Genomic DNA, 109,656 nt, shown 5'->3' on the forward strand with positions numbered 1-109,656 from the left:
GGGCATGCCGAGCCTAAGCGAGGCACCGAGTGGTGGGGCAAAGACCTTTTGGTTACTTTTGGGGCGTTTGCCAAAAGTGACTCGCTGTAAGAGCGAAACCATAAGTAGCCGTTACCGCAGCAACGGATATGTACACCCCACCCCACCTCACCCCACCCCAACTACCATCACCGCTCCACGGGCACCGAAAGCCCCGAATTCCCAAGCGCATGACTACGCGCATCAAAAAACCGCAACTCCACCTCCATCCCCTCAAACAACTCCGCAAAACGCCGCTTCTGCTGCTGGATAAACCCCGCACTGCGGCCAAACACCGAAATCGCCAACGTGCTGATCTTCGCCTGTCGAATCGCCTGCACCAGATGCACATCCTGCGCGCCGAGGTGATGCCCAAAGATGCATAGCCCACCTTCATGGCCCAACAACTGCTCATAACAGAACGACAAATAGTCAGAACTGCGAATGGTCTTCAGCTTCTCCTCAACCTTACCCTCGCTGACAAACAACGGCACATCATCCAGCGTCTTGATCGTGTTGTTGATCGCAAAACTGCTGAGCAACGTGCTGTCAGTGGTCGGCAATTTACGCGCCGTACCGTCAAGGTTACGCACCAGGTGCAGGCCACCATGCAGATACAAAATGCGCGTGGTGTCGCAGGCAGTATTGCGCAGGTCAAAGCTCGCATCGGCACTGCGAAACAGATCGTCGATGCCCGGCGCATGCAGGATCGCCCAGTAGTTGAGCAGGTCGTAATTGCTGGTGAACACCGTCGGGTAACTCGCCAGCTCCTGATGGAGGGTCGCCAGTGTCGACGGCTTCACCAGGCGCCACGGAATATGCACGCTGTGGATCGTATTGATCAGCGCTTCCTTGATCGCGTAATAGCGATTACGCGGCGCAGCCGAGCTGACCGCCAGGGCCTTGTTGACCCGGCTGGTGGTTTTCAGTGCACCCAGCACCTGCTCGAAGCTGCGGGTCTGCATCGCGTCAAACACGCTGAGTTCGGACTGGCTCAGGGGTTTTTCTTCCACGGTGCGGGCGTTTTCGAACAGTGAGTCGTAGGCAAAATCTTCCCACACTGCGCGGCTGGCGCCGTTGCCGATCAGGATCCCGCTGATGGCGGTACTGCTGCGCAAGGCGTTCCAGTCTTCTAGGTGGGCATCAAAATCCTGGGAATCCTTCATTGCGGCGGGTCTACTCGAAATCGGCTGGGCGGTGACTTTATCACGAGCGGGCGTTGATCCTGGTCAAGATGCCGCAGGCAATCGAGGTCGATGCTGTAGGCATAACGACTTTAAAGGATTAGCCACCATGAGCAGCACCTTCTTCATTCCCGCCGTCAACATCATGGGCCTCGACTGCCTCGACGAAGCCATGACCGCGATTCGCAACTACGGTTTTCGCAAGGCGCTGATCGTCACTGACGCCGGGATGGCCAAGGCAGGTGTGGCCAGCATGATCGCCGAGAAGCTTGCGATGCAAGACATCGACTCGGTGATCTATGACGGCGCCAAGCCCAACCCGAACGTCGAGAACGTCGAAAAAGGCCTGGCGCTGCTGCAACAGAGTGCCTGTGATTTCGTGGTGTCACTGGGCGGTGGCTCACCCCATGACTGTGCCAAGGGCATTGCCCTGTGTGCGACCAACGGCGGGCACATCGGCGACTACGAAGGCGTCGATCAGTCGGCCAAACCGCAACTGCCGCTGGTAGCCATCAACACCACCGCCGGCACGGCCAGCGAAATGACCCGCTTCTGCATCATCACCGACGAAACCCGCCACGTGAAAATGGCCATCGTCGACCGTAACGTCACGCCGCTGCTGTCGGTCAACGACCCGGCGCTGATGGTCGGCATGCCCAAGGGCCTGACTGCCGCCACCGGCATGGACGCGCTCACCCACGCAATCGAAGCCTACGTGTCCACCGCCGCCAACCCGATCACCGATGCCTGCGCGATCAAGGCCATCGAACTGATCAGCGCCAACCTGCGGATTGCGGTGCGCGACGGTAAAGACCTGGCCGCCCGGGAGAACATGGCCTACGCGCAGTTCCTTGCCGGCATGGCCTTCAACAACGCGTCCCTGGGGTTCGTGCACGCCATGGCGCACCAGTTGGGCGGGCTGTATGACTTGCCTCACGGCGTGTGCAATGCGGTGCTGTTGCCCCATGTGCAAAGCTTCAACGCCAGCGTCAGCGCCGAGCGCCTGAGCCATGTGGCACGGGCCCTTGGCGCAGATATCAAGGGTACGTCGGTGGAAGAGGGCGCCCAGGCGGCCATCGCGGCGATTCGCAGCCTGTCCCAGGATGTGGAAATTCCTGCCGGGTTGCGGGAGCTGGGCGCCAAGTTGCAGGACATCCCGCTGCTGGCGTCCAACGCCCTGAAGGACGCCTGCGGCCTGACCAACCCACGGCGGGCGGATCAGCGTCAGATTGAAGAGATCTTCCGCAGCGCGTTCTGATCAGTCCTGGCCATGGCGACGCACAGCAGTGCGCCGCCCGCCAGCGCCACGCATAACACCGCCAACGGCCAGGCCTGCTGACTCGCCAGCAGGCTGGCCACGCCACCGATCGTCGCTGCCATCAACTGATGCATAAAGCCGCTCAAGGCCATGGCGTAGGAGCCGCTCACCGGTGATTCATCATTGGCCAGCGACAGGCTGATGGGATAACTCATCGATTGGCCGAACACCGCCAGGCAATACGGCAGCCACAGCAGGATCGCCAGCCCATTGGCAAACAGGCTGCCCAGCAACATCGTCGCGCTGCCGCACATCACCAACGCCACGCCCCAACTCATCATCGACAGGCGCCCGGTGCGGGCGACGAGGCGATTGACCATCAACGCCCCCGCCAGATACGCCCCGCTGATTGGCCAGCCGAGCCAGCCATATTGCGCGGCGCTCCACTCGAAATGGCCCTGCAAAATCAACGGTGCGCAGGTGTTGAACGCGATGATCACCCCGTAACCCAAACCGCCCGCCAACGCAGGCCGCAGGAACGCCGGATGGCGCAGGATCGTGCCGTAGATGCGCCAGGCCGAGACGTGCCCGGCGGCTTTTTCCAGTGTCGCAAACACCACCCGTTGCAGCGCAATCATCAAGCCGACAGCCGCGACCGCCAGCCCATAAAAGATCGCCTCCCAACCAAACGCCACTTGCAACAGCGAGCCCACAAACTGCCCGATGCCCAGGGCGATCACGAACGTCATGCCCAGCCACGACAAACCTTTGGCCAACAGGGCACCGCTGAAGCTGTCACGAACCAGCACCCGCGCCATCACCGACACACCGCCCGCACCGAGGCCTTGAACCAGGCGCAGGCCGAGGAACGATTCGAGGCTGTAGGCGGACGGAATCGCCGCACTGGCCAGCGCATACAGCGCCAACGCTGCCAGCAACACCGGCTTTCTACCCAGGCGCTCACCGAGGCTGCCCCAGAGCAGCATCGGCAACGCCATGCCGATCAAGTACACCGCTAGGGCCAGTGCCACCTGGTCCTCTGCAGCGGTCAATGACAAGGCAATCGCCGGCACGGCGGGCAGATAACTGCTGATGCCAATCTGGGACAAAAAGGCCGCGCTGCAGGCAATGGCGAGGGTCGTGGTGCTTTTCAAGGGGCAAAAGATCCTGTTGAGCAGTAAGCTGCAAGCCGCAAGCTACAAGTTGCCAGTGGGTTTGTCTCTACCTTGCAGCATGAAGCTAACCGCTTGTCGCTTAGGAACCAACCTTATGAGAGTTCTATTATTCGGCGCCACCGGCATGGTCGGCCAAGGCGTGTTGCGCGAGTGCCTGCTGGCCAGTGACGTGCAGGAAGTCGTCGCCGTCGGCCGTACCGCGCTGACCCAGGAACACGGCAAGCTGCATCAGGTGCTGCATGCCGACATGTTCGATTTCCAGCCCTTGGAGCATCTGCTGCAAGGTTTCGATGCCTGCTTCTTTTGCCTGGGCGTTTCTTCGGTGGGCATGGATGAAGCCAAGTACACCCATTTGAGCTACGACTTGACGCTGGTGGCCGCCAGCACCCTGGCGCGGCTCAACCCGCAGATGACCTTTATCTACGTGTCCGGCGCCGGTACCGACAGCAGCGAAACCGGCAAAACCATGTGGGCACGGATCAAGGGCAAGACCGAGAATGCGTTGCTGCGCCTGCCGTTCAAGGCGGTGTACCTGTTCCGTCCCGGGGTGATCCAGCCGTTGCACGGCGTGCGCTCGAAAACCCCGCTCTACCAGTCCATCTACACCGTGGTCGGCCCGTTGTTGTCGCTGCTGCGCCATGTGCGACCGGCCTGGGTGGTGAGCACTGAAACCGTTGGCCGCGCGATGCTCGCGGCCGTCCGGCACGGCGCACCTCTGCCGGTGGTGGAGCAGGCCGATATCAATCGCCTGGCCACCGAGCGCGCCTAGATGCTGCACAAAAGCCTGGTTCGCCGCCTTGACCTGATCACCCTGCAATTGTTTGTGGCGGTGCATGAGGAAGGCACGCTGACCCGCGCCGCCGCCCGCGAAGCCATCGCAGTCTCGGCGGCCAGCAAGCGCTTGATGGAGCTGGAACTGGTGCTGGGCGTCAGCCTGTTTGTGCGCCAGGCCAAGGGCATGCAGCTCACGGCTGCCGGCGAGACCTTGCTGCACCATGCACGGCAGATGCTGTTCAATGTCGAGAAGATGGGCCTGGAGCTGGGCGAACACAGTCACGGCGTGCGCGGTTATGTGCGGATGCTGGCGAACCTCTCGGCAATCATTCAGTTCCTGCCCGAAGACTTGCGCGACTTTTCCGCGCTGCATCCACAGGTGAAGGCAGACCTGGAAGAGCGGCCCAGCAATGGCGTGGTCCAGGGTGTGATTGACGGCGTTGCGGACCTGGGCATCTGTTCCAGCGACACCGATACCAAAGGCCTGCCCGGCGTGACCTATCGCCGGGACAAGCTGGTGGTGCTGATGCCGGCGGATCACCCGTTGGCCTCGCGCAAGACCCTGGCGTTCGCCGAGACGCTGGACAGCGACTACGTGGGGCTGCATTCCGCCAGTTCGATCAACATGCGCACCCATGCGGCGGCGCGGGAGGCGGGCAAGGTGCTGCGCTTGCGGATCCATGTGCCGGGCTTCGATGCCATGTGCCGGATGGTCCAGGCCAACATGGGCATCGGCATCCTGCCGCAAAAAGCCTATGAACTGTTTGGCCGGGCGTTGGGCTTGCACGCGGTGCCGCTGACGGATGCCTGGTCGGACCGCAGCCTGATCCTGGTGGTGCGTGACGAGGCGCAGCTGTCGCCGGTGAGCCGGTTGTTGTTCGATTACCTGCGGCGGGAGCAGGCGTAAGCAAACCCTGTGGCGAGGGCGCTTGCTGTGGCGAGGGAGCTTGCTCCCGCTGGGCTGCGTAGCAGCCCCAAAAAAGCCGGGAGCGCTACGCACTCCAGCGGGAGCAAGCTCCCTCGCCACAACCAGTCCTTACTCAAGCGTTCGCATTTGGCGAACGCTCGTTGCCAACTGACGGTTGGATTTCTACTGCCTGCGTCCTCTAGCCTTGGCCCCACATTCCAAGAACAAGAGGTACACCCCATGACGGCTCCCCTGAGCGGTATCAAGGTGATCGAGATCGGCACCCTGATTGCCGCGCCCTTCGCCGCCCGGCTGATGGCCGAGTTTGGCGCCGAGGTGATCAAGATCGAAGCCATGGGGCAGGGCGATCCGCTTCGCAAATGGCGAAAGCTGCACGAAGGCACGTCGCTGTGGTGGTACCTGCAATCGCGCAACAAGAAGTCCCTGGCCCTGGACCTCAAGTCGGCAGAAGGCCTGGACCTGGTCAAGCAACTGCTGGGCGACGCCGACGTGCTGATCGAAAACCTGCGCCCCGGCGGCCTGGAAAAACTCGGCCTGGGCTGGGACGTGCTGCACGCCCTCAACCCCAAGCTGACCCTGGTGCGCATCTCCGGCTACGGCCAGACCGGCCCTTACCGCGACCGCCCGGGCTTCGGTGCCATCGGCGAGGCCATGGGCGGGATTCGCTACACCACCGGCAACCCGGATTCACCACCGGCGCGGGTCGGCGTGAGCCTCGGTGATTCCCTGGCGTCGCTGCACGGTGTGATCGGCGCGCTGATGTCGCTGCTGCGGGTCAAGACCGGCCAGGGCGATGGCCAGATTGTCGACGTGTCCCTGGCCGAAAGCGTGTTCAACCTGATGGAAAGCCTGGTGCCGGAATACGACATGCTTGGCCATGTGCGTGAACGCAGTGGCGGCGCCTTGCCCGGCATTGCACCGTCCAACACCTACCTGACCGCCGACGGCGCCTATGTGGTGATCGCCGGCAACAGCGACCCGATCTACAAGCGCCTGATGCTCGCCATCGGCCGCGCCGACCTGGCCGAAGCGCCGGAGTTTGCCCACAACGATGGCCGCGCTGCCAAGAGCGGCCTGCTGGACGCCGCCATCACCCACTGGACCAGCAGCCTGCCCATCGACCAGGTGCTCAGTGCCCTGGAAGCCGCCGAAGTACCGGCGGGGCGCATCTATTCAGTGGCCGATATCGTCGCTGATCCGCACTACCAGGCCCGCGATATGCTGCTCAGCGCCGACCTGCCCGGCGGCCTCACGGTGAAAATGCCCGGTATCGTGCCCAAACTGTCGGAAACCCCCGGCGCGGTGAATTGGCAGGGCCCGAGCCTGGGCCAGCACACTGATTCAATCCTCGGCGACCTGGGCCTGAGCGGCGCCGATATTCAACGCCTGAAAACCTCGGGAGTGGTGCAATGAAAAACTATTCCGATGCGCTGGTCGTGCAGGAAGTCTCGCCTCGTGACGGCCTGCAAATCGAGCCGACCTGGGTCGAGACTGTCGACAAGATCGCGTTGATCGATCAACTGTCCATGGCCGGGTTTTCCCGGATCGAAGCCGGCTCGTTCGTGTCGCCCAAGGCCATCCCTGCGTTGCGCGATGGTGAACAGGTTTTCCAGGGCATCACTCGTCGCCCCGGGGTTATCTACGTGGCGTTGATCCCCAACCTCAAGGGCGCCCAGCGTGCCGTCGAGTCCCGGGCCGATGAGTTGAACCTGGTGATGTCCGCCAGCCAGACCCACAACCTGGCGAATATGCGCATGCGTTGCGAAGCCTCGTTGGCGGCGTTCGGCGATATCGTGAGCTTTGCTGCCGAGCACCCGGTGCGCCTCAACGGCAGCATTGCGACCACTTTTGGTTGCCCGTTCGAGGGCAAGATCGATGAGGACCGCGTGCTGCAATTGGTCGACGCCTACCGCGAGCTCGGCATCCAGGGCATCAGCCTGGCCGACACCACCGGCATGGCCAATCCGCGTCAGGTCGAGCGTCTGGTCAAGCGCGTGCTGGAACGTGTTCCGGCGAGCGACCTGACCCTGCATTTCCACAACACTCGCGGCCTGGGTTTGTGCAATGTGCTGGCCGCCTACGAGGCCGGTGCGCGACGGTTTGATGCGGCATTGGGCGGCCTCGGCGGTTGCCCGTTTGCGCCCGGCGCGTCGGGCAATATCTGCACTGAAGACCTGGTCAACCTGTGTGATGAAGTCGGGATCCACACCGGCATCGACCTGCCGCACCTGCTGAAAATGTCGCGGCAATTGCCGGCCTTGCTGGGCCATGAGTTGCCGGGCCAGGTGGCCAAGGCCGGGCGCAATTGCGACCTGCATCCGCCACCGGCCTACATCGCCACCTTGTAAGCCGTAACCAGACAACAAAAACAATCGGATGCCTGCGAGCAGTCCGCTGGAGAGAATCGATGAGCCTTAATACGTTGGAGGCCGGCGTGCGCCCGGCCGCTGAACACGATGCCGAAAAAGCCCTGGTCAGCAAGGTCGCCTGGCGCCTGATGCCGCTGATCATGGTCTGCTACCTGTTCGCATTTTTTGACCGCATCAACATCAGCTTCGCCAAGTTCCAGCTACAGGCCGATCTGAGCCTGAGTGACACTGCCTATGGTCTCGGCGCCGGGCTGTTTGTGGTGGGCTATGTGATCTTTGAAGTGCCGAGCAACATGATGCTGTACAAGGTCGGCGCCCGCCGCTGGATCGCCCGCATCATGATGTCGTGGGGGCTGGCGACGGCCGCTATGGTGTTCGTCACGGCCGAATGGCAGTTCTACGGCCTGCGTTTCATCATCGGTGCGATGGAGGCCGGGTTTGCCCCGGGCGTGCTGTATTACCTGACGTTGTGGTTCCCGCAGCACTACCGTGGGCGTATCACCTCGATGCTGTTCCTGGCGTCGGCGTTTGCCGGGCTGGTGGGCGCGCCGTTCTCCGGGCTGGTGCTGGAACACCTCGACGGTGTGCTGCAAATGCGCGGCTGGCACTGGTTGTTCTTGCTCGGTGGCTTGCCCTGTGTGGGCCTGGGGTTCCTGGTGCTCAAGCTGCTCAAGGACCGTATCGAGGATGCCCACTGGCTGACCCCGTCGGAGAAGACGTTGCTGGCCAGTCGCATTGCCGTGCATGAACCCCACAAGAGCGGTGGCTCGTTGCTGGCTGCATTGCGTATCCCAGGCTTCCTGATGCTGGGCTTTATCTACTTCCTGATCCAGGTGGCGTCCTACGGCCTGAACTTCTGGGCGCCGCAACTGATCCGCAGCGCCGGCACCCAGAGCCCGGTGATGATCGGCTTGCTGACGGCGATTCCCTACGTCTGCGGCGCCATCAGCATGGTGGTGATCGGACGCTTGTCCGACGCCACCGGCGAACGTCGCAAGTTCGTCAGCGGCCTGGTGGCGCTGGGGGCGGTGGGGTTCTTCTGTGCCGGGATCTTTGCCGATCACACCACGTTCCTGATCGTCGCCCTGAGCTTGCTGGGCGCGGGGATCATCGCTTCGATCCCGACGTTCTGGACGCTGCCGCCGAAGTTGTTGGCCGGTGCCGGCGCGGGCGCTGCTGGCGGGATCGCGGTGATCAACACGTTGGGCCAGTTCGGCGGCATCGTCAGCCCGGTGATGGTCGGCAGGATCAAGGACCTCACCGGCAGCACCACGCCGGCGCTGTATGTCATCGGCGTGTGTGCGTTGCTGGCGGCGGCGCTGTTGCTGTGGGGCTTGCCTCAGAAGCTGCGCACCCTCGACAAGCGCTGATCAGCCGGCGGTCACCAGCGAGCGGGTGGGTGCGGCACTGAATTGAATCAGGGCCACACCGCCAATCAACATCAGCGCCCCGATCAACCGGGGCGCGGTCAATTGGCGCTCCACCAGCCCGAACAAGCCGAAGTGGTCCAGCATCAACGAGGCGACGATTTGCCCGGCCATCGCCAGGGCGATAAACCCCGAGGCGCCGAGCTTGGGCATCAGGATCAACGCCAGCGAAATGAAGCACACGCCGAACGCGCCGCCGCTCCACATCCACAGCGGCGCCTTGGTGATAAAACCCAGGTTGGGCAGCGGCAGGCGCAGGGCCAGGATCACCGGCAGCAGCACGATGATGCTCACCAGCAGCGAGGCCAGGGTGGCCCACAGCGGATGCCCCAGGCCGCGTCCCAGGTTGGCGTTTATCGCGCTTTGAAACGGCACCACTGCCCCGGCAAACGCGGCCAACAGCAACAAACCTACCCAATGCAACGTCGTCATGATCAATCTCCCAGAGGTTTTGCTGGACTCTAGGCTATTCGTCGCGCAAATTTAAATTCCAAGTTCTTATGCAGAACATGCAGCTGATGAATGATCTACGACGCATCGACCTTAACCTGCTGGTGATCCTTGACGCCTTGCTCAGCGAGCAACACGTGACCCGTGCCGCCGAGCGCCTGCACCTGAGCCAGCCGGCGGTGAGCCACGCGCTGGCGCGGTTGCGGGACTTGCTTGGAGACGCGTTGCTGGTGCGCCAGGGCAGTTCGCTGGTGCCCACTGCTCGTGCTCTGGAACTGGCCATGCCGCTGGCGGAAGCGCTGGCCCAGGTACAGGCGCTGCTGGAGCCCAATCGTTTTGATCCGGCGTCGGCCAAGCGCACCTTCCGGGTCGCCATGTCGGACTACAGTGCGGCGATTTTCTTGCCGGGGCTGGTGCGCACCTTGCGCCGGGAAGCGCCGGGGATTGATTTGCAGATTATCCAGGCCAGTCGCGAAGGCATGCTTGACGGTGTGCTCAATGGCGATATCGACCTGGCGGCCGGGGTGTTTCCCGACATGCCTGCCGAACTGCGCAGCACGCCGCTGTTTGAAGAGCATTACGTGTGCCTGGTGGACCGTGACAGCCTGCCGGCAAGCGGTGTACTCGACCTGCCCACCTATCTGGCGCGGCCCCACGTATTGCTGGAAATGCGTGGCAGCGGCACCCCGGAAATCGAACGGGCGCTGACGGCGATTCGTGAGCGCCGGCACGTGTCTATCAGCTTGCCTCATTGGGGTGTTGCGCCGCAGTTGATCCAGGGCACGGACCTGATTCTTACCGTGTCGTCTCGCGGGCTGCTGAACATTGATCACGAACAGTTGTTGGCGGTGCCGCCGCCGTTTCACATTCCGTCGTTTGCGTTTGTGCTGGCGTGGCATTCGCGGCGGGGTGGGGACGCGGCGTTGCAGTGGTTGAATGGGCAGGTGCAGGTTGTGATACAGGGTTGATCGGCGTTACCAACTGTTCGGTGGTTGGCGCCGTGTGTGAAATATTCGAAGAACCTGTAACCGTCCCTCGCGAATACGATATGGCACTAGATAGGGCCAGCGTGGCATCACCCACTCACGTGTACCAGGAACGCGTCCTTCTCGACCCATCGCCGGAAACTCAGCAACATGCTCAAGCCCCGTCCGGATGGCCTGAACAAACTCATAAGCCGCTTTGGGGTTTTCCTGGGCGATGAAAGCTGCTTCATCATCAAGATTTTTGAGTGCTGCCTTCAGCCACTCAACGCGCATTGGCACGCCATTTGTTTGCCACTGCGTCTACTTCGGCGGCAGTTGCAAAGTCACCCGCATCGGCTTCTTTCAACGCCTTTTGAATTTCCTCGATTTGCCATGCTTCACGCGTCAGGTATTCGCGTAACGCATCGACGGCGAGGAACGATTTGCTGCGCCCGGTGGCCTTGGCAAGGCTGGCGAGTGTTTCGGAGATGTCTTCAGGTAGACGTAATGACATGACCGACATAAGTGCCTCGATGTAGTGATGTGTAATACAACATACTACATTGTCACCGTTGCATCTTTGTGTTCCGTTCGTCAGGACTGCTCCTCAGTAAGCCCTGACGACCGTTCGTCGCACTAACAAGTTTTTTCTAAACCTTTACCGCCCTGAAAATTCAGATTCAGAGCGGGGCTCGTTTCCCTGCACCTGTTTATTACCTGGAGGAACCCATCATGAGCCGCATGGCTATCCGGTTACGCACCGCCAGTTTCGCGATGCTGCTGGGCCTCGGCGCCAGCAATGCTTTCGCCCAGTCGCCTGCCGATTTCATCGAGCAGGCTTCGGCCAAGGGCATGGCCGATATCGAGACCAGCCGCATGGCACACGCCAAGACTTCGTCCCAGGAGATCAAGGACTACACCATCGAAGTCATCAATGAACGCACCCTGGCCAATCAGCACCTGGCGGCCATCGCCAAGAAGCTCGACTTGCCGGTGGCCCCACGGGACAAGATTGTCGACAAGGCCGAATCGCTGATGCCCGAGCTCAAGGACGGCGACTCCTTTGACGCCGCCTACACCGCCCAGCAGATCAAGGCCAACGAAGACGCGATCGCCTTGTTCAAGCAGGAGGGCGCCGAGTCCGATATCCCGGAAATAAAGGCGTTGGTGGATGAGACCTTGCCCAAGTTGGAAGAGCGCCTGGAGAAAGCCCGGGCGCTGGCGTCGACGTACGGTAAGGGTCACCAGGGCGACGGTTGATTGCCTTGAGTACCCCATGAAAAACGGCGGCTGGAGTGATCCAGCCGCCGTTTTTTTATGCCTGGTTCAGGTCTGTCTTGGACCGGCCATTGTCATCCGTTGTTTCGGTAACCAAGGTCGTCACAGTGATGGTTTCGCTGTCGCCGATGGTCTTGTACTCCTTGCGCAGTTTCTCCAGTTCCTTGCGGTCCAGGCCGTCCAGGCTCAATACGGCGTTTTGTGCATCCTTGGTGGCGCGCAGCAACTCGTCAATCTTGATATGCAAAATGTCGTTGTCGCGGTTTTGCGTGTTCTGGATCAGGAACACCATCAGGAAGGTGATGATGGTGGTGGAGGTGTTGATGATCAGCTGCCACGTGTCGTTGTAGTGGAAATAAGGCCCGCTCAGACTCCACAGGAGGATCAATCCCACCGCCGCGTAGAACGTGCGGGCGCTGCCTGCCCAGCGGGACAGGGATTGTGAGATGGCGGAGAATTTCATGACCGTTTTCCTATAAGGGTGGGTGATGAAAATACTGACCGCAGGCGCGCTCTGAAATTTCTTTTTACAATTGAGGATCTGAACAAAGTTGTACGTTTTCCTGCTGGGGGTCAGCCGTGATCCTCCAGCGCCAGCAGATACTGCTTGGCCTCAAGCCCGCCGGCGAACCCGGTCAAGCCACCCGACGCACCAATCACCCGATGGCACGGCGCAACAATCGAAATCGGATTGCGCCCGTTGGCGGCGCCGACGGCACGCACGGCCTTGGGGTTGCCTATCTGCGCAGCGATCTGGCTGTAGCTGCGGGTCTCTCCGAACGGGATGGTCAACAGCGCCTGCCAGACTTTCTTCTGGAAGTCGGTGCCGGCGAAGTCCAGTTCCAGCTCGAAACGGTTGCGGGCACCGGCGAAGTACTCCTTCAACTGTCGCTCGGTCTCCAGCAGTACCGGGCTGTTGCTAGCTTCTTGCAGGGCACCCAGGCGAACGCGATTGGGCCGCTCTTTTTCCCAGAGGATGGCGGTGAGTTTTCCGTCACGGGCCACGAGGGTCAGTTGGCCGACGGGGGAGGGCATGTATTTGTATTCGTAGGACATGGTCGGGCTCCTTGAGTGGGTATGGCTCTACTGTAGATGGGCCGACCCAGGGTGGAACTACGTTTCTTGCGGTCGAATTCGCGAACGACTTAGAAGTTCCAGTAAACCCAATCGGCGTAATACGGATACCAATAAAACCACGAGAACCAGTACAGCGCCTTGAGTACCGATGCCGTGCCAATGACAAAAAATGAAGCGATGTTGAGCAGCGTGATGATCACGGCAAATACGGTTACACGCCGACTGGCATGCAGTTGGGCAAACCGGGCGCCATAAACGGAGGCGGTGATGGACGCCAGCACCAACACGAGTCCCAGCGCAAAGGGCAGCCTGAGGAACGAGAGCAGCAGAGGAGCGATCAGCACCCAGCCCAGTACCTTGCGCAGTACGGGGCTGGGCGTGCGGTGTGAGGGAGGGAGCATTGCGCGGTTCCTTGAAGTGCTGTTACCGGTCTTGTTGCAATACCTTGAGGGCAGCAGACGCAAGAAAGCCCGAACGGCTTTTTTCTTCCGGATGATGCAGGACGTATTCGTCAATGCGGTTCAGCAGATAGCCGGGCAACGTGATATTGAGTTTCTGTGCCTTGCCCAGGTACTTGGTCACATCAATATCCACCACCGCCCACGTGCAGCCGGCATATTGCGGGTTGGCGGCATGGAGGGTGACTTTCTGTGCTGTAGGAATGGGCGCACCGTCTTCTGCGAGGATCTCGAAGTGGCCTTCGATCGCTTCGCGGGCCATGGCCATGGCGTCGTCCAGATCATCTCCAGCTGAGAAGCAACCGGGAATGTCCGGGACTTCCACACCCCAGGCATGGTCCTCGTCACCGGTTGAAATTGCGATTGGGTACAGCATGTTTGTTGTCCTCCACGAACGTGTTAGCTGAGCAGAGCTTGTTTCAAAATGCTCTTTGCGGTCTTGTCCAGCAGGTCTTTTTTAGGATGGGGAATCGTCACGAGCCCCGGCTTTGTGGGGTGCTTGAAATGATGATGGCTGCCTCTGATTCGCACCAGATACCAGCCATCCGCAACGATGTGACCTATCAAATATCGGCTGTCCACAGCACCTCCTTGTGGTGTGTGTTGGTGGAGACTATAACTACTGAAAATAAATTATCAACACTCTACCTACCAGCGGTCGATGACCGGTGTTTCTGTAGGGGCTGTATTCAGTGTATGAGCGCATGGGGACGGTGCCCGACGGAGGTATTGCGAGGTTTTTCGAGAGAACAATCAGGCTTTCTGACGAGCCTGCAGCAACTCATCAATTACCGTGAGAAATGCCGTGACCATCAAGCTGCTTGCGCCGCTACGCGTAAGAACGAGCAGCCGTGCATACGCTTCCGCGTCCACCAACGGCCGATACGTCACGCCCTTGTTCATCAAACTCTGCGTACATTCCGGCACCAGCGCCACACCTTGTCCCGCCGCCACCAGTGCAATGATCGAGGTAATTTGCCGTCCCGACGGCCCGGCCCTTAGTGGCAAACCTTTGTGCCGATAAAGCTGCTCAATGGACTGGTTAAGCCCCGAGCCATAATCGGCAGGGAACAGAATCAACGGGTACCCACTCAACTGCGCCAGGCTGACCTCGGCCTGGTTGGCCAACGGGCTGTCGCTGGACACCGCCGCCACCAGCCGCTCCTCACCCAACGACAACGCTTGCACCTCAGTCTGACCGTCCTGGGGCAGTAACCGGCTCAGGCCGATATCCAGGCGGCCATCAGCCACCTGTGCGCCCAGGCTGCCGGAGGCGCATTCCACCAGCGTCAGTTGCACATCGGGAAAGCGTTGGGCGAAGGCTTGAATCGCTTGGCTGAACAAGTCCGACAGGGCTATCGAACTGACGTAACCCAGCGCCAGTTGCCCGGCGGCACCCGCCGCCAGTTTGCCGGCGATGACTTCGGCGAGGTCGACCTGCTCCAGCACCGCCCGTGCGTAGGGCAGGAACGAGCGGCCCTGAGGCGTGAGCGAAACCGTGCGACTGGTGCGGTCGAACAGGCGAAACCCCAGTTCAGCCTCCAGCGCGGAAATCTGCCGGGTCAACGGTGGCTGGGCCAGGTGCAGGCGAATGGCGGCGCGACCGAAGTGCAATTCTTCGGCGACGGTCAGAAAGTAACGCAGCTTGCGTAGGTCGAGCATCCTGGCCCCAGGGTATTGATCGGTTCGAAATCGGTATTGGTCTCGGGTGTGCGGGTCATTCTATAAAGGCCTCAGATAATAAAACGAGAGGTTTCATGAAACCGCGCCTGCATTGTGCCCGTCTTGCCCTGTTCCTGTGTGGCTGCGCGGCGTTTCTCAACCTCTACGCCACCCAGAGCATTTTGCAGACCCTTGCCGCCAACTTTGAAGTGAGCGCCAGGGCGGCCGGTTGGAGCATTACCGTCACCACCTTGGCGGTAGCGCTGACCGCGCCCTTTGTCAGCCGCCTGACCGGGCGTTTTGAGCAACGCACGGTGATCTCGGCGGCCGCGCTGTTGCTGGCGTTGCCGGCGCTGATGACTGCCTATGCCAGCAGCTTTGCCGAACTGCTGGTGTGGCGCTTTATCGAAGGCATGCTGATCCCCGTGGTGTTCGCCACCAGCGTGGCCTACATCGGTGATCGCTGGCGCGGCGGCACCGTCACCGAAGTCACCAGCCTCTACGTGGCCGGCACCGTGCTCGGCGGGTTTGCCGGGCGCTTCGTCACCGGTGTGATGACCGAGTACGTCGGCTGGCGTGAAGCCTTCGAGCTGTTGGCAGTGTTGAGCCTGATGGTGGGCGGGTTTATCCAGTTCCTGCTGCCGGGCAATCCACCCCGAATTGCGCGACCTTCAACCACCTGGGCCGATGTGCTCGGCACGCCGTTGCTGGCAGCCTACGCCGTAGGATTTTGCGTGCTGTTCTCCCAAGTGGCGACGTTTACCTACGCTGGCCTTTACCTCAGCCAGGCCCCGTTCGACCTTGGCCCGGCGGCGCTGGGCACGATCTACATGGTGTTCCTGCTGGCCCTGGTAGTCATTCCCGTTGCCGGGCGCCTGAGCAAATCCCGCCCGCAATCCGAACTGCTGACGGCGGCTGCGGTGCTTGGCGTTTGTGGCTCGGGCCTGACCTTGCTGCCATCCCTGTGGTGCATCGTATTGGGCCTGGCCCTCAGCTCCACGGGCGTGTTCCTCGCCCAGGCCGCCGCCAGCGCCTTCACCACCGCCACCGCTCGCCACAACAAGGCCGGTGCCGTGGGCCTGTACCTCACCTGCTATTACCTGGGCGGCAGCTTCGGCGCCATCGTCCCGGCGCTGATCTGGGGGCGTTGGGGTTGGGTGGGGTGTGTGGCGCTGATCATCGGTTTCCAGCTACTGTCGTTGCTGATCGCCCTGGCGGGCTGGAAGCCCCTCCAACCTGAACTGAGCAAGACCTCATGAACGATGCCGTTGCCCTGCCGGTACCCGAGACTTCCGCCCGTCGCCGCTCGTTGATCGCCGGCTGCAGCGCCCACGCGATTCACGATGGCCTGACCGATGTGATCTACGTGCTGCTGCCGATCTGGCAAGCGCAGTTCGGCATGACCTACGCCCAGGTCGGCCTGCTGCGCGGTGCCTATTCCGGGATGATGGCGGTGTTTCAGCTGATGGCCAGTCGCGCCGCCAAACGCTGGGGACGCACGCCGATGCTGGTGGGCGGCACGGCGCTTGCCGGTGTTGCCTATCTGTTGGTGGGGCAGGCGATCGGGTTGGGCATGTTGTTGCTGGCGCTGCTGTTGGGCGGGCTGGGGGCGAGTACCCAGCATCCGCTGGCTTCTTCGATGATCACCGATACCTACGAGAACGGTGGTGGGGTCAAGGAAGCGCTGTCTCAATACAACTTCTCCGGGGACATTGGCAAAACCCTGGTTCCCGGGCTGGTCGGGCTGTTGCTGACCGTCATCAGCTGGCGCGCGAGCGTCACGCTTCTTGGAATGCTGGGATTGGCCGCGGCGGGGTTGCTGTGGTGGCTGATCCCAACGCAGGCAGCGGCGTCTGCTTCCGGCAAAACCGCCAAGACCTTGATCGGAAGTGGCTCGGTCAGCGGTCTGCGTGCGCTGATCGTCACGGGCACACTCGACAGTGCCGTGCGCATGGGCTTTCTCACGTTTCTGCCCTTTCTTCTGCAAGCTAAAGGCGCCGGCACTGCGGGCATCGGTCTCGCGCTGACCATGCTGTTTATCGGCGGCGCCTTCGGCAAATTGCTCTGCGGCTACCTCGGCGCACGCATCGGCATGATGAAAACCGTGTGGCTGACGGAAACCGTCACGGCGCTGTTGATCGTCGCGGCGGTGTACCTGCCGTTGAGCGGGTTGATGGTGATGTTGCCGGTGTTGGGGCTGGCGTTGAATGGCACCTCTTCGGTGCTGTACGGCGCGGTGCCGGATCTCGCTGGCGCAGGTAAACGAGAGCAGGCGTTTGCCGTGTTCTACACCGGCACCATCGGCGGGGGCGCGTTGGCGCCGGTTCTGTTTGGCGGGCTGGGGGACTTGATGGGTGTGCCGGTGGCGGTGATGGTGCTGGCGGGGATGTTGTTGCTGACGTTGCCGTTGGCGTGGGTGGTGCAGCAGGGCTGCTCACTCAAATAATCGAATGATTGGCGACATGCCCCGGCTGTGCTTGCAGATCGATACCCAGTGCGTGAAGCACCTTGAGTACCGTTTCGAAGCGGGGCTTTGCTCCAGGGGCAAATGCCTTGTACAGACTCTCACGGCCCATGCCGGTATCGGTCGCGACCCGCGCCATCCCGCGAGCTTTGGCCACGTACCCGACGGCCCTGAGGAACTCCTCGTTATCGCCGTCGGCCAGAACTTGAGAAAGGTATTCGCTGATGGCTTCATCACTGTCGAGCAGTGCCGCCATATCAAATGTCGTCAGTGTTTGGCTCATGATCAAACTTCCTTTGCCAGTTTTTTTGCTCGCCGGATGTCGGCGTCTTGTGAGGATTTGTCGCCACCGGCCAGCAAGACGATGACGGTTCTTCCTCGCTGCGTGAAATACACTCGATAACCCAGACCGATATCTACGCGCATTTCCGAGACACCATTGCCTACCGTCTTTATATCGCCCAGATTGCCAGCAGATGCGCAATCGATGCGCCGGGCGATGGCGATTTTTGCGCGTAAATCACGTATTGCTGAATGCCAGGTAATGAAGGTCTGCGTTTGCTGGACATGATAGTTCAGGGGTTCTCACTGTATCCATATGGATACTGGCTGGCAATAGGCATGAGCACGTGCGCGCGGCGCGGTTAGGCGCAGGAGAATGATGTGAGTAAGGCTAAGGATTCAAATGGTCTCTTGTTGCGAGCGATTGCAGTGTCGAAGTCTCTTGCAGTTGCTGGCGCCTAATCCATCAAGGATGCGATCCGCTGCGCATCCTCCGGCGTCGCCGGGTTGTACACCACCATATTCAGATCCTTGCGCCCATCGACCGCAAACACCGAATACTCAAATTCGATCGGCCCCAACACCGAATGGCGTATCCGCTTGATGCGATCACCATGGGCACCCTGAACATCGTTTTCGCTCCACATCGCCTTAAATTCAGGGCTGCGTCGACACAGTTCATCCACCAGCGGCTGCACCTGCTCCGCCGCGCCTGAGCGCGCCGTATCAATCCTGAAAGCCCCCAACACAAACCGCGCCACGCTTTCCCAGTCGTATTGGGCCGCGCGGGAATTGGGATCAAGGAACATGAACCGCAGGATATTTCGCTGTTCCGGCGCCTGGGATCCGTAGTCCATCAACATCACCGTCGCCGCCTGGTTCCAGGCCACCACATCCCAGGTCGCCGTACGCAGGATCGCGGCGCTGGGGTTCAAGGCATCCAGTACCCGTTGCAGGCGTGGCGTCACCGTTTCGTTTTGCTGATAGCGCACTTCGGGTGGGCGTCCGAAGGCCAGCAGGAACAGATGCTCGCGTTCGATATCGGTCAACATCAGCGCATGGGCAATCCGCTCCAGCACTTCCACCGACGGCGCGCCGCCACGGCCCTGTTCGAGCCAGGTGTACCAGGTAGGGCTGATGTTCGCGCGTTGGGCCACCTCTTCGCGGCGCAAACCTGGCGTACGCCGTCGTGCCGATGAGAAGCCGAATGCCGCCGGATCAAGCCGGGTACGTCGGTCTTTCAGATAGCTGCCCAACTGGTTTGCGCTCATAGCCTGTTAGCCTCTATACCCTGATAACTTCACTACTTTACCCGTATAGGGCAAGCGCACAGATTAGTCTCTGAATACACACGGAGATACGGTTCATGCGCATATTTATAACGGGTGCCAGCGGATTTATCGGGTCGGCTGTCGTCAAGGAACTGATCGCGGCGGGCCATCAGGTGCTGGGGTTGTGCCGCTCGGATGACAAGGTGGCAGCGCTGGAGGCCGCCGGGGCTCAGGTACATCGTGGGTCGCTTGAGGACCTGGGAAGCCTCAAGTCTGGTGTTGCCCAGGCGGATGGCGTGATTCACCTGGCGTTCAATCACGACTTCTCGAAATTCGTCGCGAACTGCGAGGACGACCGCCGGGTTATCCAGGCGCTGGGAGAGGCACTTGCCGGGTCGGATCGACCGCTGATCATTACCTCCGGTGTCGGAATTGCGAGCACCGTGCCGGGGCAGTTGGCGACGGAGGATGGTGCGGTGGTTACCTCAGCGCAAATTCCTCGTGCAGCGTCGGAAGAAGCGGCTAACGCTGTAGCCGCGACGGGGGTGAATGTGTCGGTGATGCGTTTGCCTCAAGTACACGACACCGTCAGGCAGGGGCTGGTTAGCCCGGTGATCGAGTTGTATCGCGAGAAGGGCGTTTGCGCTTACATCGCCGACGGGAAAAACCGTTGGCCGGCGGCACATATTCTGGATGTGGCTCGGCTCTACAGGCTGGCGATTGAAAAGGCCGAGCCGGGCACGAGGTATCACGCGGTGGCGGAGGAGGGTGTGTCGCAAAGGGAGATTGCCGAGGTGTTGGGGACGCGGCTAGGGTTGCCGGTTAAATCCATTTCGGCGCAAGAGGCTCAGGGGTTTTTTGGTTGGTTGGCAAGGTTTACCGCTCACGATATGCCTGCATCCAGTGCGATCACGCGCAAGAAGTTGGGATGGGAACCGGTGGGGCCGGGGTTGCTTGCGGATCTTGCGCAGTTGGAGGGCTTTTAAGGTCGAATTGCTGGAGGGCAGATTACTAATGTTTTCGAGAACGGGTTTGTTTCATTAGTCGTTGTTTCTCCAGCATTCCAACGTCAAGGAATAGCGCTTCGGCTGCTTGCTGCGTCTGAGACCGCCTGCAAGACGATGAAGCTTTTTACCTCGGCAAATACGTCCAACGTCGCTTCCCAGAGACTCATCGCCAAGGCTGGTTTTTTCCAAGCGGGGTTATCGAGAACCCGTATGAGGATGATCCGGAGCTGGTTTATTTCAAACGTATTCGGTGAATGAGACGGGCCGTTTGATCATTGTGAAACACCACGCTTGAGGCCTGGCTTAGTGTTTGCCGGAGTTGTGTGCTCCTAACACACGATGCAACTCCCCCGCGACAGCAAGCAGTTGCTGTTCCAAGGCTTCCACATCGGATGCGTTGATCCTGTCATTGATGACAGGCAAGGTTTTCGCCCGCTTTTTCGGGGCGGTTACTAGGTTATGTGCATCCTGGGAGACCAGAGCCTGGCGCAGAATGTTATTGATCACCGTCTGATAGCCCGTACCGGCGTTTTCGGCGCATGTGCGTGCTGCATCGATCACGACGTCATCCAGCATGATGGTGATGCGTGTCTTGCCTTTGTTGCCTGCAATAGCACCGCGCTTCCCTGAGCTGAAATCGTATTCGTCTTTCATGGTTCAAACCTCCAGATACTGGCGTCGTTCACTTTTGGATGCGAGCCTTGCACTGATGATGCGTACGAAATTCGGATCACGGTAGGTGTAGGCCACCACCAATATTCGATCCTTTGCATCTTTGCCCACGACTACCCAGCGTTCTTCATCGTGGTCGCGGTCTTCTATCATCAATGCTTTAGCGTCGTGAAATACCGGTTCAGCATCGGCCAGGCTTACACCTCTGTGCTTTAGCTGATTCAGTGTGTTCTTGGTGTAGTCATACTGGATTCTGAAGGTTTTCATTATGCATATTTTATATGTATAAAAAAGCGATTGATTGGGGGATGGATCTTGAGGGAAGGGATGACGGATTTCCGTCGGTCGACGCTGATGCGCCCGGTATGAGGGGGATGCTTAGTGTGTAGGGAAGGTGAGGAACCAAGGGGGGATTGTTGAGCGCAGCTATCTGGAAGAGAGATCTTGCGGCTTTGCCTACACAACCATCAGAATCGTCCCGGTTGTACGCCTTGGGCGACGTCTTCAAGGTTCGTCAGCCGCTGCCCATCAGCGGTCGGGTTTAGTAGCCCGATTTGATCAACGGCGTATGGCTGTGCCATTTTTCAGACGTTTGAATGTCTGGTCTTTATGGTGGCTGTACGCGGGGCGCCTTTGGGCGCGCCGGTTTCGTTGATCAACCGGTCTACTAACCCGCGTATAGCCGCCACCCTTTGTTTAGTAGCTTCGGAAGGTGGTCCTAACCGAGGATCAACAGATGTGTACTGGCTCGTATAACTCGCCCACATTGATTCGACGCCCCCAATCGCTGTCGGATTGCTGGCGTTGCAGTTGGCGCTTTGACGAATGATCGGTGACGGTGATGCACGCATTTAAAGTGTTTGGCGCTGGATTTAGCGTGGTGTCGGTCTTGGCCATCGGAGTGATTTTTAACGGTGGAAATGCCTTTGCCCTGGATGCCACAAAAACCCCAGGCGACAACCTGCCCAACCTGAGCCGTGCGTACGTTCTTCAGGATTTCAATGCGCAAGGTCAGCCAGAAGAAATAGCGCTAGGCGAAAATCTTCAGAACGCCTATTTCTACACAAACTGTTATCGCTCATCGGGATGCCATCAAGGTGTGCCGGAAGGAGCGCTGGTATTCAACACACCCTCGGGTTTTAACGCGACGCCCAACAGTCACTATCCCCGGGTTGAACTGCGGGCAAAAAGAGAGTTCACCGCAGGTGATGTGTTTGATAACACCCAGTCCGGCGAGCTTTATGTGGTGCAAAATCCAAGCACAAAATCGATCATATTTGCCCAGATACATGGCGACAAGGCGGGAGGTTCGGAGCTGCTGAAGCTTCGCTGGGAAGGTGGCTCGATCATCGCCGGGACCAAAACGCGCTATGGGCAGAAGGAGCAACGGACAGTATTGCTGAAGGGGCTCGAGCTTAACGACAAGCTGAATTACAAGATTGAGGTCAAGGGCTCCGAGGGTGGCATGGTGCTGCTGGTTTCGGCTGCGGCGAATGGCAGGCAGGCCAGCCGGGAATTCGATATTCCGCCATCGGGTTGGCAGGGCATCAATCTGTATTTCAAGGCCGGGAATTACAACCAGACCGCTGAGCAGGACGGCGGGGCAGCTATTGTTGCGTACACCTCCCTGGATGTGGGTTACCAGTAGCAGTGTGCGCCGGTTCAGAGACTCCCCGGCCCAGCAACCCGCGTACAGTTTCACCCGGTCTGCGCAGTACTGCGTCAGTAATGCCGAGTAAAAAGATTCGTTCCCCCTCGCTCCATTAGCGTCCGACGTCGTTGTAAGACACTTCTCGTTGTTCGCGCCTCCATTGAAGTTCTCCACGGTGATTGCCTATGTTTGATGGCATCAAACCAAGGAGGAATGACCATGCCTCGAAGTGCCTTAGCAGAAGATGGATATCTGCATTACATGCCTCGTGTGAGCCAGACTCATTGCGTCGAAGAGCTCGCAGAATTACGTCGAGAGTTTGAACAGTTGGAACCGGATGAGTACGCCCCGCCTGGAGTAAACAGGTTTCGACGGTATGGCAACGGAGTCATTCTTCCCTGGCAAGACACGCATGAAGGCCACTGGTTGCCAATCGTCAAAGATGGGGCAGGCCACGGACGCGCAGGTTACGACCAAGGCGGTAACAATCCGGATCACGCAAATATTCGCTACTTTCACGCGTTGAGTGATGCGGTAAAAAACAATCGCGTACTACTCGACCTGATCGATGAAGATTTTTCCCTGACGTTCTGGCAGCATCCTGGCCAGCCCCTTCCTATCTATTTTGGGGTGCATTTTGTAAAACTCACGTCCGCGAGGTCGGATCAGCCAGGTATAAGCTCACCGAACTTTTTTCACCAGGATGGAGAGCCCTTCACGTTTGCGCACTTGATCTACCGTTCTTCGAACATGACGGGTGGCATCAATTTTATTGGGCATCCGGAAATTCGAAACATGCTGTTTGAGGACGCGCGGTCAAGTCAGATTTGGGCGGAGTTTACCCTTTCGGAACCTCTCGATAGTTTTGCCGTTCATGATCCGAAGGTTTCGCACTACATAAGCCCGATCAAGAAACTTGACGACGCCTCTCCCGGAGTCTGTGAGCGCTGTATTGTTTTGGTTGATTTCTCGCCAACCATTCAGAGGATATGACGGTGCAGGCGTTGAGCTCGATATTACCCATCTTGATTGCGTTGGGAATAGGCTATCTATCGAGCAAACTCTTGCTCCCGGATAAAGTTGTTGCCCGATTGGTCAGTCTGATCAGCCCTTTGGTTTGGGGGCTACTTTTTCTGATAGGCACTGAGTTCGGCGAAGTGGTTTCTTCGCTGGATGCGGTTGGCTATGTGCTCAAGACATCTTCGCTTGTCGCGGTCGCAACAACAGTGGTGCCTTGCATGCTGCTGCTGGGCTTGGCGGCTTTGAGAGGGGCTGGACGAGAACCAGGCAGGGTTGCCAGTTTCGATATGCATGGCGCTGCTGCTCCTCTGAAAGAGTGCTTTATTGCGCTGCTGATGGTGGCCTTGGGCGTGTTGTTCACATATGCAGAATCAACCGTTGCAAGCTTGTGGCTTCCGCCCAGCAACGTGATGTTAATGGTACTGATCTTCTTGGTGGGACTCGACTTGTCGAGCATCAAGTTAGGTCGTGACTGGATCTCATGGGGCGTTCTATGCGTTCCGATTGCCGTGGTCATTGGCTCAATATTGGGAGCCTATGCGGTTCATTTCATCACTGGCGAAGATATCCGTTTGCTCCTGGCACTCTCGACGGGATTTGGATGGTTCACGCTATCCAGCGTCCTGGTTGGAGGGCTGTCCGGAGAAGTTCATGGCGCTACGGCATTGCTCGCAGACCTGGGGCGCGAACTGATCGCGATCGCTTTACTGTACCTGGTCGGTGGCTTCCACCCAAGGGTCGGTATTGCCGCCGCTGGGGCAACCGCTCTGGACTCGACGTTACCGATCGTGCGCCAAACCTGCCACTGCGACACGCTGCCTACCGCTCTCATGAGTGGTTTGATTCTGACGGTGTTAGCGCCCTTTTTTATAACCTTCTTTCTGACCGCATGACGTGACCTCTTACTGGAGGAAATCATGACTCCACGATTTTCAGGAGAAAAACCGAGTCTGCAACCATCAGCATTTAAAAGTCTCACGCTCGGCCCGATGCTTGCCGCGTTTGAACAGCTGCTGATGTGTATCAAAACTCAGCCCAAGGCGTTGATCCCGGTGGCTATGTTCCTGTCGCTGGCGGGGCCTGTCCGGGCGGAGCCAACGATTATGGAAAATGTGCGTGGTTATACCGTGAGTGGAGGCGGTCTGATGCGTTTTGATGCGTTGGCCTTTGATGCGTCGGGCAAAGTGATTTGCGTCGGTATGGCGGCCGATCTTGCTGGCAAGCATGCATTGGCGACGCGCATCGATGGTAAGGGTGCGTCCCTCTTGCCTGGGTTGACCGATGCGCACGGCCATATCAAATGGCTTGGAGAGTCCCTTCGAAGCATTGCTTTACGGGGCTCTCCAACACTGGTTGATACGCAGGAGAGGCTTCGGGTATTCGCTGCAGCGCGCCCCGGCGCCCGTTGGCTGACCGGCTCAGGCTGGAACCACGTTACCTGGAAGTTGGGGCGGTTTCCGACGGCTGCCGAAATTGATAAGGTCGTTGTCGATCGACCAGTGTGGCTAATTCGGGTGGATGCCCATGCCGGATGGGCTAATACCAAGGCGATGCAACTGGCGGGTATTACTAAGGACACGCCTGATCCGAAAGGCGGACGTATCGAACGGGATGCAGAAGGTAACCCGACAGGTGTATTTATCGACGCCGCTATGGGGCTGGTCGCGGATATTATTCCGCTGCCTGACGAGCAGGAGCGAGAGGTCGCGTTGCAGGCTGCATTGGAGCATCTCAATGCACAAGGCCTGACATCTGTGCACGATGCAGGTGCTGATAGGCAGATGATCAAGACGATGCGCGGTTTTGCCGATCGCGGCCGGCTTCCGTTACGTGTCTACTCGATGATCAACGGTGCGGGGGATGATTTCGCGGTGTTGTCCCAGGACGGCCCTTTGATCGGCTACGGCGATGATCGTCCTACCATTCGTAGCGTCAAGCTTTATGCCGATGGCGCTTTGGGAAGCCGTGGTGCGGCGCTGTTTGAGCCATCCTGCAGACTTGGGTTGGCGGGAAGAAGGTCTATCAGGCGATTGAATGAGCCCGGTTCGACCGTTTAATTTCCAAATCCCACCCATAAAAAAACCGGACACCAAGGACCGGTTTTTTTACACATCCCCCGTCAAAACCAGCCTGACGCAGGAGCAAAATCTGAGTGGAGCGGGTAGAGGGAATCGAACCCTCATCTAAAGCTTGGGAAGCTTTCGTTCTACCACTAAACTATACCCGCTCAGAGCGGCTGACTTTGTAACAGATGTGCTCGCGGATTTGAAGTTTTTCTTCGAAAATTCTGTGTTTTACGTGCCAACGGTCGATCATGGGCAGGCGGACCCCCTGGGAAATCCGGCCCACCCACAACCCCACCGCTCATACGGCAAACGCATGCTGTGGCTGTGACGCGTGGTACCGCAACCGGCTTGGCTGCTGCTCCGGTCTCAAAAAGCCCATCAACGCCTCCCGGCTATCCCGGCACGCGGCCTTGTGCTCCATATCCAGAAAGTGCCCGGTCGCCTGAATCGTGCCGAAGCTGCTTTTCGCAATATGTTGCCCAAACAGCTTGGCATCCTGGGCACTGGTGTACTCGTCCCATTCGCCGTTCAAGAACAACACCGGTATATCAATCTGTTTAGCGGCCTTGAGGTAGCACAGCCGGTCGCTGTTGAGCACGTGGCTGATGTGAAAGTGCATCTGCCCATACTCGTGCTCGGCCAGGCTGCTCACGTGTTTGTGATTGAAGCGTTTGAACAGCGACGGCAGGTGTTTGCCGATGGTGCTGTTGACCAGGTGGCCCACGCGGTCGCGGTCGAGGTTGCCGAGGTAGTCGACACCGCGCTCCAGGTAGTCGCGCATCGGGGCGTTGATCACCGGGGAGAACGAGCTGATCACGGCCTTTTCCACACGGCGCGGGCGGTGGGCGAGGGCGACGAGGGTCGCGGCGCCGCCCCAGGAAAAGGACAGCACGTGTTCGGCGGCGAAGTGGTCGATGAGTTCCAGAAGGATCTGGCCCTCGACTTCTTTCGTCAGCATATGCTCGTGGCGGTTGTGGATTTTGGAGCGGCCAGCGTAGGGCTGGTCATACAAAACCACGTTGAACGTCGGGTGCAGGCTTTTCACGGTCTGGGCGAAAGACGCAGTGGTGGCCATTGAGCCGTTGACCAGGATGATGGTCTTGGCTGCTGCGTCCGCGCGATAGAACTCCGTGTAAACCCGATACTGACCCTGTATATCCAGCACAGCGATTTCTGGCCTCATGTCGTAAGACTCCTGGCAAGCGGGTAATGCGCGCAGATCACTCTGCACGAGCTTTGTGACAGGTAGGCATACGCCTGGAAGTGAGGGCCCATGTCGATCCGGTACTGGCTGGCCGACGGGTGTTGTTATGGCGGGCAATTTGCCGTGAGAGGCCCGCAGGTCAAGCGTGCGGACGGGCAAAGTGTTTCTTGTAGGTAGGGGTGACTCGCCAGTCAGATTGCGGCTGGCTGGGTTGATTCAAGCATCAGGGATGCCAGTTCGCCAGTCGATGGCGTGGGTTTTTGCCATCATCGGCTGAACGGTCATCAGACCTGTTGGATTTCAGCCTCTGTAAGCGCCCGGTAATGGCCTGGCGCAAGGGCTGCGTCCAACTCCAGCGGTCCCATGCGTTCGCGGTGCAGGCGTATCACTTTGTTGTCGAAGTGCCCGAACATGCGCTTCACCTGGTGATAACGCCCTTCAATGATGCTCAGGCGCGCCGTTCTGGGGCCCAATAGTTCCAGTTCCGCCGGTTGGGTGGTGAGGTCTTCAAAGGCGAAGTACAGGCCGGCGGCGAAGGTGGCCGCGTATTGCGGGCCGATGTCCTGCTCGGTCTCGACGTAGTAGACCTTGGGCAGTTTGGTTTGCGGCTGGGTCAGGCGGCGCGACCACTGGCCGTCGTTGGTGATCAGCATCAGGCCGGTGGTGTTGAAATCCAGACGACCGGCGATGTGCAGCTCGTGCTTGTCAGGTTCATCCAGCAGGTCGAGCACCGTGGGGTGTTGCGGGTCGGACGTGGCGCTGACGCAGCCCTGGGGTTTGTGCAGCATGAAGTAACGCGCGGGTTTGCCGGCTTGCAGCACTTCGTCATCCAGCAACACACGGCTGAACTCGCTTACCGGGTGGTGCGGATCGCTGGTGGCCTGGCCGTCGACGCTGATCCGTCGCTCCACCAGCAACAGGCGAACCTGTTTACGGTTGAAACGCGGCAGGTTGCTGAGGAAACGATCTACGCGCATTACGACCGCTCGTTGCCGCGCAGTTGTTCGTCCACCTGAGCACAACGCGGGCACAGGCAGGCTTTATTGCGCAGTTCCGCCGGCAAGGCTTCGAGCACTGCGGGGTCGATGCTGACGGAATAGCACCAGCACGCCTGGTCGGCAGTGCGCGGGTCGGCCAGGACGCAATCGTTGCGGGCGCCGCAGGCGGGGCAGAGGGTTGGCGTGGTCATCGGTCGGTTCAGGCTGTATCGGACAAGGTCCCGGTGAAACCCGGTGTGCCTTGCACGATACAGCCCCGCCGCGTTATTGCAAATCACGCTCCAGCACCACCACCCGTTGGCCTGCGCCAATGCCGCTGCCGGGCTGCACCGGAATTTCCCGCACGGTGCCGGCGAACGGTGCGACTACCGGGATTTCCATTTTCATCGACTCCAGGATCACCAGCACATCCCCCGCCGCCACGCGTTCGCCAGCGCTCACCTGCACTTGCCAGAGATTGCCGGCGATGTGGCTGTCGATGCTGTATTCGTTGGCCTGCAAGGGCGTGTCTGCGCCCTGTGGTGCGGCGAGTTCCTCGCTGTCGAAATGCGCCTGGCCGCTGGCGATCCAGCGTTCGCGTTCGGCGTTGAACGCGCGCTGCTGTTGCCCGCGAAACGCGCCGATGCTTTCGGCTTCCTGCGCGAGAAAGGCCTGGTAATCCGTCAGGTTCAACTGGCTGTGTTCGATGTTCAGTTCAAACCGCCCAAGGGGGAAATCCCTGCGAATCTGCACCAGCTCATCGGCGCTCACCGGGTAAAAGCGGATCTGGTCGAAGAAGCGCAGCAACCAGGGTTTGCCATCGAACGCGGCCACTTCCCGGTAGCGGTTCCACATCTGCAAGGTACGCCCGACGAACTGATAACCGCCGGGGCCTTCCATGCCGTAGACGCACAGGTAGGCGCCACCGATGCCCACGGAGTTTTCGGCGGTCCAGGTGCGTGCCGGGTTGTACTTGGTGGTGACCAGGCGGTGACGCGGGTCCAGCGGCGTGGCCACGGGCGCGCCGAGGTAGACGTCGCCCAGGCCCATCACCAGGTAGCTGGCATCGAACACGGTGTGGCGCACTTCGTCGAGGTTGGCCAGGTCGTTGATGCGGCGGATGAACTCCAGGTTGCTCGGGCACCACGGGGCATCCTTGCGCACGGTGGTCATGTATTTTTCGATCGCCAGTTGGCAGGCCGGGTCGTCCCAGGACAGTGGCAGGTGGACGATGCGCGACGGCACTTGCAGGTTTTGGCTGGCGCAGACGGCGTGCCATTCGGCGGTGATCAGCGCCAGGAGGTCGGCGAGGGTAAGTTGTTCGGGCTGGTAGTGGATTTGCAGGGAGCGGATGCCGGGTGTCAGGTCGATGACGCCGTGCAGGGCTTGTGCTTCGAGGGCTTGCATCAGGGCGTGGGCGCGAAAGCGCAGCACCAGGTCGAGTTCCGGGGCGCCGATTTCCAGGAGCAGGTGGGTGTCGCCGGCGAGGCGGGCGACGAGGCGGGTGTCGGCCTGGCCGACGTCCAGAACAACAGGCGACCTGATCGTTCCCACGCTCTGCGTGGGAATGCATCCTGTGACGCTCTGCGTCATTGCGTCGACAGCGGGACGCGGAGCGTCCCAGGCGGCATTCCCACGCAGAGCGTGGGAACGATCCCATTTCAAGGCGAGGTCGCGGGCAGTCTTGATGTCGACGGGGGTGAAGCAGATTTTGTCACCCGCCTTGAGCTGGCCCAACTGCCACAAGTCCGCCTCGATCACCGTCACCGGGCATACAAACCCACCCAGGCTCGGGCCGTCGGGGCCGAGGATCACCGGCATGTCCCCGGTAAAATCCACCGCACCGATCGCATACGGATTGTCGTGAATATTCGACGGATGCAACCCCGCCTCACCGCCATCCGTACGCGCCCACAGAGGCTTCGGCCCGATCAACCTCACACCCGTGCGGCTGGAGTTGAAATGCACTTCCCACTGGGTGGCAAAGAACGTCTCGATGTACTCGGGCTTGAAGTATTCCGGCGCGCCGTGGGGGCCGTAGATCACCCGCAGTGTTCGCACCTCGCCAAGCGGTTCAGGCACTAGCGTATTGCCGCAACTGACATCCTCCAACGGCAGTAAGTGCAACACATCACCTGCCCGCAAAGCCCGCCCGCCATGCCCACCAAACTGGCCAAGGGTGAAGGTACTTTTGCTTCCCAGATAATCCGGAACCTGCAGCCCGCCGCGCACGCAAAGGTAGCTGCGAGCTCCGGCCCCGGCGATGGTGCCCAGGCTCAAGGTTGCGCCCGCCGGGATCAGCAACGCGGTGTTCATCGGTACCGCTTCATCATTCAAGCGCAGCACAATGTCTGCACCCGTCACCGCCACCACCGCCGCACAATTGAAGCGCAGCAACGGCCCGCTCATGGTGATTTCCAGCGCAGCGGTGCCCTCGGCATTGCCCAGCAGGCGATTGCCCAGGCGCAGCGCGCGACTGTCCATCGGCCCCGACGGCGGCACGCCTACGGCCCAGTAACCGAGGCGCCCCGGATAGTCCTGCACACTGGTTTGCGTGCCGGCGCTGAGCACTTCAAACGTGTTGGCGTGGTACACCAAATCTTCAAGGCAGCGCGTCCACGGATGGCCACTGGCGAACGGTGTAGCGAGCAGAATCTGGCGCAGATAATCGCGGTTGGTTTCCACGCCGTACAGTTGGCTGTTGCTCAGGGCTTGATGCAAATCCAGGCGTGCCTGTTCGCGGGTCGGCGCCCAGGTGATGAGCTTGGCGATCATCGGGTCGAAGTAGGGCGGAATCTCGCAACCGGCCTCCACCCACGTGTCGATGCGCAGGCCTTCAGCGACCGGGAAGTCCACATACGTCAAAAGCCCCGGGCTTGGCTGAAACTCCCGGCCCGGATCTTCGGCGTACAGGCGTGCCTGAATCGCGTGGCCGTGAGGCTTCAGTTGCAGTTCCCGCAATGGCGGCATTTCCCCGGCGGCCAATTGCACCATCCAGCGCACCAGGTCCACGCCCCACACTTGCTCGGTGACGCCATGTTCCACCTGCAACCGGGTGTTCACTTCCAGAAAATAGAAGCGGCCATCGGCGCTATCAAAGATAAATTCCACGGTGCCGGCGCTACGGTAATCCACTGCCTTGGCCAGGGTGATGGCGGCACGGCACAGCTCATCCGCCATGCCGTCGGGCAGGTTCGGCGCCGGGGTTTCTTCAAGCACTTTCTGGTTGCGCCGCTGCACCGAACAGTCGCGCACGCCGAGGGCGATCACCTCGCCGCAGCCGTCACCAAACACCTGCACTTCCAGGTGCCGGGCGTGCTGGATGTACTTCTCGATAAACACACCGGCATCGCTGAAATTGTTCTGGCCCAGGCGTTTCACCGCCTCGAAACAGTCGCGCAATTCATCGGCGCTGTGGCACACGCGCATGCCGATCCCGCCACCACCGGCGGTGCTTTTAAGCATGATCGGATAGCCCACGGTTTCCCCGGCCAGTAGTGCGGCGTCGAGGCTGTTGAGCAGCTCGGTGCCTTCCAGCAGCGGGATGTTGTGCTGCCTGGCCAACGCGCGCGCGGTGTGCTTGAGGCCGAATACCCGCAGCTGTTCCGGCGTCGGGCCGACGAAGGCGATGCCTGCTGTTTCGCAGGCTTCGGCGAAGGCGGCGTTTTCCGATAGAAAGCCATAGCCGGGATGAATCGCGGTGGCGCCACAGGCCTTGGCCGTGGCGAGGATTTTCTCCACCGACAAATAGGTGCCGGCCGCCGCGCCTTCGCCCAGGCTGTAGGCCTCATCCGCTTGTTGGATATGCAGGCTCGCGGCATCGGCTTCGGAATACACCGCCACGCCTTTGACCGAAAGCTCACGCAAGGTGCGCAGGATGCGGCAGGCGATGGCGCCACGGTTGGCGATCAACAGTTTTTCGAACATGGCAAAACCCCGCAGGCCGATGAGTGCTCGGCCTTGTCCTGGGATGCGGGCCGTCCCGCAAATGTGGATGGCGCTACGGTCGTCCGCAGCGCAAATTTCAACACCAATGGAGATCAACTGTGGGAGCCGGGCTTGCCCGCGATGGCGGAGGATCAGTCACCCCATATGTTGGCTGATCCACCGCTATCGCAGGCAAGCCAGCTCCTACAGGTCATCTTCCACAGTTGATCTTCAGCGTTTTCGCAGGCACTGCCCGGCGCGGGCCTGGCACAGGGCGAACAACCACTGGCGCAACCGCTTGATCTTCAGTTCCATACCAGTAACTCCGCAGGGGTTGGGTTGTAGCCGTTGCACGGGTTGTTCAGTTGCGGGCAGTTGGAGATCAGTACGATCACGTCCATCTCGGCCCGCAGGTCGACGTACTTGCCGGGGGCGGAAATCCCGTCCTCGAAGGTCAACCCGCCATCGGCGGTCACCGGCACGTTCATGAAGAAATTGATGTTCGGCCCGATGTCGCTTTTACCCAGCCGGCCATCGTGGGCGCAGGCCCGCAGGTAGTTGTCGCGGCAGCTGTGCATGTAGCGTTTTTCCAGGGCGTAGCGCACGGTGTTGCTCTCTTGGGCGCAGGCGCCGCCAAGGGTGTCGTGGCGTCCGCAGGTGTCGTCGACGATGGTCAGCATTGGCTGGCCGAGGTTGGAATACAGCACGCTGCCGGTGCTCAGGTACACGCTGTTTTGCCGACGCAGGGTGCGCTGCACGTCGTAGCGTTCCCTGGGGTTTTTCAGGCTGTAGAACAGCGTGTCGACCGCCTGGTTGCCCTCAAGGTCGAGGATGCGCAGGGTCTGGCCGGCCTTGACTTCCATCAGCCAGGGTTCGCCGGCGGGAATGGTCGCGCGGTACACGGCCGCGTCCGGTTGTTTGGCGAGTGCGATAGACATGGCAGGTCCTCAGGCGAACAGACGGTCGGTGTTGATAAAGCCGCGCTCGTTTTCCGGGCGCGAGGTACGGCAGTGTTCGGCGACGCTTGGGTCGGCGTTCATCCAGCTGAGTTTCAGCGGCTGCGGCGCGTACTCGGGGTTGGGGTCCATGGGATGTTGCAGCGCGGTGAGCACCACCAGTGTGTCCATCGGTGCGTAGAGTTCGATGTAGTCGCCGGCCTTGGAGTGACCGGGGACAAAGTGCAGGCTGCCAGCTTCATCTACCGTGACTTTGCTGAACAGATTGAGGGTCATCAGCAGGTCGGACAGCCCCAGGCCCCACTTGCCCAGTTCCACCAGCAGGTTGTCGGTGCCGTTGCGGTAGAAGCCGTTGCGCAGCTCTTGATAGCGGCCTTTGCCGTATTTTTCCGCGACCTCGGAGGCGCATGACGCGCCGCCGATGCTGTCACTCCAGCCGCAGGTGTCGGCGGTGATGGCAGCCAGCACGCGGCCCATGTCCGAGTACAGGCAATGGCTGCTGGTGAGCTTGGCGGTGTGTTGGCATTTGAGGCTGTCGGGCAGGTTCAGGCGCTCGGTTTTTTCATTGGCATTGAGCAGGGTCAAACTGACGTTGGCGCCGCCGCGAATGTCGGTGAGGCGCAGCAGTTGGCCGCGCTTGAGCACAAAGGAACGGTGGCCGCCGCCGGGGAGCATTTCCTCGGCGAAGGGTGGGAACAATTGAGTTGAGTCGGTCATTTGGAAGTGGCTCCAAGTTCGGCGGCGATCGCCTTGCGGCGCTCGCTGTTCAAAGGGATGTCGTAGGTGATGCGGGCGCCGTAGGCGCCGGGGGCGTGGGGGTCGAGGCGCACCTTGTCGAACACCAGCAAGCGGGTGCCGAGGCTGAAGCCTTCGCTGAGGTCGTGGGTGACCATGAACACCGTCAGCCTGGTTTCGCGCCACAGCTCCAGCAACAGCAGGTGCATGTCTTTGCGAATGCCCGGGTCGAGGGCGCCGAAGGGTTCGTCCAGCAGCAACACGCGGGGCTTCATGATCAGCGCCTGGGCGATGGCCAGCCGCTGCTGCATACCGCCGGAAAGCTCCGCCGGGTACTTGTCCAGGGCATGGCCCAAACCGACTTTATGCAGCAGGGCTGCGGCCTGTTCCCGGGCCTGTTTTTTCGCGCTGCCGAACAGGCGGCCGAGCAACGCTGAACGTGGCAACTCAAGGCCCAGCGCAACGTTGTCCAGCACCGTCAGATGCGGGAACACCGAGTAGCGCTGGAACACCACGCCACGGCTGGCGTCGGGTTCGGCGGCGAGCGGTTTACCGTCCAGCAGGATCTCGCCATGGCTGGCGGTTTCCTGCCCCAGCAGCAGGCGCAGGAAGGTCGATTTGCCGCAACCGGAGGTGCCGACCAGGGTGCAGAATTCGCCTTCAGCCACGTGCAGGTTCAGGCGCTCCAATACCACCTGGTCGCCATAGCGCTGCCACACATTGTTGACGTTGATAAAGCTCATGCCCGCGCTCCTTCGTACCAGGGGAACGCGCGCCGCGTCAGGGCCTTGAGGCCCCAGTCCATCAGCCAGGCCAGCAGGGTGATCCACACCACGTAGGGCAGGATCACGTCCATCGCCAGGTAGCGGCGCACCAGGAAGATCCGGTAACCCAAACCGTCGGTGGAGGCGATGGCTTCGGCTGCAATCAGGAACAGCCACGCCGAGCCGAGCATCAAGCGCAGGGAGATCAGCAAGCGTGGCAGCAATTGCGGCAGCACCACCCGCAGCATCAGGGTCCAGGTGGAGGCGCCGAGGGTCTGCGCCTTCACCAGCAACTCCACGGGAATTTCCCGTGCCCGCTGTTCCAGGTCCCGCGCCAGGGCCGGGGTGATACCGATCACGATCAGCATCACTTTCGATAATTCCCCCAGCCCGAACACGATGAACAGGATCGGCAGGATCGCCAGCGGCGGCACCATCGACAGCACCGTCAGCAAGGGGGACAACGGTGCGCCAAACAGCGGCAAGGTGCCGGCTGCAATGCCCAGGCACAGGCCGGCGAGGGCGCTGATGCCCAGGCCGATCGCCAGGCGGCGCAGGCTTGAGGCGCTGTCTTGCCACAGCACGTATTCACCGGTGCGAGTGTCGGCGCTGAAGGCCAGGCGTTTCACTGCGTCGCCCATTTGTGCGGCGCTGGGCAGCAGCTTGTCGTTGGGGTTGTCTGCCAGGCGCTCGGCCGAGCCCACGAAGTAGGCGAACAGCAGCAGGGCGAAGGGCAGCAGCACCAACAGCAGGCGACTGGAGCGTTCCGGGTGACGGTTGATCAGGCGCATGGCCGCGTCCTCTTACAGCGTGCCGTCGGCGGCCATCTGTACGTAGCTGGGGTCGAAATGCAGCTTGAGGTTGGCGGTGTCGCCGCGGGTCACGCCATTGGCGAAGCTCATGCCCACGGCGTTGGTGTCCTTGGCACCTTCACCCAGCAGGCCGTGTTTAAACGAGAACTCGGCGACTTTGTCCATGGTGGCGGGCAACTGCGCGCTGGTGGCAAAGGCCAGGGCTTCCTTGGGCGTGGCGAACAGCTTGGTGGTGTCCAGTTGCGACTGGAAGCCCTTGAGGTCGGTGCCGGAGGCCTTGGCCATGTGCTCCAGGGCGTCGGTGCTGGCGGCGTTTTTCGCGTTCATCAGCGCCACCACTTCAAACCAGGCGCCGGTCAACGCTTTGCCCAGCTTGGGGTTGTCCTTGAGGGTCTGGGTGTTGACCACCATCATGTCCATGATTTCGCCGGGCACTTTGCTGGAGTCGAACACTTCGGTGACACCGGGCTTGGCCTTGATCTCCGAGAGCATCGGGTTCCAGGTGGTGACGGCCTTGACCTGGTCGGTGTTGAAGGCGGCGGCGATGTCGGCGTCGGAGGTGTTGACCACTTTCAGGTCTTTTTCGCTGAGGTTGGCCGACTCCAGGGCGCGGGCCAGCAGATAGTGGGACACGGAGAGTTCCACCAGGTTGACGTTCATGCCCTTGAGGTCGGCGACGGTCTTGCCTTCACCTTTGATGACCACGCCATCGTTGCCATTGGAGAAGTCGCTGACCACCAGCGCGGTGCTGTCCACGCCGCCGGCCGCGGGAATGGTCAGGGCGTCCATGTTGGTCATGGTGCAGCCGTCGAACTGGCCGGCGGTGTACTGGTTGATGGATTCGACGTAGTCATTGAGCTGCACCATGTCGATCTTGATGCCGTACTTCTTGGCCCACTTGTCGAGGATGCCTTGGCTGCCGGCGTATTCCCACGGCATCCAGCCGGCATAGATCGTCCAGCACACGCTGAAATGGTCTTTGGGGGCGGCTTGGGCGGAAAAACTCACGACGGCGGCGAAGGCGGCGGCGAGCAGGGCGGGTAAACGTATCGAGGGCATGGATGCTTCTCCAGTTGATCAAGGGCGAGCAGGAGCAACGCGGCACCGTGAACGGTGGCTTGTCTCCCGGGCTTTTATCCCGCCGTGTAACCTCAACTGGAGGTCGCCGACTCTCGGACCAGCCACTCGCCTTAGCGAGCCGGAACCCTAGTCAGCCATTGCAAATTGTGGTGCCGCGAACCTGTGATGACTCCTGCACGGGAGAGGTAAAGCGAGAGTCGTGCCAAGTGGCACGGGTGCAGTAATGGCGCGGGTTGGCGCGAGGAAGAGGGCGAAACGTGCGGTGAATATGCGTCGTGGTGGTGCGGGGTTGCACTGCAATGAGGCGACCGGCAGATGTATCAATCTATGTCTAAATCGCACCAGATTCCGTTTTTGATGTCAGATATTTCGTCAGGCAGTGAAAGCTGTTTGCCGCCCCCCAGCGTCGCTGGGTGTGCTCTTCCGCGGTCCAGGAGGCCGCCATGTATCGTCGACTGCTTCTCATCGCTTTGCTCGGCTTGACCCTTTCTGCGTGCGCGCCTTATTACGGTGGCGGCCAGGCCTACTACGGTTCCGAGGTCTACACGGCGCCCGCGCCGGCGTATTACTACGGCGGCGGCCCGTATTACCATTACCGCCAGGGTTACTACCCGCCACCGCAGCGTTATTACCCGTCGCCGCGTTATTACCAGCCGGCGCCGCGCTATTATCCTGCGGGGCCGCGCGCGGGTTATCGGCCTTACCCAAACCAGGGTTGGGGCAACAGTCACTGGGGTAATGGTGGCGGACATGGCCAGGGTGGTGGTCAGGGTGGAGGCCGTGGCGGCGGTCATCGCTGATAGGAATAATTGGAAAAACGGCGCTCAGGCGCCGTTTTTGTTTACCGTTGGTCGGCACTGTCATATTTGACAGCTATCCTCTGGGTTACGCCTGTAGTTAATTGGGAGCAGTCGCCTGTTTGGCGTATCGCTTCCAGCATCGACTGATGGAACCCATGACATGAACGTCAGCCCGCTCTACCTGTTATTTTTTGCTTTTCTTGGCGTCAGTACGTTGGCAGCAGCGCAATCCTGTCCTTACCCGAGTGCTGTACGCTACGTTGACGGTCACTTTCAGGGAACTGACAGCGACTCGCCATGGATAAGCCAGGCAATGAGCGACGGGGAATTCGTGGAAACCTTTGTCGGCGCGCTTTTTACTCCTAGCGAGCAGGACGAGCGCAAGCATGGCTATCTGGAAAAGTGCATTTATAAAACCCTGAGGGGTAAGACAGTCACCCTGAGGTACGGCACGGCCCAAGCCGGGGGGGCGATGTCGCTGGCAGATACCACGCATTGGGTACCGGGCACCGATGCTTTCGGGCAACAGATTTTCCAGTGCGACGACCACCAACCCGATAATTGTGCCTTCACGTTCGAGGGCAAAAAAGCGCCGACGGGCGCTCAATAGTCAGACAGGTCCGCCAGCGGATGCCGCCCTTCCCAGACCTTGTGGAAGTGCGCCTGCACCACGGCCTCGGGGATCAAGTTGATGTCCGGCCAGTGCCAGTGTGGCTGCTGGTCCTTGTCGATCAACCGCGCCCGCACACCTTCGCTGAATTCCGGGTGACGGCAGCAGTTCAGGCTCAAGGTGTATTCCATCTGGAACACCTGGGCCAGGGACAGGTGCCGCGCTCGCTGGATCTGTTCCCACACCAGGTGCGCGGTCAGCGGGCAGCCTTCGCTCAGGGTCTTGCCTGCGCGGCGGAGCAGCGGGTCGGTGTGATCGCGTAACTGGCTCAAGGCTCGCCACGCACAGCGCACATCCCCCACGTCCAGCCACTCGTCGATCTGCCCACGGCGCGGCAGCCATTGGGCTTCGGGCAACTGGCCGGCGGCTTCCTGGGCCAGGGCCTTGAGCAGGCTGTTGAGCTGCATGTCGGTCTGTTCCTGCCAGTTCAGTTGCAGCAGGCCTTCAAGCAGTTCGTCTTGTTGTTCATCCAGCAGGAAACGGTCAGCCAGGCCCAGGTCCAGGGCGTCGCGGCCATTCATATGGGCGCCGGTCAGGCCGAGGAACAACCCCAACTTGCCGGGCAGGCGAGACAGGAACCAACTGGCGCCCACGTCCGGGTACAGGCCGATGCTGATTTCCGGCATGGCCAGGCGGCTGCTCGGAGTGACGATGCGCACGGCGGCGCTTTGCAGCAAGCCCATGCCACCGCCCAGCACATAGCCGTGGCCCCAGCAGATCAGCGGTTTGGGATAGGTGTGCAGGCGGTAGTCGAGGCGGTACTCCGCGGCGAAAAATTGCGCGGCCAGCGCCGGTACTTCGCCGGGATGTTCACGGCAGGCCTGGGCCAGGCTGCGCACTTCGCCACCGGCGCAAAAAGCCTTGGGGCCATTGCCGCGCAGCAGCACGCAGACGATTTGCGGGTCTTTGGCCCAGGCGTCCAGGCGTTCGCTCAGGGCCAGGATCATCGGCAACGACAAGGCATTGAGGGATTTTTCCGCGTCCAGGCTGGCGATGCCAACGCGGGCGCCGCCGGTGCCAATCAGCTCTTCGAAGTGCAGGTTCATCATGACCTCAATCGAGAAAGTGAAGGTTCAGTATGATCGCTTCGCAGGAAAGTGCGGTATCTGCGTCAGATCAATTGACAAGCAAGGTCGGCTTTCCTAGGGTTCGCCTCATTCTTTTGACTAGACAGCGTAACCATGACCACCGACGACCGTATCAAACTCGAACCCAGCTGGAAACACGCCCTGCGTGACGAGTTCGACCAGCCGTACATGGCCCAGTTGCGGGAATTCCTGCGCCAGGAGCACGCGGCAGGCAAGGAGATCTATCCACCCGGCCCGATGATCTTCAACGCACTCAACTCAACGCCCCTGGACAAGGTCAAGGTGGTGATCCTCGGCCAGGACCCGTATCACGGCCCGGGCCAGGCCCACGGCTTGTGCTTCTCGGTGCAACCGGGCGTGCCGGCACCGCCGTCGCTGGTCAATATCTACAAAGAACTCAAGCGTGACCTGAACATCGACATTCCCAACCACGGCTACCTGCAAAGCTGGGCCGACCAGGGCGTGCTGATGATCAACACCACCATGACCGTGGAGCGCGCGAATGCCAACGCCCATGCGGGCAAGGGCTGGCAGTTCTTTACCGATCGGATTATTGAAGTGGTGAGCGAGCATCAGCCGCACCTGGTGTTCTTGCTGTGGGGCGCCCATGCGCAGGGCAAGCAGAAGCTGATCGACGCCACCAAGCACCTGGTGCTGACGTCGGTGCATCCGTCGCCGTTGTCGGCCTATAGAGGGTTTATTGGCTGCGGGCATTTCAGCCGCACCAACAAGTTTCTTGAGCAGAATGGCGAGACGCCGATCGAGTGGCGATTGCCGCCGGTTTGACATAGCTCCAATGTAGGAGCTGTCTCGCTAAAGCTCGACAGCTCCTACAATTGAATGTCTCTTGGGCTTCAGATTTTGTCTGGCTGCCGGTTCCAGTGCCGAAACAACGGCTCCGCCAGAAACAGCACAAACAACAAACGCATCACCTGCATCGCCGTCACCAACGGCACCGACAGTTGCAGGGTTTCCGCCGTCAGGCTCATTTCCGCAATTCCGCCTGGCATCATGCCCAGTGTCAGCGAACGCAGGTCCAGATGTGTGAGTGCACTCAAGCCCACAGCCGCCAGCGTCGCAATCAACATGGTCAACGCCGTACCGATCAACGTACGTCCCATGAACAACGGCGCGCGCCGGAAGAACTGCCGGTTGAAGTGGCAGCCCAGGCCGCTGCCGATCAGCCACTGGCCGATCTGGCTGCCGCCGTCGGGCAGCCCGATGTGCAAGTCCCAGGTAATGCTGGCGGCGGCACTGACCAGCAGCGGCCCGAACAGCCAGGGGTTTGGCTGACGCAAGCGTTGCCAGCCCCAGGCCACCAGGGCGCCGACGGGAAACAGCAGCGCCAGCCAGGTCCAATCCACCGTCGCCGGATGAAACTGCGGGGCACCTTCCCCCAGCAAATACTTGAACGCCGCCGGCACACAGAGCACCACCACCAATACCCGCAAACTCTGGCCCGCCGCGACGCGGCTGAGCACTGCGCCATTGCGTGCGCCGAGGTTGACCATCTCCCCCGACCCACCCGGCATGCTCGAGAAAAACGCTGTGGCACGGTCTTCACCGCTGCGGCGCATCAACCACACACCCACAATGCTGGAGAGGCTGGTGACCAGCGCGCCGAAGAAGATCAGGCCGAAGTGGCTCATCACCTGCTCGATCACCACCGGGGTGAAGTGCAGGCCGATGCCGATGCCCACCACCCATTGGCCGCATTTGCGGCCGCCGGGAATTTCCGCGAGCTGCCAGGGTGTCAGGCAGCGCACCAGGATGATCGCCAGCAACGAGCCGACCATGTACGGCAGTGGCCAGCCGATCTGGCTGGCGAGATACCCGCCCAGCAGACCGACCAGCGGTGTTGCCCACCAGTTTCTGAACGTGGCCTCAGACATCGGCCACGGCACGACGCTGCAGGGAACGCTTGCGCCAGATGCGCAGGAGCGGGAACAACAGCATCAAGGCCGTCAGTACCCACACGCCGAAGGTGATCGGGCTCGACCAGAGGATCTGCAATTCGCCGTTGGAAATCGACAGCGCACGACGCAGGTTCTGCTCCATCAACCCGCCGAGGATAAAGCCCAGCAGCACCGGCGAGAGCGGGAAATCCAGCTTGCGCAGGATGTAGCCGAAGATGCCGATGCCGACCATCAGGAACAGGTCGAAGGTGGTGGCGTGAACCGCGTACACACCGATCGCAGTGATGATGGCGATCACCGGCACCAGTGCCCAGTTCGGCACGGCAAGGATGCGGGTGAAGATGCGGATCATCGGGATGTTGAGGATCACCAGCATGATGTTGGCGATAAACAACGAGGCGATCAGGCCCCAGACGATGTCCGGTTGCTGTTGGAACAGCAGCGGGCCGGGGGTGATGTTGTACAGCGACAGGGCGCCGATCATCACCGCCGTGGTGCCCGAGCCGGGTACGCCGAGGGTCAGCATCGGCACCAGGGCGCCGCAGGCGGAAGCGCCGATCGCGGTTTCCGGAGCCGCCAGGCCGCGCATGTCGCCCTGACCGAATTTACCGCTGGCACCGGCCAGGCGTTTTTCGGTCATGTAGGCCACGGCCGAGGCCAGTGTGGCACCCGCGCCCGGCAATACGCCCATGATGAAACCCAGCAGGCCGCAGCGAATATTCACGACGAATACCGCGGAAGCTTCCTTCAGGTTGAACATCATGCGTCCGGTGGCTTTCACGGCTTCCTGGCCACGGTGGGTTTTTTCCAGCAGCAACAGGATCTCGCTGATGGAGAACAGGCCCAATACAAGCACCACGAACTGGATGCCGTCGGTCAGGTGGATGTTATCGCCGGTGAAGCGGTACACGCCGCTGTTGGCATCGATACCCACTGCTGACAGAAACAGGCCGATCAAGGCCGCGACAAAGGTCTTCAGCGGCTTGTCACCGGCCATGCCGCCCAGGCAGACGATGGCAAACACCATCAGTACGAAATATTCCGCCGGGCCGAAGGCAATCGCCCATTTGGCCAGCAGCGGGGCGAACAGCACCATGCCGCAGGTGGCGATAAACGCACCGATGAACGAACTCCACGCCGACAGCGACAACGCCACGCCCGCCAGGCCTTTGCGAGCCATCGGGTAGCCGTCGAGGGTGGTCATCACGGTGGAAGCTTCACCCGGGATGTTCAACAGGATCGAGCTGATGCGCCCGCCGTATTCGCAGCCCAGGTACACGGCCGCCAACAGGATCAAGGCCGACTCAGGCGGCAGCCCCAGGGCAAATGCGATGGGGATCAACAGCGCTACGCCGTTGATCGGCCCAAGGCCCGGCAACAGGCCGACCACGGTGCCGATCAAGGTGCCGCACAGTGCGGTGATCAGGTTGTAAGGGGTCAGTGCAACGCCGAAGCCCTGGCCCAAATAGCTGAACGTATCCATATCAGTTCTCCAGAACTTCAAGCAGGCCGAGCGGCAGCGGTACATCCATGGCCTTGTCGAACAGCAGGTAAAGACCGATGCTCATCAAGGTCACGATCACCACGCTGGGCATCCAGCGGCCGCCATACAGGCGCGCCATCGGAATGCCGATCAGCATGCTGCTGAGGATGAAACCCAAGGGTTCGAAGGTGCCGGCAAACACCAGCAGCAACCCGACGCAGATGCCGATCTTGATCAGGGTCTGGCGGTCCAGCGCGGGCTCTTCTTCTGTGTGCTTGGTGGGCTGTGGACGAAACAGCATGTAGATCAGGCCCAGGCCCATCAGCCCGAGCATCAGCAGCGGGTAGGCCCGAGGCCCTACCGGCTCGTAGGAAAACGACGCCTGATATGGCCAGGCCATCAGTGCGAGGCCGGCACAGACCAGCAACATCACTGAGGCGAAAATGCGTTGTAAGAGCATGGGAAACTCCTTGGAGACTCTTGTAGGCGCGAGCTTGCTCACGAAGAACGCCAGGACGTCGCGTTTATACAGGCAGCACGCGTCATCGTTGAAGTTTTTCGCGAGCAAGCCCGCTCCCACAGAGGGGCGATTACTGGATCAGGCCGAACTCTTTGGCCAGCACTTTGTAGTCAGCCACCTGTTTCTTCACGTAGGTGTCCAGCTCCGGGCCGGTCATGGCGAACGGGAACAGCTCGCGCTGGTCACGCAGCTTGGCGAACTCTTCGGAAGCCAGCAGTTTGTCGAAGGCGTCTTTCCACCAGGCATAGTCTTCGTCGCTGACTTTTGGCCCGAGGTAGAAGCCACGCACCACCGGCCAGACGATGTCGTAGCCTTGTTCCTTGGCGGTCGGGATGTTCTTCATTTCCGGCTCGTCCAGGCGTTCGTCGGAGAACACCGCCAGCAGGCGCATGTCACCACTGAGGATGTGCGGCATGGAGTCGGAGATGTCGGTACTGCCTACCTGGATATGGCCGCCAAGCAGGGCGGTGGCGATCTCGCCGCCGCCTTCCAGTGCCACGTAACGCAGGTCACGCGGGTTGATGCCGGCGGCCTTGGCGATCAGGGCGGTTTGCATCCAGTCCTGGCTGCCGACGGTGCCGCCGGAACCGATGACCACGCTGCCCGGATCTTTCTTCAGGGCCTTGACCAGATCGTCGAGGTTTTTGTAGGGCGAATCGCTTTTCACCGCGATGGCACCGTAGCTGGTGCCGACGGCCGCGAGCCAGCGCACGGCGCTTTCATCGAAGCGGCCAAATTTGCCCTGGGCCAGGTTCAACAGCGAGCCGCTGGACCACGCCACCAGCGTGCCAGCGTCGGCCGGACGCTGCGCCACGACGGCGTTGTAGGCCACCGCGCCCACGCCGCCGGGCATGTAGGTCACGCGCATCGGCTTGCTCAACAGTTTCTCGTTGACCAGCGCGCTCTGCGCCAGTTTGCAGGTCAGGTCGAAACCACCGCCAGGGGACGCCGGGGCGATGCACTCCGGGCGCTTGGGCTCGGCGGCCAGCAGTTGGCTGGCGAACAGCATGCAGCTGGCCGTCAGGGCAAATTTACGCAGTGAAAGGGTCATGTTCATCTCCATCATTGTTGTTATGAGGTTGCTGTTACCAGAGTGCGACGCTGTAGCTCACCAGCAGGCGCACTTCATCCGCATCACGGGCCGAATAGTTGGAACGGTAGGTGGCATTGCGCAGACGCACGGCCACGTCCTTGAACGTGCCGCTTTGCACCACGTAGCGGATCTCGCTGTTGCGTTCCCACTCCTTGCCGGTCTCGCCGTTCTTGAGCTTGATGTTGTCACCCGACAGGTAACGGCTCATGAAACTCAGGCCGGGAATCCCCAGCTTGGCGAAGTCGTAGTCGTAGCGGGCCTGCCAGGAGCGTTCTTCGGCGCCGGCAAAGTCGTTGATCTGCACGAAGTTGACAAGGTAAGGATCGCTACCGTCCACGTAGGGAAAGGCGCTGTCGCCGGACATGTGCTGGTAACCGGCGCTGAGCTTATGGCCATTGAGGGCATAGCTGAAGAGGCCGTTGAGGGAGGTGTTGTCGATCTTGCCGCCGCGCGCCGCGCCGGTGTCGTCACTGACGGCCAGGCGCAGGTCGGCGCCGAAGGTGCCGGGGCCCATCGGGCGCGAGGCCACGAGGCCGAGGAAATGCTGGCGGTACACGTCGTCGAGTTGGGCGAAGTGGTAGCTGCCGGTGATCTTGTCGGCGAATTTATAGTCCACGCCGCCGAAGTCGAAATGCTTGCCGGTGGCGCCGCTGAGGAAGCGGCTGTTCTTGTTGTTGAGGCCGATGTCTTCGTAGTTGGTGTCGTCGCGGTCCTTGGCCTTGTTCAGGCGGCCGCCGGTGAACACCAGGTTCTTGAATTCCCTGGAACTGAGCAGGCCGCCTTCAAACGTCTGCGGCAGGATGCGCCCGTCGTTGGGCTTGAGGATCGGCAATTCGGGGATCAGCGCGCCGATCTTCAGCTCGGTGGCGGAGATCTTCACTTTGCCGGTCAGGCCGAGTTTGGAATATTCGTTGGCGGCGCGGCCGTCGTCGTGGGTCGGCAACAGCCCGGTGCCGGTGCGGTCGGGGCTGGAGTCGAGCTTGACCCCGAGCATGCCCAGCGCATCCACGCCGAAGCCGACGGTACCGTCGGTGTAGCCCGACTGCAGGTTGAGCATGAAGCCCTGGGCCCACTCGTCGCGCTTGGATTGTTGTGCGCTGGTGCCGTCGCGAAAGTCGCGGTTGAAATACATGTTGCGGGTTTCGAGGGTGGCGGTGCTGTCCTCGAAAAAGGCGGCCTGGCCTGCGGGCGAAAAGCCGGCGAGGGCGGCGGCACTGGCAAGGGCGGTCTGGGTGATACGAGAAGAACGAGCAGGCGGCTGTGTGCGCAGCATCGTGGGTGTACTCCGTTATTGTTCTTATTTTGGCGAAAACGCTTCGAGGCGTTTTTCGGGCGCTATGGGTGAAATAGCTCGGCAGGCGAAACCCACCGTGGCTGGATGCTAAAGGGCGAAGCTTTCACTAACCTTTCAGTCGCCTTTCAATGTTTTCGGGCTTCACAGCGCAGGCCGCGCCTGTAAACTCCCCGGCAAAGCGTGGCGCCGACCACCCCCGAACGAGGTAAAAACCCATGCGTGTCCTTCTGGTCGAAGACCATCTGCAGCTAGCCGAAAGTGTCGCCCAGGCGCTCAAGAGCACGGGTTTGACCGTCGACGTGTTGCACGATGGAGTGGCGGCGGACCTGGCCTTGAGCAGCGAGGAATACGCGGTGGCGATTCTCGATGTGGGCCTGCCGCGCATGGACGGTTTTGAAGTATTGGCGCGCCTGCGGGCCCGTGGGAAAAATCTGCCGGTGTTGATGTTGACCGCACGCAGTGATGTGAAGGACCGCGTGCATGGCCTCAACCTGGGCGCGGATGACTACCTGGCCAAGCCGTTCGAACTGACGGAGCTGGAAGCCCGGGTCAAGGCGCTGCTGCGCCGTAGCGTGCTGGGCGGTGAGCGGCAACAGGCGTGTGGTGTGCTGATTTACGACCTGGACACGCGGCGCTTCACCCTGGGCGGCGAATTGCTGACGTTGACCTCCCGCGAGCAGGCGGTGCTTGAGGCGCTGATCGCGCGTCCTGGCCGGGTGATGAGCAAGGAGCAACTGGCCTCCCAGGTGTTTGGCCTGGATGAAGAGGCCAGCCCCGATGCCATCGAAATCTACGTGCACCGCCTGCGCAAGAAACTCGATGGCCAGCCTGTGGCCATCGTCACCTTCCGTGGCCTGGGGTACCTGCTGGAAGCCCGCGATGCATAAGCCCAGCAGCCTGCGCTGGCGCCTGCTGTGGAACCTGGCGCTGTTGCTGGTGGTGTTGATGATTGCCAGCGGCTTGAGCGCTTACTGGAATGGGCGCGAGGCGGCGGACACGGCTTACGACCGCACGCTGTTGGCCTCGGCGCGGACCATTGCGGCCGGCCTGTCCCACCGCGACGGCACCTTGAGTGCCGATGTGCCCTACGTCGCCCTGGATACGTTCGCCTACGACAGCGCCGGGCGGATCTACTACCAGGTCAACGATATTCACCAGAAGCTGATTTCCGGCTACGAAAACCTGCCGGGCCCGCCGCCGGGAACTCCACGCACCGATGACTATCCGGCGCTGGCGCGCTTTTATAACGCCAGGTATCAGGGCCAGAACGTAAGAGTGGTCAGCCTGCTCAAGGCAGTCTCCGAACCGAACATGAACGGCATGGCGGAAATCCGCGTGGCCGAAACCGACGAGGCGCGGGTGGCGATGGCGCGCAGCCTGATGGCCGATACCTTGCTACGCCTGGGGATGCTGGCCATCGGTGCTTTGTTGTTGGTGTTCTTTGCCGTGAGTGCGGCGCTGCGGCCGTTGGAGCGCTTGCGCACGGCCGTGGAAGAGCGTCAGCCCGATGACCTGCGGCCATTGCCGCTGGTGGAGGTGCAGCATGAATTGGGCCCGCTGGTACATGCGCTCAACCATTTCACCGAACGCCTGCGCGGGCAGTTCGAGCGCCAGGCACAGTTTATTGCCGATGCCGCCCATGAGCTGCGCACTCCGTTGGCAGCGCTCAAGGCACGCTTGGAGCTTGGCCTGCGTGCCGAAGATCCGGCTACCTGGCGCACCACCCTGGAAACCGCAGCCCAGGGCACTGATCGCCTGACTCACCTGGCCAATCAATTGCTCTCGCTGGCGCGCATCGAAAACGGCGCCCGGGCGATTGCCGAAGGCGGGGCCCAGTTGCTGGACCTGAGCCAGTTGGCTCGCGAGCTGGGCATGGCCATGGCGCCGCTGGCCCATGCGCGTGGCGTGGCCCTGGCGCTGGAGGCGGATGAACCGGTGTGGCTGCGGGGCGAGCCCACCTTGTTGAACGAGTTGTTGAGCAACCTGGTGGACAACGCCCTGGCCCACACGCCCCCGGGCGGCAACGTGATCTTGCGGGTCACGGCGCCGGCGGTACTTGAGGTGGAAGATGACGGCCCGGGCATCCCGCTGGATGAGCGGGACCGAGTGTTCGAGCGCTTCTATCGGCGCAGCCAGCAGGGCTTGGGGGCGGGCTTGGGGTTGGCGATTGTTGGCGAGATCTGCCGGGCGCACCTGGCGCAGATCAGCTTGCATGACGGAGAGTTGGCGGGGTTGAAAGTGCGGGTCAGTTTTATCGCGGGGTAATCAGTAGAACATCGACCGTGCTTCATCCAGCTCGGCGCGCAAGGTGTCGCTGTAGGGGTCGAGTCGCAGCTTCTTGATCGCAGGTACCGTCAATATCGGCACGCTGGCCAGCGGGTGGTCAGTGTCGCGGTGGCAATACAACACGGCGACCTGCACCAGGTCGATATAGTCCAGGCGCTCGGAGTCGCGCTCAAGGTTCATGTACTGCGCCGGCAGGTTCACCAGCATTTCGGGGAAGTCCCAGCGCCGCAGCAGCTTGTCCCCCAGCAACGGGTGGATGCTTTCAATCACGTGATCGAGGCTGACCGGATCGGACAGCAGTTCATAGTGATCTTCGGCGAAGGTCAGGATCGGTAGCACGCCAATCTGGTGCACCAGCCCACCCAGCGCCGCCTGGTCAGGCTTCAACTGGCTGTGGTTGCGGCACAACGCATAGCTCACGCCGGCCACTTCCAGGCTGCGCCGCCAGACATCGCGCATCTTCTGTTCGACCACTTCGGAACGGGCGTGGAAGATCTGTTCCATCACCAGGCCGATCGCCAGGTTGCTGCTGTAGTTGGTGCCCAGGCGGGTGATGGCGGTGTGCAGGTCGGTGACTTCCTGGGTCGCGCGCAACAGCGGGCTGTTGACCACTTTGATCAGCCGTGCCGACAAGGCAGTGTCACGGCCGATCACTTTGCTCAGGTGGCTGATGCTGATGTCCGGGTCTTCGGCGGCCTGGCGAATGTTCAGGGCCACTTCCGGCAGCGTTGGCAGAACCAGGTCATCGTTATCGATGGCCACAACCAACGCCTGTTGGACTTTTTCCGCCAGCTTGTTCATTCAAGATCTCTAGGGTGTAGCAAAAAGGTACGACGATCAGCGCTGGATCTCGCGATCACGGTCCAGCTGGTAGGGCAGGTCGAGCAGCTGAAGGCCCGGGCCTTCCAGCGTGCCCACATGCACATCGCCACTCTCTGCTGCTTCGGCTTGCAGCACCGCTAGAAGTTCAATCGCCTGATCGGCACGGGCGGCAATCACCACCTCGCCGATGGCACTATTGTGATTCGGGGAAAACAGTGGGGTGCCGGGCTCAGGCAGCTCGCCGGCATTCAGGCTCAGGCGATACAGGCGACGCTTGAGTTTGCCCAAATACTGCATGCGCGCGACGATTTCCTGGCCGGTGTAGCAGCCTTTCTTGAAGCTGACGCCGCCGACGGCTTGCAGGTTGAGCATCTGCGGGATGAACAGTTCGCGGGTCTGGGGCATGACCTGGCCGATACCGGCACGGATCTGGCCCAGCAGCCATTGGTTCAGTTCACCTTCGTTCAATTGTGCGACGAGTTGGCTGTGCAGGGTTTGAGCTTGGGCGGCGGGGGCCCAGAGTTCGGCACGGCCCGGCGATACGCGGATGGCGATCAGGTCGTCGCTGCGCACCACGCTGTCGGTCTCGGCGGGTAGTTGGAGGCCGAGGCCGGCCAGTACCTGATCGGCATCCGACACACCGAAACGCGCCCAGGCAGCGCTTTCGTCGGTGAGTTTGGATTTGGAGAACACGGCGTACTTTTTCAGGTCCGCCAGTTGTGGCTCCAGCAGTTCGGTGGCCATGGCCAGCAACACGCCATCGCCTTGCAGCAGGATGCGGAAGCTCGACTGCATGCGCCCTTTCTGGGTGCAGCGCGCGCCCAGGCTGGCCTGGGTGTCACTCAGGTAGTTAAGGTTGCAGGTCAGTTGTCCCTGGAGGAACTTGGCAGCGTCGGAACCGCGGACGGCGAGAACGCCTTCGTGGGACAGGGGGCAGAAAAAAGCAGAGTCAGCCATGGGTCATCGCAGGTTAAAAAGTCATGAGTGCATCATAGAGGGGCGCCCGGCAAATGGATAGTTTCCGTATGGCCGACCAAAGCCGACTGTTCCAGGCAGCTTCGGCCTGTATACTTGCGCTCTATTTGAGGAGCGCTCCATGGTCGAAGATGTAGAACTCAATCGCCTCTACTGGCACAGCCGCCGCGGCATGCTTGAACTGGACGTGTTGCTGGTACCGTTCGTCAGGGAGGTCTATCCGCACCTCAACGACGTCGACCGCGACTGCTACCGCAAGCTGCTGGAATGCGAGGATCAGGACATGTTCGGCTGGTTCATGGAACGCGCCGAATCGGAAGACCCGGAGCTGCAGCGCATGGTTCGGATGATTCTGGATCGTGTCCAGCCCAAGTAATACGTTCGAATGCCGCTGGCACGCCTCCGGGCAGTTGCTGGCGGCTTATCTTTTCGCCCAGGCGTTCGCACTGGGTGCGCTGTGGTTTCTCGATGTGTCCCCGTGGTTCGGAGCCTTTGGCGCCTTGTTGTGCCTGGCCCATGCCGGTTGGGTATTGCCGCGTCATATCCTGCTGACTCACCGTTCGTCGATCCGTGGCCTGCGCCGCGACGAGGATGGCTGGCAACTGTGGAGCGCCGCGCGTGGCTGGCACAGCGTGCAACTGCGCCCCGACAGCCTGGCGTTGCCGTTGATCGTGGTGCTGCGCTTTCGGGTGCAGGGTGACTGGCGGGTGCGTTCGATCTGCGTGCCACGGGATTCGCAGGCTACCGATGTGCATCGGCGCCTGCGGGTACGCTTGAAGTTCAGCCGCCGTAGGTGGTTGGCACCAGAATAGTGTCGCGCGCTTCGGGCAGCATTTGCGGGTAGTCGAGGGTGTAATGCAATCCCCGGCTTTCCTTGCGCTCCATGGCCGAGCGGATCATCAGTTCCGCCACCTGGGCCAGGTTGCGCAGCTCGATCAGGTCGCGGCTGACTTTATAGTTGCTGTAGAACTCGTCGATCTCATCCAGCAACAGTCGAACCCGGTGCTGCGCCCGCGCCAGGCGCTTGTTGGTGCGCACGATGCCCACGTAGTCCCACATGAAGCGCCGCAACTCGTCCCAGTTGTGGGCGATGATCACGTCTTCGTCCGAATCGGTCACCTGGCTGGCGTCCCAGCGGGGCAGGGCGGCCGGCACCGGGATGCGCGGCAGCTGTTCAAGGATGTCGGCGGCGGCGGAGCGGGCGTACACGAAACACTCCAGCAACGAATTGCTGGCCATGCGGTTGGCGCCGTGCAGGCCGGTGAAGCTGGTTTCGCCAATGGCGTACAGGCCGGGCACGTCGGTGCGGCCGTTCTGGTCGACCATCACGCCGCCGCAGGTGTAGTGCGCCGCCGGGACGACCGGGATCGGGCCCTTGGTGATGTCGATATTGAACGCCAGGCAGCGCTCGTAGACCGTCGGGAAATGGGTCTTGATGAAGGCTTCGGGCTTGTGGCTGATGTCCAGGTAGACGCAGTCGATGCCCAGGCGCTTCATTTCATGGTCGATGGCCCGGGCGACGATGTCCCGCGGGGCCAGTTCTGCTCGTGGGTCGAAGCGCTGCATGAAACGTTCGCCGTTGGGCAGCTTCAGGTGTGCGCCTTCGCCGCGCAGGGCTTCGGTGATCAGGAAGCTCTTGGCCTGCGGGTGATACAGGCAAGTGGGGTGGAACTGGTTGAATTCCAGGTTCGCCACCCGGCAGCCCGAACGCCAGGCCATGGCAATGCCGTCACCGCAGGCGCCGTCGGGGTTGCTGGTATAGAGGTAGACCTTCGCTGCGCCGCCCGAGGCGAGAATGGTGAAGCGCGCGCCGTAGGTGTCGACTTCGCCGCTGGCCCGGTTGAGCACGTAGGCGCCGAGGCAGCGTTCGCCCGGCAGGCCAAGGCGCTTTTCGGTGATCAGGTCGACGGCGACCCGCTGTTCCAGCAGTTCGATGTTGGGGCGTTGCCGGGCCTGGGCGAGCAGGGTCTTGAAGATCGCGGCGCCGGTGGCGTCGGCGGCATGGATGATCCGCCGATGGCTGTGGCCGCCTTCGCGGGTCAGGTGGAACTCGAAGCCGCCGTCGTCGGTGCCGGAATGTTCGTCGCGGGTGAAGGGCACGCCCTGGTCGATCAGCCACTGGATGGCTTCGCGGCTATGCTCGACGGTGAAGCGCACCGCCTCTTCATTGCACAGGCCGCCGCCGGCATTCAGGGTGTCTTCGACGTGGGATTGCACCGTGTCGGTGTCATCGAGCACCGCGGCGACACCGCCCTGGGCCCAGAACGTCGAGCCATTGGCGAGGTCGCCCTTGCTCAGTACGGCTATGCGCAGGTGGCCCGGCAAGGTCAGTGCAAGGCTCAAGCCCGCGGCGCCGCTGCCAATCACCAGGACATCGTGTTGAAACTGTTGGCTCATTTGAAGGATTCCGCAAAAAGCGATCCGTAGGGGGGCGCAAACAGGACGCCTGGATCGGCGAATCAAAGGGTGACACGGCCCACTAGTATATAGAGGGGGGGAGCGGCACAATAGCCGGGCATTCGTGGCATTGTGAGACTACGGGCAACGAACTGCACGGCTTTCATGAAACGGACAGCGATTGGGATGGGAACTTTTTGCATAGGCCCCGACTCAATAGCAGGATGCCCGAAAGCTGGGAACACGCTGGATTTGCTGAGCCGCGTCTGTGTCAGGCGCGTCAGGAAACTGGCGACAGATTATTCGCGCAGCCGGCATTGCCCGCGCTGCGTTTTTCGTGTGTGCCAAATCAGTGCGCGCCGGAAACTTGCTTGGAGGGGGAGAACTTTTGCGAAAAGTCCGAGTCTATGTTTGCAAGCCTGATCGATTAGTTATGCAAGCCTCCTTCAAGTACAACGAGGAGTGTTCATGCTAACCCAGGAAGAGGATCAGCAGCTGGTCGAGCGCGTTCAACGCGGCGACAAGCGGGCATTTGATCTGCTAGTGCTGAAATACCAGCACAAAATTCTCGGGTTGATCGTGCGGTTTGTGCACGACACCCATGAAGCGCAGGACGTTGCACAGGAAGCCTTTATCAAGGCGTACCGTGCACTCGGTAATTTCCGCGGTGACAGTGCGTTTTACACGTGGCTGTATCGCATCGCCATTAACACGGCGAAGAACTATCTGGTTTCTCGCGGTCGCCGCCCGCCGGATAGTGATGTTAGTTCGGAAGATGCTGAATTTTATGATGGTGATCACGGCCTCAAGGATCTCGAGTCGCCGGAGCGTGCATTGCTGCGCGACGAGATCGAAGGAACCGTCCATCGCACTATTCAACAACTGCCAGAAGATTTGCGTACGGCGTTAACTTTACGTGAATTCGATGGTCTGAGTTACGAAGACATTGCGAGCGTCATGCAATGTCCGGTGGGTACCGTACGCTCCCGGATCTTCCGGGCTCGGGAAGCCATCGATAAAGCCCTGCAGCCGTTGTTGCAGGAAAACTGAGACAGCGGCGACAGCCAAGAGAGGAACCGCCATGAGTCGTGATGCCCTGCAGGAATCGCTGTCCGCAGTGATGGATAACGAAGCGGATGAACTGGAACTTCGTCGAGTGCTTAATGCATTTGATGATGCCGAAACCCGTGATACCTGGTCTCGTTACCAAGTCGCTCGGGCGGTGATGCACAAGGATCTTCTAATCCCTCGTCTGGATATTGCTGCGGCCGTTTCTGCTGCACTGGCTGATGAAGCCGTTCCGGCAAAAGCTGCTCGCGGTCCTTGGCGTAGCCTGGGCCGTCTGGCAGTCGCTGCTTCGGTGACCGTCGCTGTATTGGCAGGTGTTCGCCTGTACAACCAGGACGAAATCGCCGGTGCCGAACTGGCCCAACAGACCCAGCAACCGGTCATGGCCGGCCCGCAGGTCAAGGGTCCAGCCGTACTGGCCGGCTACAAGGAAAGCTCCGATACCACCGGGCCTATGGCCAACGGTGTACTTCAAGGGCAATCCGGCTGGCAGGATCAGCGTCTTCCAGGCTACCTGCGCCAACACGCACAGGAATCGGCCTTGAAAGGCACTGAAAGCGCTCTGCCTTACGCCCGCGCTGCAAGCCTGGAAAACCGCTAGTCCGCCAAGGAGCTTTATGCGCGCCATACCGCTCCTTGCGCTTTTGCTCAGTGGCTGGTTTGCAGTCCCCGCCCATGCCGATGAAGCCCAAGACTGGCTGACGCGTCTTGGGCGGGCGGAGCAGCAGCAAAGCTTTCAGGGCACCTTCATCTACGAGCGTAACGGTAGTTTTTCTACCCATGACATCTGGCATCGTGTCCAGAATGGTCAGGTCCGTGAGCGGCTTTTGCAACTCGATGGTTCTGCCCAGGAAGTCCTGCGCGTCGATGGCCGTACCCAATGCGTGAGCGGCACGCTGGTTGCCGGGCTTGGGGGCTCCCCCAATACCTCTGCGCGTACCCTTGATCCGCAAAAACTCAAAGCGTTCTACGATCTTGCCGTCATCGGCAAATCGCGCGTGGCCGGTCGGAATGCGGTGATCGTCTCCGTGACCCCCCGCGATCAATACCGTTATGGTTTTGAGCTGCATCTGGATCGTGAAACTGCGCTGCCATTGAAGTCATTGTTGCTTAACGACCAGGGCCAGTTGCTGGAGCGTTTCCAGTTCACCCAGCTCAATACATCGGTGCCTGACGATCGTGATTTGCAGCCCAGTGGCGAATGCACGCCGGTGGCGGTGACCAACGCCAAGGCCCCGGAGGTCGAGATCCCTCAGGATTGGCGCCTCGACTGGTTGCCACCAGGCTTTCAGCTGGTCAACAGCAGTGCCCATAAAGACTCCCACACCAAGGTAACCGTCAGCAGTCTGATGTATGACGATGGTCTGGCGCGTTTTTCGGTATTCCTGGAGCCGCTTAACGGTGCGACCGTAAACGAGACCCGCACCCAGTTGGGCCCGACAGTCGCCGTTTCACGGCGGTTGAATACCCTGGAAGGCGAGGTGATGGTGACCGTCGTCGGCGAGATCCCGATTGGCACCGCAGAGCGAATTGCGCTGTCACTACGCAGTGGCACCGTGCCCGCCAAGCCTTGAGTTGTTAATCCTATGTTCATCCTGATATTTCAATGTTGCGCAGGAGATAGTCGATGCCTGCCTCTGCCGAGAGCATGAAATGTCTGGATCATTTTTTTCACTTGCTAATATCCCCTATGTTTTTTATAGGTCAGGGCTTAACGGCCCTGGCCTTGTTTTGTTCGCGGAACAAAAATGTCGGTCGCAGTTTTTCGGCGTTTATTGAACCCTGTCGCTCAACCCTGCTCGTCGTAACGGGAGCTGTATGTCGATACCACGTTTGAAGTCTTACCTATCCATAGTCGCCACGGTGCTGGTGCTGGGTCAGGCCGTTACCGCGCAAGCGGCCGAGCTGCCTGACTTCACCCAACTGGTGGAGCAGGCGTCGCCTGCCGTGGTGAACATCAGTACTACGCAGAAGCTGCCGGATCGTAAGGTCTCCAACCAGCAGATGCCCGACCTGGAAGGCCTGCCGCCGATGCTGCGGGAGTTCTTCGAACGCGGCATGCCCCAGCCGCGCACGCCGCGTGGCGGTGGTGGCGGCCAGCGTGAGGCCCAGTCCCTGGGCTCGGGCTTCATCATCTCGCCTGACGGCTACATCCTCACCAACAACCACGTGATTGCCGACGCCGACGAGATCCTGGTGCGCCTGGCGGACCGCAGTGAGCTGAAAGCCAAGCTGGTGGGCACCGACCCACGTTCCGACGTTGCCCTGCTGAAAATCGAAGGCAAGGACCTGCCGGTGCTGAAACTGGGCAAATCCCAGGACCTGAAAGCCGGCCAATGGGTCGTCGCCATCGGTTCGCCGTTTGGTTTTGACCATACTGTGACCCAGGGTATCGTCAGCGCCATCGGTCGCAGCCTGCCGAACGAAAACTACGTGCCGTTCATCCAGACCGACGTGCCGATCAACCCGGGCAACTCCGGCGGTCCGTTGTTCAACCTGGCGGGTGAAGTCGTTGGCATCAACTCGCAGATCTACACCCGCTCCGGTGGTTTCATGGGCGTTTCGTTCGCGATTCCGATCGACGTGGCCATGGACGTTTCGAACCAGCTGAAAACCGGTGGCAAAGTCAGCCGCGGCTGGCTGGGGGTGGTGATCCAGGAAGTGAACAAGGACCTGGCTGAATCCTTCGGTCTCGACAAGCCGGCCGGTGCCCTGGTCGCGCAGATCCAGGACGATGGCCCTGCTGCCAAAGGTGGCCTGCAAGTCGGTGACGTGATCTTGAGCATGAACGGCCAGCCGATCGTCATGTCTGCGGACTTGCCACACCTGGTGGGCGCGCTCAAGGCCGGCAGCAAGGCCAAGCTGGAAGTGATTCGTGACGGCAAGCGCCAGAACGTCGAACTGACCGTCGGTGCGATCCCGGAAGAAGGCGCGGCGCTGGATGCGCTGGGCAACAGCAAGCCAGGTGCCGAGCGCAGCAGCAATCGCCTGGGCATTGCCGTCGTCGAGTTGACCGACGAACAGAAAAAGAGCTTCGACCTCAAGAGCGGTGTAGTGATCAAGGAAGTCCAGGACGGTCCTGCCTCCCTGATCGGCCTGCAACCAGGTGATGTCATCACCCACCTGAACAACCAGGCTATCAACTCCACCAAAGAGTTCACCGACATCGCCAAGGCGCTGCCGAAGAACCGTTCGGTGTCGATGCGCGTCCTGCGTCAGGGGCGTGCCAGCTTCATTACCTTCAAACTGGCCGAGTAATCCGCTAGTCCAATAAAAAGCCCCGCTCTCGATGTTCGAGAGCGGGGCTTTTTTGTGGCTGAAAGGTTTAGCCCATCATGTCTTTGACCATGCGTTCCTGGTCGATCAGTTCACGCTGGCGTGCGTCGATACGTGACGAAAGCGGGAAGTTGCTGCCGGCGCGACGCTTGGCGAAATCCAATTGCTGGATGGCCTGCTTGAAATCTCCCACCAGCGCGAAGTACTCGGCGCGGGCCTGGTGCAGGCCGATGATATTGCCCGACAAGCCACGGGTTTCCGCAACCTGGTACCAGACGTCCGGATCGTCCGGGCGAGACTTCAACAATCCTTCCAGGGCTTTTTCCGCGTCAGCGTTGCGGTTCTGCTTGAGCAGCAGATCCACACGAACCTGGTTCAGCGGATAGTTGCCTGGATATTGCGTCAACATTCGGTCCGTACGCTGCTGGGCATCCGGCAGGCGATTGTTGGTCATGTCCAGCTCTATCTGCGCCAGGTTGTAGGTGATGTCGTTGGGCGCCTTGGCCAGCAGCGGCTTGAGGTTTTCCCGGGCCAGGTTGAACTGGGCACCCTTGATCTGAGCGATGGCGAGGCCATAACGCGCGATATCGTTCTTCGGATTTTCATCCAGCTGGGCCTGGAAACGTTTGGCGGCCAGCCCCGGGGTGTCTTCGTAATACAGTTGCACTCGAGCACGGATCAGTTGATAGCGCAGGCTGTCCTCAATGCCACCCAGCTTGGCTTGCTCCGCACGGTTGCGGGTGTCGGCGATCCGCGATTCGGTTACCGGGTGAGTCAGCAGGAATTCAGGCGGCTTGGCATCGAAACGGTACTGGCGCATCAAGCGCTCGAACATGGTTGGCATGGACCGTGGGTCGTAGCCGGCTTTCTCCAGGTTGAGAATGCCGATGCGGTCAGCCTCTTGCTCGTTTTGCCGGGAAAAGCGCCGTTGCTCCTGGATCGCGGCGGCCTGGCTGCCGGCGATCGCGGCAATGCCCGCATCGCCTGCGCCAGCGGCGGCAGCGATGATGCCGCCGAGCAGCGCAGCCATCATCGGGATCTGCATGCGCTGCTGTGCTTCCACGCCTCGTGCGAAGTGACGTTGGGACAAGTGAGCCAATTCGTGGGCCAGTACCGAGGCATATTCGCCTTCGGTCTGGGCGTTGAGGAACAGGCCGCCGTTGACCCCGACGATGCCACCCGGTGCGGCAAAGGCGTTCAACTGCGGGCTGTTGATCAGAATGAATTCCAGGCGCCGGTCATTGACCTGGCTGGTTTCCACTAGCTTATAAACGCTGGATTCGACGTAATCCTTGAGCTGCGGGTCGTTGAGTTGCGAGACCTGGCCGCGCAGGTAGGCCAGCCATGCCCGACCCAGATCGTATTCCTGTTTTGGCGAAACAATGGCAGAACTGGCGTCGCCAAGTGACGGCAGGTCGTCGGCGAAGCCTGGAGAGGCAAGCAGGCAAGCCAGCGTCAGCAGGGTAGGGCGCAAAAAAGTCATGCACAAAGCCTTTCGACAAAGAGCTTACTGTAGCCGGACACTGAGCTTCGGACCAGATATTCTAAGCGCCCTCGACGCCCACCCGGAGTTAGACCATGACCGACGCTGTAGCCTTCGATGCCGAACTGGATGCCAGTGGCCTTAACTGCCCGCTGCCCTTGCTCAAGGCCAAGCTGGAGCTCAATCGGCTGGCCAGCGGCGCGGTGCTCAAGGTGATCGCCACGGACGCTGGCTCCCAGCGGGACTTTCGTACGTTTGCCAAGCTGGCCGGCCACACCCTGCTGCATGAAGAAGACGAAGCGGGCGTCTATCGTTACTGGTTGCGCAAGGCTTGAATCGCTTGAATATGCTGTCCTTATCGCCTGAGGTTTATTGATGTTCAAAGTGTTACGAGACTGGATTCAGCGCTACTTCTCCGACGAAGAAGCCGTGGTGCTGGCCGTCCTGCTATTTCTTGCCTTTACGGCCGTGCTCACTTTGGGCGGCATGCTGGCGCCGGTACTGGCGGGGATGGTGCTGGCGTACCTGATGCAAGGCCTGGTCTCCATCCTGGAGCGTCTGCGCTTGCCGGGTGGGGCAGCGGTGGGTCTAGTGTTTGCCTTGTTCATGGGGCTGTTGCTGGTATTTATCGTGATCGTGGTGCCTTTGCTGTGGCACCAGTTGATCACCTTGTTCAACGAGCTACCGGGCATGCTCGCCAAGTGGCAGTCATTGCTGCTGCTGTTGCCTGAGCGCTATCCGCACCTGGTGTCGGACGAGCAGGTCCTGCAGGCCATTGAGGTGGCTCGCGGCGAAATCGGAAAGTTCGGACAATGGGCGCTGACCTTTTCCCTTTCGAGCTTGCCGCTGCTGGTCAACATCATGATCTACCTGGTACTGGTGCCGATCCTGGTGTTTTTCTTCCTCAAGGACCGCGAGATGATCGGTCGCTGGGTGCGTGGCTATCTGCCCCGTGAGCGTGCGCTGATTACCCGGGTCGCCGAGGAAATGAACCGGCAGATTGCCAACTACATCCGCGGCAAGGTTATCGAGATTTTTATCTGCGGTGGCGTCACTTACATCGGTTTTGTCGCGCTGGGGCTTAACTACGCTGCCCTGTTGGCGCTGCTGGTGGGTGTTTCAGTGGTGGTGCCATACGTTGGCGCGGTGGTGGTGACGGTGCCGGTGATGTTGATCGCGCTGTTCCAGTGGGGCTGGAGTGATCAGTTCATCTACCTGATGGCGGTGTACGGCATCATCCAGGTGCTGGACGGCAACGTGCTGGTGCCGCTGCTGTTCTCCGAGGCGGTGAACCTGCATCCGGTGGCGATCATCTGTGCGGTGTTGTTGTTTGGCGGGTTGTGGGGCTTCTGGGGGGTGTTCTTTGCGATTCCCCTGGCGACGCTGTTCAAGGCGGTGCTGGATGCCTGGCCTCGGCAGGAGCCGGTGGTGGCGCCGTTACTCTGATATTTGTGGTGCCCGTGCAGGCCTCATCGCGGGCAAGCCCGGCTCCCACATTGACTGAGTTGTCCTGTCGAACAATGATCACAGGTGGGAGCTGGCTTGGCTGCGATAGCTATTTCAAAGCCAGCAGGTGAATCAAGCCTGGTTCAGCGCCTGTGCCGCTTCGAGCACTGCATCCACATGGCCTGGCACTTTCACACCGCGCCATTCCTGGCGCAGTACGCCATTCTTGTCGATCAGGAAGGTGCTGCGATCAACACCCAGGTATTCCTTGCCATACAGCTTCTTCAGCTTGATCACATCAAACAGCTGGCAAACCGCTTCGTCCTTGTCGCTGATCAGCTCAAAGGGGAATTCCTGCTTGGCCTTGAAGTTCTCGTGGGACTTCACGCTGTCCCGGGACACGCCAAACACCTCGGTGTTGGCCGCCTTGAACGCAGCATGCTGGTCACGGAAGCCCTGGCCTTCAGTGGTGCAGCCCGGGGTGCTGTCTTTCGGGTAGAAGTAGATCACCACTTGCTTGCCCTTGAGCCCGGCGAGGCTGAAGGTTTGCCCGCTGGTGGCCTGGGCTTCGAAGTCGGCTACCGGTTGGTCGATCACTACAGACATGAAGACTTCCTTACATAGGGTTCTGTGGGCGCCAAGGCTCGATCAGTGCGTCGAGGTTCAGGGCATCGGCGAAATCCAGGAACTGGTCGCGCAGCCAACTGATCTGTACGCCGGCCGGCAAGGTCACGGTAAAGGTGGCGTTGAGCATGGTGCCGCCGGTCTGCGGAGCCTGATAGGTGTCGCAGGTCAGGTTCTCCAGCTCGACGTTGTGGTCGATAAAGAACTGGCACAGCTCGTTGACGATGTCCGAGCGGTAGGCCGAACTGACATAGGCCACGTAGGGCAGGGCCTGCGGACGGTTTTCCAGGGCGGCGCTGCGCACCACGTTGACCGTGAAGTCATGCTTCTTCGCCAAACCCGGTAAACCGGTTTCAAGGCGGGCCAGGGCATCCCAGGTCCCGGAAATCTGCAGGACCAGCGCACTGCACTCGCCATGGCGGGTCAGGCGGGAGGTCACGACGGCGCAGCGGTTTTCATGGCTGGCGCGGCACAGGACGTTAGTCAGCTCCATGGGGTTGGCGCCGAGGGCACTGATGACAAGGAATTGTTCGCGGACTGTGGGGGTGGACATGCAGCCTTCCTAAAGCGATGAGCGGTCGATACGATGCAAGCGGTATCAATCAAAGGATGAAGGGTAGCGAAAACCATCGCCAAGGGCTAGGAGGTGGCGTTTTCATTACGTAATCAGCTTCATCAAACCCCGCTTTGGCAGAATGATGGCGCTGCCGCGAACTAAGTTGATCCAGAACGCATCCTCAGGCGGTACTTCGCTTGTACAAGCATCTTGGCGCCAGTACCATTACCGCTCTCTTTTTCCGGCAGGAGCGGTTGCATGATTGCGGGCAGTATGGTGGCACTGGTCACACCCATGGATGCACAAGGTAATCTCGACTGGGACAGCCTGGGCAAACTGGTGGACTTCCACCTGCAAGAGGGCACCAACGCCATCGTGGCGGTCGGCACCACAGGTGAATCGGCCACACTGGATGTGGAAGAACACATCGAAGTGATCGAGTTCGTGGTCAAGCGCGTTGCAGGGCGCATTGCTGTCATCGCCGGCACGGGCGCCAATTCGACCCGCGAAGCGATCGAATTGACCAGCAACGCCAAGAAAGCCGGCGCCGATGCCTGCCTGCTGGTGACGCCGTACTACAACAAGCCGACCCAGGAAGGCCTGTACCTGCACTTCCGCGCCGTTGCCGAAGCGGTCGATATCCCGCAGATCCTCTACAACGTACCCGGTCGCACCGCCTGCGACATGAAGGCCGAGACCGTGATCCGCCTGTCCACCGTACCGAACATCATCGGTATCAAGGAAGCCACCGGTGACCTGCAGCGCGCCAAGGACATCCTGGCCGGCGTCAGCAGCGACTTCCTGGTGTATTCCGGTGACGACGCCACTGCCGTCGAACTGATCCTGCTGGGCGGCAAAGGCAACATCTCGGTGACTGCCAACGTTGCACCGCGCGCCATGAGCGAGCTGTGTGCCGCGGCCATCGCCGGTGATGCGGTCAAGGCCCGGGCGATCCACGAACAACTGGCACCGCTCAACAAAACCCTGTTTATCGAATCCAACCCTATCCCCGTGAAATGGGCGCTGCATGAGATGGGCCTGATGCCGGACGGGATCCGTCTGCCGCTCACCTGGCTCAGCGAAGCCTGTCACGAACCGCTGCGACAGGCCCTGCGCCAGTCCGGCGTCCTGGTTTAATTGAGGAAGCACTACGCATGAAGCGATTGGCCGGACTTTCCGCACTTGCCTTGATTATCTCCAGCACCAGTGGCTGCGGTTGGATCTGGGGCCCGGAAGGCTACTTCCGCGACCGCGGTAGCGATTACCTGGAAGCCCAACAAACCGCCCCGATGAAATTGCCGTCGGACGTCAATGTCGCCAAGCGCCTTGACCCGTTGCTGCCGATTCCGCGCAACGTGGCCGACGACACCGTCAAGGGTGAATACGAAGTGCCGCGTCCACAGCCGTTGTCGGCCGTGGCCGACGCCAGCGACTACAGCCTGCAGAAGAGCGGCGACACCCGTTGGGTCATGGCCCAGCGCCCACCTGCCGAAGTCTGGCCGGTGGCGGTCCAGTTCTTCCAGGACAACGGTTTCCGCCTTGACGAACAACGCCCGCAGACCGGTGAATTCACCACCGCGTGGCAGCACACCAGCGAACTGTCGGCATCCATGGCCAAGCGCCTGCAGGCCGGTGGTGTAGCCAATGACAGCGAAGCCCGCATCCGCGTGCGTATCGAGCCAGGCGTGCAACGCAACACCAGTGAAGTCTACGTAGTCAGCGCCGAGCGTCCTGCCGGCAGCACCGCCAACGTCGACTTCACCCCACGCTCGGTCAACACCGGCGTGGACGCTGCCCTGGTCGACGAAATGCTCGCCAGCATGAGCCGTATTTCCGAGAAGGGCGGCTCCGTCTCCCTGCTCGCCGCCGGTAGCTTTGACACACCTAGCCGCGTCAGCCTCAGCGAAGACGGCAGCGGCAACGTGGTGCTCAACCTGGGTGAAGACCTGGACCGCGCCTGGTCGAGTGTCGGCCGCGCGCTGGAGCACGGCGAATGGCGCGTTGAAGACATCAACCGCAGCCTGGGCCTGTACTACATCAACCTGGCCGAAAAAGCCGAGAAGAAAGACGACGAGCCAGGTTTCTTCAGCAAGTTGTTCGGCAGCAAGCCGACCAAGGAAGAGATCGAGACCCGCGCCGAGCGTTACCAGGTTCGTTTGAGCAAGGTAGGCGAAAGCGTGCAAGTCACCGTCGAGAAAAACATCAACACCGTGGCGCCGGCAGAAGTGGCGCGCAAAGTGTTGGGCGTGATTCAGGACAACCTGGGCTGATCCGATGCGTTTTGCCGTTCTCGGCAGCGGTAGCCAAGGGAACGGCACGCTTGTAGCCCACGACGACACGTACGTCCTGGTGGATTGTGGTTTCTCCCTGCGGGAAACCGAGCGGCGCCTGCTGCGCCTGGGGGTTCACCCCACGCAGCTGAGCGCGATTCTGGTGACCCACGAACATGCCGACCACGTGCATGGCGTGGGTTTGCTGTCTCGGCGCTACAATCTTCCGGTGTACCTGAGTCGCGGCACCTTGCGCGGGATGCGCAAACCGATTGAGCCCGCAGGTTTGCTGGCCGGTGGCGAACAATTGCAGATCGGTGCCTTGAGCATCGATGTGATTGAAGTGGCCCACGATGCCCAGGAACCGACGCAATACGTATTCAGTGACGGTGAACGGCGTTTTGGCCTGCTCACTGACCTGGGTTCGTACTGCGCCAAGGTGCTGGACGGTTACCGGGACCTCGACGCATTGATGATCGAGTCCAACCACTGCCGTGACCTGCTTGCGCGTGGCCACTACCCGGCCTTTCTCAAGCAGCGGGTCGGCGGGCAGTTTGGACATTTGAACAACCACCAGGCGGCGTACCTGGTGTATGAGTTGGGCTGGCAAGACCTGCAACACTTGGTCCTGGCCCACCTGAGCAGCAAGAACAACCTGCCGCAGCTGGCCCGGCAATGTTTTGTCGACACCCTTGGGTGCGACCCGGACTGGCTGCAACTGGCCGATCAAGATTCAGGGCTCGACTGGCGACACATCGCCTAGCCCACCTACTTAGCAAGCGGAGCCCATCATGGAAAAACGTGAAGAACTCTACCGCGGCAAAGCCAAATCGGTTTACAAGACCGACGACGCCAACCGCTTGATCCTGCTGTTTCGTAACGACACCTCGGCGTTCGACGGCAAGCGCATCGAACAGCTCGACCGCAAAGGCATGGTGAACAACAAGTTCAACGCCTTCATCATGCAGAAACTCGAAGCGGCCGGCATTCCGACCCAATTCGACAAACTGCTGGGCGACAACGAATGCCTGGTGAAAAAACTCGACATGATCCCGGTCGAGTGCGTCGTGCGTAACTATGCGGCCGGCAGCCTGGTGAAGCGTTTGGGCGTGGAGGAGGGCCTCAAGCTCAATCCCTACACCTTCGAACTGTTCCTGAAAGACGACGCCAAGGGTGACCCGTTCATCAACGAATCCCATGTGGTGGCATTTGGTTGGGGCACCGCTGAGCAACTGGCTCGCATGAAGGAGCTGTCGCTGAAGGTCAACGACGTCCTGAGCAAACTGTTCGACGACGCCGGCCTGCTGCTGGTGGACTTCAAACTCGAATTCGGCGTGTTCCACGACGGCTCCATCGTCCTGGGCGACGAATTCAGCCCGGACGGCTGCCGCCTGTGGGACAAAGACACCCGCAAGAAGATGGATAAAGACCGCTTCCGCCAGGGCCTCGGTGACGTTATCGAAGCCTACGAAGAAGTCGCCAACCGTCTCGGCGTACCGCTGTAATCGACGCAAGCATCTGATAGCACGGAAAAAAATCGCTTTTGCGCTTTGCTTCCAGGAAACAGGCTGTTATGATGCGCGCCGTTGGAGAGATGCCAGAGTGGCCGAATGGGACGGATTCGAAATCCGTTGTACCTTCACCGGTACCTAGGGTTCGAATCCCTATCTCTCCGCCATTATTGAAAAATGAAAAACCCCCGATAACTTCAATGTTGTCGGGGGTTTTTTGCTTTCAGTCAGAAACTGCATAATGAATTCTGCTACGGTCTTCGTTAATTGGCGCTTCGGACATCGGTCATGAATTTTAAAAAAGTACTGGCGCATTTGCAGGCTGAAGTTCCCGAGCTATTGGCTGTGTATGTGTTCGGTAGCCAAGTGACGGATGAGGCAGGTAGTGAGAGTGATCTGGATGTTGCGGTCCTTTCTGCGGGAGTGGTCGAGCCTTTATTGCTATGGCAGCTTTCCGGGGAGTTGGCCGATATCGTTGGAGTTCCCGTCGACTTGCTTGATTTGCGCGCAGCCTCAACGGTAATGCAATACCAAGTATTGACCACTGGGCGTCGGCTCTGGTCCGGGAACGTCCAGGCGGGTCTATTCGAGAGCTACGTCCTGAGCGAAAAAACCGCGCTGGACACGGCAAGGGCTGAGTTGTTGGCGGATATCCAGAAGGAAGGGAAAGTTTATGGTCGATGATGTTCTCATCAATAAAGCAGCCAGCATTGAGCGGTGCGTTGCTCGCGCCCGTCAGGAATACGATAAAGATCCCACCAGCTTCGCCACAGATTTCACGCGCCAGGATGCGGCGATTTTTAATATTCAGCGTGCCTGTGAGGCAGCGCTGGACATGGGCCAACACTTGATTCGTCGTGAGCGCCTGGGTGTTCCACAAGGAGCTCGTGACGTGTTTGAGTTGTTATGTCAGGGCGGTTGGGTCAATCCTGCGTTGCTGACCAACCTGAAGAACATGGTCGGGTTCCGTAACATTGCTGTTCACGAGTACCAGACGCTTCAATTGCCGATTACTGTAGCGATCATTACAAAACACCTGGATGAGTTTCTAGCATTTAGTTCGCATATTTTGACCAAGGATGCGGGGTTGGAAAATAAACAAGTCTAATCTGTAAATTTTCCATCCCTCTGAATAAGTTTTCCTGCTGCGGTGTTCACCACACAGACCACTCAGGAAACGCCCATGAACAATCCCGCCGACCGCTACGACCGCCTGACCCGCACCTTCCACTGGCTGACCGCCGCCCTGGTGATCTTCATGTTCGCCAGCGCCCACGTCTGGGAAAACCTGGAAAAAGGCACGCCACTGCGCAAGGGCCTGCAATCGGTCCATATCTCCCTGGGCATCGCCATGGCGGTGCTGATCGCTGCACGTATCCTCTGGCGTGTGTTCGGCGGCAATCACCCAAAGGCCGACAATCACCCTGCGCTTAACGTGGCCGCCAAAATCGCCCACGGCTGTCTATACCTGTTGTTACTGACGCAGGTGACCCTGGGCTTCCTGTTCCGCTGGGCCCAGGGCGAGCCCTTCAACTTTTTCGGACTGTTCCCGGTGCCAGCGCCTTTTGTGGTCGATCACGAATTGCGAGGCACCCTGGGTGGCCTGCACAACAATGTCGCCTGGGCGATCATCGTACTCGCCGGGCTGCATGCCTGCGCCGCGCTGTGGCATCACTACATCCAGCGCGACAGCACGTTGCGCCGCATGCTGCCGGCCCCTCGTGGCGATCTTCCCTACTGAGTTTGCTGCTGTACTTTCCCTATCGTTACGGAGCATGAATGCCATGAATAATCGTCCCGAGCACGCCGTTGGTTACCGCACCGCTTTGTTCTTCGGCGCCTGTATGGCCGCCGCGCTATTGGCCGGCCAGGCCCATGCCTCCGGTGACGAATCGGCGCCGCCCAAGCCCAACTGCCCCAAAGGCCAGGTCTGGGATACCAAGACCGGCAAGTGCGTGCTGCAAACCAGCAAGGCCACGTCGGACGCCGACCGCACCGACTACGCCTACCGCCTGGCCAAGGACGGGCGTTACGAAGAAGCCCTGTCACTGCTCGACACCCTGCACAACCCGAACACCGCCAAGGCCCTGAACTACCGCGGCTACGCCACCCGCAAACTGGGGCGCACCGATGAAGGCATCAGCTACTACCTGAAGTCCGTGGCACTGGACCCCAACTACGCACAAGTCCGTGAGTACCTGGGGGAGGCCTACGTCATCAAGGGCCGTGTGGACCTGGCCCAGGAGCAACTGGTGAAGATCAAGGCGTTGTGCAGCACCACCTGCGAAGAGTACGAAGACCTGGCTGAAGCCATCGCCGCCGCGCCTCAGGCTTGAAGCTGTGAGCGAACAGCGGGGAGAGCGCCATCACCACAGACGCTGAGTTGCGCCGAGAGTTGAGCCAGCTGTTGCCACGTTTATGGCGATACGGGCTGGTGCTGTCGCGACAAAAGCATGTGGCTGATGACCTGGTGCAAGCCACCTGCGTGCGGGCGTTGGAGCGTGCAGGCCAGTTCGTGGCTGGCACGCGGCTGGACCGCTGGTTGCTGACGATCATGCATTCGATCTGGCTTAACGAATTGCGCGCCCAGCGAGTACGGCAAGGGCAGGGGTTTGTCGACGCCGAGCAGGCGTTGTCGTTCGACGGTGAAGCCCTGGCTCAGGACCAGGTCCTGGCCGCACAGGTGATCAAGCGCGTCAATGCATTGCCCGAAGCGCAGCGGGAGACTGTTTTTCTGGCCTACGTCGAAGGCCTCTCATACAAGGAAATTGCCGAAGTCCTGCATATTCCCGTAGGAACGGTGATGAGCCGGTTGGCCGCTGCGCGCATGAAGCTGGCTGAAACTGCGCACTCAAGCGGCTTGTTGGATAAATCGAGCGGAGAACGACGATGACTCAAAATACACCACCGTCGGATGAACTGCTGGTGGCTTACCTGGACGGTGAGTTAGACCCTCAGCAGCGTCAGGTTATCGATAACCTGCTGGGGATCGATCCTGCCGTGACCGCCCGCTTGGAGCTGCTCAAGCGCGGCCACTTGCCGTTCAAATCAGCCTTCGATTCGGTTCTCGATCAAGCCCCTACAGAGCGTTTGCAGGTGATGCTCGATGCCTTGCCGCCGGCACAAACACCCACCCTGAGTCGACGCAAATTTCTCGCGGTAGCAGCAAGCTTTGCGGTGGCCGGTGTGGTCGCTGATCGCTTGTTCATGACCTGGCCCCGGCCTGAGCCCGGTTCGGGCTGGCGTGCCTCGGTTGCCGAATACATGGCGCTGTATACGCCCCAGACCCTGGAAAACCTCAGCGCCGATCCCGACTCCCATATCGCCCAGCTGAGTTCGGTCGGGACCCAGCTCGGCCTGCCGTTGAACCCGGATGCAGTACACCTGCCTGGCGCCGAATTTCGCCGCGCACAAATCCTCGATTATGACGGCGTACTGATCGGCCAACTGACCTACCTCGACGCGCGCCACGGCCCGCTGGCGCTGTGCATTACGGCGGCGAAAAAAGGTGCGGTGGCCATGGCCACCGAACAGCGCCGGGGCATGAACGTGGTGTTTTGGTCCAGCCCGTCCCATGCGTTCATGTTGATTGGCAGAAACCCGTTCGAGGATTTGCAGATCATGGCGCGCAGTGCCGAGAAGGCTTTGTCGGCATAGCGTCAATGAGACGATGAGGGCGTCTGCAACGCCCGCCACCGAGCCGGCGTCGTCCCCTCCCAGGAACGAAACGCACGATAAAACGAGTTGGTATCTTCATAGCCCACCAGGCACGCGATCTCGTCTATCTCAATCGACGGCTCGGTGAGCAGATGCCGCACCACTTCCTGGCGGGTTTCCAGCATCAGTTGCCGAAAACTGGTGCCGGCCTCGGTAATGCGCCGTTGCAACGTGCGTTCGCTCATGCCCAGCTCCCGCGCTACCTCGACCATCTCGGGGCGGCCACTGGCCAGGACGCGCTTGAGGGTGATCTTGACCTGATGGCTGATGCTGGCCGGTGTCGAGGCCTCCGCAAGCGCTGCCACCAGGCCCGGGTTCAGCATTTCGAGCATTTGCGGGTTGTACCCCGGAAAAGGTCGGTCCAGATCGGCGGCGTCCAGTATCAGCGCGTTGCGCCCGGCACCAAAACGCACGGAGCAACCGAAAAACTCGGCCAGTGCACGGCTGCCATCGTCCGGGCGAACCAGTTCGACCTGCAGGGGAGTGATCTGCGTCCGTGCTCCCCGTCGCCCCAATTCAACAAACGTCGCAAACGCCGCATCCACCAGCAGCGCAGGCGGTAATTCTGGCGTGTGCAACCAGTCGATGGTCACCGTACAGGCACGGCCATCCTCGCAAACCAGCAGGCGCTCGGGTGTGCACAATTGCTTGAAGCGGGCGAGGCGGTGCAGGCCATCGCGATAATCCCGGGCGATAAAAGCGGCAAAGCTGGAGGGTGGAAGCGCAGTGATATCCAGCCGCGTCACCAGTAATATCCCGACAGCCGGATCAGGATTAAGTATGCGCACCGCCTCCCACAAGCGAAAGAACTCCAGCGTCGTCACCTGCCGCCGGTCTCGCCGCTCGCGGATATGCAGGGTCATGGGCAAGCGTGCCTGACGCAACACCACCGACGGCTCCAGCCCGACGCTCTGCAGCGCCAGCCAGAACACATCCGGTATGTTGAAACGGGGTTGGGTCACGTCAGGCATGCGGCACCTTTTTCAAAAGCGTGAGATTAATCCGAGGCTGACACGCTGAGGTCATGCCACTTCTTATCCGACTCGGCCAAATCTGCGGCTGCACGGGCGGCGTATTGCACGGCATCGCTGCCGATCAGCAAGCGTAGCGGGGCGTCTTTGTTCAGTGCCAGCTCCAGCACGATTTCGGCAACCCGGTCCGGACCCGTCGGCAGGATGCCGGGGGAGTTGAGCAATTCAACCAGGGCGCCGACCGTTTGTTGGTAGGGCTCACTGATGGCCGGAATCGTCATGGAACTGCCCGACCAGTCCGTGCGCATGCCGCCCGGCTCCAGCACGGTCACCTGGATGCCCAGTGGTGTGACTTCCTGTGCCAGTACTGTGGAAAATCCACCGACTGCCCATTTCGCACTCTGATACGCGGCCAGGCCGGCCATGCCGATGCGGCCACCCAACGACGATACCTGGAAGATATGCCCACGGCCCTGGGCGCGCAGCACCGGCACCACCGCCTTGCTCACGTGCACCACACCATAGAAGTTGGTGCTGATCTGCGCGGAAAAATCCTCCAGCGTCACATCTTCCACCGACGCCAGGTCACCGTAGCCGGCGTTATTGACCACCACATCCAGGCGACCAAAATGTTTCACCGCGGCATCCACCGCTTCCAGCACCTGCTGGTTATTGGTCACGTCCAGCGTGACCGGATAAATCGCCTCGCCGTATTCGGCCACCAAGTCATCCAACTGCTTGGGATTGCGCGCGGTGGCAACCACACGATCACCGGCGCGCAGGGCGGCTACGGTAATCGAGCGGCCGAGGCCGCGGGAACTGCCGGTGATAAACCATATCCTGGACATTCGAACACCTCTTCGTTTGAGACTGCGGGAGTAACTTGTGAACGAATGATGGTCGACGGGCCTCTCTCATACACTAGCAAGAGGCCGCCAAGTGACTTGCATATCACGCCCTTTATTCTGCGGCCAACCGTGCCGACAGGCTTTCGATAAACACCGTCTCCGCCCGGCTCATCTTCTGCTCACGGTTCCACAGCAGGTGGATATCCACGTCGGTAATCCCTTCGTCTGGCGGCAAGCGCCAGAGCAACCCATGCTTCACATCCTCGGCCACCACATGAATCGGCAGGCAGCCCAGGCCAAACCCGGCAATCACCAACCGCCGAACTTCCTCCAGGCTGGAGGACGACGCCACGATGCGCCCGCTGAAGCCCTGCTGGTCGCGAAAGATCGTCAACGGCGAGAGCATCCCGCCGATCTGGTCGCTGGTAAAACTCACGAAGTTCTCCGACTGCAAATCTCCCTCCGCCAGCCCGGTGCGTCCGAACAACGGGTGATGCCGCCCGCAAAAAAATGCATAACGCTGACGCAGGAACAGGTGCTGCTCCAGCCGTGGTTGCGGCCGGCGATTGAGGCTCAGGCCCAGCGTCGCGGTTTTCTCCAGCAGGGCGGCGACGATGTCAGAGCTGCGCATCACCTCAACGTCCAGGTCGACCCGGGGATGCTGGCGATGGAAGTCCGCCAGGAAGTCATCAAAGGTGTCCGAACTGATCCGGCTGATCATCAGCAACCGCACTTTGCCAAGCACCTCGTCGCCAGGCTTTTGCAGGGCGTTGCTCATCTGCGAGACCTGGCCATACATCTCGCCGGCGATCGCGAAAATCTGCTCGCCGGCTTCGGTCAGCACGAAGCGCGGGCCGCGCCGGGCGATCAACTGGCAGTCGAGCTGTTCTTCCAGGCGCTTGAGCGCCTGGCTGATGGCCGGCTGGGTGAGGTGCAGGCGGGCGGCGGCGCGACTGATGCTCAACTCCTGGCCGATCACCCGGAAGGTGCGCAACAGGTTCCAGTCCAGGCGGTCATTGAGCAGCGGATGAACATCGCGGCGATTTTCAGGCATGTCGACAGCTCGATAATAAGCAGGATTTATAATCGGAATAATAAATAGAAAATTGACTAATCATAGGGCCGAGACGAAAAATCACCCTCAACCAGCGCCATCAGAGCGCGTGCGCCAGACCTTTCTCCTGCCAAAAAAATAACCAAAGGAGCCAGCCCCATGAAGCCTTCCGCTTCGCCGCAGCCGCGCCGTGCCGCGGCCGCCGCTTTCATCGGCACCATGATCGAGTGGTACGACTTTTACATCTACGCCACCGCCGCCGCGCTGGTGTTCGGTCAATTGTTCTTCCCTTCCGACGACAAACTGTTCAGCACCATGGCCGCGTTCGGCACCTTTGCCGTGGGCTTTTTCGCCCGGCCATTGGGCGGCATTGTGTTTGGGCATATCGGTGACCGTATCGGTCGCAAGAAATCCCTGGTGATCACGCTGGTGATGATGGGCGTGGTCACCGTATGTATCGGCCTGTTGCCGACCTATGCGCAGATCGGCGTCGCGGCGCCGGTGTTGCTGGTGCTGCTGCGCATCGTGCAGGGCATCGCCGTTGGCGGCGAGTGGGGCGGGGCGGTGCTGATGGCCGGCGAACATGCACCCAAAGGCCGTCGCAATTTCTTTGCCTCCTTTGCACAGTTGGGCAGCCCGGCGGGTTTGATCCTGTCGTTGCTGGCCTTCAGTGCGGTAACCCGTTTGCCGGAAGCCGACCTGCTCAGTTGGGGCTGGCGCGTGCCGTTCCTGGCCAGTGCCTTGTTGTTGATCGTCGGCCTGGCGATCCGCCTGGGCGTCAACGAATCGCCTGAGTTCCTGGAAGACAAAGCCAAGGCAGAAAAGGCCCGGGCCATCACCGAGGATCAGGCCCCGGTCATCGAAGTGCTGAAAACGGCCTGGCGCCCGCTGCTGCTGTGCATCGGTGCCAACACCCTGGGGATTGCCGGGGTGTATTTCACCAACACCTTCATGATTGCCTACACCACCCAGCAACTTAACCTGCCGCGCTCGTTGATTCTGGAATGCCTGTTTGTCGTGGCCATCATCCAGTTCTGTGTCCAGCCGCTGGCGGCCTGGGTGGCGGAGAAGGTCGGTGCCACACGCTTTCTGTGTGCGATGAGCGTGCTTGCGATGGCCTCGCCTTATCCGATGTTCGTGCTTGTCAGCAGCGGCCAGGCGCCATTGATCATCCTCGGCATCGCCCTGGCCGTGGTGTGCATGGCCTCGTTTTATGCGGTGATTGCCGGCTTCGTCAGCGGCTTGTTCGAAACCCGCGTGCGCTACACCGCCATCTCCCTGGCCTACCAAGTGTGCGGCGCACTGGCCGGTGGCCTCACGCCGTTGATCGGCACCTGGCTGGCCCATGAATACCAGGGCCAGTGGTGGCCGATGGCAGTGTTCTACAGCGCGATCGCGGGGGTTTCGCTGGTGTGCGTACTTGCGTTGTCCCGGCGTCACGCCACCGCCCACCGTCTTGAAATGGCTTGAAGCGTTTGATTGGAGAATGTGTATGTTGAAGATTAATGGCGAGCGCCTGTGGGCCAGCCTGATGGCCATGGCCGAAATCGGCGCCACGGCCCGCGGTGGCAGTTGCCGCCTGGCGTTGAGCGCCGAAGACCAGGCGGGCCGCGCACTGTTCAGCCGCTGGTGTGAAGAGGCCGGGCTGACCCTGAGCGTCGATGCCATCGGCAACCTGTTCGCCCGCCGGGCTGGCACCGACCCTGAAGCTGCGCCGGTGATGATGGGCAGCCACCTCGACACCCAGCCGGAAGGCGGGCGCTTTGATGGCGTCTATGGTGTGCTGGCCGGACTGGAAGTGATCCGCAGCCTCGACGACCACGGCATCAAGACCCGCAAACCACTGGAAATCGCGGTATGGACCAACGAGGAGGGCGCCCGGTTTACCCCGGCCATGCTCGGCTCGGCGGTGTTCACTGGCACCTTGGCGTTGGATAACGCGCTGGCCACCCGGGATGTCGCCGGTGTCAGCGTGGCGGATGCGTTGCGCAGCACCGGCTACAACGGCCAGCGCCCATTGGGCGGCGCGGTGGATGCGTATTTTGAAGCGCACATCGAGCAAGGTCCTATTCTGGAAGACAACGCCAAGAGCATTGGCGTGGTCACCGGTGGGCAGGCGATTCGCTGGCTCGACGTGCGCGTGGAAGGCATGGCCGCCCATGCCGGGACCACGCCGATGCCACTGCGCAAGGACGCCTTGTACGGCGCCGCGCAGATGATCCAGTCGCTGGAAAACCTGGCGGCTGATTTTGCGCCTGAGGGCCTCACGACCGTGGGTGAATTGAGCATCGCCAAGTCGTCGCGCAACACCATTCCCGGCCTGCTGAATTTTACCGTCGACCTGCGCCATCACCGCGACGCCGACATAGAAGCCATGGAGCAACAGGTGCGCACCCGCTTGCAGGATATCGCTGCCCAACGTGGTCTGAGCGTCACCGTCAGCCCGCACTGGATCAGCCCGGCGACACCGTTTGATGCCGAGTGTGTCGCCTGTGTGCAGTCCGCCGTGGATGCGTTGGGTTATGCCCAGCAATCGATTGTCAGCGGTGCTGGCCATGACGCCATCCACCTGGCGCGGTTCTGCCCGACGGCGATGGTGTTCATTCCGTGCGTGGGAGGCTTGAGTCATAACGAAGCCGAAGATGTGCTGCCCGAGGACGTTCGCCAGGGTACCGATGTATTGCTCAATGCCGTGTTGAAACGTGCCGGCCAGGCTAATTAACGAAACATTTCTGCAAGGTTGAACACGATCAAAATGTAGGAGCTGGCTTGCCTGCGATAGCGGTGGTTCAGGCAACAAACTTGTATCTGAGCCACCGCAATCGCAGGCAAGCCAGCTCCTACAGGTCCGGTGTTCAACCGCAGATGTGTGCCCATCAGGAGAAATCCCATGCGTACTTATTTCCACCCCGAACAACTCCTGCACCATCCTCGCAGTTACTACTCCCGTGGCCAGATGCGTACCCCGCAGGAAGTCCCGGAGCGCGCCCGCACTCTGCTGCTGGCCGCACAAAACCTGGGCTTCGACATCCAGCAACCCCACGACCAGGGCCTTGATCCACTGCTGGCTGTGCACGGTGCGGCCTACCTGGCCTTCCTCCAGGAAGCCCACCAGCGCTGGAAAGAAATCCCCGAAGACTGGGGCGACGAAGTCATGTCCAACATCTTCGTGCGCGAGCCCAACGCCCTGCGCGGCATCCTTGCCCAGGCGGCGCGCTACCTCGCCGACGGCAGTTGCCCGATTGGCGAACTCACCTGGCGCTCGGCCTATTGGTCCGCCCAAAGCGCCGTCGCTGCCGCCCGGGACATCCTCGACGGCGCACCCGCGGCCTACGCGCTATGCCGCCCGCCAGGCCACCACGCGCGTTTTGATGCAGCCGGTGGGTTCTGCTATATCAACAACGCGGCGGTTGCGGCGCAGGCGTTGCGCGCTGGCTTCGAGCGCATCGCCGTGCTCGACACCGACATGCACCATGGGCAAGGCATCCAGGAGATTTTCTACGAGCGTGATGACGTGCTGTACGTGTCGATTCATGGCGACCCGACCAACTTCTATCCGGGGGTTGCAGGCTTTGCGGAGGAGCGCGGCGCAGCCAAGGGGGAAGGCTTCAACCTCAACCTGCCAATGGCGCATGGCGCGAGTGAGGCGGTGTTTTTCCAAAAGCTGGAACTGGCATTGAAGGCAGTGAAGGACTTCTCGGCGGACGTGCTGGTGTTGTCGCTGGGGTTCGATATCTACGAGCTGGATCCGCAAAGCAAAGTGGCGGTGACGCGGGAAGGATTTGCGCGGCTGGGGGAGTGCATTCGTGGATTGGGGTTGCCGTGTGTGATCGTGCAGGAGGGCGGGTATCACCTGGAAACGCTGGACAGTAATGCTCAGGCTTTTTTTGCAAGTGCGCAGGCGTGGTCAATGTAACCCGCTGAATAAAGCGCCCCGGACTGCCTTGGAAATACATTCAAGGCGCGTCCGACCCGTGGGCCTTTTACGTCGATAATTTATATCTCTTAACTTCTGGTCGACACCCCTAAAGTCCCGCCCTGACTGGCCGAAACTCTGTCATACGATGTCGTATGCCCATAATGAGAACAATCGCCATGTCGCTCCGCAGCCTGTCCATCGCCCGCCGTGCGGGTCTCGGTTTTGCCTTGATTGCCTTGCTCGTGGCGCTGTTGGGGTTCTTTGCGCTCTCGAACATGGCAAGCATCCGCGAAAGCGCCGTGCAGGTTGAAAGTGGCCTGGTGCCGAAAATGCGCCTGGTCTCGGATATCCGCGAAATCATGCTGCGCATCCGCACTATTTCCCTGCGCATGGCCCTTGATCCCAATCCCGCGAGCCTCTCGCAATACCGTAGCCAGATGGACACCCGCAGCCAGGATCTGACGAAGAAACTGGCCGACCTGAATGCGGTGATTGATACCCCCGAGGTACGCAATCTTTATGATCAGTTCCAGGTCTCCCTGCGGCAATACCAGCAAGGCCTCACACAGTCGTTCATCCTTGCCGACAAGCAGCAGACCGCCGAGCTGAACAAGTTGCTGCTGGTGGACATGAAGACCGTGGTCGACGGTTCCGGCAATCAGCTCAATGCCCTGGCCGACTATTACAACGCCCAGATAAACCTGCAGGGCCAGACGGCCGAGTTGCAGTACAGCCGCTCGCGCACGATGGTCTTCGGCTTCGTGCTGCTGGCGGCGTTGAGCACCGTGGCCTTGGCCTGGTTGCTGACGCGCAGCATCGTTGGTCCGCTGAGCCACGCGGTGCGCGCCGCAGAAAACGTCGCCCAAGGCGACCTGACGCAAACCGTTGAAGTGACCGGCGATGACGAAGTGACCCGCCTGCTGGTGGCGTTGCAGACCATGCAAGGCAGCCTGCGCAGTACCTTGCAGCTGATTCGCAAGTCGGCCGGGCAGATGGCCGCATCGGCCACCGACCTCAACGGCATCACCGACCAGAGCAGCCGCAGCCTGCAAAAGCAGACCGCTGAAATCGAGCAAGCCGCCACCGCGGTCAACGAGATGACTTCGGCCGCCGATGAAGTGGCACGTAATGCGGTCTCCACTTCCGAATCCACCCGGCTCTCCAATGAAACGGCCCGTGACGGCCAGCAGCGCGTCGGCGAAACCGTCAGTGCGATTCAGGCGTTGAGTACCAACATCGGTGAAACCTCGAGCCTGGTGCAAAACCTCGCCGATCAATCGCGGGACATCGGCAAGGTGCTCGATGTGATTCGCTCCATCGCCGAGCAGACCAACCTGTTGGCCCTGAACGCCGCCATCGAGGCGGCGCGTGCCGGTGAGTCCGGGCGTGGCTTTGCCGTGGTGGCCGACGAAGTGCGTGCGCTGGCCCATCGCACCCAGCAATCGACCCTGGAAATCGACCAGATGGTCACCGCGATGCGCAGTGGCTCCAGCGAGGCACTGACCTCAATGCAATCGAGCACCCAGCGGGCCAGCGAAACCTTGATCCTGGCCGAAGGCGCCGGTGGAGCCTTGAGCCAGATCACCGACTCCATCGACCAGATTCACCAGCGCAACCTGGTCATCGCCAGCGCCGCCGAGGAGCAGGCGCAAGTGGCCAAGGAAGTGGATCGCAACATCGTCAACATTCGTGACCTGTCCGCGCAATCATCTTCGGGAGCAGGGCAGATCAACGGGTCGAGCCAAGAGCTGGCGCGCTTGGCCGTGTCGCTCAATGAGGCGGTGGCGCGGTTTCAGCTGTAACCGGGTCTAGTCGTGCCACGGATGGCACCAGCTCCAGGATCCGGTCACGACCCCCTTCGGCCACCAGGTACGTTCCCTTCGTCGTACGCACAATCGACTGTGGCGCCTTCAGGAAAGACAGAATCGTCTGCTGGCGTCCTTGCTTGTCGATCAACAACAAACGCGCGCGGTGGGTGGAATCCTCGTTGATCCATAACCCGCGTTCATCGCACATCAGGAAGGTGGGTTTGTTCAATTGGCTCAGTACCACTGGATCGCTACCGTCCTCGGTTAATTCGCGGACCACACCCTTCTTCTTTTCCGTGTAGAGCATGCGCCCATCGGTACAGCGAACGATCGACTCGCCTTCGCTGAGTTGGTCACGCACGACGCTCAAGGTCTTGTCGCTCCAGCGATAGCGCAGTATGCGGGCAGCTACCTTGCGGTCTTCGATGGCGTAAAGGAACTCGCCGTCGTCCCACAGCCCTTGCACGCTGTCGCCCTTGAACAGCTCGGTAACGACGCCGTCCTTGAGGAAACTGACCGGCGCGCCGTCCACTTCCTGGCTGAATACCCAACCGCCTTGAGTGGCGACTATCCCATCCGGTTTGGATAAATTTCCTACCACCTGTTCGCGTTTTCCGTCGGGCAAGATGCGCACGATACTGCCAAGGCTGTTGCTCAATTCCTGGCTGACCATCAGCGAACCGTCAAGCATTGGCATCAGCGACGCAGCCTTTTCCACATTGCGGTGGATCACTTGCACACTCCAGTTATTGGCAGCGCTGACCGGATAGAAACTTTGCCAGGCGAAGAAGCCCAGGGTGGCAAGGCAGAGCAACCCCAGTAGCCACAGACCCAGAAGAAGCGCGCGATAGAGAGGCGCTGGGTTGGAAGTCCTTTTTATTGTGTTATCCATTGAGTGCGCTGCCGGTAGGTAGTCGTGAATAGAAAAGATCTGAATATAAATTAATTGTCGTGGTCACCTGCAAGAGGGCTGCATATCGTGCCCCACCTGAAACGTCTCTGGGAATCACCTGATCCCTCTGGCAAGCCACTGGCGGTATAGCTTACGGGCGACTTCCATTCGCGCGATAAGGATAACCAGCCAGATCATCCCGCCCATCGAGAGCAAGGCGAACCACAGCAGGAGCCCGCGCTGTTCGCTCAAACCGTCGCGCACGTATTTACTGTAGTTTTTATCGATAAAAAATGAGCAGATGACGTCGAGCTTTTCTTCTGGCAGACCGGGAAGGATGAAGGCTTGCAGAGACCCTGATGACCGACATTGCTCAACAGTGAGCCTTGCGTCGGACCATATCCCGAACTTCACGTTTTCTTCGGAGAGGTAGAATGATGGCGACTCCGGAGAGTTTTTCAGTGACACCATCAAATACCCGGATTCAATCAAAGGTGGAGTGATCGCTACGCCTGCCAGCAGCACGATGGCCAACAAGAAACAGCAATTGGTCCTCCACTGCGCGAACCTTCTGGTGATGAAGCTCAAGGCAGTGAAGTCGCTCCAGTCAATGTAGCGCTTCACTCGACCGAAATCGCGTGGGGTGAATCCATTGTTGTACATCCACTCTTCAGCCGAGTCTGCATCCTGCAAGGTGTTTGCAGGAATGTTGAACTCATAGCGGTAGTACTCCAGCTCACGGAGGTCCTTGCGCATGCGTTCGAAACGTTCGGTTTCGAAGTGCGGCTGCCCACCAAAAAAACGCCAAATCCAGTCGCGCAGAAACAACAGAGAGCCGGAGCGTCGGTAGATGAAACAAAGCAGCCACACAACGGCGAGTAGAGTAACGATGCCGCTGAATGCAGGGAAATTTTCAACATACCAAGTCAGCGGTGTGCTTTTGGAGATTGGGGCGGTCATGGCTTAATCCTTAGTCATAACGAGTCGAACGCGCGATTCTAGGCAAACTGGGCAGAGGTGTCTTTGCTTCAGGAAAAACAGGAAGAAGCTGACTTGCACGTAGGAAGCCGGACAGCATCAAGAGGTCATTGAACTGAAACGCTTATACGGTGTGCAGATTCACGTAGACCTGCTGATCAAGGGTTTTGACGGTGCCAGCGAGCGTGTGAAGCTTGATGCCAGTTTTGCGACAATTGACGCCCTAATACCCGAGACCTATGATCAAGCCCAGCTCACTGAGCTGTTAGCAGAGGCAGGATTTTTGTATACGGCAGATACCGGAAAAACCCAGCCTGTTGCTGGGTTTTTTGCATCTGAGCGTTTTTCTCCCGCGACTACCCAACGGCCCACTCGATGATCATCAACTTCGACCTCAACGACCTCCAGGCCTTCCGCGCCGTCGTAGACAAGGGCAGTTTCCGTGCGGCGGCCGAAGCCATCCGTATCTCCCAGCCGGCCCTCAGCCGGCGTATCGAGAAGCTCGAATCCGCCCTCGACGTCAAACTCTTCGAACGCACCACGCGCCGGGTCAGCCTGACCATGGTCGGCCGCGCGTTCCTGCCGCAAGTCGAGCGCATGCTCGATGACCTGGACATCGCCCTGATGGGCATCAGCAACGTCGCCTCGACCCGCATGGGCAATGTCACCATCGCCTGTGTGCCGTCCACCGCGTACTACTTCATGCCCCACGTGATCTCCGAATTCCACAAGCTCTATCCGAAGATTCGCCTGCGGGTCCTGGACGCGAGTGCGGGCGAGGTGTGTGCGGCGGTGGAAAGTGGCGAGGCGGATTTCGGCGTGAGTTTCAGCGGCAGCCTGGCAGACGGGGTGGAGTTCGAGCTGCTGTTGCAGGAGCGTTATGTACTGGCCTGTCGCCGGGAGCATCCGCTGGCGGACCGCGCCAGTGTGACGTGGGCCGAGGCGTACGAGCACGACTACATCACCGTGGACAAGACCTCAGGCAACCGCTTCCTGCTGGACCAGGCCCTGCGTGGCGTGCGGGTGAAGAAACCAAGCATCTGCGAAACCCATCACGTGACGACCATGATCGGGCTGGTGGAGGCGGGGCTTGGGGTGGCGATGGTGCCGTCGATTGCGATGCCGGGCGGCGAACATCCGATTCTGACGAGCGTGCCGCTGGTGGAGCCGGAGGTGGTGCGCAACGTGGGATTGATCAAGCGCCGCGGGCGTACGTTGACGCCGGCGGCACTGGAACTGGAGCGGTTGACGCGGGAGATGCCGTTCCGGTCAGTGTGAGACCGAATCCAGGCCGGTGGATTGCACCACCGGTTGCGCCTGGGGCGAGGCGAGGAATTGCAGGAGCTTTTTCGCCTGCGCGGGGTGCTGCGCATTTACCGGAATGCCGGCGGCAAAACGGGTGACGGACTGCACGTCTTCAGGGATCTTTCCGACGTAGGTCACGCCCGGAATCGGCAGCAGTTCGGACACCTGCTGCAAGCCCACCTCGTAGTCACCCTTGGCCACCTGGGAGGCCACCGGGATGCGTTCGATCATGGTGCCCTTGGACGGCATGCCGAGCTTCTTGAACAGTTCCTTTTCGACGTAGACGCCGCTGGCGCTGTCCGAGTACGCGACGGATTTGGCGTTGGTCAGTACCGTCTTCAGTTCGGCATCGGTGGCAATCGAGGGCTTGGCCGCGCCTTCCTTGACCACCAGGCCGATGCGCGAGTCCGCCAGTTCAACGCGGGACGCCTTGTCGACCTTGCCTTGCTTGATCAGCTCATCCAATGCGTAGCCGACCATGATTACCACGTCGGCGTGTTCGCCACGGGCCAGGCGGTTGGGAATCGCTTCCGGCGCCTTGCCCATCGACGGGCCGAGGATGGTGTCGAGGGTGTCGCCGCTCTGGGTGGCGTATTGCGCACCCAGCACCTTGTAGGCAGCGGTGAAGCCGCCGGAGGTCATGACTTTCAGCTCTTCGGCGTGGGCGACCATCGCCAGGGAACCGATCGCCAGTGCCGCCAGTGTTTTCAGCATGGGGTTCATCAGTGCGGCTCCTCAGGCAACTTGCAGACGGGCGCTGGCGCGGCGATACAGCGCGAACGTCGCGCACAGGGCGCACAGCGCGGCGAACATCAGCCAGTAGGCGGGCGATGCCTTGTCGCCCGTCTCGTGGATAAACCAGGTGGAAATCGCCGGGGTAAAACCGCCGAAGATCGCGGTCGCCAGGCTATAGGCCAGGGAGAAGCCGGCCACACGCACTTCCACCGGCATGATCTCGGTCAGGGCCGGGATCATGGCACCGTTGTACATGCCGTAGAGGAAGGAGAACCACAGCAGGGTTTCCAGCATGTGCGCGAAGCTTGGCGCATTGACCACGTAGGAAAGTGCCGGGTAAGCGGTCAGCACGGTCAAAGCAGTCATGGCGATCAGCACCGGCTTGCGGCCAAAACGGTCACTGAGGGTGCCACCGATGGGCAGCCAGATGAAGTTCGACACGGCCACCAGCAGGGTCACCAGCAGGGCGTCGGCGGTGGTCAGGTTGAGTACGGTTTTGCCGAAGGTGGGTGCGTACACGGTGATCAGGTAGAAGGCCGTGGTGGTCATCGCCACCATCATCATGCCGCCGATCACGATGGTCCAGTTCTTCACCAGGGTGGCCAGCACTTCGCGCATGGTCGGGCGATGCTTGCGGTTGGCGAACTCTTCGGTTTCCTGCAGGTTGCGGCGCAGGACGAAGATGAACGGGATGATCACGCAGCCGATGGCGAACGGAATTCGCCAGCCCCAATCGGCAACCACGGCTGGTTCCATCCACTGGTTCAGGCCATAACCCAGGGCGGCCGCGACCACGATGGAGATCTGCTGGCTACCCGATTGCCAGCTGGTATAGAAACCCTTGCGGCCCGGGGTGGCCATTTCGGCCAGGTACACCGACACGCCGCCCAGTTCGGCACCGGCCGAGAAACCTTGCAACAGCCGACCCATCAGCACCAGCAGCGGTGCCCACAAACCAATGGTGTGATAGCCGGGCACCAGCACGATCAGCAGGGTGCCACTGGCCATGATCGCCAGGGTCACGATCAAGCCTTTGCGACGGCCCACATCATCGATGTACGCGCCGAGGATGATAGCCCCCAGCGGACGCATCAAAAAGCCCGCGCCGAACACGGCGAAGGTCATCATTAATGACGCAAATTCATTAGCGGCAGGGAAGAAGGCGGCGGCGATATAGGTGGCATAGAAACCGAACAGAAAGAAGTCGAACTGTTCGAGAAAGTTGCCGGAGGTGACGCGAAAGACTGCGCCGACTTTGGAGCGGGCAGAGTCAGGCCGTGAAGGGTTTTGCATTTTCTTGTGTCTCCAGCGTTCTTTTTAAAGTGCTTGTTTCGCTTAAGACCGCGGATAGTGGCTGACACATTTGGAAATGATAAGTGAGTTATTTACATGTATTGATGCGCCTTGGTTATCAATGACCGGGATCACACAAAACCGCTCCCTCATCTATGCTTCTCCATTGTGTCCAATTCTTACGGACGGGAGGTGGGTATGAGCAACGAACACAAGCAACGTGATGAGTTGGAGCAGGAGCGCGCCAGGAAGCTTCGCGAGGAAGAAAAACCGCAGACCTGGAAGCATCCGGACGATGGCACGGAACTGTCCGAGCGTGACCAGGAGCGCCCGCTCAAGCCTTGAGTCCTTGTTTCCTGTAGGAGCGAGCTTGCTCGCGAAAAACCTGAGGGCGACGCGGGGCACCTGATTTCCCGCGTTATCGTTAACGACCTTCGCGAGCAAGCTCGCTCCTACAGTGTTTCTTCAGTTTTGAATCGGCGTACACAACTCCACCAGCGTCCCATCCGGGCACCGCACATACGACACCACCTGCCCCCAAGGCTTGGTGCTCGGCGCAGCAAGTTCTGTCGCACCCTCGGCCAGCGCTCTGGCATGAGCCTTTGACACATCCTCGGTAACAAACCCCAACTCCATCCCCAGCGGTTGCTGTGAAGCATGCGCCTCCACATGCCCGCCCTTGAAGTTCATCTCGCCCAACTCATGCGCTGCAAAAGAGAGGGTGGTATCACCGGTATCCAACTCGCCATAGGTCCCCGATTCATGCAGGAAACGGCGACTGAAGCCGAAGGCTTTTTCGAAGAATTGCAGGGATGCAGCGACGTCCGGGACGTAGACGATGGTGTAGGCAAATTTCATGGTTCAGCGGTCCTTGCTGGAGAAAGGGCTCATTAGAGTCAGCGTCGTGCATACCGTCAACGGGAAACTATTTGACATATTTGATTTGTGATCACATATTGGAGCCATAAGAACGACAACACAGGTTTTGACTCATGACAGATGGCCCGCTACTCCTTCCGACCTTGCGCCAGGTGTCCCGCGATACCTTGCAAGACCAGGTCTATCGCCAGATCCGCGAAGCCTTGATGAGTGGTCGTTTCCAGCCCGGCCAGAAACTCACCATCCGCGGCCTCGCCGAAGCCCTCGGCTCCAGCCCCATGCCGGTGCGCGAAGCCCTCCAGCGCCTCAGCGCCGAAAACGCCTTTGAAGTCACCGAAACCTCCCGTCTGCGGGTACGCATGATGACGGTCGAACGCCTGCGGGAAATCCGCGATGCGCGGGTCGCCCTGGAAGGTTTGCTGGCAGAAAAGGCCGTATTGCTCCTGGAAAAAGCCGACCTCGACGAAATTTCCGACCTCTGCCAACAGATGCAACAGGCCGCCGACGAAGTCGACGTTTCCCGCTACCTGTGGACCAACTTCGCCTTTCACCGTCGGATCTATGCCGTCGCCCAGGCCGAATTGACCATGGCCGCCGTGGAAAACTTCTGGCTGCACATGGGCCCGTGTTTTGCCCTGGTCGCCCCCGATAAAGCTCACTTGCAACGCTCGATGGAGGCGCATACGCGCATCGTCGAAGCCCTGGCCGCCCGCGATGGCGCCGGTGCCCGCGCGGCCGTGACCGATGACATCATGCAGGCCGCCGATTCCCTGGCGCGCCTGCTCGTCAAGAACGACCGTTCGAGGTCGTCTGTTTCAGGAGGTAAACGTGCATGAGTGTCCTACAGCGGCTGCAGCCCTATCCTGGGTTACGTGTGTTGATTTCCGGCGGGGCTGCCGGCATCGGTGAAGTGTTGGCGGCGGCCTATCTGGAGGCGGGTGCCAAAGTGCATGTGTGTGATGTCAGCGAACCGGCCCTGGCGGCGTTTCGCGACAAGTACCCGGGCACTGTCGCCACCCGTGCCGACGTGAGCGATGCCACGCAGATCGAGGCGGTGTTCCAGGTGCAGCGCGAGCAATTCGGCGGGCTGGACGTGCTGGTCAACAACGCCGGGATTGCCGGGCCCACCGGCGGCATCGACGCCATCAGTGATGCCGAGTGGCAAGCCACGATCAATATCAACCTGACGGCGCAATACCGCTTTGCCCACCACGCGGTGCCGATGCTCAAGGAATCGTCCCACGGCCATCTGCTGCATATCGCCTCGGTCGCCGGGCGCCTCGGCTACGCCTGGCGCACGCCATATGCGGCGACCAAATGGGCCATCGTCGGCCTGATGAAATCCCTGGCCTCGGAGCTGGGCGAAAGCGACATCCGCGTCAACGCCTTGCTGCCCGGCATCGTTGAAGGCCCGCGCATGGACGGCGTGATCCGCGCCCGTGCCGAACAGGTCGGTGTGCCGGAAGCCGAGATGCGCCAGGAATACCTGAACAAGATCTCCCTCAAGCGCATGGTCACCGCCGAAGACGTCGCGGCCATGGCCTTGTTTCTCTGCTCGCCTGCCGCCCGCAATGTCACCGGCCAGGCGATCAGTGTCGACGGTAACGTCGAGTACCTGTAGGCCGCGTCAGCGTTAAGCCAGGGAAGAACACACAAGTTACACCCTGGATTTTTTTCATAAGAATAAAAGTCGGAGAATCGTCATGTCCAAAAATCGTCCTGTGATCATCACCTGCGCCGTCACCGGTGCCATCCATACGCCGTCGATGTCGCCGCATTTGCCGATCACCGCGCAGGAAATTGCCGACGCCGCCATCGGTGCCGCCGAAGCCGGCGCCGCCATTGTCCACCTGCATGCCCGTGATCCCATCGATGGCCGTCCCAGCCAGGACCCCGCGCTGTTCGCCGAATTCCTGCCGCACATCAAGGCCGCCAGCGACGTGGTGATCAACATCACCACCGGCGGCGCACCGACCATGGGCGTCGAAGAACGCCTGCAACCGGTGATGCAGTTCAAGCCGGAACTGGCCTCGCTGAACATGGGCTCGATGAACTTCGGCCTGTACGAAATGCTCAACCGCTTCACCGAGTTCAAGCATGACTGGGAGCGTCCGTACCTGGAAGAAAGCGACGACCGGATCTTTCGCAATACCTTCCGCGACATTACCCACATCCTCAATTCCTGCGCCGAGAACCGCACCCGTTTTGAAATCGAGTGCTACGACATCGGCCACCTGTACACCGCCGCCCATTTCCTGGAGCGCGGCCTGCTGAAACCACCGTTGTTTATCCAGTCGGTATTCGGTTTGCGCGGTGGCATCGGCGGGCACCCGGAAGACCTGGCCCATATGCGCCGCACCGCCGACCGCCTGTTTGGCGACGACTACGTGTGGTCGATCCTCGGCGCCGGCCGTGGGCAGATTCCGCTGGCCACCATGGGCCTGTCCATGGGCAGCAACGCCCGGGTCGGCCTGGAGGATTCGCTGTGGGATGGCCCGGGCAAACTGGCCGCGTCCAACGCCGACCAGGTACGGCGCATTCGCACAGTGATCGAAGCCCTCGGCCATCAGGTCGCCACGCCGGATGAAGCGCGGGAAATCCTCGGGCTCAAGGGGCGTGACCAGGTCAATTTCTAAGTGATAAACCGGCCGCGTCACGGCGCGGCCATGCCCATCCCGCACAACAACAAAAAAGGGGATAACACCATGCGTATCGAAGTGCTTGTGGACGTGAAGACCACCCTGGGCGAAGGCCCGGTGTGGGACGTCGAACAACAACGGTTGTACTGGATCGACAGCGCCGACGGCCGGATCCTGCGCTGCACCGAGGATGGGCGCGAATTGCGCGCCTGGGATGTGGGCCAGAAAATCGGCTCCATGGCCCTGCGCCATAGCGGCGAGCAAGCCATCGTCGCCCTGCAAAACGGCGTGCACCTCCTGGACCTCAACAGCGGCGAACTGGCCCTGGTGATCGACCCGGAACCCGCACTACCCAACAACCGCCTCAACGACGGCAAGGTCGACCGCCAGGGGCGCTTTGTCTTCGGCTCCATGGACACCCTCGAAGACAGCGCCAGCGCCAAACTCTACCGCCTCGACGCGGACCTGAGCCTGCACACCCTGGACGAAGGCATCATCGTGTCCAACGGTCCGTGCTGGAGCCCGGCGGGCGATACGTTCTACTTTTGCGACACTTGGTCCGGCGAGATCTGGGCCTATGACTACGACCCAGCCAGCGGTGCGGTGAGCAATCGACGCACCTTCGCCAAGGTCGATACCAGCGGCGGTGGCGCTGCCGACGGCTGCACCGTGGATGCCGAAGGCTGCCTGTGGCAGGCGCTGGTCTATGCCGGAAAACTGGTGCGCTACACGCCCGACGGCCAGGTCAACCGGATCATCCAGATGCCGGTGAAAAAGGTCACCAGCCTGACCTTTGGCGGGCCAAACCTGGACACCCTGTTTGTCACCTCCATGGCCAAGCCACCGTTGCCGCGTTTCCCGGCCGACGGTCAGCAGCGCGGGGCGCTTTTTGCGATCACCGGGCTGGGCGTGCAAGGAATAGCCGAGCGACGGTTCGCCAGCTAGCGCGTTTTTTTCAACAAGGCACTTTCCTTTCGCAACCTTGTGTCAGTGCGCGCCCTCGCGCGCCTGGAGAAACCCATGGCAACCTTGAAAAAAGCCTCGCTGCGCAGTATTCACCGGCACTCCTGGGTGTCGCTGCTGGTGTGCTGGATGATCTGGATCCTCAACGCCTACGACCGTGAGATCGTGCTGCGCCTGGGGCCGACCATCTCCAAGCATTTCGATTTGTCGGCCGACCAGTGGGGCACCATGGCCACGGTGATCATGCTGGCCCTGGCCCTGCTGGATATTCCCGGCTCGATGTGGAGTGACCGCTACGGCGGTGGCTGGAAACGTGCGCGGTTCCAGGTGCCGCTGGTGCTGGGCTACACGGCTATTTCGTTCCTCTCCGGGTTCAAGGCCCTGAGCGGCAACCTCGCGACCTTTATCGCGCTGCGGGTCGGCGTCAACCTCGGCGCAGGCTGGGGCGAGCCGGTGGGCGTGAGCAACACCGCCGAATGGTGGCCGGTGGAACGTCGTGGTTTTGCCCTCGGTGCGCACCACACCGGTTACCCGATCGGCGCCATGCTCAGTGGCATCGTCGCCAGCTTTGTCATCAGCACCTTCGGTGAAGACAACTGGCGCTACGTGTTCTTCTTCGCGTTTGTGGTGGCGTTGCCGCTGATGATTTTCTGGGCGCGGTATTCCACCGCCGAACGCATCACCGCGCTGTACGTCGACATCGCCGCCAAGGGCATGACCCCGCCGGACAACGCACCGGCCAGCCAAGTGAAGGGCCACGCCTGGCGCACGTTTATCGCCACGTTGCGCAACCGCAATATCGCCCTGACGGCGGGTAATACGATGCTGACCCAAGTCGTGTACATGGGCGTCAACATCGTGCTGCCGGCCTACCTGTACAACATTGCCGGGCTGTCCCTGGCCGAGTCGGCGGGGATGAGCGTGGTGTTCACCTTGACCGGGATTCTCGGGCAACTGGTGTGGCCGTCGCTGTCGGACATCATTGGCCGGCGCGTCACCCTGATCATCTGCGGGGTGTGGATGGCCGCCAGTGTCGGTGCGTTCTACTTCGCCAACACCCTGACCCTGATCATCGTCGTGCAACTGCTGTTCGGCCTGGTGGCCAACGCAGTGTGGCCGATCTACTACGCGGTGGCCTGCGACTCGGCCGAGCCGTCGGCGACCTCCACCGCCAACGGCATCATCACCACCGCGATGTTTATCGGTGGCGGCCTGGCGCCGGTGCTGATGGGCAGCCTGATTGCCATGGGCGGCGGCTGGACCACCTTGCACGGCTACACGGTGTGCTTCTTCGTGATGGCCGGCTGTGCCCTGGGCGGGGCGCTGCTGCAATTGTTTTCCCATCGCCCGCCGGCGCTGGTTGCGCAACTCGAACCCTAGAACAACACCGATGCGTCCCCCAGCCGTTGCGCTGGCGGGGCGCCAAGAGGAATTGCCCGATGAAGACTGCCAACACCGCCCGTGAACCACGGGAGTTGAACAAACTGATGTTCGTCAAGCTGATGCCCTTGCTGATCATCGCCTACGTGCTGAGCTTCCTGGACCGCACCAACATCGCCCTGGCCAAGCACCACCTGGACGTTGACCTGGGGATTTCAGCAGCGGCCTATGGCCTGGGCGCCGGGCTGTTTTTCCTGACCTATGCACTGTCGGAAATCCCCAGCAACCTGATCATGCACAAGGTCGGCGCGCGGTTCTGGATCGCCCGGATCATGGTGACCTGGGGCCTGATTTCGGCGGCCATGGCGTTCGTCCAGGGTGAGACCTCGTTCTATATCCTGCGCCTGCTGCTGGGCATTGCCGAAGCCGGCCTTTTTCCCGGGGTGATGCTGTACCTCACCTACTGGTTCAACCGCGAGCAACGGGCGCGGGCTACCGGGTATTTCCTGCTCGGCGTGTGTTTTGCCAACATCATCGGTGGCCCGGTGGGCGCGGCGTTGATGCGCATGGACGGGCTGCTCGGCTGGCACGGCTGGCAGTGGATGTTCCTGCTCGAAGGGCTGCCGGCAGTCGCGTTTGCCTGGGTGGTGTGGTGCAAGTTGCCGGACCGTCCGAGCAAGGCACCATGGCTCTCGGCCGAAGAGGCGCGCGGGATTGAACAGCGCATCGCGATGGAGACCGAAGAGGGCGCAGGCGAGGGCGGGCATTCCCTGAAGAACTGGCTGACACCGCAGATCCTGCTGGCGATCTTTGTGTATTTTTGCCATCAGATCACCATCTACACCGTGATCTTTTTCCTGCCGAGCATCATCAGCAAATACGGTGAATTGAGCACCATGAGCGTCGGCTTGCTGACCTCATTGCCGTGGATTGCCGCAGCGGCCGGCGCTGTGTTGCTGCCGCGCTTTGCGACCACGCCCACCCGTGCCCGGCGGCTGTTGATTACCGGTTTGCTGACCATGGCGTTGGGGCTGGGGATTGCCTCGGTGTCGGGGCCGGTGTTCAGCCTGCTGGGCTTTTGTGTGTCGGCGGTGATGTTCTTTGTGGTGCAGTCGATCATCTTTCTCTACCCGGCCTCGCGCCTCAAGGGCGTGGCGCTGGCGGGCGGGCTGGGCTTCGTCAATGCCTGCGGATTGCTCGGCGGGTTTGTCGGGCCGTCGGTGATGGGCGCGATCGAGATGAGCACCGGCAATGCCACGAATGGCTTGAAGGTAATTGCCGTGGTGCTGGTGGTGGCCGCGTTGGCCGCCTTGCGTTTGCGTCAGGGGCAGGAGCAGGAGCCCGGTCACACCAGCAACGAGGTAGGAAACCCCGAAGCCAGCACCAGGTAAGCCACGACTGCCGCCAGGCACAAACCGACAAATACCCGTAACAGTGTCCTGGCGGTGGGATGAGCGATGAATTTGATGGCCCAGAGCAAAATCCCGGCAACCAGGACGCTCAAGGCAGAAATGACCAGCACGATGGTGTTCTCGCAAGCCTTGGAAGCTGCTTTATAGTCCCAAAGGCCCGTGTTGAACAGTGTGCGCATAGACGCAGGGCCCCGGGTGTTTCTAAACTGCGACTTATCCAGGGCAGTGGGGCGGTCGCCGATGAATCGCAATGAATTACGCAAGGCCGACATCAATTTGATGGTGGTCTTTGAAACCTTGATGCTCGAACGCAACGTGACCCGGGTGGCGGAGAAGCTGTTTCTCGGGCAACCCACCATCAGTTCGGCCCTCAACCGCCTGCGTACGTTGTTCAATGACCCGCTGTTCATTCGTGTCGGCCACCGGATGGAACCTACCGCGCGGGCCGAGGAAATCATCAAGCACCTGTCGCCGGCCCTCGACTCCTTGTCGTCGGCCCTGAGCCTGACCCACGATTTCGACCCGTCCATCAGCACCATGACCTTTCGCATCGGCCTGTCCGATGACGTCGAGTTCGGCCTGCTGCCGCCGCTGCTGCGCGCCTTGCGCCAGGAAGCGCCGCAGGTGGTGTTCGTGGTGCAGCATGTGGATTACTGGCGCATCCCGGACCTGCTGGGTTCCGGGGATATCACCGTCGGCATCACCCAGACCCGCGGCCTGCCGGCCAATGCCAAGCGCAAATTATTGCGGCATATCCGCCCGTGCCTGCTGCGGGCGGATGCCTCGGACAAACCCCTGACCCTCGACGAATATTGCGCACGGCCCCATGTGCTGGTGTCCCACACCGCCAACGTGTCCGGGTTTGCCGATGAGTGGCTGGCGGAAATCGGTCGCAAGCGCCACGTGGTGCTCTCGGTGCCGCAATACAGCGCATTGCCGGCGCTGCTCGCCGGCACCGACATGATCGCCAGCCTGCCGGATTACACCGCCCAGGCCATGGCCGCCGGAGGCAATCTGTTCTGTGAACCGTTCCCGTTCGAAACCCCGACCCTGGACTTGTCGATGGTCTGGCTCAGCCACGTTGACACCGATCCGGCGGAGCGCTGGATGCGTTCGCGGCTGGAGGCGTTCATGAGCGAGCGGGACATGCTGCCGGTGGTCGCACCCAAATCTTGAGATAAAACCTTCAGGGAGATCCAGGCATGGCCCCATCCCGTTCCTTGCTGCGTGGGCGCGGCAGTCATGACAGCGGCAAGGTTGGCATGGTCGAGCTGTTTTTCGACCTGGTGTTCGTGTTTGCCGTGACCCAGTTGTCCCATTCGCTGCTCGCCCACTTGTCCATCGGCGGTGCCGTGCAGGTGGCGTTGATGATGGTCGCGGTGTGGTGGGTGTGGATCTTCACTTCGTGGGTCACCAATTGGCTGGACCCGGAAAAAATCCCGATCCGCATCGGCCTGTTCGGCTTGATGGTGGCGGGCCTGTTGCTGTCCTCGTCGATCCCCAAGGCGTTTACCGATCGCGGGCTGTTGTTCGCCGGCGCCTATGTGTTCATGCAGGTAGGACGCACGCTGTTTGCGTTGTGGGCGGTGCGCGGCGAGTCGCTGAACATGACCCGCAATTTCCAGCGGATCCTGGCGTGGATGCTGTTTTCCGGGGTGTTCTGGATCACCGGTGCGCTGCTCGAAGGCGAGCAGCGCCTGGCCTTCTGGGCCCTGGCGCTGTTGATCGAGTTGATTTCCCCGTCGGTGTATTTCTGGGTGCCCGGGCTTGGGCCCTCGACGCTTGCGGACTGGAATGTGGAAGGCAACCACATGGCCGAACGCTGCGGCCTGTTTGTGATCATCGCCCTCGGTGAGTCGTTGCTGGTGACCGGCGCGACCTTCGCCGAACTGCCCTGGAGCGTGGACGGGCTGGCGGCATTCCTGGTGGCAGTGGTGGGCAGCATCGCCCTGTGGTGGATCTATTTCGACAGCGGCGCCGAGCGCGCCCACCATCGCATTGCCAGCTCTGCCGACCCGGGCCGTCAGGCGCGGATCGCCTACACCTACCTGCATGTATTGATCGTCGCCGGGATTATCGTCAGCGCCGTGGCCGACGAACTGGTGCTGGTGCATCCGGGGCATGCCAGCCAGGCAGGCGTGGTGGCGATCATCGCCGGCCCGTGGTTGTTCCTGCTGGGCAGTGCGCTGTTCAAGTGGGTGATGAGCGACCGGCCGTTGCCACCGTTTTCGCACCTGGGCGGCTTGCTGATGTTACTGGTGTTGCTGCCGCTGGGATTGCAGCAGGTGTTTTCGGCGTTGGTACTGGGGGCGTTGACGTCGGCGGTGTTGGTGATCGTGGCGATCTGGGAAAATCGCTCGCTGCACAGCCTGACCGAAGTTTCACACTGAAAGCGGTCTGATTCCGCCCGGCCCCGTGCTATATGTATGACTCTTTTCCTACAACAAGCTCGGAGCCTTCATGCCGCATCTGCATCTGGAATACACCGCCAACCTCACAGAGCTGGCCGTTGAGAAAACCTTGTTGCGGCTCAACAACGTGCTTATGGCGTCCGGGCAGTTCGGTTCCGAGTTCGATATCAAAAGCCGCGCGCTGAAGGTGGAGACATTCCAGGTTGGCACGTCCATCAGCCCGCGCGCTTTTATCGCGGTCAAGCTGTCGCTGCTCAGCGGGCGTTCATCGCAGGTCAAGAAGCAATTGTCGGAAAGCCTGTTGGCGGCGCTGCAGGACCTGGGCGATTGGCCTGCAGACCTGCAGGTGCAGCTCAGTGTCTTGCTGGTCGATATGGATCGCGAGTCCTACAGCAAAGTCACCATCGGCTGACGGGCAATACTCTGAGGCGAGGGAGCAAGCTTCCTCGCCACAGGGGGTCATAATAATCCTTGATCCGCACACACCTTCACCACCTGCTCCCTGAACCACGTGTTGGCGCTGTCCTGCGCGCTGTGTTCATTCCACTGCATATCCAGGGTAAACCCCGGCAAACCGTTCGGCGCTTCGCAATGGCCGAACACGGTCGTGTCTGCCAGCAGCTTCAGCACTCGACGGGGCAAGGTGACGATAAAGTCAGTGCCGGTGATCATCTTCAGCGCCGCGCTGTAGCTATTGGCGCGGGCGATCACCTGGCGCTTGTGGGACTGGCGCGCCAGCCAGCCGTCGATCATGTTGGTGTCGGAACTCCAGGGCGTGGGGAACACATGGCGCCGGGCGACGAAGGATTGCAGGCTGAACGCCGGTTCCCGGGGCGCCGAGTGTTTGTCGAACACGCACACCAGGTCGTCCTCCAGCAGCATCTGGGTCTTGATGTCCTTGTGCTCGCGATGAAAGTGCGGCCCGAAGCAAATCACCAGGTCCAGACGCCCGTCGCGCAAGGCGTCGGCCGGGACCTCGGTTTCGAGCTTCTGCACGTTGACGATCACCGGCAGGTCGGCGCGGTCGAAGTTTTTCAGCAGGCGCGGCAGGATCAACTGTTCGAAGTATTCGGGGGCGCAGACGTTGAAGGTCACAGCCTTCTGGGTGGGGTCGAACGTTTGGCTGCCGGCATGGCACAGGTTGATGCTTTCGAGGATTTTCTGCACATGCCCGTACATGGTGGCAGCTTTGTACGTAGGACGCATGCCCGCCCGGGTGTTGATAAACAACTCGTCTTCGAAGCTGGTGCGCAGCTTCTTCAGGCTGTAGCTCACGGTGGACTGGCTGACGAACAGGGTTTCGGAAACCTCGGTGACGCTGCTTTGGTCGTAAACAGCGACAAACACCATCAGGTCCTGCATATCGAGCTTTCTAAGCAAGTTGCTGTTTAGCATCCGTTCCGTCCGCAAGCGCTTTGTACCGAACTCGGTACAAGACAATACAAAATGTTAACGGAACGCTCGTACCAATAGAAAGCTCTGTCGGACCTTTCTCTGTTTGAGGTGGGACAAATAATGTTTACAACACGACCTCAGCGAATATGCCGCGCGTAATGCCGGGGATCGAAGCGCAGTACGATCAGCAGCATCACCACCACCACGGCCGTCAATGACCACCAGGCCCACTCGAAGCTGCCCAGCTGGTCGCGGATCATCCCGGCAATCAACGGCGACAACCCGGCGATCAGGTAGCCGATGCCCTGCACAAAGGCCGTCAGGCCACCGGCGCGGCGCGGGTTGTCGAGGTGGTCGAGGGACAGGATCAGGCTCATCGGAAACAAGCCGCCAATCCCCAGGCCGAGCAAACACGGCCACAGCAGGCTCAGGTATTGCGGGCTCAGGATCAGCCCGCAGAAGCCGGCGATGATCAGCACCAGCAGCACCGCGACCACACCCCGCTTGTCCCTCCGGCGGTTGGCGATGGCCGGGGTAGTCAGGCCGGAGACCACTTCCATGGCCGTCAAAAAGCCCAGCAACAGGCCGGCGTTCTGTTCACTCCAGCCTTGTTCCACGTAGTACGGCGCCAGCCAGGCCAGTACGCAGGTGTAGGACGCGGTACCGAGGCCGAAGAAAATCGCCAGCAACCAGGCCCGGCGATTGCCGAAGAATGACGCCTGCGGGCCTGCGCCGGCTTGCGGCAGCGGCGGCAGCACCGAGCGTTGGGCGTACCAGAACACCAGCGCCAATACCGCGAGAACCGCCCAGATGGCCAGGCCGATGCGCCAGCTGCCGGTTTGCACCTGGATAAACGGCGAGAACGAAGCGGCGAGGGCCGCGCCGCCCATGATCGCGGTGACGTACAGGCCCATGAACAGGGAAACGTTGTCGCTGAAGCGCGACTTGATCAAGGCGGGCATCAACGCCTGGATCATCGCGATGCCTACGCCGGCGGCAATGGCGCTGAGGATCAGCTCAACCGCCGAGTCCAGGAACAACCGGGAGACGGTGGCCAGGCCGATCACCACCAGCGACAGCACAATGCTGCGATGCTCGCCGAAGCGTTTGGCCACGCCCATGCCAAAAAACATCGCCAGGCCCATGGCCATGACGGGCAGCATGGTCAGCAGGGAGGCCGTGCTGAAACTCAGGGCCACATCGGCGCGAATCGACGACAACAACGGGCCGACGGCGGCCATTGACGGGCGCAGGTTGAGGGCAACCAGCACAACGCTGATCATCAGCCAAACGGCGGTGGCGGGTTTTGCGCGGACGTTTTCCATGGGCGAGCCTTGAACTGACAAGGGCAGTATTAGGCCGGGCGTGGGGGAGGGCGGCAAATGAGAAAGTCGTTGGCGCTATTGAAAAAATGCATCTGCTGACACGGCACAAGTCAACAGGTAGGAGCTGGCTTGCCTGCGATAGCGGTGGGTCAGGCAACACATCTGTGTCTGATAGACCGCAATCGCAGGCAAGCCAGCTCCCACAGGGAACAGTGGTGCTCTTGAGTGTTTCTACACCGCCCGGATCACATGCTTGATCTCCTGAAACGCTTGCAACCCCCACGGCCCCAGTTCCCGGCCAATACTGCTCTGCTTGTAACCACCCCACGCCGTTTGCGGGAAGATCACCTGCGGCGCATTGATCCACACCAAACCCACCTGCAAAGCATTGGCCACTCGCTCAGCCGCTTCCAGGTTGCCACTCAGCACGCTGGCCACCAAACCAAACTCACTGTCATTAGCCAGCGCCACCGCCTCGGCCTCATTGGCAAAACTGCGCACGCACAGCACCGGGCCGAAGATCTCCTCGTTCCACAACGCGCTGTCCAACGGCACTTCAGTGAAGACCGTCGGGCGAATGAAATACCCATGAGGCAAATCCGCCGGGCGCCCGCCGCCACACAGCAGCTTCGCGCCGGCTTGCACGCCACGTTCGATATGCCCCAGCACCCGCTGATACTGCGCACGGTTGACCAATGCGCCCATTTCCACGTCTTCGGCAAACGGGTCCGCCACGCGAATGCTCTCGGCCCTGGCCTGCAAGCGGGTGAGAAACTCGTCCGCCAGTTCGTCGGCCACCAACACCCGGCTGGTGGCGGAACACATCTGCCCGGCGTTGAAGAAACCACCGCCGCAGGCCAGTTCCACGGCCAGGTCGAGGTCGGCGTCCGCCAGCACCAGCAACGCGGATTTGCCGCCCAGTTCCAGGCTCACACCCTTGACCGTTTCGGCGGCGCGCTGCATCACCTGCACGCCCACGGCATTGCTGCCGGTGAAGGAAATTTTCGCGATCCGTGGGTCAGCCGCCATCGGCGCGCCCACCGCCAGGCCAGTGCCGCAGACCAGGTTGAACACACCGGCAGGCAAGCCCACCGAGGCGATGATCCGGGCCAGTTCCAGCTCTGCCAGCGGCGTCACTTCCGAAGGCTTGAGCACCACGCAGCAACCGGCCGCCAGCGCCGGGGCGAGTTTCCAGGCGGTGGTCACCATCGGGAAATTCCACGGCACGATCAGGCCGACCACGCCGCAGGGTTCACGGCGTACACGGGCGCTGAAATCCTCAGTGGGCAGTACCACCGGACGATCTTGGCTGGCGTCCATTTCGTCGGCCAGGTTCGCGTAATAGGCAAAGGTGGCGATCACGTCATCCACATCGATGCCGGCTTCAAACAGCGGCTTGCCGTTGTTGCTCGATTGCAGTTGCATCAGGTGTTCACGCTCTGCGCTCACACCCTCGGCGATCTTGCGCAACAGCGCGGCGCGGTCGCGGCCGGTGCTTTTCGACCAGTCCGGGAAGGCCGCGCTGGCGGCGCCGATGGCCTCAGTCACCGCGCCTGCATCACCCACGCTCACTTGGGCCAGGGTGGCCTCGGTGGCCGGGTTGATCACGTCCAGCACGTCATGGCCGGCACGCCACGCGCCATTGATAAACAGCCCATTCAATACCGCGCTCATACCGCCACCTCCTTCATCCAAAGCCCCTGGTCGATTTCAATCAGCGTCGGGCCCTGGCGATCAGTGGCGACACGCAAGGCGCTGCGTAATTCCTCAACACCCTGGATGCGCTGGGCAGCAGCGCCGAGGGCCTTGGCCACGCCGATAAAGTCCGGGGTGTAGATGTCCACGCCCACCGGTTCGATGGCGCGGTTGACCATGTATTTCTTGATCTCCTCATAGCCCTGGTTATTCCACAGCAGCACGATCACCGGCGTGCGCGCTTCCACGGCGCTGGCCAGTTCCGGCAGGGTGAATTGCAGGCCGCCGTCGCCGATCAGGCACACCACCGGCGCACCGTTGCCGCGCCCCAGCCACGCACCGATGGCCGCCGGCAAGGCGTAGCCGAGGGTGCCGTAGCCGGTGGAGGAGTTGAACCAGCGGCGCGGCTGGTCGAGGTTCAGGGTCAGGTTGCCGGTGTACACCGGTTGGGTGGAGTCGCCCACCAGTACGGCGTCGGGCAGTTCGTCCAGGACGGTGTTGAGGAACAGGGTTTGCGCGCGGGTGGCGGCATCCCAGGTGGGTTCCAGTTCGCTCCACAGGCGGGCGACGCGGTGGGCGCCCCAGTTGCTGTCCCGGGCGGCCAGGGGTTTGTTGCCCAGTTCGGCAAGCAGTGCCTGCGCAGCGATTTGCGCGTCGGCTACCAGCGCGACTTGCGGCGGGTAATTGCGCACGGTCTGGTCGGAATCGATGTCGATGCGCAGCAGGGCGCCGGGAATGTCGAAGCCGCCGGCGAAGGTCACGTCGTAGTCGGTTTCCGCCAGCTCGGTGCCGATCGCCAGAACCACGTCTGCCTCGGCCACCAGCGCGCGGGTGGCGACCAGGGTTTGGGTCGAGCCGATCAGCAGCGGGTGATTGGCGGCCAGCATGCCCTTGGCATTGATGGTCAGCGCCATCGGCGCGCCGAGGGCTTCGGCCAGTTGCGTCAACTCGGGTGCTGCGTCGATGGCACCGCCACCGGCGAGAATCAGCGGGCGTTTTGCCGCCGCCAGCAACTGGCTCATCTGCTTGACCGCCGACGGCGCAGCGCCAGCGCGGGAAACGCTGACCGGTTCGCTGCCGAGCAACGCGTCGGCGTTTTCCACCAGCACGTCCAGCGGGATTTCGATGTGCACCGGGCGCGGTCGTCCGGCCTGGAACAGCGCAAATGCCCGGGCCAGTACACCGGGCAATTCGGCCGCCGACATCAAGGTATGGGAGAACGCCGCCACGCCCGCGATCATCGCGTTCTGGTTCGGCAGCTCGTGCAGCTTGCCGCGCCCGCCGCCCAGCTGGCTGCGGGACTGCACGCTGGAGATCACCAGCATCGGGATCGAGTCGGCGTAGGCCTGGCCCATGGCGGTGGTGATGTTGGTCATGCCGGGGCCGGTGATGATGAAGCACACGCCGGGCTTGCCGCTGGTGCGCGCATAGCCGTCGGCCATGAAGCCGGCGCCCTGTTCGTGGCGCGGGGTGACGTGGCGGATGCTCGAGCGCGCCAGGCCCCGGTAGAGTTCCACGGTGTGCACGCCGGGGATGCCAAACACCTGGTCCACGCCGTAGCCTTCCAGCAGGTTGACCAATACTTCGCCGCAGGTCGCCATTGTCGTCGCTCTTATTGTTGATAAAGGCCCGTATTGGAACGGCTGGCCCGTAGCGGCAACAATCGATAAAAAGTCATACTAGCCATGTCCTCACGTCATGGCTGCGCCCTTATGAAACGTCTTCCGCCGCTGCCGGCCCTGCACACCTTTTGGGTCACGGCCCAGTGCTGCAACTTCACCCGAGCCGCCGAGCAATTGCACATCACCCAGGGCGCGGTGAGCCGGCAGATCGCCGGGCTGGAAAGTCATCTGGGCTATGCGCTGTTCCAGCGCCAGGCTCGTGGCTTGAGCCTCACCGAAGAGGGCCGCGAATGGTCACTGCGGGCGCAGCAGGTGTTCGGCCTGATCGGCGAGGCGGTGGAGCAGATCGGCACCCGCCGCGAGACCTTGCAGCTCAAGGCCTCCACCTGCGTGATGCGCTGGCTTCTTCCACGGCTGATGCAGTGGCAGCAGGAACGCCCGGATGTGCCGGTGGAGTTGACCACCACCGTGGCCTACACCGTCGACTTTCGCCGCGAGCAGTTCGATGCCGCGGTGATCTACGCGCCGATTGCCGAGCAGTCGGCCCAGGCCCGGCATCTGTTCGATGAGCGCCTGACACCGGTGTGCGCGCCGGCCTTGCTCGGTGGCTTGCACACGCCCGCCGATTTGCAGCAACAGGTGTTGTTGCACCCTACGCGGGATGAGCGCGATTGGGCGTTGTGGTTGAAAGCGGCGAATACACGCTTGAGCAATCTGGCCCAGGGGCATCATTTTGAAACCCTGGACCTGGCGATGACGGTTGCGTCCCAAGGCTCGGGCGTGGCGATTGGCGACAGCGCGCTGATTGGCGAGGACCTGAAGGCGGGGCGGTTGGCGACGCCGTTTGAACTACGGGTGCCGACGGGGATGGGGTATTACCTGGTGTACCCGCCGGGCACTGAGCCCTCGGCGGGGTTGGAGCAGCTTATGGACTGGCTGGTGAGCCAGGCACAGTCGCCGTCACAATGAAGATCAAAATGTGGGAGCGGGCTTGCTCGCGAAGGCGCCGGGTCAGCCAATACATCTGTTGACTGACACACCGCATTCGCGAGCAAGCCCGCTCCCACATTTTTAGTGCGCGTCAGCCTTAGTAGCCGACGGTGAACCGCTGGCGCGAATGCTTCGGTGTTTCCACTTCATCAATCAGCGCAATCGCAAAGTCGGCAAAGCTGATCCAGCTGCGGCCTTCACTGCTCACCAGCAATTCATCCTGGCCCAGGCGGAATGTGCCGGTGCGTGCGGTCTCGACGAACTCCGCCGAAGGCGACAGGAAGGTCCAGTCCAAGTCTTTTTCCTGGCGCAGGGTATCGAGGAAAACACTGCCGGCGCTGGCTTCGGCTTTGTATTCCTCGGGGAAGCCCGGGCTGTCGATCACTCGGCTGCCGCCCGGCAACAACAGCGAACCGGCACCGCCGACCACCAGCAGGCGCTTCACGCCGGCTTTTTTCACCGGGTTGATCACCGCTTCCGCAGGCAGGGTGGCGAAGTGCGCCGCACTGATCACCACGTCGTTGCCGCGGATGGCCTGTTCCAGCGCCTGGGCATCCAGCGCATCGACTTGCTTGGCGGTGACGCCAGAGCGCGCCCCGATCTTGTCGGTATTACGTGCGATGGCCGTGACGGTGTGCCCGCGACGCAGCGCTTCTTCCAGCAGTTGGCTACCGGCACGACCGGTGGCACCAATGATTGCGATCTTGCTCATGACGTTCTCCAGTACGGTTAAGGGTTGAATCAACTCACCACTGCATTTCGCCCTTGGCGACTTTGGCGCCCAGTTCCAGGGTGCTCTCGTCACCCAGGTTCGGGTAACGCTTTTGCATCGCCGCAATCAGGGCGGCGGAGTCCTTGGCCTTGGCGGTTTCTTCGTCAAAGGCCTTGATGTAGTCGGCGGTGAACGCCACGGATTTGAGCGACGGCGTGCCCAGGTAGTGACCCGGAATCACCGTGCGCGGTTTCAAGTCCTGGATACGTTGCAGGGTGGCCAGCCAATCGGTGTGGGACTTCGCGGTCTGCGTATCGGCCATCCACACATGAATGTTTTCCGCGACGACTACACCACCGACCACCGCCTTGATCGACGGGATCCACACAAAGGTGCGGTCCGGTTGTGCGCCGTCCAGGCCGATCACTTCCAGTTGCTTGCCTTCGAGGGTCAGGCTGTGGCCTTCAAGTACCTGGGGGATGACCGCTTTGGCAGGCTTGTCGGCCCCCAGTTTCGGGCCCCAGAACGCCAGTTTGTGTTCAACGGTGGCCTTGATATGGTCCACCACCGGCTGCGGTGCCAGGACTTTGGCCTGGGGGAAGGCGGCGGTCAGGGTATCGAGGCCGAAGTAGTAGTCCGGGTCGCCGTGGCTGATGTAGATGGTAGTCAGGCGCTTGCCGCTGGCGCGGATTTTTTGCACCAGTTGCTCGGCCTGGGTCTTGCCGAATTGGGCGTCCACCAGGATCGCATCTTTGTCGCCGCTGACCAGTACCGAGGTGACCGGCATCATCGCGGTTTCGCCCGGGTTGTAGGCGTCCAGAGTCAAGTCTGCCGCCATGGCGTGCGCGGCGAAGGCCAGGGAGGCGGCGGCCAGGGCCACGCGCTTGAGCGGGGAGAATCCAAACATGTGCAGCTCCAGTCATCGGTAAGGTGTGGACAGAGCTTAGTTGCACCAAACGCTACAAAAAATGCGATGCTTGGACATAGTTTGTTTCTAAAAGCGGGCAAATCATGGATCGTCTTCAAGCAATGCGGGTGTTTGTCGCGGTGGTGGACTTGGGCAGCCAGTCGGCGGCAGCCGACCATCTGGACCTGTCGCGCCCGGTGGTGTCGCGCTACCTGGCGGAGCTGGAAGACTGGGTCGGCGCGCGCCTGATGCACCGCACCACCCGCAAGCTCAGCCTGACCGCCGCCGGCAGCGAAACCCTGCCCCGTTGCCGACAGATGCTGGAGTTGTGCAGCGACATGCAGGCCGCCGTCAGCGAACCCGACGAAGCGCCTCGCGGCCTGCTGCGCCTGAGTGTCAGCACCTCGTTCGGCCAGGCGCAACTGGCCGATGCCATGGCCGAATACGTCAAGCGCTACCCGCTGGTCAACATCGATATGCAGATGCTTGATCGCACGGTGAACCTGGTGGATGAGCGCATCGACCTGGCGATCCGCACCAGCTTCGAGCTGGACCCCAACCTGATCGCCCGCCGCCTCACGCTGTGCCGTTCGGTGATCTGCGCATCGCCCGCTTACCTGCTGGAGCATCCGCAGCCGCGGCAGGTACAGGACCTGGCCCGGCACAATTGCCTGACCCACTCCTACTTCGGCAAAAGCCTGTGGCACTTCATGGAGAACGGCGAGCCGGTGTCGGTGCCGGTGCAGGGCAATATCAGCGCCAACGAGGCCAGTACCTTATTGCGGGTGACGCTGGCGGGAGCAGGGGTGTCGCGGCTGCCGAGTTATCAGGCGGGCGACTACATCCGCAGTGGCGAGTTGATCCGCTTGTTGCCCGAGGCCGAGCCGCAGCAGATGAACATCTACGCGGTGTACGCCTCGCGCAAGCATATGCCGGCGGCGCTGCGCAGCCTGCTGGATTTCCTGGTATTGAGGTTTCCGGAAGAGCCGGTGTGGGACGTCGGTCTCTAAGCCGACATAAACAGGTTGAATGTCGCCCGATAATGGCGACTTGCCCCAGCTGACCTATGCTTATCAAAGCACCTTCTTGATCGGATCAGAGGTCAGCATCATGTCGATCAAAACAAGAAAGTACCTGATGATTTTCACCCTGTGCGCCGCCGCCACCGCGCTCTATGGCACTGCCGCCTACCGCGTCGAACAGACCCGCATGCAGCCGGGGTTCGCCTCCAGCTGCAATCACGGTCAATGCGTTGGCCACATGGCTGCCTTCAGTTCGCTTCGCTAGCGTCCTGGTCGGCTTTCAACTGCTCCCGAAACGCCTTCGGGGAGAACCCGACGCGTCGGCGAAACAGCCGTGAGAAGTTGGTCGGGTCGGAAAAGCCCAACACCTCCGACATTTCATTGATGGTCATGCTGGTGTAGGTCAGCAGGCGCTTGGCTTCCAGCAACTGGCGGTCGTGCATGATCTGCAACGCGGGCTGCCCGCCCAACTCCCGACACGTACCGTTCAGGTGTGAGACCGAGATCCCGAGCTTGTGGGCCAGGTCTTCGATTTTCGGGTGCTCGCGATAGTGTTGCTCTACCAGCTGGGTGAACCGGCGGAAATATTCGCGGCCCCGCGGTGCCCGTGGATGGCGACGCTGGATGGCCTGGCGGCTGATCCACACCAGCAGCACGCTGACCAGGGCGTGCATCATCATGTCTCGCGCCGGTTGGTCGCTGGCGTACTCCTCCTGCAGGCGCGCAAACAGGCTGTTGAGGTAGTCACTGTCGTTACCGGCAGGGTAGCTGCCCAAGGCGTTCAGGCCATCCAGCGCAGCCCCCAGCTGCCCCTGCAAATGCGCCATCAGCGGCGCGGCCAGGGTGACCACAAACCCCTCGACGTCTTCGGAAAAGCGAAAGCCATGCACGCATAACGGCGGCAGCACCTGCAGCGTCGATTCATTCAGGGTGCTGCGCTGCCCCTCGATCTCCAGTTGTGCCTGGCCTTTGTGCACGTAAAGCAACTGGCACAGGTCCGCATGCCGGTGGGGCTGGATTTCCCACTGGTACTCACGGCTGCGCCGGGAGATGGTTTCACAGTGCAACAAATCCGGGGTCGGCCATTGCTGGCTCTCACCGTAGAGTTTGAACACTGGAATCGCGGCACTGGCAGTTTTGGTCATGGCTTCATCCGATACTTCGGGATAGTTGTGCGGTAATCGCCCCAATTGGCGAAAAGCGCAGCTTTGGGCTCAGTTTTCACCTTCTTATGCCGGGCACTCAAGTGAAAAATGCCAGCAACACCTTCAATGACAACTCTTTCACCGGATACGTTCGGATGAAGCTTGCGGGCCATAAAAATAATGAAAACGCTGAAAACCCAAGTCGCCATCATCGGCGCCGGTCCCTCGGGGCTGCTGCTCGGTCAACTGTTGCACAACGCCGGGATCGAAACCCTGATTCTTGAGCGCCAGACGCCGGATTACGTGCAAGGGCGCATCCGTGCCGGGGTGCTGGAACAAGGCATGGTCGACCTGCTGCGCCAGGCCGGCGTGAGTGCGCGGATGGATGCCGAAGGCCTGGTGCATGAGGGCTTTGAGCTGGCGCTGAATGGGCAACTGACCCATCTCGACCTCAAGACGCTGACCGGCGGCAAGACGGTGATGATCTACGGGCAAACCGAAGTCACCCGCGACCTGATGGCCGCGCGCCAGGCCAGCGGCGCGACAACGTTGTATGAAGCCGGCAACGTGCAGCCCCATGATCTGAAAAGCCCGGAGCCGTGGCTGAGCTTCGAACATAAAGGCGAGCATTACCGGCTGGACTGCGACTACATCGCTGGCTGCGATGGTTTTCACGGTGTGGCGCGTCAGTCGATTCCCACCGAGGCATTGAAAGTCTTTGAACGGGTCTATCCGTTTGGCTGGCTGGGCATCCTCGCCGACACCCCGCCGATCCACGATGAACTGGTGTACGCCAAACACGAACGTGGCTTTGCCCTGTGCAGCATGCGTTCACCGACCCGCAGCCGTTATTACCTGCAGGTGCCGGCCGATGAGTCGGTGGACGACTGGTCCGATGAGCGCTTCTGGGATGAACTGAAAACCCGTTTGCCCAACTCACTCACCGAGCAACTGGTGACCGGCCCGTCCATCGAAAAGAGCATCGCGCCGCTGCGCAGTTTTGTGGTGGAGCCGATGCAGTACGGTCGCCTGTTCCTGCTGGGCGACGCCGCCCACATCGTGCCGCCCACCGGCGCCAAGGGTTTGAACCTGGCTGCCAGCGATGTCAGCACCTTGTTCAATATCCTGCTCAAGGTGTACCGCGAGGGCCGAGTGGAATTGCTGGAGAAGTACTCGCAGATTTGCCTGCGGCGGATCTGGAAGGCCGAACGGTTTTCCTGGTGGATGACCTCGATGTTGCACCAATTCCCTGAGGCGGACGGCTTCAGCCAGCGCATCGCCCAGAGCGAACTGGAATACTTCGTCGACTCCGAAGCCGGTCGTAAAACCATTGCAGAAAATTACGTCGGACTTCCTTACGAGGCTATCGAATAGTCAGCTATCTAGTACACTGACGAGCATTCCCGTGGGCCTCCTTTTCCCGCGGGCCCTTGCTCGCAGGTTCTGCCGTGACCAACCTCAATCAGCCCGCCACACCCGCCGTGCGCAGTGTCCTTGTCGCCTTGATGATGGCGATCTTTCTCGGGGCCCTGGACCAGACCATCGTCGCCGTCTCCATGCCGGCGATTTCCGCCCAGTTCCATGACGTCAACCTGCTGGCCTGGGTGATCTCCGGCTACATGGTGGCGATGACCGTGGCGGTGCCGATCTACGGCAAGCTCGGCGACCTGTACGGGCGCCGGCCGATGATGCTGATCGGCATGGGCCTGTTCACCCTTGCTTCGCTGTTCTGCGGCATGGCCCAGAGCATGGAGCAGTTGGTGCTGGCGCGGATCCTCCAGGGCATCGGTGCCGGCGGGATGATTTCGGTCAGCCAGGCGATTATCGGCGACATTATTCCGCCCCGTGAGCGCGGGCGCTACCAGGGTTACTTCAGCAGCATGTACGCGGTGGCGAGCGTGGCCGGCCCGGTGTTGGGCGGCTACATGACCGAGTACCTGTCGTGGCGCTGGGTGTTCCTGATCAACCTGCCGCTGGGCGCGGGCGCCTGGTGGGTGGCCCATCGCACGCTGGTGGGGCTGCCGGTGCCGCAACGCAAGCCGGTGATCGACTACCTCGGCACTGTGCTGATGATCGTCGGTTTGACGGCGCTGTTACTGGGTATCACCGAAATCGGCCAGGGCCATCATTGGCGCGACGATGAAGTGCTGGGGCTGTTGGTCTGTGCCGTGGTGGCGTTGACGGTGTTTGTGTGGCACGAGCGTCGGGCGCGGGAGCCCTTGTTGCCGATGCACCTGTTTGCCAACCGCAGCGCGGTGTTGTGCTGGTGCACGATTTTCTTTACCAGTTTCCAGGCGATTTCCCTCACGGTGTTGATGCCGCTGCGTTACCAGACCGTCACCGGTTCCGGTGCCGACAGTGCCGCCTTGCATTTGCTGCCGCTGGCGATGGGTTTGCCGATGGGGGCGTATTTTGCCGGGCGCATGACCTCGGTGACCGGGCGTTATAAACCGATGATCCTGATTGGCGCCTTCCTGAGCCCGATCGCGATTTTCGGCATGGCGTTGAGTGCGCCTCAGGCGGTGGCGGTCACCAGTCTGTTTATGTTGCTGTGCGGGATTGCCGCCGGGATGCAGTTTCCGACTTCCCTGGTGGGTACGCAGAACTCGGTGGAGCAGCGGGATATCGGGGTGGCGACCAGCACCACCAACCTGTTCCGTTCCCTGGGCGGTGCGGTTGGGGTGGCATGCATGTCGGCGCTGTTGCTGGCGTTGTTGCAGGACTCCAGTTTTGCGCACCTGGCCAGTGGGGCGCTGGTCGCGGAAGGGAGTTCGGGGAATGTGCTGCTGGATGGCTTGAATGCGGCGCCTGGGCCGGCGCAGGATGCCTTGCGGGGGGAGTTGTTGATTACCTTCAGGCATTTGCTGATGGTCAGTGCCGGGGTGTCGTTGTTGGGGTTGGCGGCGGCGATTGCCATGCCTAATCGCGTGTTGCGGGGGCGGGAAGACAAGGCCAAATAGTCGAAAAAATGAAGATTAAATGTGGGAGCGGGCTTGCTCGCGAATGCGGTCTGTCAGTTGATAAATAGGTTGGCTGATACACCGCATTCGCGAGCAAGCCCGCTCCCACATTCGATTGCGTTCCAGCATTTAAATAGCTGACCTTCACGGGCTGTAATACCCCACAGCCACCATGAAATGTCCGGTTTTGCGCAAATACGCATGCTTGTTCTCAACCTTTCCGGTCACCGGATTTTTCCAGCGGTACTTGTATTCCCCCTGATCCTGCTCGGCCATGACCGCCAGGATCGGCTCACCCACCGGCTTCCCGTCGGGATCCTTGATCTTGCTGAAATCCGTATTCACCAACCGCGGAGTCGTGCCATGGGCCACGTAGCGCTGGGTGTCGAGGTCAACCACAAACACATACAAATCGTCCTGTAGAAAACCACCCTGCATGGCGTTGATCGCCTTGAGCGTCCCGGCCGGGTCTTTCTCCAGCGCCTTGACGGCTTTGTTTCGCAGCGCTCTGGCATGTTCCGGCGTCGCCCGCGGCAGGTAGTAGCCAACGGCCAAAATCCGCTGCCCGACGCGCTGGTAATACACATGTTTGCGTTCCACCTTGCCGTCATTCCAGTTCTGCCACCGGTAATCGGCCTGCTGGATGCCACTGCCTTCCGGCACCGCCAACGCCTCCTTGAACGACTTGTTCAGATCCGGCCCCAGTACCTCGGAAACATTGCGCCCGATCAACGCAGAAGAGGGCCCGCCACTCGCTAGCAGTACGCCCTTGGTGTTGACCACGAACACGTAACGGTCCTGGTCGACGAATTCACCCTGGCGGCTGAACGCCGCAAAAGCCTTGTCACCATTCGTCTGGTAATACGCCAAGGCCTTTTCCAGCAAGGCCTTGGCGGCTTGGGCATCCGCCTCCTCAGCGGTGGCGGCGTGCACCTGGCCAACACATAACAGCAGCAGCCAGGTGGCTCGGAGCATTGCCTTCATTACCCGTCCCTCGATCTTGTTGGTGTGCCAAGAGCGTAGACGGTTTGCCGGCAAATCAGAACGGTTTGGTCGGCAGGTATTTGCCATCCAGGGTGATCACCGCGCGGGAGCCGCCGTCCGGGTCTTCGACCTTCTTGATGTCCAGCTTGAAGTTGATCGCGCTGATGATGCCGTCGCCAAATTGTTCGTGCACCAGGGCCTTGAGGGTCGAACCGTAGACCTGCAGCATTTCATAGAAACGGTACATGGTCGGGTCCGTCGGCACGCCGCCCGGAAAGCTGCCGCGCAGGGGCACGGTTTGCAGCAGGCGGCTGGCGTCCTGGTCGAGGCCAAGCTTGTCGCAGACCACATCGGCAGCGTCCTTGGGCAGCGGATGCTGGCCGAGCAGGGCGGCGGTAACGAACGCCAGGCTCAGGCCGGTGCCGTCGGTGAGGTCCTGCCATGACAGGTTCTTGCGCGCCTTGATGTCGATGACGGTGTCGGCCAGGGCCAGGCGTGGGGATTGGGCGAATTGGGATTGCAGCATGGTGATGTCCTCTTGGGTTTGAATAAGGTTCAGGCGGCGTAGGCACGGGTGGCCGGGTGGTCGAGCAGCGACACGAAGCGCCCGCTGCGGCCATCCAGGGCGTCGATGGCGCCGCTTTCGATGTCGTAGACCCAGCCGTGCAGGCTCAGCCGGCCTTGTTCCAGGGCCAGGGCCACGGAAGGGTGGGTCTTGAGGTTGGCCAGTTGGGCGACCACGTTTTCCCGTACCAGCGAGTTCAGCCGGTCGGCATCCGATGCGTGAGCGCGGGCGGCATTGATCACCTTGGCCGACTCGGCGTGGCGCAGCCAGTTGGCCACGGCGGGTAAGTGGTCGAGGCATTTGCAGGTGGAGATCGCGGTCATGGCACCGCAGTCGGAGTGGCCGCAGATCACGATGTCGCTGACGCCGAGAACGGCTACTGCGTATTCGACGGTGGCCGACACGCCGCCAGGCTCCGGCCCGTAGGACGGGACGATGTTGCCGGCGTTACGGATCACAAACAGGTCACCGGGTTCCTGCTGGGTCAGCAGTTCCGGGACTACGCGGCTGTCGGAACAGGACACGAACAACGTGCCGGGGTTTTGCGTGGTAGCCAGGTGTTTGAACAGGTCGCTGCGTTGAGTGAAGGCTTCACCCTGGAACTTGCGGAAGCCGTCGATGAGATCTTGCATGGTGGTTCTCCTTGCGTCGCTGATGGGGCAAGGATGGAAGTTTTCAGCAATAGCGTCCAAGACCGGCTTATTATGGTTTCTATAAGTCATGCCTATAGTTGGAGCGCCTTCCATGTTGCTGCGTCATATCCGCTACCTGCTGGCCGTTGCCGAGCACCGTAATTTCACCCGGGCGGCGGAGGCGCTGCATGTGTCGCAGCCGACCTTGTCGCAGCAGATCCGGCAACTGGAAGACACTCTCGGTGCGCCACTGCTGGACCGTTCCGGCAGAAGCGTCAGCCTGACCGATGCAGGCGAGGCCTATGTGCGGTTTGCGCGCCTGGCCTTGCAGGATCTGCAGGCCGGCACCCGCGCCATGCATGACGTGCAGGACCTGAGCCGTGGCAGCTTGCGCCTGGCGATGACGCCGACATTTACCGCCTACCTGATCGGGCCGCTGCTGGCACGATTTAACGGGCTGTATCCGGGGATTACAGTGAGTGTCGAGGAGCTGACCCAGGACCGCATGGAGGCGGCACTGACGGAGGATTTGCTGGATATCGGCATCGGTTTTACCGGCGAGCATTTGCCGGATATCGAGTGTGAAGGGGTGTTTGTCGAGGCGTTGAGCGTAGTGGTGAGCGCCGCTCATCCCGGCATTGATCGACAGTCGTGGCTCCAGCAGCCGTTGGTGCTGCTGAATGCCGGCTTCGCCACGCGTCGCTATATCGATGAGTATTTTCGCAGCCAGGCGGTGAAACCGCTGATCACCATGGAGGCCAATTCCATCAGCGCGATTATCGAAATCGTACGAAATACGCAGTTGGCGACCATCCTGCCCAGCGCGATTGCCCAGGTGCAGCCGGGGTTGCAGGCGGTGCCGCTAAGCCCGCCGTTGCCGCAACGCACGGCGGCGTTGCTCAGCCGCAAGGGAGGCTATCGCAGTGCGGCGTGCAGGGCGTTTGTCGAGCTGGTCAGGGCGCAGCCAGCCACTGATTGATGATGCCGTCATACACGCCGGTCACCGTGCTCAAGTGCAGCCACTGGTCCACGTAACTCTTCCATGCGACATCATCGCGGGGCAGCAGGAACGCTTTTTCGCTGTACTGCATGTACCGCTCGGGATTCACCGCGCACAGTCCCGGCTTGAGCTTCTGCTGATACCGCGCCTCGCTGGCGTCGGTGATCATCACGTCCGCCTTGTTCGCCAGCAGTTCCTCGAAAATCGTCACGTTATCCGGGAACAGCGTCAGTTGTGCCTTGCCCAAATGCGCCCGCGCAAATACTTCATTGGTGCCGCCCGCAGGCTCGATCACGCGTACCTGCGGCTGATTGATCTGCTCCACCGTCTGATAGCGCTGCACATCGGCGCAACGCACCAGCGGGATCTTGCCGTCGACGCCCAATGGTTGGCTGAAAAACGCCTTTTTCTGCCGCTCCAGGGACACTGAAATACCACCCACCGCAATATCACAGCGCTGGGCCAGGAAGTCCGGCATCAGGGTTTTCCAGGTGGTCGGCACCCACTTCACCTGCACCCCAAGGCTCTTGGCCAGGGACTGGGCCATCGAAATGTCGATGCCTTCGTAGCTGCCGTCCGGGCGCAAATAGCTGTAGGGCTTGTAGTCGCCGGTGGTACAGACGCTCATTTCGCCGCGCTGGAGCACTTCATCCAGGCGCGACGCAGGGCTGTCGGCCAGGGCCTGGGCAGACAGGCCGGCCAGCAGGGAAAGGGTCAGCAATGCTTTCATGCGGTCGGGTCCTTGGGCATGGGCAGGGCCGCCATTATTTGCAAATGTTTAGCCACGGCACAACCAAACTCCATCAAGACTGGATTTAACGGCTTAACCTCGCGTGTGAGGCTGCCCGGCATCTCTTTACTGTGAATCCCGCATGGACGGTTCCCCCGACACACACCCTGAGACATCGCCAGGCGCCACCGCGTCCAGCCGTCCGGATGGTCGTCGAGTCACCGCTGATGCCCTCCCTTCCGAACTCGCCTTCTGGGCGCTCTGGCACTGCCGCCACGCGCGCCCACCGGACACCTTTCTCCTACGTTGATTTGCCCGAATGGATGCCCCGCGCATCTGCCCGGCAGCGCCCGCGCGCCTGCCTGACGCGAACGTATGAGAATGCCCATGAGCACGCCCTTTGCCACCCTGCACGAAGCCCAGTCCTTTCTTGAGCAGAACCCGGATATCGAGATGTTCGAGCTGTTCATCCTCGACAACAACGGTGTGCCTCGCGGCAAACTGCTGCACCGCGATGAACTGCTGGCGGTCTATGAAAGTGGCCGGCCGCTGCCGAGTACCATCCTCGGCCTGACCATCAATGGCGACGACGTGGAGAACTCAGGGCTGGTCTGGGAAGTCGGTGATATCGACTGCCGTGCCTACCCGGTCAGCGGCAGTTTGCAGCGCATGCCGTGGCGCCTGATCCCGACGGCAGCAGTGCAAGTCAGCATGCACCCCACCGAAGGCATGCCCGCTACCGTGGCCGATCCCCGGCACCTGCTGGCCAGGGTGATTGACGACCTCAAGGCCGACGGCTATTACCCGGTGATGGCGGCGGAGCTGGAGTTCTATTTGCTCGACCAGAAACCCGACAGTAACGGCCGCCCGCAACCGGCGCGGGATGTCGACGGCGGGCGCCCGCGCTCGACCCAGGTCTACGGCCTGCGGGAGCTGGAGCAGATCGAACCGTTCCTCGCCGACCTCTACAGCGCCTGCAAACTCCAGGGCATCCCGGCGCGCACGGCGATTTCCGAATACGCCCCGGGCCAGGTGGAAATCACCCTGGAACATCGCAGCGATGCCCTGCAAGCCATGGACGAGGCGGTGCGTTACAAGCGCCTGGTCAAGGGCGTAGCCCACAAGCACGGGATGACCGCGTGTTTCATGGCCAAGCCGTTCGACGATCTGGCCGGCACCGGCATGCACATGCACGTCAGCCTGGCGGACCGCGACGGCAATAACCTGTTTGCCAGCGAAGCGCCCGACGGCACGCCGCTGTTGCGCCACGCGGTGGGCG

118 protein-coding genes, 2 tRNA genes, 2 pseudogenes and 1 riboswitch (1 of these 123 only partly in view) are annotated in these 109,656 nt (G+C 61.0%); of the genes and pseudogenes, 64 read left to right on the plus strand and 58 right to left on the minus strand.

Annotation, left to right across the window (positions count from 1 at the left end):
• Positions 1–167: 167 nt before the first annotated feature.
• A complete protein-coding gene (locus tag A462_RS07405) occupies positions 168–1,184 on the minus strand; it encodes a DUF4917 family protein (RefSeq protein ID WP_003212103.1) in 1,017 nt (338 codons plus the stop codon).
• A 127-nt stretch (positions 1,185–1,311) separates the two neighbouring features.
• Here A462_RS07405 and yiaY point away from each other — a divergent pair, with 127 nt between their 5' ends.
• On the plus strand, positions 1,312–2,460 hold the full coding sequence (gene yiaY / locus A462_RS07400) for an L-threonine dehydrogenase (protein ID WP_008437790.1): 1,149 nt from the start codon (positions 1,312–1,314) through the stop codon (positions 2,458–2,460).
• Here yiaY and A462_RS07395 read toward each other — a convergent pair.
• A complete protein-coding gene (locus A462_RS07395) occupies positions 2,427–3,614 on the minus strand; it encodes an MFS transporter (RefSeq protein ID WP_008437791.1) in 1,188 nt (395 codons plus the stop codon). The two genes, yiaY and A462_RS07395, sit on opposite strands and share 34 nt — an antisense overlap.
• A 115-nt stretch (positions 3,615–3,729) precedes the next feature.
• Here A462_RS07395 and A462_RS07390 point away from each other — a divergent pair, with 115 nt between their 5' ends.
• From A462_RS07390 to A462_RS07370, 5 genes are all read left to right on the plus strand, one after another.
• Positions 3,730–4,404 carry an NAD(P)H-binding protein gene (locus A462_RS07390; protein ID WP_008437793.1) on the plus strand — a complete coding sequence of 225 codons (675 nt, stop codon included), beginning with the start codon at positions 3,730–3,732 and terminating at the stop codon, positions 4,402–4,404.
• Positions 4,405–5,316 (plus strand): LysR substrate-binding domain-containing protein, encoded by a 912-nt coding sequence (locus A462_RS07385; RefSeq protein WP_008437796.1) that lies wholly within the window; start codon positions 4,405–4,407, stop codon positions 5,314–5,316.
• A 240-nt stretch (positions 5,317–5,556) separates the two neighbouring features.
• Positions 5,557–6,750, plus strand: coding sequence for a CaiB/BaiF CoA transferase family protein (locus A462_RS07380; RefSeq protein ID WP_003212092.1), 1,194 nt, complete (start codon positions 5,557–5,559; stop codon positions 6,748–6,750).
• The gene (locus A462_RS07375; protein WP_008437799.1) at positions 6,747–7,685 is read left to right on the plus strand and encodes a hydroxymethylglutaryl-CoA lyase; all 939 of its coding nucleotides are present in this window, start codon (positions 6,747–6,749) and stop codon (positions 7,683–7,685) included. Before A462_RS07380 ends, A462_RS07375 begins: the two co-directional genes overlap by 4 nt.
• A gap of 59 nt (positions 7,686–7,744) precedes the next feature.
• Positions 7,745–9,076 carry an MFS transporter gene (locus A462_RS07370; protein WP_008437801.1) on the plus strand — a complete coding sequence of 444 codons (1,332 nt, stop codon included), beginning with the start codon at positions 7,745–7,747 and terminating at the stop codon, positions 9,074–9,076.
• Here A462_RS07370 and A462_RS07365 read toward each other — a convergent pair whose 3' ends face one another.
• Entirely contained in the window at positions 9,077–9,565 is a 489-nt protein-coding gene (locus tag A462_RS07365; protein WP_003212086.1) for a DMT family transporter, read from the minus strand.
• A gap of 77 nt (positions 9,566–9,642) precedes the next feature.
• On the opposite strand from A462_RS07365, the gene A462_RS07360 reads away from it, so the two are divergent.
• Positions 9,643–10,551 carry a LysR family transcriptional regulator gene (locus A462_RS07360; RefSeq protein WP_374707361.1) on the plus strand — a complete coding sequence of 303 codons (909 nt, stop codon included), beginning with the start codon at positions 9,643–9,645 and terminating at the stop codon, positions 10,549–10,551.
• A gap of 6 nt (positions 10,552–10,557) precedes the next feature.
• Here the strand turns inward: A462_RS07360 and A462_RS33745 are convergent, their stop codons facing one another.
• Both A462_RS33745 and A462_RS07355 read right to left on the minus strand, forming a co-directional pair.
• A complete protein-coding gene (locus tag A462_RS33745; RefSeq protein WP_008437803.1) occupies positions 10,558–10,842 on the minus strand; it encodes a type II toxin-antitoxin system RelE/ParE family toxin in 285 nt (94 codons plus the stop codon).
• Positions 10,832–11,071, minus strand: a complete 240-nt coding sequence (locus tag A462_RS07355) for a CopG family ribbon-helix-helix protein (RefSeq protein ID WP_008437804.1) — start codon at positions 11,069–11,071, stop codon at positions 10,832–10,834. Before A462_RS07355 ends, A462_RS33745 begins: the two co-directional genes overlap by 11 nt.
• Positions 11,072–11,280: 209 nt before the next feature.
• On the opposite strand from A462_RS07355, the gene A462_RS07350 reads away from it, so the two are divergent.
• Positions 11,281–11,808, plus strand: a complete 528-nt coding sequence (locus A462_RS07350) for a DUF4142 domain-containing protein (protein ID WP_003212082.1) — start codon at positions 11,281–11,283, stop codon at positions 11,806–11,808.
• A gap of 55 nt (positions 11,809–11,863) precedes the next feature.
• On the opposite strand, the gene A462_RS07345 is transcribed toward A462_RS07350, so the two are convergent.
• From A462_RS07345 to A462_RS07320, 6 genes are all read right to left on the minus strand, one after another.
• Complete coding sequence (locus A462_RS07345) at positions 11,864–12,289, minus strand: low affinity iron permease family protein (protein ID WP_003212079.1); 426 nt, start codon at positions 12,287–12,289, stop codon at positions 11,864–11,866.
• Between the two features lie 110 nt (positions 12,290–12,399).
• Positions 12,400–12,882 carry a methylated-DNA--[protein]-cysteine S-methyltransferase gene (locus tag A462_RS07340; protein ID WP_003212078.1) on the minus strand — a complete coding sequence of 161 codons (483 nt, stop codon included), beginning with the start codon at positions 12,880–12,882 and terminating at the stop codon, positions 12,400–12,402.
• Between the two features lie 89 nt (positions 12,883–12,971).
• The gene (locus tag A462_RS07335; RefSeq protein WP_003212076.1) at positions 12,972–13,304 is read right to left on the minus strand and encodes a hypothetical protein; all 333 of its coding nucleotides are present in this window, start codon (positions 13,302–13,304) and stop codon (positions 12,972–12,974) included.
• A 22-nt stretch (positions 13,305–13,326) separates the two neighbouring features.
• Complete coding sequence (locus tag A462_RS07330; protein WP_003212074.1) at positions 13,327–13,737, minus strand: type II toxin-antitoxin system HicB family antitoxin; 411 nt, start codon at positions 13,735–13,737, stop codon at positions 13,327–13,329.
• A 23-nt stretch (positions 13,738–13,760) separates the two neighbouring features.
• Positions 13,761–13,943 carry a type II toxin-antitoxin system HicA family toxin gene (locus tag A462_RS07325; RefSeq protein ID WP_003189411.1) on the minus strand — a complete coding sequence of 61 codons (183 nt, stop codon included), beginning with the start codon at positions 13,941–13,943 and terminating at the stop codon, positions 13,761–13,763.
• A 171-nt stretch (positions 13,944–14,114) separates the two neighbouring features.
• Positions 14,115–15,023: a LysR family transcriptional regulator gene (locus A462_RS07320; protein WP_008437806.1), complete on the minus strand. Its 909-nt coding sequence runs from the start codon at positions 15,021–15,023 to the stop codon at positions 14,115–14,117.
• Between the two features lie 95 nt (positions 15,024–15,118).
• Here A462_RS07320 and A462_RS07315 point away from each other — a divergent pair, with 95 nt between their 5' ends.
• Together A462_RS07315 and A462_RS07310 are read left to right on the plus strand one after the other, a co-directional pair.
• Positions 15,119–16,282: an MFS transporter gene (locus tag A462_RS07315; protein WP_008437807.1), complete on the plus strand. Its 1,164-nt coding sequence runs from the start codon at positions 15,119–15,121 to the stop codon at positions 16,280–16,282.
• Positions 16,279–17,469: an MFS transporter gene (locus tag A462_RS07310; RefSeq protein ID WP_008437808.1), complete on the plus strand. Its 1,191-nt coding sequence runs from the start codon at positions 16,279–16,281 to the stop codon at positions 17,467–17,469. Before A462_RS07315 ends, A462_RS07310 begins: the two co-directional genes overlap by 4 nt.
• On the opposite strand, the gene A462_RS07305 is transcribed toward A462_RS07310, so the two are convergent.
• The 3 genes from A462_RS07305 to A462_RS07300 all read right to left on the minus strand — a co-directional run bounded on the left by A462_RS07305 (position 17,462) and on the right by A462_RS07300 (position 19,040).
• Complete coding sequence (locus tag A462_RS07305; protein ID WP_003212064.1) at positions 17,462–17,770, minus strand: addiction module antidote protein; 309 nt, start codon at positions 17,768–17,770, stop codon at positions 17,462–17,464. The two genes, A462_RS07310 and A462_RS07305, sit on opposite strands and share 8 nt — an antisense overlap.
• A gap of 2 nt (positions 17,771–17,772) precedes the next feature.
• Positions 17,773–18,066, minus strand: coding sequence for a type II toxin-antitoxin system RelE/ParE family toxin (locus A462_RS33750; protein WP_003212063.1), 294 nt, complete (start codon positions 18,064–18,066; stop codon positions 17,773–17,775).
• A gap of 161 nt (positions 18,067–18,227) precedes the next feature.
• Positions 18,228–19,040 (minus strand): helix-turn-helix transcriptional regulator, encoded by an 813-nt coding sequence (locus A462_RS07300; protein ID WP_008437810.1) that lies wholly within the window; start codon positions 19,038–19,040, stop codon positions 18,228–18,230.
• Between the two features lie 95 nt (positions 19,041–19,135).
• On the opposite strand from A462_RS07300, the gene A462_RS07295 reads away from it, so the two are divergent.
• Both A462_RS07295 and A462_RS33755 read left to right on the plus strand, forming a co-directional pair.
• Positions 19,136–20,026: an SDR family oxidoreductase gene (locus tag A462_RS07295; protein WP_008437811.1), complete on the plus strand. Its 891-nt coding sequence runs from the start codon at positions 19,136–19,138 to the stop codon at positions 20,024–20,026.
• A 33-nt stretch (positions 20,027–20,059) separates the two neighbouring features.
• Positions 20,060–20,301: pseudogene (locus A462_RS33755) on the plus strand (GNAT family N-acetyltransferase); the annotation flags it as partial.
• Positions 20,302–20,350: 49 nt separating this feature from the next.
• Here A462_RS33755 and A462_RS07290 read toward each other — a convergent pair.
• Together A462_RS07290 and A462_RS07285 are read right to left on the minus strand one after the other, a co-directional pair.
• Positions 20,351–20,701 (minus strand): BrnA antitoxin family protein, encoded by a 351-nt coding sequence (locus tag A462_RS07290; protein WP_008437812.1) that lies wholly within the window; start codon positions 20,699–20,701, stop codon positions 20,351–20,353.
• A gap of 3 nt (positions 20,702–20,704) precedes the next feature.
• Complete coding sequence (locus tag A462_RS07285) at positions 20,705–20,986, minus strand: BrnT family toxin (protein WP_008437813.1); 282 nt, start codon at positions 20,984–20,986, stop codon at positions 20,705–20,707.
• Positions 20,987–21,560: 574 nt separating this feature from the next.
• Here A462_RS07285 and A462_RS07280 point away from each other — a divergent pair.
• The 4 genes from A462_RS07280 (at position 21,561) to A462_RS07265 (ending at position 25,447) form a co-directional block, all read left to right on the plus strand.
• Positions 21,561–22,367 carry a polysaccharide lyase family 7 protein gene (locus A462_RS07280; RefSeq protein WP_008437814.1) on the plus strand — a complete coding sequence of 269 codons (807 nt, stop codon included), beginning with the start codon at positions 21,561–21,563 and terminating at the stop codon, positions 22,365–22,367.
• Positions 22,368–22,589: 222 nt separating this feature from the next.
• Entirely contained in the window at positions 22,590–23,363 is a 774-nt protein-coding gene (locus A462_RS07275) for a 2OG-Fe dioxygenase family protein (RefSeq protein WP_008437815.1), read from the plus strand.
• Positions 23,360–24,283 (plus strand): lysine exporter LysO family protein, encoded by a 924-nt coding sequence (locus A462_RS07270; RefSeq protein ID WP_008437817.1) that lies wholly within the window; start codon positions 23,360–23,362, stop codon positions 24,281–24,283. Before A462_RS07275 ends, A462_RS07270 begins: the two co-directional genes overlap by 4 nt.
• A 24-nt stretch (positions 24,284–24,307) precedes the next feature.
• Positions 24,308–25,447, plus strand: a complete 1,140-nt coding sequence (locus A462_RS07265; RefSeq protein ID WP_238544260.1) for an amidohydrolase — start codon at positions 24,308–24,310, stop codon at positions 25,445–25,447.
• Positions 25,448–25,543: 96 nt separating this feature from the next.
• Here the strand turns inward: A462_RS07265 and A462_RS07260 are convergent.
• From A462_RS07260 to A462_RS07215, 10 genes are all read right to left on the minus strand, one after another.
• Positions 25,544–25,617 (minus strand) — tRNA-Gly (locus A462_RS07260).
• A 137-nt stretch (positions 25,618–25,754) separates the two neighbouring features.
• Positions 25,755–26,639 (minus strand): alpha/beta fold hydrolase, encoded by an 885-nt coding sequence (locus A462_RS07255; protein WP_003212046.1) that lies wholly within the window; start codon positions 26,637–26,639, stop codon positions 25,755–25,757.
• A gap of 305 nt (positions 26,640–26,944) precedes the next feature.
• Positions 26,945–27,637: a pseudouridine synthase gene (locus tag A462_RS07250; RefSeq protein ID WP_003212044.1), complete on the minus strand. Its 693-nt coding sequence runs from the start codon at positions 27,635–27,637 to the stop codon at positions 26,945–26,947.
• Positions 27,637–27,849 (minus strand): cysteine-rich CWC family protein, encoded by a 213-nt coding sequence (locus tag A462_RS07245; RefSeq protein ID WP_008437822.1) that lies wholly within the window; start codon positions 27,847–27,849, stop codon positions 27,637–27,639. The genes A462_RS07250 and A462_RS07245 overlap by 1 nt, the downstream gene beginning before the upstream one ends.
• Positions 27,850–27,922: 73 nt before the next feature.
• A complete protein-coding gene (gene uca / locus A462_RS07240) occupies positions 27,923–31,564 on the minus strand; it encodes an urea carboxylase (protein ID WP_008437823.1) in 3,642 nt (1,213 codons plus the stop codon).
• Positions 31,565–31,869: 305 nt separating this feature from the next.
• Positions 31,870–32,502 (minus strand): urea amidolyase associated protein UAAP2, encoded by a 633-nt coding sequence (locus A462_RS07235; RefSeq protein WP_003212037.1) that lies wholly within the window; start codon positions 32,500–32,502, stop codon positions 31,870–31,872.
• 9 nt (positions 32,503–32,511) lie between these two features.
• Positions 32,512–33,237, minus strand: a complete 726-nt coding sequence (locus A462_RS07230) for an urea amidolyase associated protein UAAP1 (protein ID WP_008437826.1) — start codon at positions 33,235–33,237, stop codon at positions 32,512–32,514.
• On the minus strand, positions 33,234–33,998 hold the full coding sequence (locus tag A462_RS07225) for an ABC transporter ATP-binding protein (RefSeq protein ID WP_008437829.1): 765 nt from the start codon (positions 33,996–33,998) through the stop codon (positions 33,234–33,236). Before A462_RS07225 ends, A462_RS07230 begins: the two co-directional genes overlap by 4 nt.
• Entirely contained in the window at positions 33,995–34,810 is an 816-nt protein-coding gene (locus tag A462_RS07220; RefSeq protein ID WP_003212030.1) for an ABC transporter permease, read from the minus strand. The genes A462_RS07225 and A462_RS07220 overlap by 4 nt, the downstream gene beginning before the upstream one ends.
• Before the next feature lie 12 nt (positions 34,811–34,822).
• Positions 34,823–35,890, minus strand: coding sequence for a putative urea ABC transporter substrate-binding protein (locus A462_RS07215; protein ID WP_008437831.1), 1,068 nt, complete (start codon positions 35,888–35,890; stop codon positions 34,823–34,825).
• Positions 35,891–35,951: 61 nt separating this feature from the next.
• Positions 35,952–36,052: riboswitch (guanidine-I (ykkC/yxkD leader) on the minus strand.
• Between the two features lie 302 nt (positions 36,053–36,354).
• On the opposite strand from A462_RS07215, the gene A462_RS07210 reads away from it, so the two are divergent.
• Both A462_RS07210 and A462_RS07205 read left to right on the plus strand, forming a co-directional pair.
• A complete protein-coding gene (locus A462_RS07210; protein ID WP_003212026.1) occupies positions 36,355–36,711 on the plus strand; it encodes a hypothetical protein in 357 nt (118 codons plus the stop codon).
• A gap of 160 nt (positions 36,712–36,871) precedes the next feature.
• Positions 36,872–37,321, plus strand: a complete 450-nt coding sequence (locus A462_RS07205; protein ID WP_008437833.1) for a DUF3757 domain-containing protein — start codon at positions 36,872–36,874, stop codon at positions 37,319–37,321.
• On the opposite strand, the gene A462_RS07200 is transcribed toward A462_RS07205, so the two are convergent.
• Positions 37,315–38,427 (minus strand): enoyl-CoA hydratase/isomerase family protein, encoded by a 1,113-nt coding sequence (locus A462_RS07200; RefSeq protein ID WP_008437835.1) that lies wholly within the window; start codon positions 38,425–38,427, stop codon positions 37,315–37,317. The two genes, A462_RS07205 and A462_RS07200, sit on opposite strands and share 7 nt — an antisense overlap.
• Before the next feature lie 135 nt (positions 38,428–38,562).
• On the opposite strand from A462_RS07200, the gene ung reads away from it, so the two are divergent.
• Positions 38,563–39,255: a uracil-DNA glycosylase gene (ung, locus tag A462_RS07195; RefSeq protein WP_003212020.1), complete on the plus strand. Its 693-nt coding sequence runs from the start codon at positions 38,563–38,565 to the stop codon at positions 39,253–39,255.
• A 68-nt stretch (positions 39,256–39,323) separates the two neighbouring features.
• On the opposite strand, the gene A462_RS07190 is transcribed toward ung, so the two are convergent.
• The 5 genes from A462_RS07190 to A462_RS07170 all read right to left on the minus strand — a co-directional run bounded on the left by A462_RS07190 (position 39,324) and on the right by A462_RS07170 (position 44,754).
• Positions 39,324–40,361 (minus strand): AbrB family transcriptional regulator, encoded by a 1,038-nt coding sequence (locus A462_RS07190; RefSeq protein ID WP_003212018.1) that lies wholly within the window; start codon positions 40,359–40,361, stop codon positions 39,324–39,326.
• Positions 40,354–41,868, minus strand: coding sequence for a tripartite tricarboxylate transporter permease (locus tag A462_RS07185; protein WP_003212016.1), 1,515 nt, complete (start codon positions 41,866–41,868; stop codon positions 40,354–40,356). Before A462_RS07185 ends, A462_RS07190 begins: the two co-directional genes overlap by 8 nt.
• A 1-nt stretch (position 41,869) precedes the next feature.
• Entirely contained in the window at positions 41,870–42,328 is a 459-nt protein-coding gene (locus tag A462_RS07180) for a tripartite tricarboxylate transporter TctB family protein (protein ID WP_008437838.1), read from the minus strand.
• 130 nt (positions 42,329–42,458) lie between these two features.
• Positions 42,459–43,445 carry a Bug family tripartite tricarboxylate transporter substrate binding protein gene (locus A462_RS07175; RefSeq protein WP_161635736.1) on the minus strand — a complete coding sequence of 329 codons (987 nt, stop codon included), beginning with the start codon at positions 43,443–43,445 and terminating at the stop codon, positions 42,459–42,461.
• A gap of 28 nt (positions 43,446–43,473) precedes the next feature.
• Positions 43,474–44,754, minus strand: a complete 1,281-nt coding sequence (locus tag A462_RS07170; RefSeq protein WP_008437839.1) for an OprD family porin — start codon at positions 44,752–44,754, stop codon at positions 43,474–43,476.
• 236 nt (positions 44,755–44,990) lie between these two features.
• Between A462_RS07170 and A462_RS07165 the strand changes: the two genes are divergently transcribed.
• Positions 44,991–45,662, plus strand: a complete 672-nt coding sequence (locus A462_RS07165; protein WP_003212008.1) for a response regulator — start codon at positions 44,991–44,993, stop codon at positions 45,660–45,662.
• Positions 45,655–47,040 carry a sensor histidine kinase gene (locus A462_RS07160; protein WP_003212006.1) on the plus strand — a complete coding sequence of 462 codons (1,386 nt, stop codon included), beginning with the start codon at positions 45,655–45,657 and terminating at the stop codon, positions 47,038–47,040. Before A462_RS07165 ends, A462_RS07160 begins: the two co-directional genes overlap by 8 nt.
• On the opposite strand, the gene A462_RS07155 is transcribed toward A462_RS07160, so the two are convergent.
• Together A462_RS07155 and ygfZ are read right to left on the minus strand one after the other, a co-directional pair.
• On the minus strand, positions 47,041–47,862 hold the full coding sequence (locus tag A462_RS07155) for an HDOD domain-containing protein (RefSeq protein WP_003212004.1): 822 nt from the start codon (positions 47,860–47,862) through the stop codon (positions 47,041–47,043).
• 36 nt (positions 47,863–47,898) lie between these two features.
• On the minus strand, positions 47,899–48,840 hold the full coding sequence (gene ygfZ / locus A462_RS07150; RefSeq protein ID WP_008437843.1) for a CAF17-like 4Fe-4S cluster assembly/insertion protein YgfZ: 942 nt from the start codon (positions 48,838–48,840) through the stop codon (positions 47,899–47,901).
• Between the two features lie 139 nt (positions 48,841–48,979).
• Between ygfZ and A462_RS07145 the strand changes: the two genes are divergently transcribed.
• Both A462_RS07145 and A462_RS07140 read left to right on the plus strand, forming a co-directional pair.
• Positions 48,980–49,234 carry an FAD assembly factor SdhE gene (locus A462_RS07145; RefSeq protein WP_003212000.1) on the plus strand — a complete coding sequence of 85 codons (255 nt, stop codon included), beginning with the start codon at positions 48,980–48,982 and terminating at the stop codon, positions 49,232–49,234.
• On the plus strand, positions 49,218–49,670 hold the full coding sequence (locus A462_RS07140) for a protein YgfX (protein ID WP_008437845.1): 453 nt from the start codon (positions 49,218–49,220) through the stop codon (positions 49,668–49,670). The genes A462_RS07145 and A462_RS07140 overlap by 17 nt, the downstream gene beginning before the upstream one ends.
• On the opposite strand, the gene nadB is transcribed toward A462_RS07140, so the two are convergent.
• A complete protein-coding gene (gene nadB, locus A462_RS07135) occupies positions 49,639–51,255 on the minus strand; it encodes an L-aspartate oxidase (RefSeq protein ID WP_003211997.1) in 1,617 nt (538 codons plus the stop codon). The genes A462_RS07140 and nadB overlap by 32 nt on opposite strands.
• Before the next feature lie 468 nt (positions 51,256–51,723).
• On the opposite strand from nadB, the gene rpoE reads away from it, so the two are divergent.
• The 4 genes from rpoE (at position 51,724) to A462_RS07115 (ending at position 55,581) form a co-directional block, all read left to right on the plus strand.
• Positions 51,724–52,305: an RNA polymerase sigma factor RpoE gene (gene rpoE / locus A462_RS07130; RefSeq protein WP_003172477.1), complete on the plus strand. Its 582-nt coding sequence runs from the start codon at positions 51,724–51,726 to the stop codon at positions 52,303–52,305.
• 31 nt (positions 52,306–52,336) lie between these two features.
• Complete coding sequence (locus A462_RS07125) at positions 52,337–52,924, plus strand: sigma-E factor negative regulatory protein (protein WP_003172479.1); 588 nt, start codon at positions 52,337–52,339, stop codon at positions 52,922–52,924.
• Between the two features lie 16 nt (positions 52,925–52,940).
• Positions 52,941–53,897 (plus strand): MucB/RseB C-terminal domain-containing protein, encoded by a 957-nt coding sequence (locus A462_RS07120; RefSeq protein WP_003211995.1) that lies wholly within the window; start codon positions 52,941–52,943, stop codon positions 53,895–53,897.
• 244 nt (positions 53,898–54,141) lie between these two features.
• Positions 54,142–55,581, plus strand: a complete 1,440-nt coding sequence (locus tag A462_RS07115; RefSeq protein ID WP_003211993.1) for a DegQ family serine endoprotease — start codon at positions 54,142–54,144, stop codon at positions 55,579–55,581.
• Between the two features lie 67 nt (positions 55,582–55,648).
• Here A462_RS07115 and A462_RS07110 read toward each other — a convergent pair whose 3' ends face one another.
• Entirely contained in the window at positions 55,649–57,082 is a 1,434-nt protein-coding gene (locus A462_RS07110) for a M48 family metalloprotease (protein ID WP_003211991.1), read from the minus strand.
• A gap of 95 nt (positions 57,083–57,177) precedes the next feature.
• On the opposite strand from A462_RS07110, the gene A462_RS07105 reads away from it, so the two are divergent.
• Both A462_RS07105 and A462_RS07100 read left to right on the plus strand, forming a co-directional pair.
• Positions 57,178–57,417 carry a sulfurtransferase TusA family protein gene (locus A462_RS07105; RefSeq protein WP_003211989.1) on the plus strand — a complete coding sequence of 80 codons (240 nt, stop codon included), beginning with the start codon at positions 57,178–57,180 and terminating at the stop codon, positions 57,415–57,417.
• A 40-nt stretch (positions 57,418–57,457) separates the two neighbouring features.
• On the plus strand, positions 57,458–58,528 hold the full coding sequence (locus A462_RS07100) for an AI-2E family transporter (RefSeq protein WP_003211986.1): 1,071 nt from the start codon (positions 57,458–57,460) through the stop codon (positions 58,526–58,528).
• A 132-nt stretch (positions 58,529–58,660) separates the two neighbouring features.
• Here the strand turns inward: A462_RS07100 and A462_RS07095 are convergent, their stop codons facing one another.
• Positions 58,661–59,134, minus strand: a complete 474-nt coding sequence (locus A462_RS07095) for a peroxiredoxin (protein ID WP_003211984.1) — start codon at positions 59,132–59,134, stop codon at positions 58,661–58,663.
• A 10-nt stretch (positions 59,135–59,144) separates the two neighbouring features.
• Positions 59,145–59,705: a glycine cleavage system protein R gene (locus tag A462_RS07090; RefSeq protein WP_003172487.1), complete on the minus strand. Its 561-nt coding sequence runs from the start codon at positions 59,703–59,705 to the stop codon at positions 59,145–59,147.
• Between the two features lie 261 nt (positions 59,706–59,966).
• On the opposite strand from A462_RS07090, the gene dapA reads away from it, so the two are divergent.
• The 11 genes from dapA to A462_RS07035 all read left to right on the plus strand — a co-directional run bounded on the left by dapA (position 59,967) and on the right by A462_RS07035 (position 67,146).
• Positions 59,967–60,845, plus strand: a complete 879-nt coding sequence (dapA, locus tag A462_RS07085) for a 4-hydroxy-tetrahydrodipicolinate synthase (protein WP_003211981.1) — start codon at positions 59,967–59,969, stop codon at positions 60,843–60,845.
• Between the two features lie 17 nt (positions 60,846–60,862).
• Positions 60,863–61,978: an outer membrane protein assembly factor BamC gene (gene bamC, locus A462_RS07080; RefSeq protein ID WP_008437851.1), complete on the plus strand. Its 1,116-nt coding sequence runs from the start codon at positions 60,863–60,865 to the stop codon at positions 61,976–61,978.
• A 4-nt stretch (positions 61,979–61,982) separates the two neighbouring features.
• Positions 61,983–62,741 (plus strand): MBL fold metallo-hydrolase, encoded by a 759-nt coding sequence (locus A462_RS07075; protein ID WP_008437853.1) that lies wholly within the window; start codon positions 61,983–61,985, stop codon positions 62,739–62,741.
• 28 nt (positions 62,742–62,769) lie between these two features.
• Complete coding sequence (purC, locus tag A462_RS07070) at positions 62,770–63,483, plus strand: phosphoribosylaminoimidazolesuccinocarboxamide synthase (protein ID WP_003211975.1); 714 nt, start codon at positions 62,770–62,772, stop codon at positions 63,481–63,483.
• An 83-nt stretch (positions 63,484–63,566) separates the two neighbouring features.
• Positions 63,567–63,656: transfer RNA gene (locus A462_RS07065), tRNA-Ser, on the plus strand.
• A 121-nt stretch (positions 63,657–63,777) separates the two neighbouring features.
• Positions 63,778–64,173 carry a type VII toxin-antitoxin system MntA family adenylyltransferase antitoxin gene (gene mntA, locus A462_RS07060; protein WP_008437856.1) on the plus strand — a complete coding sequence of 132 codons (396 nt, stop codon included), beginning with the start codon at positions 63,778–63,780 and terminating at the stop codon, positions 64,171–64,173.
• The gene (gene hepT / locus A462_RS07055; protein ID WP_008437859.1) at positions 64,163–64,597 is read left to right on the plus strand and encodes a type VII toxin-antitoxin system HepT family RNase toxin; all 435 of its coding nucleotides are present in this window, start codon (positions 64,163–64,165) and stop codon (positions 64,595–64,597) included. The genes mntA and hepT overlap by 11 nt, the downstream gene beginning before the upstream one ends.
• A 75-nt stretch (positions 64,598–64,672) precedes the next feature.
• Positions 64,673–65,230 carry a cytochrome b gene (locus A462_RS07050; protein ID WP_008437861.1) on the plus strand — a complete coding sequence of 186 codons (558 nt, stop codon included), beginning with the start codon at positions 64,673–64,675 and terminating at the stop codon, positions 65,228–65,230.
• A 43-nt stretch (positions 65,231–65,273) separates the two neighbouring features.
• Positions 65,274–65,825 (plus strand): tetratricopeptide repeat protein, encoded by a 552-nt coding sequence (locus A462_RS07045; protein WP_008437863.1) that lies wholly within the window; start codon positions 65,274–65,276, stop codon positions 65,823–65,825.
• Positions 65,826–65,884: 59 nt separating this feature from the next.
• Entirely contained in the window at positions 65,885–66,382 is a 498-nt protein-coding gene (locus tag A462_RS07040) for an RNA polymerase sigma factor (RefSeq protein ID WP_003211943.1), read from the plus strand.
• The gene (locus A462_RS07035) at positions 66,379–67,146 is read left to right on the plus strand and encodes an anti-sigma factor family protein (RefSeq protein ID WP_008437868.1); all 768 of its coding nucleotides are present in this window, start codon (positions 66,379–66,381) and stop codon (positions 67,144–67,146) included. Before A462_RS07040 ends, A462_RS07035 begins: the two co-directional genes overlap by 4 nt.
• A gap of 2 nt (positions 67,147–67,148) precedes the next feature.
• Here A462_RS07035 and A462_RS07030 read toward each other — a convergent pair whose 3' ends face one another.
• The 3 genes from A462_RS07030 to A462_RS07020 all read right to left on the minus strand — a co-directional run bounded on the left by A462_RS07030 (position 67,149) and on the right by A462_RS07020 (position 70,079).
• On the minus strand, positions 67,149–68,177 hold the full coding sequence (locus A462_RS07030) for an AraC family transcriptional regulator (RefSeq protein ID WP_008437870.1): 1,029 nt from the start codon (positions 68,175–68,177) through the stop codon (positions 67,149–67,151).
• A 26-nt stretch (positions 68,178–68,203) separates the two neighbouring features.
• On the minus strand, positions 68,204–69,025 hold the full coding sequence (locus tag A462_RS07025; RefSeq protein WP_008437872.1) for an SDR family NAD(P)-dependent oxidoreductase: 822 nt from the start codon (positions 69,023–69,025) through the stop codon (positions 68,204–68,206).
• A gap of 112 nt (positions 69,026–69,137) precedes the next feature.
• On the minus strand, positions 69,138–70,079 hold the full coding sequence (locus A462_RS07020) for a LysR family transcriptional regulator (RefSeq protein WP_003211934.1): 942 nt from the start codon (positions 70,077–70,079) through the stop codon (positions 69,138–69,140).
• Between the two features lie 159 nt (positions 70,080–70,238).
• Here A462_RS07020 and A462_RS07015 point away from each other — a divergent pair, with 159 nt between their 5' ends.
• The 5 genes and pseudogenes from A462_RS07015 (at position 70,239) to A462_RS35305 (ending at position 75,800) form a co-directional block, all read left to right on the plus strand.
• Positions 70,239–71,549, plus strand: coding sequence for an MFS transporter (locus A462_RS07015; RefSeq protein ID WP_008437874.1), 1,311 nt, complete (start codon positions 70,239–70,241; stop codon positions 71,547–71,549).
• A 22-nt stretch (positions 71,550–71,571) separates the two neighbouring features.
• On the plus strand, positions 71,572–72,801 hold the full coding sequence (locus tag A462_RS07010) for a Zn-dependent hydrolase (RefSeq protein WP_008437876.1): 1,230 nt from the start codon (positions 71,572–71,574) through the stop codon (positions 72,799–72,801).
• A 168-nt stretch (positions 72,802–72,969) separates the two neighbouring features.
• Positions 72,970–73,995: a histone deacetylase family protein gene (locus A462_RS07005; RefSeq protein WP_008437877.1), complete on the plus strand. Its 1,026-nt coding sequence runs from the start codon at positions 72,970–72,972 to the stop codon at positions 73,993–73,995.
• 179 nt (positions 73,996–74,174) lie between these two features.
• Positions 74,175–74,942: pseudogene (locus A462_RS35300) on the plus strand (MCP four helix bundle domain-containing protein); the annotation flags it as partial.
• A gap of 48 nt (positions 74,943–74,990) precedes the next feature.
• Complete coding sequence (locus tag A462_RS35305; RefSeq protein ID WP_371316412.1) at positions 74,991–75,800, plus strand: methyl-accepting chemotaxis protein; 810 nt, start codon at positions 74,991–74,993, stop codon at positions 75,798–75,800.
• Here the strand turns inward: A462_RS35305 and A462_RS06995 are convergent.
• Entirely contained in the window at positions 75,769–76,620 is an 852-nt protein-coding gene (locus A462_RS06995) for a hypothetical protein (RefSeq protein WP_008437879.1), read from the minus strand. The genes A462_RS35305 and A462_RS06995 overlap by 32 nt on opposite strands.
• A gap of 192 nt (positions 76,621–76,812) precedes the next feature.
• A complete protein-coding gene (locus A462_RS06990; RefSeq protein WP_003211924.1) occupies positions 76,813–77,658 on the minus strand; it encodes a DUF6216 family protein in 846 nt (281 codons plus the stop codon).
• Positions 77,659–77,809: 151 nt separating this feature from the next.
• Here A462_RS06990 and A462_RS34965 point away from each other — a divergent pair, with 151 nt between their 5' ends.
• The gene (locus A462_RS34965; RefSeq protein ID WP_008437880.1) at positions 77,810–78,055 is read left to right on the plus strand and encodes a hypothetical protein; all 246 of its coding nucleotides are present in this window, start codon (positions 77,810–77,812) and stop codon (positions 78,053–78,055) included.
• Positions 78,052–78,954 (plus strand): LysR family transcriptional regulator, encoded by a 903-nt coding sequence (locus tag A462_RS06980; protein WP_008437881.1) that lies wholly within the window; start codon positions 78,052–78,054, stop codon positions 78,952–78,954. Before A462_RS34965 ends, A462_RS06980 begins: the two co-directional genes overlap by 4 nt.
• Here the strand turns inward: A462_RS06980 and A462_RS06975 are convergent.
• Both A462_RS06975 and A462_RS06970 read right to left on the minus strand, forming a co-directional pair.
• Positions 78,946–79,704: a substrate-binding domain-containing protein gene (locus A462_RS06975; RefSeq protein ID WP_008437882.1), complete on the minus strand. Its 759-nt coding sequence runs from the start codon at positions 79,702–79,704 to the stop codon at positions 78,946–78,948. The genes A462_RS06980 and A462_RS06975 overlap by 9 nt on opposite strands.
• Before the next feature lie 12 nt (positions 79,705–79,716).
• Positions 79,717–81,009 (minus strand): MFS transporter, encoded by a 1,293-nt coding sequence (locus A462_RS06970; RefSeq protein ID WP_003211917.1) that lies wholly within the window; start codon positions 81,007–81,009, stop codon positions 79,717–79,719.
• A 198-nt stretch (positions 81,010–81,207) separates the two neighbouring features.
• On the opposite strand from A462_RS06970, the gene A462_RS34660 reads away from it, so the two are divergent.
• Complete coding sequence (locus A462_RS34660) at positions 81,208–81,354, plus strand: hypothetical protein (protein ID WP_008437901.1); 147 nt, start codon at positions 81,208–81,210, stop codon at positions 81,352–81,354.
• A 120-nt stretch (positions 81,355–81,474) separates the two neighbouring features.
• Here the strand turns inward: A462_RS34660 and A462_RS06965 are convergent, their stop codons facing one another.
• A complete protein-coding gene (locus tag A462_RS06965; RefSeq protein WP_008437902.1) occupies positions 81,475–81,867 on the minus strand; it encodes a VOC family protein in 393 nt (130 codons plus the stop codon).
• A gap of 134 nt (positions 81,868–82,001) precedes the next feature.
• Between A462_RS06965 and A462_RS06960 the strand changes: the two genes are divergently transcribed.
• The 6 genes from A462_RS06960 (at position 82,002) to A462_RS06935 (ending at position 88,261) form a co-directional block, all read left to right on the plus strand.
• Entirely contained in the window at positions 82,002–82,724 is a 723-nt protein-coding gene (locus A462_RS06960) for a GntR family transcriptional regulator (protein WP_003211913.1), read from the plus strand.
• Positions 82,721–83,509, plus strand: coding sequence for an SDR family oxidoreductase (locus A462_RS06955; protein WP_008437903.1), 789 nt, complete (start codon positions 82,721–82,723; stop codon positions 83,507–83,509). Before A462_RS06960 ends, A462_RS06955 begins: the two co-directional genes overlap by 4 nt.
• 82 nt (positions 83,510–83,591) lie before the next feature.
• Positions 83,592–84,524 carry a 3-keto-5-aminohexanoate cleavage protein gene (locus A462_RS06950; protein ID WP_008437904.1) on the plus strand — a complete coding sequence of 311 codons (933 nt, stop codon included), beginning with the start codon at positions 83,592–83,594 and terminating at the stop codon, positions 84,522–84,524.
• 69 nt (positions 84,525–84,593) lie between these two features.
• Entirely contained in the window at positions 84,594–85,472 is an 879-nt protein-coding gene (locus tag A462_RS06945; RefSeq protein ID WP_008437905.1) for an SMP-30/gluconolactonase/LRE family protein, read from the plus strand.
• Positions 85,473–85,547: 75 nt separating this feature from the next.
• Positions 85,548–86,870, plus strand: coding sequence for an MFS transporter (locus tag A462_RS06940; RefSeq protein WP_003211904.1), 1,323 nt, complete (start codon positions 85,548–85,550; stop codon positions 86,868–86,870).
• Between the two features lie 59 nt (positions 86,871–86,929).
• Positions 86,930–88,261, plus strand: a complete 1,332-nt coding sequence (locus A462_RS06935) for an MFS transporter (RefSeq protein ID WP_008437906.1) — start codon at positions 86,930–86,932, stop codon at positions 88,259–88,261.
• On the opposite strand, the gene A462_RS34350 is transcribed toward A462_RS06935, so the two are convergent.
• Complete coding sequence (locus A462_RS34350) at positions 88,216–88,461, minus strand: hypothetical protein (protein ID WP_023659101.1); 246 nt, start codon at positions 88,459–88,461, stop codon at positions 88,216–88,218. The two genes, A462_RS06935 and A462_RS34350, sit on opposite strands and share 46 nt — an antisense overlap.
• A 61-nt stretch (positions 88,462–88,522) precedes the next feature.
• Between A462_RS34350 and A462_RS06930 the strand changes: the two genes are divergently transcribed.
• From A462_RS06930 to A462_RS06920, 3 genes are all read left to right on the plus strand, one after another.
• Complete coding sequence (locus A462_RS06930; protein WP_003211897.1) at positions 88,523–89,458, plus strand: LysR substrate-binding domain-containing protein; 936 nt, start codon at positions 88,523–88,525, stop codon at positions 89,456–89,458.
• 26 nt (positions 89,459–89,484) lie between these two features.
• Entirely contained in the window at positions 89,485–90,672 is a 1,188-nt protein-coding gene (locus A462_RS06925) for a low temperature requirement protein A (RefSeq protein ID WP_008437907.1), read from the plus strand.
• Between the two features lie 70 nt (positions 90,673–90,742).
• Positions 90,743–91,105, plus strand: coding sequence for a 5-carboxymethyl-2-hydroxymuconate Delta-isomerase (locus A462_RS06920; RefSeq protein WP_008437908.1), 363 nt, complete (start codon positions 90,743–90,745; stop codon positions 91,103–91,105).
• A 47-nt stretch (positions 91,106–91,152) separates the two neighbouring features.
• On the opposite strand, the gene A462_RS06915 is transcribed toward A462_RS06920, so the two are convergent.
• The 4 genes from A462_RS06915 to A462_RS06900 form a co-directional block, all read right to left on the minus strand.
• The gene (locus tag A462_RS06915; protein WP_023659100.1) at positions 91,153–92,088 is read right to left on the minus strand and encodes a LysR family transcriptional regulator; all 936 of its coding nucleotides are present in this window, start codon (positions 92,086–92,088) and stop codon (positions 91,153–91,155) included.
• A 137-nt stretch (positions 92,089–92,225) separates the two neighbouring features.
• Positions 92,226–93,413 (minus strand): cyanate transporter, encoded by a 1,188-nt coding sequence (locus tag A462_RS06910; RefSeq protein WP_003211888.1) that lies wholly within the window; start codon positions 93,411–93,413, stop codon positions 92,226–92,228.
• Between the two features lie 231 nt (positions 93,414–93,644).
• Positions 93,645–95,087 carry an aldehyde dehydrogenase family protein gene (locus A462_RS06905; RefSeq protein WP_008437909.1) on the minus strand — a complete coding sequence of 481 codons (1,443 nt, stop codon included), beginning with the start codon at positions 95,085–95,087 and terminating at the stop codon, positions 93,645–93,647.
• Positions 95,084–96,709, minus strand: coding sequence for a 5-guanidino-2-oxopentanoate decarboxylase (locus A462_RS06900; protein WP_008437910.1), 1,626 nt, complete (start codon positions 96,707–96,709; stop codon positions 95,084–95,086). Before A462_RS06900 ends, A462_RS06905 begins: the two co-directional genes overlap by 4 nt.
• A gap of 111 nt (positions 96,710–96,820) precedes the next feature.
• Here A462_RS06900 and A462_RS06895 point away from each other — a divergent pair, with 111 nt between their 5' ends.
• The gene (locus A462_RS06895; RefSeq protein ID WP_008437911.1) at positions 96,821–97,699 is read left to right on the plus strand and encodes a LysR substrate-binding domain-containing protein; all 879 of its coding nucleotides are present in this window, start codon (positions 96,821–96,823) and stop codon (positions 97,697–97,699) included.
• Positions 97,700–97,817: 118 nt separating this feature from the next.
• Here the strand turns inward: A462_RS06895 and A462_RS06890 are convergent, their stop codons facing one another.
• Both A462_RS06890 and A462_RS06885 read right to left on the minus strand, forming a co-directional pair.
• Positions 97,818–98,432, minus strand: a complete 615-nt coding sequence (locus A462_RS06890) for an NAD(P)-dependent oxidoreductase (RefSeq protein ID WP_008437912.1) — start codon at positions 98,430–98,432, stop codon at positions 97,818–97,820.
• A gap of 34 nt (positions 98,433–98,466) precedes the next feature.
• Positions 98,467–99,339, minus strand: coding sequence for an MBL fold metallo-hydrolase (locus A462_RS06885; RefSeq protein ID WP_008437913.1), 873 nt, complete (start codon positions 99,337–99,339; stop codon positions 98,467–98,469).
• Between the two features lie 104 nt (positions 99,340–99,443).
• On the opposite strand from A462_RS06885, the gene A462_RS06880 reads away from it, so the two are divergent.
• Positions 99,444–100,349, plus strand: coding sequence for a LysR family transcriptional regulator (locus A462_RS06880; RefSeq protein ID WP_003210653.1), 906 nt, complete (start codon positions 99,444–99,446; stop codon positions 100,347–100,349).
• A 100-nt stretch (positions 100,350–100,449) separates the two neighbouring features.
• Positions 100,450–100,626, plus strand: coding sequence for a hypothetical protein (locus tag A462_RS34665; protein ID WP_162835184.1), 177 nt, complete (start codon positions 100,450–100,452; stop codon positions 100,624–100,626).
• Here A462_RS34665 and A462_RS06870 read toward each other — a convergent pair.
• Positions 100,610–101,506 (minus strand): helix-turn-helix domain-containing protein, encoded by an 897-nt coding sequence (locus A462_RS06870; protein WP_003210655.1) that lies wholly within the window; start codon positions 101,504–101,506, stop codon positions 100,610–100,612. The genes A462_RS34665 and A462_RS06870 overlap by 17 nt on opposite strands.
• Before the next feature lie 189 nt (positions 101,507–101,695).
• Here A462_RS06870 and pobA point away from each other — a divergent pair, with 189 nt between their 5' ends.
• Positions 101,696–102,880 (plus strand): 4-hydroxybenzoate 3-monooxygenase, encoded by a 1,185-nt coding sequence (gene pobA / locus A462_RS06865; RefSeq protein WP_177325584.1) that lies wholly within the window; start codon positions 101,696–101,698, stop codon positions 102,878–102,880.
• Positions 102,881–102,954: 74 nt separating this feature from the next.
• Positions 102,955–104,466 (plus strand): MDR family MFS transporter, encoded by a 1,512-nt coding sequence (locus A462_RS06860; protein ID WP_008437917.1) that lies wholly within the window; start codon positions 102,955–102,957, stop codon positions 104,464–104,466.
• 144 nt (positions 104,467–104,610) lie between these two features.
• On the opposite strand, the gene A462_RS06855 is transcribed toward A462_RS06860, so the two are convergent.
• The 3 genes from A462_RS06855 to A462_RS06845 are packed head-to-tail and all read right to left on the minus strand — an operon-like array spanning position 104,611 to position 106,647.
• Positions 104,611–105,450: a cache domain-containing protein gene (locus A462_RS06855; RefSeq protein WP_032899696.1), complete on the minus strand. Its 840-nt coding sequence runs from the start codon at positions 105,448–105,450 to the stop codon at positions 104,611–104,613.
• A 55-nt stretch (positions 105,451–105,505) separates the two neighbouring features.
• Positions 105,506–105,976 (minus strand): cyanase, encoded by a 471-nt coding sequence (gene cynS / locus A462_RS06850; RefSeq protein WP_003210659.1) that lies wholly within the window; start codon positions 105,974–105,976, stop codon positions 105,506–105,508.
• A 29-nt stretch (positions 105,977–106,005) separates the two neighbouring features.
• Positions 106,006–106,647, minus strand: a complete 642-nt coding sequence (locus A462_RS06845; RefSeq protein WP_008437919.1) for a carbonic anhydrase — start codon at positions 106,645–106,647, stop codon at positions 106,006–106,008.
• A gap of 112 nt (positions 106,648–106,759) precedes the next feature.
• Between A462_RS06845 and cynR the strand changes: the two genes are divergently transcribed.
• Positions 106,760–107,626, plus strand: a complete 867-nt coding sequence (gene cynR / locus A462_RS06840; protein WP_008437920.1) for a transcriptional regulator CynR — start codon at positions 106,760–106,762, stop codon at positions 107,624–107,626.
• Here the strand turns inward: cynR and A462_RS06835 are convergent.
• Entirely contained in the window at positions 107,601–108,377 is a 777-nt protein-coding gene (locus A462_RS06835; protein WP_008437921.1) for a transporter substrate-binding domain-containing protein, read from the minus strand. The genes cynR and A462_RS06835 overlap by 26 nt on opposite strands.
• Before the next feature lie 387 nt (positions 108,378–108,764).
• Between A462_RS06835 and A462_RS06830 the strand changes: the two genes are divergently transcribed.
• Positions 108,765–109,656 carry the 5' portion of a glutamine synthetase family protein gene (locus A462_RS06830; RefSeq protein ID WP_003210664.1) on the plus strand. Its footprint extends 482 nt past the window's final position, so 892 of the gene's 1,374 nt are visible here — the first part of the coding sequence; its start codon is at positions 108,765–108,767; its stop codon lies beyond the right edge, outside the window.

It is taken from the genome of Pseudomonas sp. Ag1 (genome assembly GCF_000278565.1).
In the GTDB taxonomy this organism is placed as follows: Bacteria; Pseudomonadota; Gammaproteobacteria; order Pseudomonadales; family Pseudomonadaceae; genus Aquipseudomonas.

Excerpts from the sequence above, each read along its gene's own strand:
- A462_RS07405 (WP_003212103.1), bottom strand. The coding sequence starts at position 1,184 with ATGAAGGATTCCCAGGATTTTGATGCCCACCTAGAAGACTGGAACGCC.
- yiaY (WP_008437790.1), top strand. The coding sequence starts at position 1,312 with ATGAGCAGCACCTTCTTCATTCCCGCCGTCAACATCATGGGCCTCGAC.
- A462_RS07390 (WP_008437793.1), top strand. The coding sequence starts at position 3,730 with ATGAGAGTTCTATTATTCGGCGCCACCGGCATGGTCGGCCAAGGCGTG.
- A462_RS07385 (WP_008437796.1), top strand. The coding sequence starts at position 4,405 with ATGCTGCACAAAAGCCTGGTTCGCCGCCTTGACCTGATCACCCTGCAA.
- A462_RS07380 (WP_003212092.1), top strand. The coding sequence starts at position 5,557 with ATGACGGCTCCCCTGAGCGGTATCAAGGTGATCGAGATCGGCACCCTG.
- A462_RS07375 (WP_008437799.1), top strand. The coding sequence starts at position 6,747 with ATGAAAAACTATTCCGATGCGCTGGTCGTGCAGGAAGTCTCGCCTCGT.
- A462_RS07370 (WP_008437801.1), top strand. The coding sequence starts at position 7,745 with ATGAGCCTTAATACGTTGGAGGCCGGCGTGCGCCCGGCCGCTGAACAC.
- A462_RS07365 (WP_003212086.1), bottom strand. The coding sequence starts at position 9,565 with ATGACGACGTTGCATTGGGTAGGTTTGTTGCTGTTGGCCGCGTTTGCC.
- A462_RS07360 (WP_374707361.1), top strand. The coding sequence starts at position 9,643 with ATGCAGCTGATGAATGATCTACGACGCATCGACCTTAACCTGCTGGTG.
- A462_RS33745 (WP_008437803.1), bottom strand. The coding sequence starts at position 10,842 with ATGCGCGTTGAGTGGCTGAAGGCAGCACTCAAAAATCTTGATGATGAA.
- A462_RS07355 (WP_008437804.1), bottom strand. The coding sequence starts at position 11,071 with ATGTCGGTCATGTCATTACGTCTACCTGAAGACATCTCCGAAACACTC.
- A462_RS07350 (WP_003212082.1), top strand. The coding sequence starts at position 11,281 with ATGAGCCGCATGGCTATCCGGTTACGCACCGCCAGTTTCGCGATGCTG.
- A462_RS07345 (WP_003212079.1), bottom strand. The coding sequence starts at position 12,289 with ATGAAATTCTCCGCCATCTCACAATCCCTGTCCCGCTGGGCAGGCAGC.
- A462_RS07340 (WP_003212078.1), bottom strand. The coding sequence starts at position 12,882 with ATGTCCTACGAATACAAATACATGCCCTCCCCCGTCGGCCAACTGACC.
- A462_RS07335 (WP_003212076.1), bottom strand. The coding sequence starts at position 13,304 with ATGCTCCCTCCCTCACACCGCACGCCCAGCCCCGTACTGCGCAAGGTA.
- A462_RS07330 (WP_003212074.1), bottom strand. The coding sequence starts at position 13,737 with ATGCTGTACCCAATCGCAATTTCAACCGGTGACGAGGACCATGCCTGG.
- A462_RS07320 (WP_008437806.1), bottom strand. The coding sequence starts at position 15,023 with ATGCTCGACCTACGCAAGCTGCGTTACTTTCTGACCGTCGCCGAAGAA.
- A462_RS07315 (WP_008437807.1), top strand. The coding sequence starts at position 15,119 with ATGAAACCGCGCCTGCATTGTGCCCGTCTTGCCCTGTTCCTGTGTGGC.
- A462_RS07310 (WP_008437808.1), top strand. The coding sequence starts at position 16,279 with ATGAACGATGCCGTTGCCCTGCCGGTACCCGAGACTTCCGCCCGTCGC.
- A462_RS07305 (WP_003212064.1), bottom strand. The coding sequence starts at position 17,770 with ATGAGCCAAACACTGACGACATTTGATATGGCGGCACTGCTCGACAGT.
- A462_RS07300 (WP_008437810.1), bottom strand. The coding sequence starts at position 19,040 with ATGAGCGCAAACCAGTTGGGCAGCTATCTGAAAGACCGACGTACCCGG.
- A462_RS07295 (WP_008437811.1), top strand. The coding sequence starts at position 19,136 with ATGCGCATATTTATAACGGGTGCCAGCGGATTTATCGGGTCGGCTGTC.
- A462_RS07290 (WP_008437812.1), bottom strand. The coding sequence starts at position 20,701 with ATGAAAGACGAATACGATTTCAGCTCAGGGAAGCGCGGTGCTATTGCA.
- A462_RS07285 (WP_008437813.1), bottom strand. The coding sequence starts at position 20,986 with ATGAAAACCTTCAGAATCCAGTATGACTACACCAAGAACACACTGAAT.
- A462_RS07280 (WP_008437814.1), top strand. The coding sequence starts at position 21,561 with ATGCACGCATTTAAAGTGTTTGGCGCTGGATTTAGCGTGGTGTCGGTC.
- A462_RS07275 (WP_008437815.1), top strand. The coding sequence starts at position 22,590 with ATGCCTCGAAGTGCCTTAGCAGAAGATGGATATCTGCATTACATGCCT.
- A462_RS07270 (WP_008437817.1), top strand. The coding sequence starts at position 23,360 with ATGACGGTGCAGGCGTTGAGCTCGATATTACCCATCTTGATTGCGTTG.
- A462_RS07265 (WP_238544260.1), top strand. The coding sequence starts at position 24,308 with ATGACTCCACGATTTTCAGGAGAAAAACCGAGTCTGCAACCATCAGCA.
- A462_RS07255 (WP_003212046.1), bottom strand. The coding sequence starts at position 26,639 with ATGAGGCCAGAAATCGCTGTGCTGGATATACAGGGTCAGTATCGGGTT.
- A462_RS07250 (WP_003212044.1), bottom strand. The coding sequence starts at position 27,637 with ATGCGCGTAGATCGTTTCCTCAGCAACCTGCCGCGTTTCAACCGTAAA.
- A462_RS07245 (WP_008437822.1), bottom strand. The coding sequence starts at position 27,849 with ATGACCACGCCAACCCTCTGCCCCGCCTGCGGCGCCCGCAACGATTGC.
- uca (WP_008437823.1), bottom strand. The coding sequence starts at position 31,564 with ATGTTCGAAAAACTGTTGATCGCCAACCGTGGCGCCATCGCCTGCCGC.
- A462_RS07235 (WP_003212037.1), bottom strand. The coding sequence starts at position 32,502 with ATGTCTATCGCACTCGCCAAACAACCGGACGCGGCCGTGTACCGCGCG.
- A462_RS07230 (WP_008437826.1), bottom strand. The coding sequence starts at position 33,237 with ATGACCGACTCAACTCAATTGTTCCCACCCTTCGCCGAGGAAATGCTC.
- A462_RS07225 (WP_008437829.1), bottom strand. The coding sequence starts at position 33,998 with ATGAGCTTTATCAACGTCAACAATGTGTGGCAGCGCTATGGCGACCAG.
- A462_RS07220 (WP_003212030.1), bottom strand. The coding sequence starts at position 34,810 with ATGCGCCTGATCAACCGTCACCCGGAACGCTCCAGTCGCCTGCTGTTG.
- A462_RS07215 (WP_008437831.1), bottom strand. The coding sequence starts at position 35,890 with ATGCCCTCGATACGTTTACCCGCCCTGCTCGCCGCCGCCTTCGCCGCC.
- A462_RS07210 (WP_003212026.1), top strand. The coding sequence starts at position 36,355 with ATGTATCGTCGACTGCTTCTCATCGCTTTGCTCGGCTTGACCCTTTCT.
- A462_RS07205 (WP_008437833.1), top strand. The coding sequence starts at position 36,872 with ATGAACGTCAGCCCGCTCTACCTGTTATTTTTTGCTTTTCTTGGCGTC.
- A462_RS07200 (WP_008437835.1), bottom strand. The coding sequence starts at position 38,427 with ATGAACCTGCACTTCGAAGAGCTGATTGGCACCGGCGGCGCCCGCGTT.
- ung (WP_003212020.1), top strand. The coding sequence starts at position 38,563 with ATGACCACCGACGACCGTATCAAACTCGAACCCAGCTGGAAACACGCC.
- A462_RS07190 (WP_003212018.1), bottom strand. The coding sequence starts at position 40,361 with ATGTCTGAGGCCACGTTCAGAAACTGGTGGGCAACACCGCTGGTCGGT.
- A462_RS07185 (WP_003212016.1), bottom strand. The coding sequence starts at position 41,868 with ATGGATACGTTCAGCTATTTGGGCCAGGGCTTCGGCGTTGCACTGACC.
- A462_RS07180 (WP_008437838.1), bottom strand. The coding sequence starts at position 42,328 with ATGCTCTTACAACGCATTTTCGCCTCAGTGATGTTGCTGGTCTGTGCC.
- A462_RS07175 (WP_161635736.1), bottom strand. The coding sequence starts at position 43,445 with ATGAACATGACCCTTTCACTGCGTAAATTTGCCCTGACGGCCAGCTGC.
- A462_RS07170 (WP_008437839.1), bottom strand. The coding sequence starts at position 44,754 with ATGCTGCGCACACAGCCGCCTGCTCGTTCTTCTCGTATCACCCAGACC.
- A462_RS07165 (WP_003212008.1), top strand. The coding sequence starts at position 44,991 with ATGCGTGTCCTTCTGGTCGAAGACCATCTGCAGCTAGCCGAAAGTGTC.
- A462_RS07160 (WP_003212006.1), top strand. The coding sequence starts at position 45,655 with ATGCATAAGCCCAGCAGCCTGCGCTGGCGCCTGCTGTGGAACCTGGCG.
- A462_RS07155 (WP_003212004.1), bottom strand. The coding sequence starts at position 47,862 with ATGAACAAGCTGGCGGAAAAAGTCCAACAGGCGTTGGTTGTGGCCATC.
- ygfZ (WP_008437843.1), bottom strand. The coding sequence starts at position 48,840 with ATGGCTGACTCTGCTTTTTTCTGCCCCCTGTCCCACGAAGGCGTTCTC.
- A462_RS07145 (WP_003212000.1), top strand. The coding sequence starts at position 48,980 with ATGGTCGAAGATGTAGAACTCAATCGCCTCTACTGGCACAGCCGCCGC.
- nadB (WP_003211997.1), bottom strand. The coding sequence starts at position 51,255 with ATGAGCCAACAGTTTCAACACGATGTCCTGGTGATTGGCAGCGGCGCC.
- rpoE (WP_003172477.1), top strand. The coding sequence starts at position 51,724 with ATGCTAACCCAGGAAGAGGATCAGCAGCTGGTCGAGCGCGTTCAACGC.
- A462_RS07125 (WP_003172479.1), top strand. The coding sequence starts at position 52,337 with ATGAGTCGTGATGCCCTGCAGGAATCGCTGTCCGCAGTGATGGATAAC.
- A462_RS07120 (WP_003211995.1), top strand. The coding sequence starts at position 52,941 with ATGCGCGCCATACCGCTCCTTGCGCTTTTGCTCAGTGGCTGGTTTGCA.
- A462_RS07115 (WP_003211993.1), top strand. The coding sequence starts at position 54,142 with ATGTCGATACCACGTTTGAAGTCTTACCTATCCATAGTCGCCACGGTG.
- A462_RS07110 (WP_003211991.1), bottom strand. The coding sequence starts at position 57,082 with ATGACTTTTTTGCGCCCTACCCTGCTGACGCTGGCTTGCCTGCTTGCC.
- A462_RS07105 (WP_003211989.1), top strand. The coding sequence starts at position 57,178 with ATGACCGACGCTGTAGCCTTCGATGCCGAACTGGATGCCAGTGGCCTT.
- A462_RS07100 (WP_003211986.1), top strand. The coding sequence starts at position 57,458 with ATGTTCAAAGTGTTACGAGACTGGATTCAGCGCTACTTCTCCGACGAA.
- A462_RS07095 (WP_003211984.1), bottom strand. The coding sequence starts at position 59,134 with ATGTCTGTAGTGATCGACCAACCGGTAGCCGACTTCGAAGCCCAGGCC.
- A462_RS07090 (WP_003172487.1), bottom strand. The coding sequence starts at position 59,705 with ATGTCCACCCCCACAGTCCGCGAACAATTCCTTGTCATCAGTGCCCTC.
- dapA (WP_003211981.1), top strand. The coding sequence starts at position 59,967 with ATGATTGCGGGCAGTATGGTGGCACTGGTCACACCCATGGATGCACAA.
- bamC (WP_008437851.1), top strand. The coding sequence starts at position 60,863 with ATGAAGCGATTGGCCGGACTTTCCGCACTTGCCTTGATTATCTCCAGC.
- A462_RS07075 (WP_008437853.1), top strand. The coding sequence starts at position 61,983 with ATGCGTTTTGCCGTTCTCGGCAGCGGTAGCCAAGGGAACGGCACGCTT.
- purC (WP_003211975.1), top strand. The coding sequence starts at position 62,770 with ATGGAAAAACGTGAAGAACTCTACCGCGGCAAAGCCAAATCGGTTTAC.
- mntA (WP_008437856.1), top strand. The coding sequence starts at position 63,778 with ATGAATTTTAAAAAAGTACTGGCGCATTTGCAGGCTGAAGTTCCCGAG.
- hepT (WP_008437859.1), top strand. The coding sequence starts at position 64,163 with ATGGTCGATGATGTTCTCATCAATAAAGCAGCCAGCATTGAGCGGTGC.
- A462_RS07050 (WP_008437861.1), top strand. The coding sequence starts at position 64,673 with ATGAACAATCCCGCCGACCGCTACGACCGCCTGACCCGCACCTTCCAC.
- A462_RS07045 (WP_008437863.1), top strand. The coding sequence starts at position 65,274 with ATGAATAATCGTCCCGAGCACGCCGTTGGTTACCGCACCGCTTTGTTC.
- A462_RS07035 (WP_008437868.1), top strand. The coding sequence starts at position 66,379 with ATGACTCAAAATACACCACCGTCGGATGAACTGCTGGTGGCTTACCTG.
- A462_RS07030 (WP_008437870.1), bottom strand. The coding sequence starts at position 68,177 with ATGCCTGACGTGACCCAACCCCGTTTCAACATACCGGATGTGTTCTGG.
- A462_RS07025 (WP_008437872.1), bottom strand. The coding sequence starts at position 69,025 with ATGTCCAGGATATGGTTTATCACCGGCAGTTCCCGCGGCCTCGGCCGC.
- A462_RS07020 (WP_003211934.1), bottom strand. The coding sequence starts at position 70,079 with ATGCCTGAAAATCGCCGCGATGTTCATCCGCTGCTCAATGACCGCCTG.
- A462_RS07015 (WP_008437874.1), top strand. The coding sequence starts at position 70,239 with ATGAAGCCTTCCGCTTCGCCGCAGCCGCGCCGTGCCGCGGCCGCCGCT.
- A462_RS07010 (WP_008437876.1), top strand. The coding sequence starts at position 71,572 with ATGTTGAAGATTAATGGCGAGCGCCTGTGGGCCAGCCTGATGGCCATG.
- A462_RS07005 (WP_008437877.1), top strand. The coding sequence starts at position 72,970 with ATGCGTACTTATTTCCACCCCGAACAACTCCTGCACCATCCTCGCAGT.
- A462_RS35305 (WP_371316412.1), top strand. The coding sequence starts at position 74,991 with ATGGCCGCATCGGCCACCGACCTCAACGGCATCACCGACCAGAGCAGC.
- A462_RS06990 (WP_003211924.1), bottom strand. The coding sequence starts at position 77,658 with ATGACCGCCCCAATCTCCAAAAGCACACCGCTGACTTGGTATGTTGAA.
- A462_RS06980 (WP_008437881.1), top strand. The coding sequence starts at position 78,052 with ATGATCATCAACTTCGACCTCAACGACCTCCAGGCCTTCCGCGCCGTC.
- A462_RS06975 (WP_008437882.1), bottom strand. The coding sequence starts at position 79,704 with ATGAACCCCATGCTGAAAACACTGGCGGCACTGGCGATCGGTTCCCTG.
- A462_RS06970 (WP_003211917.1), bottom strand. The coding sequence starts at position 81,009 with ATGCAAAACCCTTCACGGCCTGACTCTGCCCGCTCCAAAGTCGGCGCA.
- A462_RS34660 (WP_008437901.1), top strand. The coding sequence starts at position 81,208 with ATGAGCAACGAACACAAGCAACGTGATGAGTTGGAGCAGGAGCGCGCC.
- A462_RS06965 (WP_008437902.1), bottom strand. The coding sequence starts at position 81,867 with ATGAAATTTGCCTACACCATCGTCTACGTCCCGGACGTCGCTGCATCC.
- A462_RS06960 (WP_003211913.1), top strand. The coding sequence starts at position 82,002 with ATGACAGATGGCCCGCTACTCCTTCCGACCTTGCGCCAGGTGTCCCGC.
- A462_RS06955 (WP_008437903.1), top strand. The coding sequence starts at position 82,721 with ATGAGTGTCCTACAGCGGCTGCAGCCCTATCCTGGGTTACGTGTGTTG.
- A462_RS06950 (WP_008437904.1), top strand. The coding sequence starts at position 83,592 with ATGTCCAAAAATCGTCCTGTGATCATCACCTGCGCCGTCACCGGTGCC.
- A462_RS06945 (WP_008437905.1), top strand. The coding sequence starts at position 84,594 with ATGCGTATCGAAGTGCTTGTGGACGTGAAGACCACCCTGGGCGAAGGC.
- A462_RS06940 (WP_003211904.1), top strand. The coding sequence starts at position 85,548 with ATGGCAACCTTGAAAAAAGCCTCGCTGCGCAGTATTCACCGGCACTCC.
- A462_RS06935 (WP_008437906.1), top strand. The coding sequence starts at position 86,930 with ATGAAGACTGCCAACACCGCCCGTGAACCACGGGAGTTGAACAAACTG.
- A462_RS34350 (WP_023659101.1), bottom strand. The coding sequence starts at position 88,461 with ATGCGCACACTGTTCAACACGGGCCTTTGGGACTATAAAGCAGCTTCC.
- A462_RS06930 (WP_003211897.1), top strand. The coding sequence starts at position 88,523 with ATGAATCGCAATGAATTACGCAAGGCCGACATCAATTTGATGGTGGTC.
- A462_RS06925 (WP_008437907.1), top strand. The coding sequence starts at position 89,485 with ATGGCCCCATCCCGTTCCTTGCTGCGTGGGCGCGGCAGTCATGACAGC.
- A462_RS06920 (WP_008437908.1), top strand. The coding sequence starts at position 90,743 with ATGCCGCATCTGCATCTGGAATACACCGCCAACCTCACAGAGCTGGCC.
- A462_RS06915 (WP_023659100.1), bottom strand. The coding sequence starts at position 92,088 with ATGCTAAACAGCAACTTGCTTAGAAAGCTCGATATGCAGGACCTGATG.
- A462_RS06910 (WP_003211888.1), bottom strand. The coding sequence starts at position 93,413 with ATGGAAAACGTCCGCGCAAAACCCGCCACCGCCGTTTGGCTGATGATC.
- A462_RS06905 (WP_008437909.1), bottom strand. The coding sequence starts at position 95,087 with ATGAGCGCGGTATTGAATGGGCTGTTTATCAATGGCGCGTGGCGTGCC.
- A462_RS06900 (WP_008437910.1), bottom strand. The coding sequence starts at position 96,709 with ATGGCGACCTGCGGCGAAGTATTGGTCAACCTGCTGGAAGGCTACGGC.
- A462_RS06895 (WP_008437911.1), top strand. The coding sequence starts at position 96,821 with ATGAAACGTCTTCCGCCGCTGCCGGCCCTGCACACCTTTTGGGTCACG.
- A462_RS06890 (WP_008437912.1), bottom strand. The coding sequence starts at position 98,432 with ATGAGCAAGATCGCAATCATTGGTGCCACCGGTCGTGCCGGTAGCCAA.
- A462_RS06885 (WP_008437913.1), bottom strand. The coding sequence starts at position 99,339 with ATGTTTGGATTCTCCCCGCTCAAGCGCGTGGCCCTGGCCGCCGCCTCC.
- A462_RS06880 (WP_003210653.1), top strand. The coding sequence starts at position 99,444 with ATGGATCGTCTTCAAGCAATGCGGGTGTTTGTCGCGGTGGTGGACTTG.
- A462_RS34665 (WP_162835184.1), top strand. The coding sequence starts at position 100,450 with ATGTCGATCAAAACAAGAAAGTACCTGATGATTTTCACCCTGTGCGCC.
- A462_RS06870 (WP_003210655.1), bottom strand. The coding sequence starts at position 101,506 with ATGACCAAAACTGCCAGTGCCGCGATTCCAGTGTTCAAACTCTACGGT.
- A462_RS06855 (WP_032899696.1), bottom strand. The coding sequence starts at position 105,450 with ATGAAGGCAATGCTCCGAGCCACCTGGCTGCTGCTGTTATGTGTTGGC.
- cynS (WP_003210659.1), bottom strand. The coding sequence starts at position 105,976 with ATGCTGCAATCCCAATTCGCCCAATCCCCACGCCTGGCCCTGGCCGAC.
- A462_RS06845 (WP_008437919.1), bottom strand. The coding sequence starts at position 106,647 with ATGCAAGATCTCATCGACGGCTTCCGCAAGTTCCAGGGTGAAGCCTTC.
- cynR (WP_008437920.1), top strand. The coding sequence starts at position 106,760 with ATGTTGCTGCGTCATATCCGCTACCTGCTGGCCGTTGCCGAGCACCGT.
- A462_RS06835 (WP_008437921.1), bottom strand. The coding sequence starts at position 108,377 with ATGAAAGCATTGCTGACCCTTTCCCTGCTGGCCGGCCTGTCTGCCCAG.